This window comes from Bacillus sp. 2D03, from assembly GCF_003946765.1.
GTDB classification, from domain to species: Bacteria; Bacillota; Bacilli; order Bacillales; family Bacillaceae_G; genus Bacillus_A; species Bacillus_A cereus.
In genome coordinates this window covers 685,957-801,299 of sequence record NZ_RPSJ01000001.1, presented here as the reverse complement: position 1 = coordinate 801,299, position 115,343 = coordinate 685,957, and the positions used below count along the sequence as shown (strand labels likewise).

Genomic DNA, 115,343 nt, shown 5'->3' with positions numbered 1-115,343 from the left:
GGAAGAAAAGCTAGGAGTTACCATATGAATAAAGGCTATATATTTAAAAATGAAGAAATAAAGGCATTGAAAGTATTTTTAAGTTTATTTTTTATTATATTTTTTGTGTATGATCTTGCCTATGAATTTATCGTACCTTTAATCGCGGGAGAGCAAGAAGGCGTAGGAAAGTTTGAAGATGGTTTAGGTTTATGGCTTTACCTTTTGACGGTAGTATTGTTTTGCATTGGAATATACTTTATGAAATGGAAGAATGTTTTTGTGGTAAAGTATATTATTCTAATTGGCTATAATGTATTAGATTGTATCCATAACATTATGATTTATTATGGTAGCGATGCGGAATTTGACGGTGGAAATATAGTAGAAGTATTTTTTATTTTGTTCGCACCAATCTTTGTGAACAAAAGATATTTCTGGTTAGTTCCAGCGATACTTGTCGGGAAGTACGCTCTTACAGGAATCATTATTCAATCTTCTCTCGTTTTAATCCCAATGGCATTATATAGTGTATTTACTATTATATGTTGGATTATATTTTTGAGGGTTCAGTCTTACGTTCGTACGCTTGAGATGATGGACAAAGAAATAAAACAGACAGAAAAACTAGCAGCTGTTGGAAAAATGGCAACGGTTATTGGTTATAAGATTAGAAGACCTTTAGCAAACTTAAAAAAACTTGTGAATAAACAGGCAGACAAGCATCCAGAGGATAAAATTTATAGTGATATTATGAAACAAGAAGTAGATCGGATTCATATAATTGCTACAGAACTTAGTGGATTTGAGAAATCTAAATCACTAGAATCAGAAACTCATAACATACAAGAAATTATCTCTTATGTTATTCGAGTTATGGAAAAGCCTGCTTTAAAACAAGGAGTCCACATACAAGGTATTTACAGTAAAGACTTACCGTCCATTACATGTGATGAAAAACGATTAAAACAGGTCTTTTTTAATTTAATCAAAAATGCAATTGAAGCAATGTCAGTTGGGGGAACAATTACGATTAAAGTTACTGTAAAAGATGGAATCATCGTTCAAGTGAAAGATGAGGGATGTGGTATTCCGAAAGATAAAATTCCAAAGTTAAATGAAGCCTTTTATACAACGAAAGAAACAGGAACTGGTCTAGGTTTAGTAGTTACAGAAAAAATTATTAAAGACCACAATGGTAAAATGAGTTTTGAAAGTGAAGTTGGGGTTGGAACAACGGTTGAGGTTATGTTACCACTGCATTAAATAGAAAAAACATCACTTATTTGGAAGTAATGTTTTTGTGTTCTTCTTAGGTAGACGTTCTAAAAAAGAGGACTATAACGAAAAATAATATATTGATAGTGTAAAAAGAAAATAATGGATGTTTTACTATGAAAAATATATAATGGCTTTGTCTGTTATTTGTTGTAGTTCATTTATATTTCTATTTGTTGACCCGAATCTCGGGTCTTTTTTTATGAAATGAATTGTTATATGTCAGTGATTAGAAAAATAGAATATATATTCATGCTGTAATACTGGTAGCACCAGTAAACTCGGTGCTACCAGTAGGTTCGTTTTCCGGCACAACGAAAGCATTTACGTTGGTACAGGTGGTGCTTTCACATTTCTCTATTTTTCTGTGGGCGATTGTATTGTGTATATAAATTTAAAAAATGATAGCGTTAGAGCCACCATTTCTCCTGCGGAAGCAAAATAACATCCACATCAAAATTTTCTTTAAACCAATCATACATCAATGTCTCTTTCACTAAATATTCAGAGGCAGAGTGTGACACACCAATTAGAGACATATTCGTTTCTTTTACATAATCCATAATGAGCGAGTATTTATGTCGGCCGTAATCATTGTCGATATGGCAATGGATTTCTCCTGTAATATATGCTTCAGCACCTTTTTCTTCTGCTTCCTTCATTAAAGATACAACATCGCCACACCCAGCGATAATTGCGATTTTTTTAATGGAATCATGTCGTTTACCTTCGAAGTCTGTGTAAGGAATCTGGAAGAGTTGTTTTAGATGTTTTTGGAGTGCTTCTGTTGATGTTTCATCTATTTCACAAATAAGGCCAATTGGTTCTTGTTCTGGACCTCCATATGCAAAGTCGTCCACTACAGTAGCGTTTAATGCTTTTGCAATTGAAATACTCGTTCCATGCGTTTGATGAAAATCCATTGGTACGTGACATGTATATATAGAAAGTTGTTTTTCTTTTATTCCTTGCAAATATTTTTCAGGAATTGGTATGAAACCGCGACCTGATCTTCCAAGCGGATCACCACACTCCATTACAAGGGGATGGTGCATAAAGAGTAAATCACCAGATGTGGATTGTGAAATGAATGTTTCAAGAACGTCATCTGTAGGGAATACAGCTAAAAATACTTTGTTTACATTTTCAGATCCGTGCATCATAAGGCCGTTAAATAAATCTACAAAATTTGCGTCGAAAAATTGTTGCCAAGGAAATTTGATAGGATCATATACGGCTGGGATAAATCGACTAAAGGCACTATCTTTTCCGTATTTTTCAATTTGGAATAAGTGATTGAGTGATTGCTCTATTTTTTTTAAGGCTGGCATGTTTGATAATCCTCCTTAAGATGATTCTTGCTTTATGAGTTGTTTGTATTCTTCGTAGTAAAATAAGAAGCGGATAGGTAACAAATAAAACCTAGAATCCAGCCGATAGAATGAGAATAGGGAAGTACATGCTGTAACAGTATTCCGCTAGAAATGAAGAAACTACCCAATAGACCCTAATAACATAGGATATCGTTGTAGTTTGAACACGGATAGTAAACCTCCTTTCTTCTGCATGAACTATTCATAAAAGCTCGATTGCTGAAACTTTATCACATACATTGTATATTAGTCTTAATTTTCTGTATATAACTTTTAAGAAAAATGGTGATACAATATATGAATGATAAGAGAAGAGAGGATGAAGATTAACGTATGTACGTTACTGTAACAGAAGCAGCATATAAAAAGATTATGGATACGATTCCAAGTGAAGCGAAATATATAAAGTTATTTTACGATAATGAAGGTTGCGGTTGTGTTATGAGCGGAATTATCGATTTAGTAGCTGTAGCAGAGAAAGATGAGCGCGATGTGGATATTGAATCAAGCACAATGAACTTTATCGCTGATCGTACAAAGCTTGTATTTATGGATGATAAGTTAACTGTTGATTGGCATGAAGGTGGAGGAACTTTTCAGTTAAAGAGCCCAAGCCAGTTTTATAATCCAAATATGAAGTTACACGTTCGAATATAGTAAAGGAAAGGTGATTCCAAAATGTATTTTGGAATCACCTTTTTTATTTTATAAGTCGCTATTATTGTCGATTTTTGTCGATAAGTCGATATATTTGGGAAATCGCCGATATAAATGGAGTTGCGCTGATATATTCAGAAAATCGCCGATATAAATGGAGTTGCGCCGATATATTCAGAAAATCGTCGATATAATTTCATTTACCAAAACGTTTCATATAATAAAAAGATTTTTTCACATAATGAAATGTACATATAATTGAATTTTCTGTATAATCTTCTTTGCGGAGGGGATACGCATGAGAAGATGGGGAATTGAGTTGTTAATTTTGAGTGTTGTTATTATTTGGGGGATTAACTATACAATTGCGAAGTATGGACTTTTAGAATTTACAGCAATTGAGTTTACTGCACTTCGCATGATGGCGGCGGCACCGCTTCTGTTACTCCTTACCTTTTTTATTGAGAAGTCGGTTTATATGGAGCGAAAGGATATACCTAGATTAATTATCGTTAGCATTGTAGGTATTGTACTGTATCAAACGTTATTTATGGAAACTGTCAAATATACATCTGCTACAAATGCCTCTTTACTCATTTCTATTTCACCTATTTTTACAACTGCATTTGCGATTTTCTTGAAACAAGAAAAGTTTTCTTCTCGAAAGTTAATCGGTTCTATGACTGCCTTTGTTGGTGCAGCATTAGTTTTAGTAGCAGGACATTCGCTTACTAGTTCTTTTTATGGCAATGGAATTGGACTTATTACATCAATATGCTGGGGACTTTATCCTGTTTTAGCAGGACCATTAATTAAAAAATATTCAGCATTACGTGTTACAGCATGGTCTGCATTAGTCGGTGCGATTCCGCTATTATTGTTAAGTGGTCCACATGTGTTTGTCATGCCATTTCACATTACTCACGAAATGACACTATTTGCTTTACTATATTCTATTTTCTTTGTAACAGTATTTGGTCTAGTAATGTGGTATGTTGGTGTTCAAAAAATTGGGGCGTCACATACGATGGTATATATGTATATAACGCCGCTTGTAGCGGTTCTATTTGCAGCTGTCTGGGCAAATGAATATGTATCGTTTCAACAAATCATCGGTGGAATTATCATTTTTGTTGGTCTATGGTTTGTGAAATCGGAGAAAGTAAAAGTTCATTCTATTGCAGGGGAACCTATATCAAAATAGGAAAACAGATCACCTATGATCTGCTTTCCTATTTTTTTATTTTTGGTAAGAAGATGAGAAATAAGATAGCAGTAATAAGTGGAATTAAGTTTAAAAATGGAATACGGAAGAGTGTAATAAGAATAATACCTGGAAGAAGAACACCGAGGACAGCGTAAAAAATGCTATGGTTTTTCGTGTACCAATACAATGAAAGTCCAATAAGTGCAGGGATAATGATGTGAATGAGAGCCATTAAAAAATAAATCATTAGACGCCCCCTTTATTTGTGTGCTTATTACATCATATCCGTATGTTCATAGATTGATATCATTTTTTTCATAAATGGACGAAAAAAGTTTGAAAAACCGTCACAAAATATGAGGATATGATGTTTGAAATCTTGTATAATATTATTTCCTAAAAATATTTAAACAACATAAACATACTGTTTATGTTGTTTTTAATTTGAGTGAAATAGATGTAAGGAATATGAATTTGAAAGAAATTTTTTGTTGGATAGATAAGAACGAATGAAGAGAGGTACAGCATGATTAGTATGTCACTAAGATCATTTAAAATCCAATCGTATTATATACTAGGTATTTTGTTACTAGGATGGATGTTAACACCGTTTTCAGCACACTTTTTAGGTGCTGGAATTGGGCTTATTGTAAGTATGTATTGCGTTTGGCTTTTAGGGAGAAGAATTGAGAAGCTTGGAGATAGTATTGTAAAGAAGACGAAAGCACCGACACTCGGTATGTTTAACCGTTTTGCAGCTGCCATTTTGGGTGCTATTATTATGTACGAAATTGAGCACCACATGGTTATGTGGGCATTTGCAGTAGGGATTATGGGTGGTTATTTCTTAATCGTTGTTAATTTAGGATACTATAGCATGAAAGATGAGAAAGAACTAACAAAGAGCTAAAAAAGATAAAAGACTTCTTTTTAGATGGAATAGATGATCCAGCCACGGATAGAAGCGGTCGGGGACTTTTTTGGCCCCATGTGGTGTGAAAACAGAGAGATGTAGCGAGTAGGGATATAATTTATATATCCGAATCCATAATTTGGCTATGTGAAAATCGGTTTATTCTGGGATAAGTGATGATATTACAACAGGAAGTGTAACTTTGCATAAAATGCAGGTTTCCGCTTCCATTAAGTTAACATGAAATTACGTATTAGTATGACTTTGAGGTTCTTTAAAAAAGTTGGATATAATACAACAAATTATTCCGGTAATTAGAATAATATATTTTATCGTTTCACTTGTATGTTGAAATAAATTAACGTTAAGCATCACAAGTCCCCAAAATAGTTGGATCGCTCCGTAACCGAATAAAACTTTTCCTGTACGAGAAAAATTTTTCATAAGTCTCACCCTTTCCTGTATATGTAAATTGTATCATAAAAAAAATGAAAACGAATGATTATAAAATGAATTTTCTGTAATTTATCGAGGTAAGTCATAGATGAAGAGAGAAGATATAGAAAGAAGCTTACGTTTTCACGTAAGCTTCTTTTTTATGTAAGTGTGTATAAACCGTTAAGCCGCATTGGGTTTTGTCGGTGAGTACGCGAAACTTTACGGTTACACGACACTTATTCATATGAGTAAAGGGTTATTTCAACAGAAAGTTTTAATTTAAGCGATTGGACCGCCTAAGTTAATAATGTCTTCAGATACGCTGTCGAACTTTTTGAAGTTAGCTTTGAATTCATTTGCAAGTTCGATTGCTTTTGCTTTGTAAGCAGCTTTATCAGCCCAAGTTTGTTCAGGCATTAACACTTCGTCAGGTACACCTGGTACGTGAAGTGGAACTTCAAGACCGAAGATGTCATGTTTAGCTGTTTCAGTTTTCGCAAGTTCACCGTTTAATGCAGCTTGAATCATTGCACGAGTGTAACCTAAGTTCATACGTTTACCAACGCCGTATTCGCCACCAGTCCAGCCAGTGTTTACTAAGAATACTTTCGCATCGTGTTTCTCAATTTTTTCACCAAGCATTTCAGCATAGCGAGATGCATCAAGTGGTAAGAATGGTGAACCGAAGCAAGTTGAGAATGTTGCTTGCGGAGATGTAACACCGCGCTCTGTTCCTGCTAGTTTACTAGTGTAACCACTTAAGAAATGATACATAGCTTGTTCTTTTGATAACTTACTGATTGGAGGCAATACGCCAGATGCATCAGCAGTTAAGAAAATGATTGTATTTGGGTGTCCAGCAACACTTGGCAGTACGATATTGTCGATCGCATGCATAGGGTATGCAGCACGAGTATTTTCTGTTAAAGTAGTATCGTTATAGTCTGCGATACGCGTTTGGTCATTAATGATAACGTTTTCTAAAACAGATCCAAATGTGATTGCATCGAAAATTTGTGGTTCTTTCTCGTGAGAAAGGTTTACACATTTCGCGTAGCAACCGCCTTCAATATTGAATACACCGTTATCAGACCAACCGTGCTCATCATCACCAATTAATTTACGGTTTGGATCAGCAGATAATGTTGTTTTACCTGTTCCAGATAAACCGAAGAATAATGCTACATCGCCTTCTTCACCTACGTTTGCAGAACAATGCATAGAAAGAATATCTTGTTCAGGTAATAAGAAGTTCATAATAGAGAAGATTGATTTTTTCATTTCTCCAGCGTATTCTGTACCACCAATTAATACGATTCGTTTTTCGAATGAAACCATAATGAATGCTTCGGAGTTTGTACCGTCAACAGCTGGATCAGCTTTGAAATTCGGTGCAGAAACAATTGTGAACTCTGATTCATGAGTCGTTAATTCTTCTTCAGTTGGACGAATGAATAATTGATGTACAAATAAATTGTGCCATGCATATTCGTTAATAACTTGAATTGGTAGGCGGTAATTGCGGTCAGCGCCTGCAAATCCTTTGAAGACGAATAACTCTTCTTTTTCTTTTAAGTATTCTAAAACTTTAGTATATAATTTATTAAAATGTTCTTCAGAAATCGGTTGGTTCACAGCTCCCCAAGCAATTTTGTCAGCAACCGATGCTTCTTTCACAATAAATTTATCTTTAGGAGAACGTCCTGTATATTTTCCTGTTGAAGCAGAAACGGCACCAGTAGAAGTTAATTTCCCTTCATTTCGCATTAATACTTTTTCCACTAATTGCGGAACACTTAGTTGAATCTGTGCATTGCTTCCGTTCAATAATTCGTGTAAACCAATTTGGACATTCACAGTACTCATATTTATATACCATCCTTTTCATTTAATGAAATATTTCTCGTAATCCCCAACAAGAGTATAACACAATTATATAAATAATGTATACTATTTATTTCTTTTTGTTTGTGTGAATGCATTATTTCCCTATTAATATTTCATTTCAGGCGTATTGAGAAAAACTTTCAGGAAAATGTGAATATTAATTGACAAATGAATAGCATTTCTTTAGTATAGGTTGGGACGGATACTCTCTTATCCCGAGCTGGCGGAGGGACAGGCCCGATGAAGCCCAGCAACCTCACTTGTATTGATAAATGCAGGTGAATAGGTGCTAAAACCTGTGCGAGGCTACAGGTCTCGAACGATAAGAGCGAAGGGCAAAAAGCAGTATGCAAGTAGCAAATTAAACCTTTCCTCTATGTAAAGTAGGAAAGGTTTTTCTGTATGCTTGTGTGGGAGAATAAATGTATGTCGCAGTTTGTGGCAAATTAAGGATGAGTTCCGTACAATATATACAATTACTGTAGGGAGGTTTACCACATGACAAAAAAACGTCATCTGTTCACATCTGAGTCTGTAACTGAAGGACATCCAGATAAAATTTGTGACCAAATTTCTGATTCAATTTTAGATGCGATCTTATCAAAAGACGCAAATGCACGTGTAGCTTGTGAAACAACTGTAACAACTGGTTTAGTATTGGTAGCGGGGGAAATTACGACTTCTACTTACGTAGATATTCCGAAAATCGTTCGTGAAACAATTCAAGGCATTGGTTACACACGCGCAAAATACGGATTCGATGCAGAAACTTGTGCTGTTTTAACATCTATCGATGAGCAGTCCGCTGACATCGCTATGGGTGTTGACCAAGCGCTAGAAGCACGCGAAGGTCAAATGACTGACGCTGAGATTGAGGCGATTGGTGCAGGAGACCAAGGTTTAATGTTTGGTTTTGCATGTAATGAAACACAAGAATTAATGCCACTTCCAATCTCGCTTGCTCACAAATTAGCTCGCCGTTTAACTGAAGTACGTAAAGATGATACATTATCATACTTACGTCCAGATGGAAAAACGCAAGTTACAGTTGAGTATGATGAAAATGGTAAACCAGTACGTGTTGATACTATCGTAATTTCTACACAACATCACCCAGATGTTACATGGGAAGAAATCGATCGCGATTTAAAAGAGCACGTAATTAAAGCTGTAGTACCAGCAGAATTAATGGATGGAGAAACGAAATTCTTCATTAATCCAACTGGCCGCTTCGTAATTGGTGGACCACAAGGTGATGCTGGTTTAACAGGACGTAAAATCATCGTTGATACTTATGGTGGATACGCTCGCCACGGTGGCGGTGCATTCTCTGGTAAAGATGCAACGAAAGTTGACCGTTCTGCAGCATATGCAGCTCGTTATGTTGCGAAAAACATCGTAGCAGCTGGTCTTGCTGAAAAAGCAGAAGTACAACTTGCATACGCAATCGGTGTAGCACAACCAGTATCAATTTCAGTTGATACATTCGGCACTGGTAAAGTATCTGAAGACGTACTAGTAGAACTAGTTCGTAACAACTTCGATCTTCGCCCAGCTGGTATTATTAAAATGCTAGACTTACGTCGCCCAATTTACAAACAAACAGCAGCTTACGGCCACTTCGGACGTACTGATGTAGATCTATCATGGGAACGTACAGACAAAGCTGCAGCTTTAAAAGAGCAAGCTGGTCTATAATATATGAAAAAAAGCTTTGCGCGGTGAGCGCAAAGCTTTTTTTATTTATAATTACGTTGGAATAAAGCGAAGAGTTCAATGTCATGCCAAGTGCCGTTGCGGAATATAGCTTCTTTACAAGTTCCTTCATGTTGAAAACCAAGTGATTTATATAATTTAACTGCTCTATCGTTAAAAGAAAATACTCGTAAAGAAAGGCGATGTAAATTTAATTCTAAAAATGCATAATCCAATAATAGGGTTAAAGCTTCCTGCCCATAACCTTGCCCCCAGTAATCCTTTTTACCAATATCAATAATGCATTCAGCGTTTCGATTATACGAATCAATATGAATTAAAGAAGTAATACCAATTGGAAGATGCGTAGCTTTTTCTTCAATGATATAGCTCTTAGAGTTCGAAGAATGAATAAATTGCTGGCAAAGTTTTTCTGTGTCTTGAAAGGAATATTTATCAAGAGTGAGTGTAGTTGAACTCATAACGTCTACATCATTATGCCATTTATAATATGTTAGAATATCATCTTCGGAAAACTTTCGTAACTGGATACGGTTTGATTCAAACAATGTAAACACCCCTTTTGTATTTATTGGTTTTTGTTCATTATCTCAACACACGAACTACAATAAATTTGTCCTTCTAATTCAATATACTTTTTCATATTCGTCATGCCATTCGCCGGAATGGGCATATGAATCCACGCTTTTTCATACGTTTGTATTTCTGTTTTACATGATTTACAAAAGATTGATTTCTTTTTGAACATATGTAATCAACCTTTCATTTGACGTGCTTTACTTGCGCAAAAGGCACTACTTAGTAAAAATAGTGTCGCGAATATAATACTTACTAATGTAGCGTATGGAATTGCACCTTTTAAGGAAAAGCCGACAGTGATTGAAGCGATGAATAAGAGGATAAATGTTGTTGTTAATTTTTTATAAAGTTCCATACTATGTAGACCTCCAATTTATTTTTTAGTACAAGTTTTAAAATTGAATTCTATTATGTAGAAAATATAAAGAGTAGCTAAAGATGTGTAGTCTAGGAGTATAAGAAAGTGCACTTTCCTTTTTGTGGGTTAGCATACTTATATTGTATCATGGCGCATGATTGGTTTCATGCATAATTGTGTAAAGGTATGTATGATAAAATGAAGAAAAGTCTTTAAGAAAGGAAAGATAAAAAATGAGTGTAACTGAACATAAAAAACAAGCTCCAAAAGAAGTGCGTTGCAAGATTGTTACGATTTCCGATACACGTACGGAAGAAACAGATAAGAGCGGACAACTATTACATGAATTGTTAAAAGAAGCAGGACATAAAGTAACTTCTTATGAAATTGTAAAAGATGATAAAGAAAGTATTCAGCAAGCAGTGTTAGCTGGTTATCATAAGGAAGATGTAGATGTTGTATTAACAAATGGCGGTACTGGTATTACGAAACGCGATGTCACAATTGAAGCAGTATCAGCGTTATTAGATAAAGAAATTGTTGGATTTGGTGAGCTGTTCCGTATGATTAGTTATTTAGAAGATATCGGAAGCAGCGCAATGTTAAGTAGAGCGATTGGTGGTACAATTGGGCGCAAAGTAGTCTTCTCGATGCCAGGGTCTAGCGGAGCGGTTCGACTTGCGATGAATAAATTAATTTTACCGGAATTAGGCCATATTACATTTGAGCTGCATCGCCAATGAGTAAGTGTGCTGGGATTGTATTAGCGGGTGGTATGTCGAGTAGGTTTGGTGAGCCGAAAGCGTTAGCAATTTGGAAGGGAACTACTTTTGTTGAGCATATTGTGAAAGTGATGGGAAATACTTTGCAAGACATTGTAGTAATTAGCCGTACTGATATAAAAGAGCGAGTAGAGCAATTCGTACAAGTTCCTGTTATAGAGGATATCCCGCACTATAAAGGGAATGGACCGCTGGCCGGCATTGTATCAGGTATGGAATACATAGAAGCAGATTGGTACGCTATTATGCCTTGCGATGCGCCAAATGTTTCGCATGAATGGTTTACCATTTTATTAGAGCAAACGAGCAATGAATATGATGCGGTTGTACCTATTATTAATGGAAGAAAACAACCGTTACTTGCAGCGTATCACAACCGCGTGAAAGAAAAGATTTATGCTTTACTTCAGGAAGAAAAAAGAAGTGTGGGCCAGCTTTTATCACAATGTAATGTGAAATATGTTTCTGGAGAAGATGTACAAGCGAATGCGGATTGGTTTATAAATGTAAATACGAAAGAAGAATATGTGCAGGCTCAAAAAGACCTTTCAAATGAATGAAAGGTTTTTTGATATACAGAATTGGGGAACAATTGCTGTATAAAGGTATGTGAGTAAGTTGATTTTAAAGGGAATTTTTAAAATCATTATACAGTTAAAATACTGTATAACCATATATTAATTTTTATGGGTTTTTATTACAAGTCTGTTTAGTTATGTTTATTTTTGGTATAATTAATATAGAAATAAAACAATGCTTAACCTTATGTATCATTTATTAAACTAAAATTTATGACCATGTAATAAACTCCCTTCGTTTTTTGAAGGGAGTTTTTCTATTTAAGCAAGCAACTCTGATGCGTTATGCTGAAGGACTTCTTCATATTGGTTAAGCAAGCCACGAAAGATCTCATCCCAGCTCTTTGATTTCGCAAAAGATGAAGCTGCTATTCCCATCTGCTCAAGTTTTTCTGCATTTTGTAATAAAAAATAAATGGATGATAGAAATGCATCTTCATTTTTAGGCGGACAAAGAACTCCCGTTTTTCCATCTGTAATAATATTTTTAACCCCGCCACTATTTGCACCAATGACAGGTGTACCGCATGCGAGTGATTCAAGTACGACATTTCCGAATGTTTCAGTAGCTGATGGAAACACCATTATGTTAGAACAAGCATATGCTTCAGCTAAATCTGCACTTTGTAAATAGCCAGTAAAAGTGATATTTGTTTTCGGAACAGCTTCACGTAAACTTGTTGCTAGAGGACCATCTCCTGCAATGAGCCAATGAATATCGTTTCGAGTATGTGCTGTTTTAACGATAAGGTGTTGCAGCGTATCAATATCTTTTTCAGGAGCAATTCGTCCAACATAGGAAAGGACATACTTCGCTGTAATATTATATTTTTTTCGGAATAGGTCTGTATTGTAAGCAGGATGAAAGAGTGTGCAATCTACACCACGTCCCCATATAGAGAGGGTCTGAAAGCCTTTGTTTTTTAATTGATGTAATGTTTCAAAGGAAGGTACAAAATTTTTTTGCATATGACTATGAAACCATTTTAAATAGTTCCACAGCATATTGGAGAGGAATTCGATTTTGTAATAACGTAAATAGGCATCGAAATCAGTATGATAAGAACCGACAACTGGGATGTTTAACTTTTTTGCATAATACAATCCACAAAGTCCCATGTTGAAAGGTGTGGCAATGTGAATAATGTCAGGTTTAAAGGAAAGTAGTTCCCGTTTAATGCGCGGAGTAGGAAAAGAAAAACGACATTCTGGATATAATATTGTTAACGGGATACTTCTCATCTTATTCACATTCGCTACAAAATTATCTTCAGCTGTATGCTGAGGGGCGAAAACAGAATAGGCGATCTGTTCTTTCTGAAAATATTGTGTTAATCGCTCTAACGTTTTCGCAACCCCGTTAACTTGTGGCGTAAAAGTATCGGTAAAAATGGCGACTCTCATCATATCACTCCTTTATGTGAAAAGTGGGATGAATTGATAAAAAGAGATGATGCCAGAGCAAGTGCCAAGGCACATACCGACGAATACATCTGACGGATAGTGAAGTCCTAAATAAATACGTGAAATACCGACGCATAATGCTAACGGTAATAGGAAAGCAAGTAAGCTTGGATTATAGCAAATAAATGGAATGAAGACAGAGAAAACGGCTGTTGTATGACCAGACGGGAAAGAGTGGTCTTTTAATGGATGGACTGGATATTTTGCATCCTGAATTGTTAAATAAGGACGTTTTCGCGGATACCACCTTTTTAATATTTGCACAGGAATATGGCTAATTGCTAACGAAATAGCAGTTGCAATTGCAGCTTGATGCAAAGTTCCCTTTGCGAAAATTAAAAAGAAAAGTGTGAGTGCGATGGAGAAAGTCGCGCCACCGATATGAGTAATATTGCTGAAAAAGATATTTAATGTTTTTTGATCAAAGTAGCGGTTAATTCCTCTGAAAATGTAACATTCTATTTTATATAATCCACTGACCTTCATGAAAATTCTCCTCCCTCATCTACATATATATGGAGATATTAGCTTTTATTTTAATAAGATTTTGTTGAGGGAGTAATAATGTTTTGTAAAGAAAAAGTTAGATTTTATATAAAAAAAGCTGCCAATCTTATGGCAGCGGAAATTTACTTCTGTAATGATTTATAATATTGACCTTTTTCAACGTATTGCGTGCGAATACGCTCCATATCTTTACGGTCTTCTTCTGTTAATTCACGAATGACTTTCGCGGGACGACCGAAAGCTAACGTGTTTGGTGGAATTTTCTTTCCTTGTGAAACGAGGCTTCCAGCGCCGATAAAAGCTCCTTCGCCAATTTCAGCACCATCTAATATAATAGATCCCATTCCAATTAAAGCATCTTTCTTAATATGGCAACTATGTAAAATGACTTGATGCCCAATTGTTACGTCGTCTTCTAAAATAAGAGGATACTGCGGGCTTTGGTGAAGTGTACATTGGTCTTGTACATTTACTCGGTCTCCAATGATTGTCGGTGACACATCACCACGGATGACTGTATTAAACCAAATACTTGATTCCTCGCCAACGGAAACATCGCCTGTAATCGTAACATAGTCAGCGATAAAAGCACTACTCGCAATTTTCGGATTTTTTTCTTTGTAAGGATATATCATGTAAAGTCTTCCTTTCCTAGAGACTAGTTTTAGTGTATCAAATTATGAGAAAGAGTGAAATGGAGGAGAGCCGTATGTGGAATTATGAAGCGGAGGAAGCAAAGGCTGTCATTGTTATTGTGCACGGCGCAATGGAATATCACGGACGTTACGAAGCCGTTGCGGAAATGTGGAATCATATCGGCTACCACGTCGTGATGGGGGATCTTCCGTCACATGGAACGACTTCAAGAAATAGAGGACATATTGATTCATTTGATGAATACATAGAGGAAGTTAAATTATGGGTGAAAGAAGCAAGAAAGTATAGGTTACCTATTTTTCTATTCGGTCATAGTATGGGTGGTCTTATTGTCATTCGTATGATGCAAGAAACGAAGAGAGAAGATGTAGAGGGTATTATTTTGAGTTCGCCTTGTTTAGGGGTAGTGACTGGACCCTCTGCTCCGCTTCAATTTGCTTCAAAAATATTAAATGTTGTGGCTCCAAAATTGCAATTTGCAACGAATCTTACGGTGGAAATGTCAACACGTAACCATGAAGTGAGAGATGCAATGGAGAATGATTCTTTGTTCTTGCGCAAAGTATCAGTACGTTGGTATAGTGAATTGATTAAGTCTATCGAAATTGCTCATAAAAAAATAGATGATTTTCCAGATGTTCCGCTCTTGCTAATGCAAGCTTGTGAGGATAAACTTGTAGATAAAACACGTGTCCGCACTTGGTTTGATAATGTTAAAATAAGTGATAAGGCTTTTAAAGAATGGCCGAATTGTTATCACGAGCTATTAAATGAGTATGAGCGTGATGAAATTTTGAGTTATATTCAGTCATTTACTGAAATGCATGTCAATAATATAGTAAAAACAAACAAATAAATCATTATTTGTACATTTAATAGAGGAGATGAAGGAAGAAGTGAACGTACCGAGTAATCCCATAACGCTCATGGCGAAAGTATACCGTGATGTGTTTCCGGTTGTACACCATGAGCTAGCGATGTGGAAAGAGCGTGCCTACCATATTCCGAACGATGAGCTTCATAGTCAGGCAATCGCAAGTATTGAGCATAAAACGTTTCATTGTGAGGGCGGTGGCATTTTAGCTCTGCTAGCAAATGAACACCGAGAAGAATGTATTCGTTTTATCGTAGCGTATCAAACGATCAGCGACTATTTAGATAATTTATGTGATCGCAGTACATCACTTGATCCAAATGATTTTGCCGCACTGCATGAATCGATGTTAATGGCATTATCACCTGAAGTAGAAGGCGGCGGTAATTATTATCGTTATCGTGATGATCAAGATGATGGTGGTTATTTAGATGAACTTGTTGAAACATGCCAAGATGTTTTAAAGAAAACGAAGCACTATGACAAAATTGCTCCTGTTCTTCATGAACTTGCTTGTTATTATTGTGATTTACAAATTCATAAACATGTAAAATTAGAAGAAAGAGAACCACGATTACAAAAGTGGTTTGAAGCGCATAAAGAAAACTTACCAGAGATGAGTTGGTTTGAATTTTCAGCATGTGCCGGTTCTACGCTTGGAATCTTCTGTCTTGTCGCATATGCCTTTCATGATGAATTACATGATGAAGATATTGCGAAAATTAGACAAGGATACTTCCCTTACGTACAAGGGCTTCATATCTTACTTGATTATTTCATTGATCAAGAAGAAGACCGTATAGGCGGAGATTTGAATTTCTGTAGTTATTACGAAAACGAGCAAGCGATATTAGATCGTATGAAACATTTTGTAGAAGAAGCGGAGAAGAGCATTGGTGATTTGCCTCATGCGAAGTTTCATCGCCTTATAAGCCGAGGGTTACTTGGTATTTATTTATCAGATCAAAAAGTATCAGCACAAAAGAATATGCATAAAATGGCACGGCGCATTGTAAAGTACGGAGGCCTTACTTCACGATTCTTCTATTGGAACGGGAAGATGTACCGAAAGAAAACAGCGCAGTGATGAAGAAAACCACTCATGTAGAGTGGTTTTCTTTTCATTATGATTGTATTTTTGAAAATACATATATAAGAAGTTCAATCGCAAAAATCACTAATACAGATAATCCAAATAAAGGCATGACAGCGCCCAGTATAACCATCATGATAAAGAAAACGAATATACTGTTCTTATCTCTTTGTTTTGGAGGTGCTGCTAATTTTCCTTTCGGCTTTCTTGCTAACCACATTTTTACTCCGTAATAAATAAGAAGTAGTAGAGATAATGTTGTTAGTAAGCATAATATTTTATTTGGCCATCCAAATAAATGTCCTTCATGAAGCGGGATGCCGTAAGTGAACCATTGTGCAAGTAATCCATAATCACGATAGTCCGTTTTGGAAATAAGCTTTCCGCTATATTGATCAAAGTAAGCTGTTATCTCTTCATTTGGTGCAACATGCATACCTGTAATACCAGAACCGCTCGATTTCGAAACAGTGAATACACCTTTCGGATCAGCTGGTAGTGAGATAACGTATGGCTTCTTTATTTCAATTCCTTTTTGTAATTCATCGACAGAAATAGCTTTCGGTTCATTTGAATCCGATTCAGGAGGAGCTTCTTTTCTTGTTGCCCATGGCAATTCTTTTACCTTTGATTCAGGCGGCGCCATATACAATTTCGGATATCCGAGCGATTCATTCGACGACGCAATTTTATAAATTTGGTTACCCATAAATCCTGACCATGGCAATCCAGATGCGACTAGCAGAACGAGTGGAATTGTAAATATAATACCGATAATAGAATGACGTCGTTTTGCTTTTTCTCGCTTATTGGATACTGGTGTGTTTTTGAACTGTCGTATACTCATATACAAACCAGTTACAATTAAAAAGATTGTCCAGCACGCCGCAAGTTCTACAGTATAGTTGATGACAGTGCCACCAACTAAAAGAGAACTATGTAATTCCCGCATTATATTGGCAAACGTTTCACTTGCGTTTTGATCTCCGACAATTTGATTATTGCTATCTAAATACACATACTTTTGTTGCCCTGTATATTCATTTGTAATCGTAAGTCTCGTATTATAATCCCCATTAAACTCACTAATTTTCGCCACGCTATAATGTGGATATTTTTTTTCTGTTAAGGAAATAGAATCAGCCATCGAAATAGATTCTGTTTGGGCGCTCTTCCCAAAATATAAATCTTTATAGATGAAATCTTCAACTTCCTCCCGAAATAAATACCCAATTCCGCTTAGTGACAACGTAATAAGAAGCGGCGTAATAAAAAGCCCAGCATAAAAATGCCAACGCCAAAAAATGTAATGAAGCGAACGATTTACTTTCATACTTTCAGTTCCCCTAACCTTCCCTATATGAATAACTACTTATTTAATATAGCGAGATTAAGTGTGATTACTTTGAAAGAATTGTGAAGAAAGTTAAAAGTTTGTGGGATTTTTATTAAACAGAAAACACATTTTAGAAGGAGTGTTTTTTATGTTTATGAAGATCTCTTTATATTTGATAAGTACATCCTAACAACCGCTTTCGCAAGACATTGAGAGGAATCAACAAAATCCTCACTCGCCACCACATTCAAATCAGTACATGCGATAATTGCGGTATCTACTTCATCCTTCAATTGCACAACGAGTGCGCTCCATAATTTGCGAGCTTCTTCAACTTCTCCGCTTTTAATATACGTAATAATTTGATTAATCATCGTTTGCCATTTTTCATAATGAATGTATTCTATATTCCGTTTTGCAATCCCGTCTTGATAAATACCAGCTTGAACTGTCGCTTCCGTTGCAAGAAGAGCGACTCTTTTTGCAGTTTCAGGAATTGCTTTTAACGTTTCGTCAACTATATTTAAAATCGGGATAGAAAGAGAACGCTGTAATTCTTTAAAATAAAGATGCGCCGTATTGCACGGCATAGCGATAAAGCTTGCGCCAGTACTTTCAAGTTTTTGTGCTCCTTCAATAATCGCTTTTTTCATCGCTTCGTGATCAATAGGGCGATCCATGTAAAACGGTGTTGGGCATGAATAAATCATCATATGAGGAAAGTCCATATCATGCTTTGCTCCGTATATTGTTTGGCATTCTGCTACAACTGTATCGACGAATGGTCCGGTTGATTTTGGCCCCATTCCTGCTAGTATTCCGATCATTGTCTCGTCTCCTTTAATATGTAATTAAAAACGTTTTTTGCGAACGATAAAAAGAAATAAGGTAAATAATAAAAATGAATATACGATAGCCCAAGCTGTGAGCCATAGTGTGTGAGTCAGTATATTATATTTGTATTGGCCAAGCATTAGAAAGCTTTCGACAGGTGGTAAAAACCATAATAACTCTTTTTTAAACCGGATAGATGCGATCGTTATAAGCAATATAAAGGTAAGGCTAAGCCAAGCAGTGCCTGCTTTTTGAATCATATTTCTAGTAAATAATGTTGCGATTGAAATTCCTAGTATAGAGAAAGACATGTGAGAGAGAAATCCGACTAGAAATAAAGAAACTGTCATTTTTTCATTAAACATTTGCAAAATAATTGGATAGATTACGGATATAAAAGATAATACAGTACAAATGAGAAGAGCCGTAATATATTTACCCACATATAGTGCGGAAATATTATTTGTGTGAGAAATAGTAATTTGTTCTTGTACAGGGTCTTCAGTATGAAAAATTGTGACCGTAATCCAGGCAGATAATAAATAAAGTGCGAGTGCTGTTTCTAAATATGTCGGTACAATAGGAGTCGGTTTATATGTATATACAAAAAGCAAGCTCACAAAGTACATCGCAATAGGAGGGATGTACTTATACGATTTTGTATAGTCGAGAAAATGGTAACGAATAAGCGCGAACATAATAAACCTTCTTTCGATTTAAAAGTTAGGTTGTAGCAGTGTGATAGATGCTTTTTTATGTAATAAAAACTGAAGCATTTCGTTTGTATATTCTTTTTCGATTTGTAATTGAATAAGATTTTGATTTGCATTGTGTGCAACGTGTATAAAACCGGATTGCTTTTGTAGTTCTATCGCTGAGAATGTTTCGTGAACGATTGCCTCAATATAGACTTGTTCTGCTCCTTTTTGTGCAGAGATATTTTCTGCAATTGTATGATTTGTTAACGTCACAATTCTATCGGCGAAGTTTTCTAATAGTTGTTTTTCATGACATGTGAAGAGTATAGATATACCTTGTTGTTTTAATGATAGTAAAATATGTTCTAGTTCTTGTTGAGAGTTCGGATCGAGCCCAGAAAGAGGTTCGTCTAAAATTAATAAATGTACGTCCGTAAGTAATGCTTGCATAATGCCTGTTTTTTGTTTCATGCCTTTTGAAAAGTTTCGTACAACGGAATGCCTTGCATGATGTAGGTGAAAAGATTGAAGAAGCAGCGGAATTTTATCTTTTACATATTTTGTTGATAAACCGTGAATGTGGCCGAGATGAAATAGATAATCCTCTAATGTAAAACGAATTCCTTCAGGAAAATGTTCAGGTACATAACCGATTTGTATATGTTCTTTCCTTTGAATTGTCCCTGCCGTAGGTGAAATAAAGCCTGCAATTATTTTGAGTAGAGTACTTTTTCCAGTCCCGTTCCCGCCAACAATAGCGAGTGCTTCTCCTTCTGGAATGGATAAATCAATGTTGTCTAGTATAAGCGATTTTCCATACTTCTTTTGAATTCCCCTTAGTTCTACTAGCAAAGTTCTATCCTTCTTTCTTTAAATAGTGTATATATCCATTATATAGGAGAATAACAAAAAGACGTGCAATGAGTGCACGTCTTTTTTTGTTATGTTTTGTCGAATCGTCGATATATCGAAAAAATCGTTGATATATTACCCCGCATTAACGGGCAGTAAAACTCCCACCTTAAAATTCAGTTGGAGCAAAGAAGTTAGGTGGGGGATAAACTGCCCATAAATGCCCGATTGGTTCAACTAATAATCAGTAGGGGATTCCCCCCATTGATTAAAGTTTCACTTTATCGTTTCTCAATCGCCACAATAAATGGCGGGTTATTTTGCTGGTTAATGAAGCCATATCGCAGTACGTGAGCTTGTTTTTGGTCTAGCTCTTCTGCAAATTTGAGAACAGCGTCGCGTTCTACTTGTCCTTCTGGGTGTCCGTGGTAAATGACGAGGACGATGATTCCTTCAGGTGCCATTACTTCTAGTAATTGTTCAATTGCCGAAATTGTTGAGTTCGGTTTTGTAACGATATGCTTGTCACCGCCAGGAAGGTAACCTAAGTTGAAGATAGCGCCTGTTACTTTTCCTTTTGCGTCTTCTGGTAGTACGGATAGAAGTGTATCGTGACTATCGTGAACTAAAACAGTACGTTCAAAAAGTTCTTTTTCTTTTAGACGAGTTGTTGAGCTTTCAATCGCCTCTTTTTGAATATCAAATCCAAATACTTTTCCGCTATCCCCAACAATTTCAGCTAGGAAGCAAGTGTCATGACCATTTCCAAGTGTTGCATCTACAGCGTAGTCGCCTTCTTTAACAGCCGTTTGCAGCAGTGTGCGAGCAAACGGTAATACACGTTCTAATTTCATTGTTGTTTCTCCTCATTTGCATATTTTCCTTGCCAGCTTCCGCGGCGTACAAATTCTGCATCGATGGAATTTAATACTTCCCATTTATTTAAGCTCCACATTGGACCAATCATTAAATCAGGTGGGCCGTCACCTGTGATACGGTGCACAATTACGTCTTCTGGAATAATTTCAAGTTGGTCAACAACGAGACTTACGTAATCCTCAAGAGAAAGGAATTCGAGTTGTCCTTTTTCATATTGCTTCACCATTGGCGTTCCTTTTAATAAGTGAAGTAAGTGGATTTTAATTCCTTGTACATCAAGTTTCGCTACTTCACGAGCTGTTTCCATCATCATGTCGTAATCTTCAAGTGGAAGACCGTTAATAATATGAGAGCAAACTTTAATGCCGTGCTTACGTAATTTATTTACGCCTTCCACGTAAGACGGATAATCGTGAGCGCGATTAATAAGGTTTGCAGTTCGTTCGTGAACAGTTTGTAAACCGAGTTCAACCCAAAGGTATGTGCGTTTATTTAAGTCCGCTAAATATTCAACAACATCATCTGGTAAACAATCTGGACGAGTTGCGATAGAAAGACCGACAACGTCTTTTTCTGCTAGAAGCGGTTCGAATTTTTCTTTTAACACTTCAAGTGGTGCATGTGTATTTGTGTACGCTTGGAAATAAGCGATACATTTTCCATCTTTCCACTTAGAGCGCATTTTTTCTTTCATTTCATGATATTGCGTTATAACATCATCGCGGCGATCACCGGCGAAGTCACCAGATCCAGCGGCACTGCAAAATGTACAACCGCCGTAAGCAACTGTACCGTCACGATTCGGACAATCGAAGCCAGCATCTAATGAGACTTTAAAGATTTTTTCACCAAATTCATTTCGTAAATGGTAATTCCATGTATGATAACGTTTATTGTCGTTTGTATATGGAAAAGGGTTTTGAACCTTCATTACTTTCCCTCCTAAGCCGAGTCAAAATGAAACAAAATCCATTATAACATACTCATAAGGTGGAGATGGAAGGGACACACTAAAGGGGAATTGAAGCAAGGAGGGACAATTATGGCAGAGCGTCAATCACTTGAATCGTATATTACACAAGCGGAACAAGCTGTGGAATATGCGAAAGAACAATTAGACCAAGGCATGAGACAAGAGCATTACAATACGATGGAGTATTCAGATGCGCAGTTACAATTAGAACAAGCATATAACGATTTACAAACGATGCAACAACATGCGAATGATGAGCAACGTGAGCAGCTAAATAGAGCACGCATGGCAATTCGCCAATTGCAACATCAAATGATTATTACACCGCACTAAGAAGGAGTGAATGTAATGGCGAAACGTTCAGATCAAAATAATCCAGAGCAAAAAACACAAAATGGACATAACGCTGAGTTTTCGAATGAACTTGATCCCATTGTTCAAGTAAAACAGCGTAATAGTAAAAAAGGACAACCTCAAAAATCAAAACAATCAGAGTAAACCAGGTCGAAATATGACCTGGTTTTATTTTGCTATATGACAATAATGTAAGATTTCTGTAAGGTTTGCCGATAGTTGTAATTGTCCTTTTCCAGTAGAGTAAGGGAGGATTAAATTTTGGACAAGGAGTTGCTTATGGGGAACAATATTACAAACAAACGAATTGATGAGTTAGATTACATTCGTGGCTTCGCATTACTGGGGATTATTTTAGTAAATATTTTAGCACTACTTAATATTAAAACTCCAGATCCTAATACAGTAGATGCTAGCTATCAAAGGTTTCTATACTTATTTGTAGAAGGTCGTTTCTTCTCGATTTTCTCATTCTTATTTGGAGTGGGATTCTATATCTTCATTACAAGAGCGATTGCGAAAGGGAAAAATGGATATGTTCTATTTTTCCGCCGCGTAGTTGCATTATTTATTTTTGGTTTGATTCATTACATGTTTCAGCCTGGAGAAGCGTTAACGTTATATGCAATTTGCGGATTAATCGTTTTACCGTTTTATAAAGCGAAAAAACAAGCGAACTTAGTAATTGGTCTTATTTTGACAATAGCCTTTAGTGTAATGGGTGTTAAAGAACTATTACCACTTGGTTTAATTTTATTAGGTCTTGCTGCAGGACAATATCGTGTATTTGAAAATCTTTCAAAAAACATAAAGCAAGTCGCTATTTTTACAGGCATTATGTTTGTTTTAAGTGTGGCAGCTGTATGGTATCAATATGGACACGTGCCTGCTGGCCCATTTGTAAATATGATATTGATGAATGAAGATGGAACAATGGATGCTGCAAGCCATTTTCTAAAAATTGGTATTACTGTTGGACCAATTATTTCAGCTTTCTATGTAGGAGCATTAATTTTATTACTTCAGTTAAAACCAGTTCAAACATTATTAGCACCATTGAAATACTACGGTCGTATGGCTTTAACAAATTATATCGGACAAACGGCAATGATTTTAATCGCTGGTAGTGTATTTAACTTTGCAGGTAACTTAACATACATGCAGACGCTATATGTATGTATCGCAATTTATGCAATTCAAATTGTGTTTAGTGTAATTTGGATGAAAATCTTTAAAATGGGTCCATTAGAATGGGTTTGGCGTGTTATTACGTACTGGACGGTAACACCTTTAAAGAAATAAAGTGAAACTTTAATCAGTGGGCTGTTCCTTTCGCGGAACAGCCTATTTTTATTGTCATCTTTTGTCGATAAGTCGATATATTTTGGTAATCGCTGATAAAAGTGTAAGAATCGCCGATATATTTGAAAAATCGCTGATAAAAGTGTAAGAACCGCTGATATATTTGAAAAATCGCCGATATAATTTCATTTACCGATTTACTATGCCGAAATGCGAACTAGTATGAAAAGCCAAACTTACACGCCCACCTTCTTTATATTACAAAAGTGTAAGGTAATTGTAATGTTAACAAATAGCAGTTCACCTCCAAAAGGCGCAAAATAGGTAATGGAAAAACAAGCGTAGGAGGATATATATGACGAAACCAGTTGTAGACGTGAAAAACGTTCAAAAAGTGTACGGTAAAAAAGGTGAGAACCAATCACACGCGTTAAAAGGTGTTTCATTCTCAATTCAAGAGGGTGAGTTTGTTGGGATTATGGGACCATCTGGTTCTGGTAAAACGACATTATTAAATGTAATTTCAACGCTTGATAAAGCAACGGGCGGCGTTGTTGAAATTGCGGGTACAGATATTACGAAAATGAAACAAGGTGAGCTTTCTGATTTCCGTTCACAAAAGTTAGGATTCATCTTCCAAGACTTTAACTTATTAGAGAACTTATCTATTTATGAAAACATTGCACTTCCACTTTCTCTTCAAGGTGTCGCATCACGTAATATTGGACCGAAAGTAGAAAAAGTAGCGGGTATGTTAGGGATTACAGAAATTCTTCAAAAGTATCCATCTGAAGTATCTGGTGGACAGAAACAACGTTCAGCAGCAGCGCGTGCACTTGTGCATGAGCCGGCAATTATTTTAGGGGACGAGCCAACAGGAGCGCTTGATTCTAAAAATGCAACGAGTTTACTTGATGCGATGACAAACTTAAATAAAGATCAAGGCGTATCGATTATGATGGTTACGCATGATCCATATAGTGCAAGTTACTGTCAGCGTATTTTATTCATTCAAGATGGTGAGCTATATAAAGAAATTCATCGCGGTGGTACGCGTGAAGAGTTCTACAAAGAAATTTTAGATGTACTTGCAGATTTAGGTACACAAAAGGCGTAAGAAAGGAGGTTCCAGTATGTTATTTAAACTTTCCATGTCGGGGCTGAAAAGTAAGCTGAAAGATTATATCGTCTTACTTGTCGGTCTTGTCATGTCGATTTCAATTTTTTACATGTTCCAAACGTTAGCACTGAATAAAGCATTTTTAGAATCTAATTCAGTGATTAAATCTATTGGATTCGTATTCCAAGCAGGATCATTTTTATTAGCAATTATAACGTTCTTCTACATTTTATATGCAAACTCTTTCTTATTATCTCTTCGTCAAAAAGAGTTCGGTATGTATATGATGTTAGGTGCGAAAAAACATAAAGTTACATTACTTATGTTTATTGAAACAATCGTATTAGGTGCTGCGTCTCTTGCAATCGGGATTGCAGTTGGAGTAGGACTTGCAGAAGGTATTGGACAGTTATTAATGAAACAGCTTGAATTTGCTGGTGAAGGGTATAAAGCATTTTATCTACCATCTATGACTGTTACTTGCATCTTCTTCTTTGCACTATTTGTATTATCAGCAATTATGAACAGTATTAAATTGTCACGTATTTCTGTATTGCAATTAGTACATGCAGATGCGCAAACAGAGCGTGTTGCAGTAAAAGGTAAAAAGACAGTTGTAGTGGCATTCCTTGCTGTTCTTTTATTAGGTATAGGTTATGCATCTATGATCTATATGGAAAAACTAAAAGAGATGGGAATCCTTATTGCATTAATTACGACAACAACTGGTACTTATATGCTATTTAGTTCACTTCTCCCGGTTATTATTAAAAAATTAAAGAGTAATAAAAAGCGTAGTGAAAAAGGACTTAACGCTTTTACATTTGCACAATTAAACTTCCGAATTAATAGTTTAACGAAAGTGCTTGCAACAGTGGCAATGTTAGTTGCGCTTGGAGCTGGTGCAATTTCGGGCGGTATGGCGTTTAAAAATAACGTTATAAAAATGGTAGATGGTTTAGTAATATATGATTCAGTAGTTCATAATCCAACAGCTGAAGAAAAGAAAGTTTTAGACGGTATTACATTTAAAGAGAAAAGCGAATATCGTTACAAAGTTGATGATAAATACGTTTACTATGTAAAAGAAGATTTAGAGAAAAATCGTCCTTTAGTAAAAGATATGGCAAAGATGAAGTCTATGAAGGATTTAGTAAATACGAAAAAAGTTTCAGAGGAACTACCGGTAGGTGCAGTTTCTAGAGAGATGAATCAAAAAGATGCGAACACTAAAGAACTTTCAGCGGAATGGATAGATGCTTTTAGTACAATCCATCCATATTATTTATACAATGATCATGCAATTAAAATTGTAGATCAAAAAATGTACGATGGGATAAATGGTAAAGATGGTATAGCATTTATCGGAAAAACAGATGATTTTTTAACATATAAAAAAGAATGGAAAAAACTTGACGAGTTGCAGCTAGATAAATATAAAAATGTAAAAGCTGAACAAATGGATAGTAAATATCAAGCTTATAGTGGGTTCTATGGCATTGCGAGTGGAACAGTATTTATGGGATTCTTCCTTGGAATTGCGTTCTTAGCAATGATGGCAAGCTGCCTTATGTTTAAAATTCTTTCTGGTGCATCAAAAGATATTACGCGTTATCAAATGCTTCGTAAAATCGGTGTGCGCCGTGAGTTATTAACGAAATCAATTTATAAAGAGTTATTCTTAGTATTCTTATTCCCAGCAATTGTGGGTATCGCTCACGTATTAGTTGGTATGAATATTTTCGGATTTATTTTAATCGATCCGTACTTCCGTATTTGGGTACCAATCGTAATTTTCGTAGTTATTTATGCGATTTATTACTTCATTACAGTTCAATTGTATAAAGGAATTGTTCTTCCGAAAGAAGATTAATAATAAAAACCGAGCAAAAACGCTCGGTTTTTATTATTTTCAGAAAAAACACTTTAATGTTACTGAAATGTATAATATAATGTAAATAAGTAACGTAATATAAAAGTAGGAGCAGCTGGATAAGGAAAGGAGGAATCCAATCTGTAGAAAAAAGCTGAACTTTTACCCCCACATTTTTTTACCGCAACGTATTTATACAATCGTAAGTTTCCACATTGAAAGTTTTCAGAACCACCTGAGTATATTGTGAAAATAATGGATAACACATGGAAATCTCATAGCATGATAAGGTAAAATGGACAACATAATGAGAAAATTACCGTTCATAAGATGAGGAGAATACATGTATGGAAGTTGTAGAGGCATTAAAAGATATAAGCCAAATTGAGGCTATGAAAAAATATTTAAAAGAGCACTCCCAGCGAGATTATCTTTTATTTGTTATTGGAATTAACACAGGATTAAAAATTACAGAATTACTTAGCATGAAATTTGAAGATGTATTAAATGAAGACGGGACTGTTAAAGAGTTTTATGCTCTTCCTGTGAAAGATGAAAAATTTAAACAAGATATTTATTTAAATACAAAAGTAAAAGAAGCGCTTTTAGATTACGTACAATCTATTGGCGTTAAAAGAGAAAATTACGTATTTCAATCTAATAAAACGCCAAATTCAATTACGCGCCAACAAGCGTATCGTGTAATTCATAATGCTGCAGAAGCAGTTGGAGTTGTTGGTAAAATCGGAACGAATTCAATGCGAAAAACGTTCGGATTTCATGCTTACAAAAGAGGGATAGCGATTGCGCTATTGCAAAAACATTTTCATCACGCGACTCCATCAGAGACACTAAAGTATTTAGGTATCTCAAAGGATGAGAGCTTTAAAACGGAGATTGATGTCGATTTATAAAAGCCGTAACTAAAAAATTAGGAGGCGGAAAATATGAATATTAGAGAGAGTGAACTGCCGGGTATTGGATGTAAGTTTGAAGTGATTACAAAAGGTAATGAAAAGATGGTTATCGTTATTCATGATGATGGCCGAAGAGAAATGTACCATTTTGATACTGATCATGAAGAGAGTATTTCAAGCGTCTCTCTTCGTGATTCTGAAGCGAGACAAATTGCAGCTATATTGGGCGGAATGGTATATAGACCACAAGCTTTAGATACGATTGAAATGGCTTTTGAGGGATTATCAATTGAGTGGTTTAAGGTGGAAAATAATGCACCAGTTGTACAAAAAACAATTGGTAGTTTACATGTTCGAAACACATATAACGTAACGATTATTGCCATTTTGAAAAAGAATATGAAGAAGTTCTTTAATCCAGGCCCAGATTCTATCATTGAAGCTAGCGATATGCTCGTATTATCAGGTGAAAGACATGAAGTGAAAAGAATTATTAATGAGTTGCTTTCAGTAGGAGGGGATTCATAATCGATGGATACTTTAATCTTTGAAGTTGGAACTGCGTTAGTATTAGTCGCTTTTGCAGCTATTCTTGCTGCAAAGTTAAAGTTCTCGATTATCCCGTTTCTTATTATACTCGGTATGCTAGTGGGGCCTCATGCCCCAGATTTAGGGTTTATCGATTTAAGATTTATTGAAAGTGGAGAAGTTATTTCCTTCCTCGGCCGTGTTGGCGTCATATTCCTCCTATTTTACTTAGGTTTAGAATTCTCAATTAAAAAATTAATTAAATCAGGAAAATCAATTGCTTTTGGGGGAACTGTTCATATATCGCTTAATTTTATATTAGGTTTACTTTACGGATATATAATGGGTTTCCCCTTATTAGAAACATTAATTATTGCTGGGATTATAACAATTTCATCGAGTGCAATTGTTGCGAAAGTAATTGTTGATTTAAGAAGATCTGGTAATAAAGAGACGGAGCTAATTTTAGGAATCATTATGTTTGATGATATCTTTTTAGCGGTATATTTATCAGTCGTTTCAGGATTAGTACTCGGAGGGGCAACGTCATTTGTAGGTGCTCTTACATCTATTTTAATCGCAGTAGGGTATATGCTACTATTCTTTGTAGTTGCTAGAAAAGCTACACGATTTTTAAATAAAATGTTAGATATTTCGTCCAATGAAATTTTTATTATCGTAATATTTGCTATTTTGTTCTTTGTAGCAGGATTTTCAGAAACGATTCATGTTGCGGAGGCGATTGGAGCATTATTATTGGGGCTCGTCTTTTCTGAAACAGAGCATAGTGATCGAATTGAACAGCTTGTTGTTCCGTTTCGTGATTTCTTTGGAGCTATATTCTTTTTCAGCTTCGGTTTAAGTATAGACCCATTTTCACTTGGCGGAGCAGTGTGGTTGGCATTAGGAGCAGTTTTCATTACTCTTATCGGTAATTTTACTGCTGGAATGGTTGCGGGGCGTAAAGCTGGGTTATCGCATAAGGCTTCTACGAATATCGGTTTAACGCTTGTATCACGCGGAGAATTTTCTATTATCGTCGCGAATATTGGAATTGCGGGTGGCTTAATGGCAGCGATTAAACCGTTCTCAGCTTTGTATGTTTTAATATTAGCATCGTTAGGACCTTTGTTAACGAAAGAATCTGGGAGAATATACTCGCTACTAGATAAGGTGTTTAAATGGAGTGCTAAAGAACGTGTGAAGCGAGAAAAGGAAGTTGGATAGTACAAATAAGGGTAGACTGCATGAAAATTTCATGCAGTCTACCCTTTTATATATTGTTACTGTTGTCGTTTTTTGTCGGTAAGTCGATATATTTTAATAATCGCTGATATATTTGTAGTTGCGCCGATATATTCTGATAATCGCTGATATAATCCAAGAAGCAACCAATATAAATTCATTTACCGACGAACTATTATCTGAATTTCATCAACTATTAATCAGTTGCCTTCCTATTTAAAAACGACTACAATTTTACTGTTATATATGAACGAAAAAAATAGAATAGGAGGGGAAGCTATGCCAAGGAAAGTATGGCTATTAGTAGCTGGGATGATTATTAATGTCACGGGTGCTTCTTTTTTATGGCCTTTTAATACAATTTATTTGCATGATCACCTAGGAAAATCTTTATCTGTGGCCGGAATGGTATTAATGATCAACTCGCTTACCGGTGTAATCGGAAACTTGCTCGGCGGTGTTTTATTTGATAAATGGGGCGGTTATAAATCAACTTTAGTAGGGATTGTGATTACACTTGTATCAATTTTAGGTCTTGTGTTCTTCCACGGTTGGCCGTTATACGTTGTGTGGCTAGCGTTAATCGGCTTCGGTTCTGGAATGGTCTTCCCATCGATGTATGCGATGGTCGGTACAGTTTGGCCAGAGGGCGGAAGACGAGCATTTAATGCGATGTATGTTGGACAAAACGTTGGTATTGCGATTGGAACAGCGTGTGGTGGATTAGTTGCTTCGTATCGTTTTGATTATATTTTCTTAGCGAACTTTATTTTATACTTTGTTTTCTTCTTAATTGCTTTTATTGGATTCCGTGGTATGGAGGACAAGAAGGAGCCAGGAGTACAAAAAGAAGTCGAAATGAAAAAAGGTTGGTCACTTACACCTGGATTTAAAGCACTTCTTATCGTGTGTGTAGCATATGCTTTATGCTGGGTTACATACGTACAGTGGCAAGGTGCAATTGCAACACATATGCAGGAATTAAACATTAGTCTTCGTCATTATAGTTTATTATGGACGATAAACGGAGCAATGATCGTTTGTGCGCAGCCACTTGTTAGTATGTTAATTCGCTGGATGAAGCGTTCCTTAAAACAGCAAATTATGATTGGAATTTTCATTTTTGCGGCGTCATTCATTGTGTTAAGTCAAGCGCAGCAATTTACGATGTTCCTCGTTGCGATGGTAACATTAACAATTGGTGAGTTATTTGTATGGCCTGCGGTTCCAACGATTGCAAATATACTTGCACCAAAAGATAAATTAGGATTTTATCAAGGGGTCGTAAATAGTGCGGCGACTGTAGGGAAAATGTTCGGACCGGTCGTTGGCGGAGCAATTGTTGATTTATACAATATGGAAGTATTGTTTATAGCAATCATGGTAATGCTTGTAGTAGCGCTTGTAGCAACAAGTATTTATGATAAACGAGTAAAAGTAGAAGAAACAGTTGAAGAAAAAATTGCAGTTTAGTTTGACGGAACATGTTCACATGTTTTAGAATATATTTAAATAAAACAACCTTTAGAACAAGGGAGATAGCTCGGCTGTCTTAAGATGAATTCGTTAGTTATGAAGAGTAACGATTAACCGAGAAGTCCTCGCTTTAGTAAGCTCTTAAGAGATACTAGGTGAAGGATAGTTCACGTAACTTATATGTGTAATAACAGTGAGAAGGAGTAGTAGTAATAGAAGCTGGTTTAGAGAGTTGACGGTCGGTGCAAGTCAATCCACGTTTCGTTATGAACTCGCCTTTGAGTTGCAGTTGTGAAATTAATAGTAGCAATTGCCGTTAATCCACGTTACGGATCTAAGCGAATGTACATTTGTACATTAATTTAGGGTGGTACCGCGGGAATCTACAACCTCTCGTCCCTTTCTAGGGATGAGAGGTTTTTTGTATTTTGGGCGGTGAAAATAAATATAATTTCAAGGAGGGTATCTCATGAGCTTTAATCATCAAGAAATTGAGAAGAAGTGGCAAGGGTACTGGGAAGAAAATAAAACATTCCGTACGCCAGATGAGACAGAAAAACCAAAATTTTATGCACTAGATATGTTCCCATATCCATCAGGTGCAGGCCTACACGTAGGACATCCAGAAGGTTATACAGCGACAGATATTTTATCTCGTATGAAGCGTATGCAAGGATATAACGTTCTTCATCCAATGGGATGGGATGCATTCGGTCTTCCAGCAGAGCAATATGCACTTGATACTGGAAACAGCCCAGCTGAATTTACAGAGCATAATATTAATACGTTCCGTAACCAAATTAAATCATTAGGTTTCTCTTACGATTGGGATCGTGAAGTAAATACAACAGATCCAAATTACTATAAGTGGACGCAATGGATCTTCCTAAAACTATTTGAAAAAGGCTTAGCTTACGTTGATGAAGTACCTGTAAACTGGTGCCCAGCACTTGGTACAGTACTTGCAAACGAAGAAATCATTGACGGTAAGAGTGAGCGTGGTGGACATCCAGTTGAGCGTCGTCCGATGAGACAGTGGATGTTAAAAATTACAGCTTACGGAGATCGTCTATTAGAAGATCTAGATGAGCTTGATTGGCCTGAAAGCTTAAAAGATATGCAACGTAACTGGATCGGTCGTTCTGAAGGTGCAGAAGTACACTTCAACATCGATGGTACAGACGAGAAATTCACAGTTTTCACAACACGCCCTGATACATTATTTGGTGCAACATACTGTGTACTAGCTCCAGAACATGCACTTGTTGCAGAAATCACAACAGCAGAACAAAAAGAAGCGGTAGAAGCTTACATTAACGCTGTAAAAATGAAGAGTGATCTAGAGCGTACAGAACTTGCGAAAGAAAAAACTGGTGTATTCACTGGTGCTTACGCAGTTAACCCAGTAAACGGTGAGAAATTACCAATCTGGATTGCTGACTATGTTCTTGCAACTTACGGAACAGGTGCTGTAATGGCAGTTCCAGCTCACGATGAGCGTGACTATGAATTCGCATCAGTATTTAATCTTCCAATGAAGGAAGTTGTAAAAGGCGGAGATATTACGAAAGAAGTGTACACAGGTGATGGTGCACACGTAAACTCAGCATTCCTTGATGGTTTAAATAAAGAAGAAGCAATCGCAAAAATGATTGAATGGCTTGAAGTAACGAGCGCAGGAAATCAAAAAGTAACGTACCGTCTACGTGACTGGTTATTCAGCCGTCAACGTTACTGGGGTGAGCCAATTCCAGTAATTCACTGGGAAGATGGTACAATGACAGCTGTGAAAGAAGAGGAATTACCATTAGTTCTTCCGAAAACAGAAAACATCCGTCCTTCAGGTACAGGTGAATCACCACTTGCCAACATTGACGAGTGGGTAAATGTTGTTGATCCTGAGACTGGTAAAAAAGGTCGTCGTGAAACAAATACAATGCCGCAATGGGCTGGTAGCTGTTGGTATTACCTACGTTACATCGATCCAAACAATAGCGAAGCACTTGTAGATCCTGAAAAAGTAAAACAATGGCTTCCAGTTGATATTTATATCGGCGGAGCGGAGCACGCTGTACTTCACTTACTATATGCTCGTTTCTGGCATAAAGTATTATACGATATCGGTGTAGTTCCAACGAAAGAACCGTTCCAACAATTATTCAACCAAGGTATGATTCTAGGTGAAAACAACGAGAAAATGAGTAAATCAAAAGGTAACGTTGTAAATCCTGATGATATCGTAGCAAGCCACGGTGCAGATACACTTCGTCTATACGAAATGTTCATGGGTCCATTAGATGCTTCAATTGCTTGGTCTGAAAATGGTCTTGACGGAGCTCGTCGTTTCCTAGACCGCGTATGGCGTCTATTCGTTCAAGATAACGGTGAATTAAGTGAGAAAATTACTGACGCACCAAATAAAGAGCTTGAAAAAGCTTACCACCAAACAGTGAAGAAAGTAACAGAAGACTATGCAGAGCTTCGCTTCAACACAGCGATTTCTCAAATGATGGTATTCATCAACGATGCATACAAAGCTGAAACACTTCCAAGAGAATATGTAGAAGGTTTCTTAAAAATGATTGCACCAGTTGCACCTCATATCGGGGAAGAGCTATGGAGCAAGCTTGGATACAATGAAACAATCACATATGCAAGCTGGCCAACATTTGATGAGTCTAAACTTGTAGAAGATGAAGTTGAAATCGTTGTTCAAGTTATGGGTAAAGTTCGCGCAAAACTAACAATGAGTAAAGACGCATCAAAAGAAGAAATGGAACAACTTGCACTTGAAGCAATTCAAGACCAAATTGAAGGGAAAACGGTTCGTAAAGTAATTGTTGTTCCTGGAAAACTTGTTAACGTTGTTGCAAACTAATTCATTCTAAATAAAAGCTCAGAGCGTTTATGCTCTGAGCTTTTTTGTATAGAAAATAATCTCAGGGTCACCTTCATCTAAGTTTTCAACTATTCCGCTATGTATAAAACCATTCGAGTTAAATACTTTCTGCATACTTTCATTCGATTCGTTCGTTGAAGAAAATATTTTTTGAGTAGGAGAATGACTTAACATATATGAGATTAACGAGCTTGCATAGCCTTGCCTTCTTTTAGTTGGTGAAACAATGATTAATGAGAGGAAAGTACAACCAAAGAAATTTGTATCGTATGTTAGAAAGCCAGAGATAGAATTTTCTTCTTTTACAATGATGCATCTGCCTTCACGGATAGTGTGCTTAATATAATTTCGTCTACTATCGTTTCCAATTACGTCAATATCTATATGGACGATTGAATCTAAATCATTGATAGAAGCCTTTGTTACATTCTTCAATATACATACCTCCTAGAAAAAATATTCAGTTAATTAATTTTATCATGAATGAAGAAAAAGAAGCGGAATTCTAGTGCAGACAAACACCTATTCTTCTATAGGAAATATGATAAAAAAGGTAGGCTAAATTGAGTAGAAGAGGTGAAAGGAATGAAAGGGATGGACAATAATGCACCACATGGTTTCGTCGGGGGTGGATCGGATAGTTATGAACAAATGATGTTAATGGGAGGAGGACAACAAGGATACGGTGGAATTCCGAGCTGGATGGGTGGAGGCGCGGGTGGATTTCCAACATCGGTAGCTGGCATGCAAACTGAAATGCCTACATCAATGGGAGGCTTTTCGACATCAGGGGCTGGAATGCCTACAATAACAGGTGGATTTCCAACATCAGTAGCTGGTGTACAGACAGGAATTCCAGTAGGAGCACCAACTACATTTCCTTCTTTCGTTGGAGGAGTGCAGACAGGATTTCCGGTACCAGGAATAGGTGTTGTAGCTGGAGGAATAGGTGCGTATCCGCAAGTTGTTCACGGTCATCATGGACATCACCACCATCAAGGTCAACATGGCCATCATGGACACCATCATCACCAAGGTCAACACGGCCATCATGGACATCACCACCACCAAGGTCAACACGGCCATCATGGACATCACCACCATCAAGGTCAACACGGCCATCATGGACATCACCACCATCAAGGTCAACACGGCCATCATGGTCATCACCAACAACAAGTACATCACCATGGACACCACCACATTCATCCGCAAGCTGTTCTTTATCAAACGCACCAAGGTCATCATGGACATCACCACCAAGGGCACCAAGGTCATCATGGACATCATCACCACCAAGGCCAACAAGGTCATCATGGACATCATCACCATCAAGGCCAACAAGGTCACCACGGTCATCAAGGACAGCATAGTCAACAGCACCAACACCAACAATATCAGCAATATCAACAACAACAATCTTCTCCTTGGACAGGTGGAATTGGAGCGGGAGCAGCAGGAGCAGCGGCAGGAGCGGCTAGCATTAGTGGAGCAGCAGGGCACGCGGGACACGTGGGTCATTAACAAGCCAACAGAAAAAAGACATAATAAAAAACTGCTAGGAAATCCTAGCAGTTTTTTTCAGCTTCTTGGCGCTGACGTTCAATTTCAGCACGAAGTTGTGGTTCCGGTGCTTGCCAGCCTTCTGGCTTTAGAATCTTACCGTCGCCTTCACGGAATCGAGGCTTCCCATCAGGGAATAGTTTTGCCATGTTGGCGTTGTTTACAATTTCGAATCCTTTATCTGGACGTACGCCCATTTCTGCAAACGTTCCGAATGCAAAGTAAATAAGGTCAATCAGTGCATCGTATTGATCTTCAACAGTCGTTGCCTCAAGAAATTCTTCTAGTTCTTCCTGCATAAAACTTGCACGGATTTTTGCACGCTCTTCTGTTAATTTTGTTGGAGTATTTGTTACAGGATGTCCGAATACTTCATGCATTTTTGCAACAAGTTCATATCCTTTATCTAAACCTTTTTCGTTTGTCATGTTGTTTCATCCTTTCTTACGTTATGCCGAAGTTTATTGTAACATAAGGTGATTATGAAATGAAAAGAACATCTTATAGAAATAAGATGTTCGCTCGTTATTCTTCTTTCTTAATTAAAATAGATAAAATAAGATCAATACCGAATATACCAACGAGTAACATTGGTATAACGACAAGTAAATAACGTGTGAAGGAAACATTTTTTAAGTATGTATGAGCAAATAAAAAGACGGCGAGAAATAAAATACCATTTAAAATAGGCTTTACTAATTTTTTAGACATAAGCTCCCCCATAAATATCTTCTCTCTCTATCTAAAATAAAAACTCCTCTCTCCGTTGTATCATGCTGGAGAGAGGAGTTCAATCATTTCTCATTCAATTACACCAGAATTTGTAATGTCTACGGTATATTTTATAGTAACGGGAACATCTTTGTACATTTGTTTCCACTCTTCTAATTTGAATGGGCGATAATGTTGCTTATATTTAGCTCCTAGCCCAAGAGGGTCGACATCTAGAGATTTAAAATGCTTAATTAATTTCTTACCTTGTGTCTCCAATTGTTTTTGAACGACCTTCTCAATCTTTTTTGTATTCTTAGCATTCTCTAAGTTAATCTGTTTCGATACTTCTTGAATACGAGCCTCAAGTTTAACATGAATGGAAAAGGAAGGCTTACCATTTTTTATTTTTATATCGTATGTTGGAATAGAACGAATATTATTAATCATTACGTACCCAGGATCTGCTTTAAATTCATGTGAATCTAACTTATGTTTTTCTAAAAGTCCTTTGAATATAAACATATCTTTTTCTGCAATTTTACCAACATATTTATCCTTTTTAAAAAGACCAATTCCCGTTATTTTTATTTTATCACCATGTTTCTTTAAAATTGGAATATAGTAGTCTTGCCCTTCTTGATAATAACGGAATGCTCCTATATGCAGATTATCTGTTGGTAAAGGACCGGTCTCCATATTATGTTCTAGCATTTTTTTTATATAAATTGCAACGTTGGATGAAGTCGTGTACTTTCCTTTTAAAAGTTCAGTACCATTACCTTCAAGTAAAGCAACATATAAGGCATTCCCGATGTTTACATCACGAATTAATGTATCGAAGGAAGCAACCATTCCTTTCTTAGCAATTCGGGTGGTAAATAGAGCAACCCGCATTTGCCCGCTAGCAAATGGTTGAGAAGACTCTAAAGATGTGTCAGCTTTTACTTGTTTTACCGCATTTGCTGTTCCTTCAAAAACTTGAACTTTGTTTCCTTTTTGCTGAATAGGACAAACAAATGTTACCTTTATTTTATTATCTTTTGCTACATCGAAGACAGTTCCTTGGATAAGGTGTACGTCATCGATAATATTTTTTTGTAAACATCCAGTTAGACTAAAGAGTGCTATACAAGAGATAAGTATTAATTTTCTTTTGATTTTTTCCATTTTCTTTTCACCCACACAATAATAAATAGAATTGGGATGTATACATAAATGAGCCAAAAGCTTCCTTTTGATGCATTACTAATAAAATTATTAATATCGTGTCTGTTTGTTAGAAGTTGTGAAACAATGAGGGTGATAAACATAAAAGCGATTAAAACACCTCTTTGTTTTACACGGAATATTTCGTGCGTTGCTCTCGTTGCCGCCCACAAAGGTAGAATAAAACTTGTAATGATAACGAGGGCATAAGCTGAAATTGCGATATATTCTAGCCTTTCTATGAATGGTAATTGAACAACTTGGGTCATAGAAAGTTGGGCCCATATCGTTTTTAACAATTGTTTTTCACTAAAAAACGAAAAGGCTAAAAGAGTGCTAAATAAATATAGAAGGTTTGAAAATAGTGCCCCATATTGAGCAAATTTATGAGATTGTTTAGGGTTTTTCACAAATGGATAAACCATGAGGTAAATCTCAAAACCAGTCATACTGTAGATTGACAGTTGAGCGGATTTTAAAATATCTGAAAAAGAATGTGTGAAAATGGGTAATAAATTTTCCCAATGTGAGTATTTCAAAACGAATAAGCTTAGAAATAAATACCCTAGTGTACCACCAACAGAGATGACGCAAATGCCTGTAATGACACGAAATCCAGAAGAAATGATGTAATAGCTAACTAGGCACAAAAAGAGTGTTAACATAAAGGTGGAGGCAGTTGGGAACATCCATACTTGAATAATTTCAACGTATGTTCGAATAACCGAAATACTGACGATTAAAAAATAAGTTGCAAAGATGATATTAAAGACGTTCCCTATCCACTTTCCAAAGGTTTGTCGTTGTAAATCAATTAAATTCCCGTTTGTTTCCCTTAATAAAAAATACATCATCCACATAAGAACATGGATAACGATGCCTGTGATTACAACGCCTATCCAGCCGTCGTATCCAGCGGCCTTTGCGGTGATTCGAGCAAATCCGAGAACGCCAGCTCCAAACTGTGCACCGTGAATTAAGAAGAAAACAAAGATAGGAGATATTTGATATTTTTCTTGAACTTTACTCATCAATGCACCTCATCTCTTAATCATCAAAGTCTGATCTATGTTTTGTTGAAATTCCTTTAGCAGCTTTTTTTACATGTTGTGGTCTTGCTTGTACATCTCTTGTATCGATCATTGTTAACGGGAAACGAATCCAAGAGTCTTTAACAGATTGTTGTCTTGTCGGATAAAACAAAGCGTACGGTTTACGTAAGGAAGTAAGTCTAAATAGATGGGTAAATAAAAAGATAAACCCAAGAGAGATACCGAAAAGCCCCCCTATTTCCGCGAATGCTAGAAACGGGAAACGTAGTAATCGAACAGCATTACCCATTTTATAAATAGGTGTAATAAAGGAAGCGAGTGCTGATAGTGCAACGATAATTAATAAAATATTACTCGTTAACCCAGCTTGTACAGATGCTTGTCCGATTACGATACCGCCTACAATACCGAGCGTTTGCCCAACTTTCATCGGTAACCTCGCCCCGGCTTCTCTTAATAAATCGATTGCGAGTTCTAGAAAGAGCGCTTCAATTAAAGGTGGGAATGGTACTTGTGCCCTTGATAAAATCAAAGTTTCAAGTAAATCACTTGGAATAAGTTCATAATGATAATTTAAAACTGCAACGTATAACGGTGTAGCGCAAATTGAAAATAGAACGGCAATTAATCTTAAAATCCTTGAAAATGTAGCGTACATCCAGGAGACGTTATAGTCTTCTGGTGAAATGAAAAAATCAAAATAGGATACGGGTGTTAGTAAAACACTTGGAGAACCATCAACAAAAATAGCGATTTTTCCATCAATTAGTGCTTTTGTAACTCTATCAGTACGTTCTGTATTGATATAGAGAGGGAAAATCGATTTTTCACCCATTAATTCTTGTAAATAAGCACTATCATTAATTTGATCATATTCAAGAGCGCGTAATGACTCTTCTAGAAAATCTACATTATCTTTTTCAGCAAGGTTGTCTAAATACATCATGACAACTTTTGTTTTGGAAAACTCGCCGATAATCATTTCTTTTGTTTGTAAATCTAAAACAGGAAGACGTTTTCGAACTAAATTAATGTTTGTATCAATATCCTCTACGAAACCTTCTTGCGGACCAATAACAGTTGATTCGTTTAAAGGAGGGGTTGGTGCACGATAATTATCAATTGCAATGTTTGCAAGCATACATTTTTGATCTTGCTGATTCAATTGAATAATCGCATGCCCCTTTAAAACCATATCCTCAATTTTTTGTAAGTCGTTCGTAATTGTAATGCCGCTCATCGGGATATGTTCCTTCAGCTCTTCTAGTGATGCGTTAGGTCGTTCTAAAAGAGTGGGCATTAAATACTTTTGTAATTTTTCTCCATCAAGTGAAGGGCGATAGTAAGAAATCCAATAAGGCATCGTTTCATCGTCGGATGTATGATAATTTACAAAATCACTAGACTTTTTCAGCTTCTCTATTAAATTTTGTAAAGAATGAATACGATCTTTTTCTGGTTTTGTAAAGTCATAAATACTATTACCTCCAGAGCTTTGTTGCTTACTTTGAGAAGGTTCATCTTGCTTAGCGTTTTGTTGTTTATCTTGAGACGAATCACCTTGTTTAGCACTTTGTTGTTTATCTTGAGACGAATCACCTTGTTTAGCACTTTGTTGTTTATCTTGAGACGAATCCTCTTGTTTAGGGTTTTGTTGCTTATCCTGAGAAGGGTCCTTTTGTTTAGCACTTTGCTGCTTATCCTGAGACGAATCACCTTGTTTAGGGTTTTGTTGCTTATCCTGAGAGGAATCCTCTTGTTTAGGGTTTTGTTGCTTATCCTGAGACGAATCACCTTGTTTAGCGCTTTGTTGCTTATCCTGAGAGGAATCTTTTTGCTCGTTATTTTTACCTTTATTATGTTTCATACTTCTAGTCTGTTCTTTGTTATCATCCTCTTGATTGTTAGAATGCTGCTCCTGGTTATCTGTTTCGTTTAATTTTGATGTATTTGATTTTTTTTTCTTACGTAACCAATTCCAAATCATATGTACGCCCTCTTTAATCTTGTAATATAGTGCTATTTTGTGGCTAATTTTGTATATTATTCATTTATTTATGAAAAGAAGAAGGAGATTAGTTTGCATAGAAAAAAAACTTTAGTAAGCAGTTCATACTATAACGGGGAGAGGGAGAGTCTGTGCAAATTGTAAAAAAGGAGAAATTTGTTTTAAAAGAGTTTACGTTTGAAAATGGCAGAGAAATTCCTGTTCAAATGGGATATGAGACATATGGTACTTTAAATAGAGAAAGGTCAAATGTGATTTTGGTTTGTCATTATTTTAGTGCAACAAGTCATGCGGCAGGAAAATATACAGTGCATGATGAGGAGTCTGGTTGGTGGGATGGGCTAATTGGACCTGGAAAAGCAATTGACACAAATAAGTATTTTGTTATATGTACGGATAATCTTTGTAATGTGCAGGTGAGGAATCCATATGTAATTACAACAGGACCGAAATCAATTAATCCAGAAACTGGAGAAGAATATGCTATGGAGTTTCCGGTTTTTACATTTCTTGATGTAGCTCGTATGCAATATGAGTTAATAAAAGGTATGGGAATTTCAAGGTTACACGCTGTAATCGGACCGTCGGCGGGGGGAATGATTGCACAACAATGGGCGGTTCACTATCCACATATGGTAGAGCGGATGATTGGCGTTATTACGAACCCACAAAATCCAATTATTACGTCAGTAAACGTAGCGCAAAATGCGATTGAAGCAATTCAACTCGATCCAAGTTGGAAAGAGGGGAAATATGGAGAACAGCAGCCGATAAAGGGGCTTCATTTAGCAAATAGAATGATGTTTATGAACGCGTTTGATGAGCATTTTTATGAAATGGCATTTCCTCGTAATAGTATAGAGATAGAACCTTATGAAAAGTTTGCTACACTAACATCATTTGAAAAAGAAATAAATAAAGCGACATATACAAGTATAGAGCTAGTAGATGCAAATTCATGGATGTATACTGCGAAGGCAGTTTTATTGCATGATATTGCACATGGGTTTTCTTCACTAGAAGAATCTCTTTCTAACATAGAAGCGAATGTACTTATGATTCCGTGTAAACAAGATTTGCTTCAGCCGTCTCGTTATAATTATAAAATGGTAGATATTTTGCAAAAACAAGGAAAATATGCGGAAGTATATGAGATAGAAAGTATAAATGGGCATATGGCAGGAGCATTGGATATTCATTTATTCGAAAAGAAAGTTTATGAATTTTTGAATCGGAAAGTATCTAGTTTTGTGTAGAAGGAAAATGATGGGGAAAAGGTGCAGTGTTTGAAGTAGGCACCTTTTTTTACATGATTTGTAGACGGAAAATATATGTAGCAATTGCTATACCGAAAAACGCTATGCTAAGCAATAGAAATAAGAATGACATTTCTTGTGGCGATTTTATCTTTTTATTATTTTTCATACTAAGTACAATAATTGCAGCGAGTAAGAACACAATGCCTATGATGAAAAGAAAAAGCGTCATTTTAATCGACTCCTTTCATAAAACAAGTATATTGAGGATACAATGTGCTAGTTATGTTTGTAAAGAATAAGTTTTACGAGAAAATTGAGAAATAGCTTTTCGATTCTTTGCGTTCTTTCTTTTGCATGCTAAAATTGGTAGAGAATGTTTGTGAAAAAGAAACTAAAGGTTTTATTGTATATAAGGAGGAACTACATATGACAGAAGTTAAAACAATTACTACAGAAGAGGTGCAAGAGCGTTTAGAAAATGGAGAAACGTTATTTTTAGTAGATGTAAGAGAAGATGAAGAAGTAGCGGCAGGAAAGATTCCAGAAGCTGTACATATTAAAATGGGCGATATCCCACATAAAGTAGATTTCTTTAATAAAGAGAATGAATATATCTTTATTTGTCGTTCAGGAATGCGCAGTGAAAATGTATGTCATTATTTAAATGAACAAGGGTTTAAAACAGTGAACATGGTTGGCGGTATGCTTCAATATGAAGGTGAAACGAAATAGTTAATTGTAAAAAACTTGAAACGAGTCTGTTTCAAGTTTTTTTCTTTTGCATACAGTATAAAAAAGGAGGAGGGGTAAATGGGGATTAATTTGCGTAAAGTAAAAATTATTAATAATACAGGAGCTGTTAATGTCGGTGACTGTTATGATCTCTCACCTTTAGCTGTAGCAAAAGTATATGCAGGTGCTGGAGGATCGAGTGCGGCTATTTTTTTAAATGGAAAAAGGCAGCCAGAAGCGGTCATTAGAACATCAGTATTTCTTCCGCCTTTGGCAACGAGTACACGTACGTTAGGTTCATAGAGGAAAGGTAGAGTGTAATTATGCCTGCTCATATAAAAGAGTTTGTTATTGTGAATAACACTGGAAATATATTTACCGGTGATAATTTGAGCGACACTTCATTTACTGCTTCGAAATCATATAGTGGTTCAATGGGGTGTACTTGGATTGATGTTGTTACAGTAATAGGGACGGAGACGAAGCTTTGTTTACAGCCGGGAGATTCGGTGACGACGACGTATACAAGGGGCACTCCTGCTGGTACTGTAACAGGAGCAAATATGGGGCAAAATGTAAATACATCGAGTATAGCGCAAGCTGTCCCTAATACAGATAATATGGATTCAATTGCAGGACTCCCTTAAGAAATTAAGGGAGTTTTTATTATTCAAAATAAAAATAGTCTTGGAAATTATTTTTGTAAATAGATTAAGAAGAGGCTTATTTATTATGAAAAAGACGGTTTGTAGGCGGTGAAAGTGTGAAGAATCGTGATAATAATCGGAAGCAAAATTCGTTAAGCTCTAATTTTAGAATTCCACCCGAACTTATTGGGCCTACTTTCCCCCCTGTTCCAACTGGATTTACAGGTATAGGGATTACTGGTCCAACCGGTCCACAAGGCCCAACAGGACCTCAAGGACCAAGAGGATTACAAGGTCCGATGGGGGAGATGGGCCCGACAGGACCTCAAGGTGTGCAAGGGATACAAGGATCAGTTGGGCCAATAGGTGCAACTGGACCAGAAGGACAGCAGGGCCCACAAGGATTGAGAGGACCACAAGGAGAAACTGGAGCGACAGGACCTCAAGGGGTGCAAGGGTTACAAGGTCCGATTGGTCCAACGGGAGCGACTGGGGCACAAGGTATACAAGGGATACAGGGATTACAGGGGCCAATTGGAGCGACGGGACCTGAGGGACCTCAAGGAATTCAAGGTGTCCAAGGGTTGCCGGGTGCAACTGGTCCACAAGGAATACAAGGAGCACAAGGGATACAAGGAACACAAGGACCGAGTGGAAATACAGGTGCAACCGGAGCAACTGGTCAGGGGATAACAGGCCCGACTGGAATAACAGGTCCAACTGGGATAACTGGACCATCTGGAGGACCTCCTGGTCCGACGGGGCCGACTGGTGCGACAGGTCCGGGCGGTGGACCGAGTGGAAGTACAGGTGCGACTGGAGCAACTGGGAATACTGGAGCTACAGGAAGTACAGGGGTAACAGGAGCAACGGGAAGTACAGGTCCGACTGGAAGCACGGGAGCACAGGGCTTGCAAGGAATCCAAGGGATTCAAGGGCCAATTGGGCCAACAGGTCCAGAAGGTCCACAGGGTATTCAAGGTATTCCTGGTCCGACGGGAGTAACTGGTGAACAAGGAATACAAGGAGTTCAAGGTATTCAAGGGGCAAAGGGAGCAACAGGAGATCAAGGTCCACAAGGAATACAAGGAGTACCAGGGCCATCAGGAGCAACAGGCCCACAGGGAGTTCAAGGGATACAAGGTCCGATGGGGGATATAGGACCAACAGGTCCAGAAGGCCCAGAGGGACTTCAGGGCCCGCAAGGAATACAAGGTGTGCCAGGGCCAGTTGGAGCAACGGGTCCAGAGGGTTCCCAGGGGATACAAGGTATTCAAGGACCGGTAGGAACAACAGGCCCACAAGGTCCACAAGGAATTCAGGGAATACAAGGTGTGCAAGGGATAACGGGAGCACCTGGAGTACAAGGAGTAACTGGAATTCAAGGGATACAAGGGGAAATAGGAGCAACGGGTCCAGAGGGTCCCCAAGGAGTGCAAGGTGCTCAAGGTGGGATTGGTCCAACAGGTCCGATGGGTCCCCAAGGTGTGCAAGGAGTACAAGGAATTCAAGGAGCGACGGGCGCACAAGGAGTGCAAGGTCCACAGGGAATTCAAGGAATCCAAGGTCCGACGGGGGCAACAGGAGATACGGGAGCAACAGGTGCGACAGGGGAAGGCACTACAGGCCCAACAGGAGTAACCGGTCCAACAGGGGTAACAGGCCCATCTGGAGGACCAGCAGGACCGACCGGCCCAACGGGGCCATCAGGTCCGGCGGGAGTAACTGGTCCATCTGGTGGACCACCTGGCCCGACAGGAGCAACAGGTGCGACAGGAGTAACAGGAGATACTGGGGCGACAGGCTCAACTGGAGTGACAGGAGCGACAGGAGAAACGGGAGCAACCGGAGTGACGGGTTTGCAAGGTCCGCAAGGAATCCAAGGTGTGCAGGGAGAGATAGGTCCGACGGGTCCCCAAGGTGTTCAAGGTCCCCAAGGAATTCAAGGAGTAACGGGGCCCACTGGAGATCAAGGTCCGCAAGGGATTCAAGGCCCACAAGGCGACATAGGTCCAACCGGCCCACAAGGAATTCAAGGCCCACAAGGTTCTCAAGGAATCCAAGGAGCGACAGGGGGAACAGGAGCACAAGGTCCACAGGGAATCCAAGGTCCGCAAGGTGACATAGGTCCGACTGGGCCACAAGGTCCAACTGGAATCCAAGGGATACAAGGAGAGATAGGTCCAACAGGTCCAGAAGGCCCAGAGGGACTTCAGGGCCCGCAAGGAATACAAGGTGTTCAAGGGCCAGTTGGAGCAACGGGTCCAGAGGGTCCTCAGGGGATACAAGGCATTCAAGGACCGGTAGGAGCAACAGGCCCACAAGGTCCACAAGGAATACAGGGAATCCAAGGTGTGCAAGGGATAACGGGAGCAACTGGAGCACAAGGAGCAACTGGAATTCAAGGGATACAAGGGGAAATAGGAGCAACGGGTCCAGAGGGCCCCCAAGGAGTGCAAGGTATACAAGGGGCGATTGGTCCAACCGGTCCGATGGGCGCACAAGGAGTGCAAGGTATACAAGGGATTCAAGGAGCAACAGGTGCACAAGGAGTGCAAGGCCCACAAGGGATTCAAGGGATACAAGGTCCGACGGGAGCAACAGGAGATACGGGGGCAACCGGAGCGACGGGAGAAGGAACTACCGGTCCAACAGGAGTAACCGGTCCAACAGGGGTGACTGGCCCGTCAGGAGGACCAGCAGGACCGACCGGCCCAACGGGGCCATCAGGTCCGGCAGGAGTGACAGGTCCATCAGGTGGACCACCTGGTCCGACAGGAGCAACAGGAGCGACAGGAGTAACAGGAGATACCGGGGCGACAGGCTCAACTGGAGTGACAGGAGCGACAGGAGCAACGGGAGCAACCGGAGTGACGGGTTTACAGGGCCCGCAAGGAATCCAAGGTGTTCAAGGAGAGATAGGTCCAACCGGTCCACAGGGTATTCAAGGTCCACAAGGAATCCAAGGAGTAACGGGGGCAACAGGAGCACAAGGTCCCCAAGGAATTCAAGGCCCACAAGGCGACATAGGTCCAACCGGCCCACAAGGAATTCAAGGTCCACAAGGTCCTCAAGGAATCCAAGGAGATACGGGGGCAACAGGAGCACAAGGCCCACAGGGAATCCAAGGTCCACAAGGTGACATAGGTCCGACCGGCCCACAAGGCCCGCAAGGAATTCAAGGCCCGCAAGGAATTCAAGGTCCAACGGGAGCTACAGGAGCAACCGGAGCGACAGGTCCCCAAGGAATTCAAGGTCCCCAAGGAATCCAAGGCCCGCAAGGAATTCAAGGTCCAACTGGAGATACAGGAGCAACCGGAGCGACAGGTCCCCAAGGAATTCAAGGTCCACAAGGAATCCAAGGCCCACAAGGAATTCAAGGTCCAACGGGAGCTACAGGAGCAACCGGAGCGACAGGTCCCCAAGGAATTCAAGGCCCGCAAGGAATCCAAGGTCCAACGGGGGCTACAGGAGCAACCGGTTCACAAGGTCCAACTGGAGATACAGGTCCAACCGGAGCTGGAGCCACTGGAGCGACCGGGGCGACTGGAGTTAGTACAACTGCAACGTATGCATTTGCGAATAATACATCAGGAACCGCTATTTCCGTTTTATTAGGCGGTACGAACGTACCATTACCGAACAATCAAAATATTGGCCCAGGAATAACCGTTAGTGGTGGGAATACTGTATTTACAGTTGCGAATGCAGGAAACTATTATATAGCTTATACAATTAATTTAACGGCAGGATTAGTTGTAAGTTCTCGTATAACTGTAAATGGCAGTCCGCTTGCGGGAACGATAAACGCCCCGACAGTGGCTACTGGTTCATTTAGTGCAACAATAATCGCTAACTTGCCTGCTGGAGCTGCTATTAGTCTGCAGTTATTTGGATTAGTTGCAATAGCTACATTATCTACGGCAACGCCAGGAGCTACTCTAACTATTATTAGGTTAAGTTAATAAGAAGAAAACCTTGGGGCTTTTATGCTTCAAGGTTTTTTTATCTTTGTATTTGTAAGTAAACCTCGTTAACCAAGGGGAAGTGGATCCCTCTAATTATTTAGAGTTTCACTTTATTCACTTGAGCAAAAACATCGCAGTTCGAAAATATATTATAATAGAATGAAAAGAAAGAAATTTGGCAGAAAGGGAGGGTGGCGATGAAGGAGATGGTTAAAGATTTTTTTGGACGCCCACTTCAAGATTTACGTATATCTGTCATTGATCGTTGCAATTTTAGATGTACATATTGTATGCCAGCGGAAATATTTGGGCCAGAATATGCTTTTTTGAAAGACGAGTTTTTACTAACTTTTGATGAAATTGAGCGTTTGGCAAAATTATTTGTTAGCATCGGTGTACGGAAAATTAGACTTACTGGCGGTGAGCCACTGCTTCGTAAAGATTTAACAAAACTTATTGCACGTCTTGTGAAAATTGATGGGCTAATAGATATAGGGTTAACGACAAATGCTATTCATTTAACGAAACAAGCGAAGGCATTAAAAGAAGCTGGATTACATAGAGTGAATGTTAGTTTAGATGCGATAGATGATGACATATTTAAGAATATTAATGGTCGAAATATTAATACGAAACCGGTAATTAAGGGAATTATAGCAGCTAAAGAGGCGGGCTTGGAAGTAAAGGTAAATATGGTTGTGAAAAAAGGGATGAACGATCATCAAGTACTACCGATGGCTGCGTATTTTAAAGAGCAAGGAATTCCGCTTCGGTTTATTGAGTTTATGGATGTTGGTAGTACAAATGGGTGGAATTTTGATCAAGTCATTACAAAACGAGAATTGATTGAGATGATTCATAAGGTGTATCCGCTTGAGCCAGCTGAAGCGCATTACTTTGGTGAAGTTGCAAAGCGATATCGGTACGTTGGAACAAATGTTGAAGTTGGTTTTATTACATCTGTTTCTGAGTCATTTTGTGTCTCTTGTACGAGGGCGAGAATTTCGGCAGATGGAAAGTTTTATACGTGCTTATTTGCGACAGATGGTTTGGATGTAAGAGAACTTCTTAGAGGAAATCTTTCGGATGAGGAGTTATTAAGTGTTATACAAGATGTATGGATGAATAGAAAAGATAGGTATTCGGATGAACGAACAGAAGAAAGTGCAAAAAATCGTCCGAAAATCGAAATGTCTTATATAGGAGGATAAGAAAGGGGGGTATCGCATGCAGGAGCGATATTCAAGACAAATATTATTTTCTGGTGTTGGAGAAGAAGGACAGAGAAAAATAAGAGAGAAGCATGTGCTTATTATTGGTGCTGGTGCTCTCGGTGCGGCAAATGCAGAAGCGATTGTTAGAGCGGGTGTTGGAAAAGTAACGATTGCTGATCGTGATTATGTAGAATGGAGTAATTTACAAAGACAACAACTATATACAGAAGAAGATGCAAAGCAGTATAAACCGAAGGCGGTAGCGGCAGCAGAGCATTTAAGAGCGATTAATTCTGAGGTGGAAATAACTCCTGTTGTGACGGATGTAACGGTGCAAGAAATGGAAGAATTAGTGAATGATGTAGATTTAATATTAGATGCGACAGATAATTTTGAAACGCGCCTTCTCATTAATGATATTTCACAAAAGTATAATCTTCCGTGGATATATGGTGGGTGCGTTGGAAGCTACGGAGTAACGTATACAATTTTACCAGGGAAAACACCGTGTTTTCGCTGTTTAATGGAGCATCCGGCGAGCGGAGCAACATGTGACACAGCTGGTATTATACAACCGGCAGTACAATTAGTAGTTGCGCATCAAACTACGGAAGCGCTGAAAATATTAGTAGAAGACTACGGAGCGCTTCGTGAAACGATGTTATCATTTGATCTTTGGAATAATCAACAGATGGCATTTAAAGTGAATAGGCAGAAAAAAGATACTTGTTTATCTTGCGGAAGGTTACGTACATATCCGAGTTTAACATTTGAAGCACAAACGAAAACAGAAGTGTTATGTGGGCGAAATACAGTGCAAATTCGTCCAGGTGTGCGGAAGAATTTTAATTTGGAAGAAATTAAAAAGCGCTTACAAAGAAGCGTAGAGATAAAGGCGACACCTTATTTATTGTCGTTTCCGGTAGAAGAATATCGTTTTGTTTTATTTACAGATGGCAGAGCTTTCATTCATGGGACGAATGATATAAATGTAGCGAAAAGTTTATATGCAAGATATATAGGTTGAACCTAAAGGAAATCCTTTAGGTTCAACGGAGAAAGGATTATGAATTTCTCGTATAATCTCCACTTTTTCCACCTGTTTTTTCAAGTAAGTACGTTTCGCCGATAATCATACCTTTATCGACAGCTTTACACATATCATACACAGTAAGAGCGGTAGCCGAAGCAGCTGTTAAAGCTTCCATTTCAACACCGGTGCTACCTTCTGTTTTAACTTTTACTTTAATGAGTAAACGATATTGTTCTTCTGATTGTTTCCAATCGAAAGAAACGTCAACACCTTTTAATAGTAAAGGATGGCACATTGGAATAATATCAGAAGTTCGTTTCGCAGCCATAATGCCTGCGATTTGCGCAACTGCTAATACGTCACCTTTCCCAATTTCATTGTGAGAGATTTTATCGTAAATTTCTTTCGTAACGACAATGCTAGAGCACGCAATTGCTGTTCGAACGGTTGCTTTTTTGTCACTTATATCAACCATCTTCGCGCGTCCTTGGTCATTAAAGTGTGTAAATGAAGACATGGAATTCCTCCTTGAAGTAATTTCTATTGAATATATAAAGTTTAATCGAGATAAAAAAAATTGCAAATATGAGGTGAGAAACGATGGTAGAAAAACGAATTCCAATTCAAGTTGCTGAGGCAGTAGAACGGGTAATGAAATATGCAAAGCATGGTGAAGTAGAAGAAATTTCTATTACGGAAAGTTACGGAAGAATTCTCGGCGAAGATGTTGTCTCAGATCATGACGTTCCTCATTTTGATCGTTCCCCTTACGATGGTTTCGCCATTCGAGCAGAAGATACGAAAGAAGCAACTCAAGAGAATCCAGTTGAATTTGAAGTAATAGGAGAAATCGGGGCGGGTTCTGTTTTTACAGAAGAAGTAGGATCTTTTCACGCGGTTCGTATTATGACAGGAGCAGCTATTCCAAAAGATTGCAATGCAGTCGTAATGCTAGAGCTGACAGAAGGGTTTGAGAAGAACGGGAAAACATATATGAAGTTAAAACGCCCTTTTAATAACGGTGACAATGTGTCATTTAAAGGAGAAGATATAAAACAAAATCAAGTTCTCGTTCAGAAAGGCGTTGCAATTAATCCAGGTGTTGCCGCCTTATTAGCAACGTTTGGATATAGTACTGTGAAAGTTGTAAAACAGCCTGTTGTCGGTATTGTAACGACAGGAAGTGAATTATTAGAAGTACATGAGCCGTTAGAACCGGGGAAAATTAGAAATAGCAATTCGTATATGATCGCAGCTCAAATTATGAAAGCTGGCGGGAAAGTTCGTTATTATGGTCAACTCGCGGATGAGTTAGATGCATGTTTTACAGCTGTTCAATCAGCGGTGGATGAGGTCGACATTTTAATTACAACAGGCGGTGTATCAGTAGGAGATTATGACTACTTACCAGCTATTTATGAAAGGTTACAGGCAAATGTACTCTTTAATAAGATAGCCATGAGGCCCGGAAGTGTAACGACAGTAGCTGAGGTTGATGGAAAGTTACTCTTTGGTTTATCAGGAAATCCGTCTGCTTGTTATGTAGGCTTTGAATTATTTGTGCATCCAATTATAAAAACGTATTTGTATGCGAAGGAACCTCACGTATATAGAGCGGATGCTATTTTACAAAAAGATTTTCCAAAGCCAAATCCATTTACTCGTTTCGTAAGAGCGAACGTAACAATTGTGGACGGGGCGTTACAAGCGATGCCAGTTGGTTTAGATAAATCGAGTGCGGTATCTTCACTTGCAGATGCGAATGCTTTTATCGTGTTGCCTGGAGGAACGAGAGGATTTGAGACCGGAATGAAAGTATCCGTATTATTGTTAGAGCACTCTGAGGGATGTGATTGGCCATGGGCAAAGCCCCTTCAATCTTACAAATAGTAGGATATCAAAATAGCGGGAAAACAACACTTGTTGAGAAAGTGGTGCATGCACTAGCTGAACGAAAAATGAAAGTTGCTACAATTAAACATCACGGGCACGGAGGCTTTCCAGAAGTAGCGCAAAAAGATAGCGAAAGACACCGTAAAGCTGGTGCTGTCGTAAGTAGTGTAGAAGGTGCTGGATTGCTTTCACTTTCTTCACTAAGAAAGAAATGGCCCTTGCAAGAAATTATTCGCTTATATGAGTTTTTTGAAGTGGATACAATTTTAATAGAAGGCTATAAAAAAGAGAATTACTCGAAAGTAGTGTTACTTCGTTCTGCGGAAGACATTGAGCTTTTACATAAAGTAGAAAATATAGTGGCGGTTATTACGTGGTATGATGTTCCGGCAAATATACGAGAAGAATATAAAGTATTTCATATAACAGAAGAAGAGTTGTACATAGACTGGTTTTTACAAACGGTTAGGAGTGCGAAATGATAAATACATATTATGAAGTAATTGATACAGAAATCTCGATTGAAGAAGTAACGAAGAAAGTAATTCGACGTGAATGCGGTGCTGTTACAACATTTATTGGAACGGTTAGAGAGTTTACGAAAGGGCGTCGTACATTATACTTAGAGTATGTTGCTTATAAGACGATGGCAGAAAAGATGCTAGAGAAAATTGGCTTGGAAGTGAAAGAGAAATGGCCAGGTACATACGTTGCGATTACACATCGCATCGGTACGTTGCAAATTTCTGATATAGCGGTTGTTGTTGCTGTTTCAACACCACACCGTAAAGCGGCTTATGAAGCGAACGAATATATTATGGAACGCATAAAACAAATTGTTCCGATTTGGAAAAAGGAGTTTTGGGAAGATGGTGATTCATGGATTGGTGATCAATTAGAAAAAACACCATATCCGGCGGGAGAGCCTGGGAAGGAGCTATAAGTATGATTAGAGTATTGTTATTTGCGCACTTGCAAGAAGAAGCAGGGACAAGTGAATTACAAATAGAGAAAGAAAATATTACGGTTGCACAGTTAAAAGATGTTGTTGCGAACGAATATAATGTACCAGTTTCAGAGCCAATTATGGTTGCGATTAATGAAGAATACGCAAATGAAGATGACAGGGTCCAATCTGGTGATGTTGTGGCACTAATTCCACCAGTGAGCGGTGGTTAATATTGGATTCATTAAAACGACTTTCCTACATAGGGAAAGTCGTTTTTTTATGGCAGTTTTGAGAACACTAATCTATAGAACAAGGAGGGAACTATGAAAAAAATATGTGTAGTTATCACAATGCTATGTGTGGCCTTTTTCTCTTCTCCAAGCGATTCTTTCGCGAAAGAATCAAGAGAACAGCTTTTAGAGAGTGCATTATCAAATAGGTACTATTCAGTTATTAGACAAGTGACAGAAGATCAATATGAATGTGCTTCAGTTATAGATATAAAGCGTCTCGGCAAGAAAGATGAATTTGTTCCTAGATACGAAGTGAAGCTACAATTTCTTACATTTCAAGGAGCGCATAATCCGCCGAACGATAAAGTTACGCTTACTTTGGAAGATCATTTAGATCACGTAAAGATAAAGAAAGTGGAGCGAGAAAAGAATGTTTCTGACGTTATTGCAGAAAAAGTTTGTGAACGGGAAAAAGAAAAAATAAAAGCTCACTCTAACGACTTAGAGTGATAATCTATGGCATTTAGTAAAGAAAGGTAATGAGTGATGGATATATTTTTAGCGATTTTACCAGCTATATTTTGGGGAAGTATTGTGCTATTTAACGTAAAACTGGGCGGGGGCCCGTATAGTCAAACGCTCGGAACAACGTTTGGAGCACTTATTTTCTCAATTGTTGTTTATATTTTTATGAAGCCAGTATTAACACCTACCGTTATCGGAGTTGGAGTTGTGTCAGGTTTATTTTGGGCGCTTGGTCAGGCAAATCAATTGAAAAGTATTGATTTAATGGGTGTTTCGAGGACGATGCCAATTTCAACAGGACTTCAATTAGTCGCGACGACTTTATTTGGCGTTATCGTATTTCATGAATGGTCCACGACAATATCGGTCGTCCTTGGGATTTTAGCGCTCGTTTGTATTATTATCGGTGTTATTTTAACATCGCTTCAAAGTGAAGAAGAAAAGAATGCAGAGCAAGCAGCAAACTTTAAAAGAGGTATCGTAATTTTATTAATTTCAACAGTCGGTTATTTAGTTTACGTAGTAGTAATTAGGTTATTTAACGTAGATGGCTGGTCGGCTTTGTTGCCACAAGCAGTTGGTATGGTGTTAGGTGGGATTTTGCTTACCTTTAAACATCATCCATTTAATAAATATGCAATTCGAAATATTATTCCAGGATTAATTTGGGCAGCTGGAAATATGTTTTTATTCATTTCACAGCCGCGTGTTGGAGTCGCAACAAGTTTCTCGCTATCGCAAATGGGAATTATTATTTCCACGCTTGGTGGGATCCTTATATTAGGTGAAAAGAAAACGAAACGTCAATTAACGGGTATCGTTGTCGGTATCGTTTTTATTATCGCAGCCGGAATTATGTTAGGTATAGCCAAAAGTTAAAGGAGGTATGGAAATGTATAGTGATTTAGCAGGGAAAGTTGTCGTTATTACAGGATCAGCAACTGGTCTCGGAAGAGCGATGGGAGTAAGGTTTGCTAAGGAAAAAGCGAAAGTGGTTATTAATTATCGCTCACGAGAATCAGAAGCGAATGATGTGTTAGAAGAAATTAAAAAGGTAGGCGGCGAAGCGATTGCTGTAAAAGGTGATGTAACCGTCGAATCAGATGTTGTGAATCTTATTCAATCTGCTGTGAAAGAGTTTGGTACGCTTGACGTTATGATTAATAATGCAGGGATAGAAAACGCGGTACCATCGCATGAAATGCCGCTTGAAGATTGGAATAGGGTAATTAATACAAATTTAACAGGTGCTTTTTTAGGAAGTCGTGAAGCGATTAAATATTTTGTAGAACATGATATTAAAGGGTCTGTCATTAATATGTCTAGTGTTCATGAGAAAATTCCGTGGCCACTATTTGTGCACTATGCAGCAAGTAAGGGTGGTATTAAACTGATGACAGAAACGTTAGCGCTAGAATATGCGCCAAAAGGTATTCGAGTAAATAATATTGGGCCAGGTGCAATTAATACGCCAATTAATGCCGAAAAGTTTGCTGATCCAAAACAGCGGGCTGACGTAGAAAGTATGATACCGATGGGCTACATTGGAAAACCTGAAGAAATCGCAGCAGTAGCAACTTGGCTTGCTTCATCAGAGGCGAGTTACGTAACTGGAATTACGTTATTTGCAGATGGTGGAATGACTTTATACCCATCGTTTCAAGCTGGGCGTGGGTAATATGAAAAGGACAAAGAGTTTATCTCTTTGTCCTTTTTTACAAAAAAAATAGCGTTCGGCTATTTTAAAATTAATGATTAATTGTATCTTGAAGAAATTCTGTTGCTTGATGTTCAGTAACATTTTGTACGAGCGCGACTTCGCTGATCATCATTTTTCGTGCATTATCTAGCATTTGTTTTTCGCTCGCATTTAATGTTCTCTCTTTATTACGGCGAAGTAAATCCCGAACCACTTCTGCGCTATCTTGTAAATTGCCATTTTTCATTTTTTCCATATTCATTGTATATCTTTGTTTCCATGAGAGTGATGGGTCTGACTCCCCGTTTTGAAATTCAAGAAGTATATCATCTAACGTACCTCGATCAACGATATAACGAATACCTGATTTTTTTAATTGTTCCATCGGAAGCATTACTTGCATATCTTTACTAATGATGCGTATCACACAATATTGACGTGAAGTACCTAATATTTCTTTCTCTTCAATTGCTTCGATAATTCCTGCACCGTGCATTGGATAAACGATTTTATCACCAATTTGAAACAAATCATCCACCTCCATATGTGGTAACCACTTTTAATGATAGCACACTTATATAAAAATGTCAAATTTTATATAATAACATAACATTTATATTCGAGTCAATAATATGGAGTGCTTTTTTTTATGTTTTTTTGAACATATTTATCCCGCATTAACGGGCGATAAGACCCCCATCTCAAAATTTAGAAAAAGCAAAGAAGTTAGGTGGGGGTCGGGCTGATTAAAGTTTCACTTTATAGTGATTTTTTTAGAAAAATAGTACATGTGAGAAAGAAGGCATATCCACTTATTTTTAAGCATAAAATGTAAAAGCGCTAATACAATATACCTAAATCCGTTCTTTGCAAAGGAGGGAGAGAAGGTGGGGCGCACAATAAAAATTGATATTACAAATAAAGTTGTAGCTAAATTTAGACCAAATTATTTGGAATTATATACGAGTAAATTTATGATAGGTAAGTTTTATGTCTATACTGAAGATAAAAAATATGTGTTAGAAGACGGATATATATATGAGAATGGAAAGTTTTATCGCATCATAGATACGCACCGTGGCAATAATCAAGCGGCGGAGGGCTGCGATCTAGGATGGTGTTAACATGATTCGTGTGAAAGTTTTTGATGAAAGTCACGAAAAAGACTTAGAAGACGCTGTGAATGTGTTTTTGAAAAAGATTGATGATAGCAACTTTGTAGATATTAAGTATCAAGTTGGTGTTTCCATTAACGACGATGAAAACCAAATTTATTGTTTTTCAGCAATGATCGTTTATAAAGCATAAAAAAGAGCTGGCTCACCCAGCTCTTTTTTATGTTTTATGTTGGGACAACATGTGTCGGTAATACGTTCATAATAGATTGGGGTGTGCCTAATTTCTTTGTCGTTAAAAGAGGCTCCCCTGTTGCATGATTTTGAGCATCTTTACACATACCAAGGTGATAACGATCACCTAAAAATGGATCAATATAAAAACCGTTTTTGAATACTTTATCATTCGGATGTTTTTCATGATGAATATCAGAGCAGTTAATGCAATAGAACATAGCTTTCATCCCCTTTTTATTTTTGTTTGAAAAAAGTGAGTCGGTAGTCATTTCGCTCCTGAGGAAATGTTGAGGAGAAGAGAAATAACTACCTACTCAAATGGTGGGCATATTCCTTCTGATTTGTCATATCTCGCGTATTGTCCCTTGAGGGAAGGAGGAGAGACGAAGTACGCATGATATAAGTAAGGCGCTTCTCTCAAGATAAATGATGGAGTTTCATGTTGAGAGAAGTTTTTATTTTGTATTGCCTTTGTGAGTATATTATGAGGAAATGCTAAGAGGGTGTTTGTCCTGTTGAAAAAATGTTGAGAATTTCTCAACAGTAAAAGAATTAGCGTTGACATGAAACTAAAAGGTGTTATATTATCGAAGTGTAACCAAAAGGTGTTATGTTATAACGCCGAGTAAAGGAGAATGAAAATGGAACAACAAAATACATTAAATGATATTAAACAAACAATCGTTTTTAACGCGTCTATTCAAAAGGTATGGAGTGTAGTATCAACTGCAGAAGGGATTGCGTCATGGTTTATGCCAAATGATTTTGTATTAGAGGTAGGACATGAATTTCATGTGCAATCACCATTTGGGCCATCACCATGTAAAGTGTTAGAGATTGATGAGCCAAACTATTTATCTTTCTCATGGGATACAGATGGCTGGGTTGTTTCATTTAATTTGAAAGACTTAGGAGATAACAAAACAGAATTTACGTTAATTCACGGCGGCTGGAAACATCCTGATGAAATTCTTCCGAAAGCAAATGCGAAGAGCTCTATTATTCGCGATAGAATGAGCGGTGGTTGGGTAGCAATTGTAAATGAAAAACTGAAAAAGGTTGTCGAAGGCTAAGTGTCCTCGTCAGCAGCGAAATATGATGTATTTCAAGCAATTGCTGATCCAACCCGCCGAGAAGTAATACGGTTATTAAGTGACAAAGAGTTACCGATTTCCAAAATAACGGATCATTTTCCGATGAGTCGTACTGCGGTTGTAAAGCACCTTCATATTCTTTCGGAAGCGAATTTAGTAAGTGGAAGAAAAAGCGGAAGAGAGAAGATATATCGTTTGCATCCAGAACCATTAGAAGAATTACAACAGTGGCTCTCATATTATGAACGTTTTTGGGATAATAAATTATCCATGCTGAAACATATTGTGGAGAATGAAGAATAAAAAAAGGATGACCAAAATGGTCATCCTTTTTATTGTTGCTCACTTGTTTGTGTAGCTGGCTTTAATAAAAGCCAACCGATAATTAATGTACATACTGCTAATACGAAAGTGCTCATATAAATAACGTGTACACTTGCAGCTAATGCGGATTGTGATTCAGTGGCTACACTTGCTGTAGCCCCGCCGTGTCCACCAGATACAAGATCAAGGTTTTTAATGCCGCGTGCATGAATCATCGTATTAAAGATTGTTCCAAAGATTGCAGCACCTAACGTTTGACTGAATGTATTAATAAATGTGTTTAAACCAACAGCTGTTCCGCGTGTATGAGCTGGTACGGCTGCTTGAATTGTTACCATGTAAATCGGTGTCACAAGCCCCATTCCTAAGCCGAATAATCCGACTGCTACATAAATAAGGAACGATGGTGAATTTGTTGATAGTGTAAATAATAAGAACGTAGCGACTGATAAAATGCTAGCTCCAAGTAAAATGATTTGTTTCGTTTTTAATTTGCCTACTAAGTTACCAGAGAAAATAGCGCCAAATGTCCACATAACAGGGATTGGCATTAAAATAAGTCCAGCTTCTGTAGCATTTTTCCCTAATACACCTTGGCTCCAAATTGGAAGGTACATTGTAATACTAATAATCATTGCGCCAGCAATAAGAGTTAATATATTTATCGTAGATAATGTACGGTTAGAGAAAAGTGCTAGCGGAATTAATGGTTCTGGAGATTTTTTCTCGATGAATAAGAAAATAATAAATGAAATAGCGGCAAAGATTAATAGGCCGATAATTGTCATGTCTCCCCAGTTTTGCTTACTGCTACCTGTTAATAATGCATATAGTAGAGCGATTGTACTTAATGAGAAGACTGTTGCACCAAGATAATCGATATGATGCTTAGCAGGTTTAATAGATTCTTTGTAGTAAATTGCAATCATTAAGCAAGCGATAATTCCGAATGGAACGTTTAGGAAGAAAATATAACGCCAAGAAAGAGAATCAACTAAAAATCCACCTACTAACGGTCCGATAACACCGGATACACCCCAAACGGCACTCATCCAACCTTGTGCTTTCGCGCGGTCTTTCGCTTCGCTATATAAGTCTCCAATAATCGTCATTGTGATTGGCATAACAGCACCAGCACCGATACCTTGAAGCGCGCGGAAGAAGATTAATTGTTCCATCGATGTAACGACTCCGCAAAGTGCAGAACCGACTAAAAAGATTGTAGCTCCGATCAGTAAAACTTTTTTACGGCCAAATAAATCAGCGAGCTTTCCGTATATTGGAGTCGAAACAGCTGTTGCAAGCATATAAATTGCATATACCCAACTAACAAGTTCGACGCCTGACAAATCACTCGTTATACGAGGGATTGCTGTACTAACAATCGTTCCTTCTACCGCAGAAAGAAACGTCATTAACATTAAAGACATCATGACTTTTTTTCTCATTTGTTTTCCCCTTACCCTTTTTTAAATATTCAACAATATAAAATATAAAGGTACTAAGGTATATAAAGCAACAAAAAAGCAATGGGAAGTTAAGTGGAGCGTATATTTGTCGTTTCTTGTCGGCGAGTCGGTATATTTGGGAAATCGCTGATATAAGTTGTGGAATCGCTCATATAATTTCATGTACCTATAAAAAAAGAAACAGGAATCCCTGTTTCTTTTTTTAATACTGCATTTTCGCGTTTTCTCCAGCTGTCGTTCCGGCAATTCTACCAGTAACAAGGGCTGATGTAATATTATAGCCACCAGTATAACCATGAATATCAAGAACTTCTCCGCAGAAATATAAGCCGTTCGTAAATTTAGAAGACATTTCTTTCGGGTTAATTTCTTTCACGGATACACCGCCGCCAGTAACGAATGCTTTTTCAATTGACTGCGTACCATTTACATTCACAGTAAACTCTTTAAAGTCTTTCACAAGTGCACGAATCTTTTCGTGAGAAACTTGTCCAGCTTGTTCGCTACCGTCAATTTCATTTTTTTCTAATAAGAATAGGAAGTAACGTTCAGGGACATAACCTTTTAAAACGTTTTTAATTCCTTTTTTTGGATCTTCTTTCATTTGTTTCAGCATGCGCTGGAATAGTTGCTCACTATTTTCCTCTGGCAATGCATCAATACTCATTTGTATTGTATTCGTTTTAAACTTTTTCAGTGCTTTCACGACGAATTGACTACAGCGAAGAGCAGCAGGACCAGATAGGCCAAAATGAGTGAAGAGCATGTCCATTTTGTGAGAAATGATAACTTTTCCTTTCGGGTTTAATACGCTTAAGTTTATATCACGTAAAGCAAGACCTTGTAATGAGCGGTCACGTATAAACGGCTCGTTTGAAAGGATAGGTACTTCTGTTGGGAATAATTCTGTAATTGTATGACCCGCTTTTTCAGCCCAAGCATATCCGTCTCCAGTAGATCCGGTTTGAGGAACTGATTTTCCGCCAACAGCGATAACGACGTGATTTGTTTCTAACACTTCGCCTGTTTGCAGTATAACTGCTTTCGTTTGACCATTTTCATATTCAATCGTTTCAACAGGTGTATTTGTACGAATTTTTACACCTAAGTCTTTTAATCGTGTTAAAAGTGCGTCTACAACAGATTGTGCTTTGTTTGACACAGGGAACATGCGACCGTGGTCTTCTTCTTTCAATTTAACACCGAGATTTTCGAAGAATGTAATAATATCTTCATTATTAAAAATAGAAAAAGCGCTGTATAAGAAGCGACCGTTTCCTGGTATATGTTTAACAATTTCATCAAGTGGTAGACGGTTTGTTACGTTACAGCGTCCGCCACCAGAAATTGCAAGTTTACGCCCAAGTTTATTTCCTTTATCAAGAAGTAAGACATTTGCGCCTTCTTCTGCAGCACCAATTGCAGCCATTAGCCCAGAAGGACCGCCGCCGATGACAATAACATCATAATGCATAATATATCGACCTCATTTTCTACATTTCCTGCCTAAAAGAATAGCATGTTTTCCCTTAAAAGAAAAATAGAGTGAAGTACTGCTTAATGAGAGAATTGTGGTACAATACAAAAGTTAGAGTTCAGCACTATCCTGCCATTTGTAGGCGATAAGACTAAAACCTCAAGATTTAGGAGAAGTAAATAGGGAGTCTGTTAGCCTGTAAATGCTCGAATGGTTCAACTAATAAGGAGTAGGAGAGAAGTCTCCAACTAATTATAGTTTCACTTTATGTAGATGTAGGAGGATTTTTGTATGTCCGATTCGAAATTTCTGCGCGGAACGCTTATTGTTACGCTAGGGACATTTTTAGTAAAGTTCTTAGGCATGATTTACGTCTTTCCGTTTCATGCATTAGTAGGAACAGAAGGCGGAACGCTCTATACATATGGATACATTCCATATACGATCTTTTTAAGTATCGCAACGGCAGGTGTGCCACTTGCTGTTTCAAAATTTGTTTCCAAATATAATGCGCTTGGCGATTATAAAACGAGCCGGAGAATGTTCCGCTCGGGAATGGTTATGATGATAGTAACAGGAGTTCTTTCGTTCCTAGTACTGTACATGACGGCGCCATTGTTTGCAGAAGCGATGCTTGGTAAACAAAGTATACACAATAATGTAGGAGAAGTTACGACGATTATTCGTCTTGTAAGTTTCGCACTTATTGTTGTACCAGCAGCGAGTTTAATTCGTGGTTATTTCCAAGGTCACCAGTCTATGGGACCAACTACCGTTTCACAAATTATTGAACAAATTATTCGTATCGTCTTTTTATTAGCAGGTAGTTTTATCGTTATTAAAGTACTTGGCGGTACAGTTGCAACAGCAGTTGGAGTAGCGACATTTGCTGCGTTCGTTTCAGCGGTTGGAGCACTCGGTGTGTTAATTTGGTACTGGTTAAAACGTAAAAAATATTTGGATCAATATTTAATTGAACAAACTGTACCAGAATCAACAGTAAGCACCGTTCAATTGTTTAAAGAGTTATTTGCATATGCGATTCCTTACGTTGTAATTGGGTTAACAATTCCTTTATATCAACAAATTGATACATTGACATTTAACTCAATTATGCAGGCGATTGGTCAAGGTGATATCGCAGAGCGAGCTCTCGGTATTTTCACAATGTGGACGCATAAGTTAATTATGATTCCTGTATCACTTGCAACAGCGTTTAGTTTAACGCTTGTACCAGCAATTACAAAATCATTTACTGAAAAACAATACCGTTATTTGAAATTACAAATTACACAAACATTCCAGGCGAATATGTTTTTAACATTGCCAGCAGTTGTCGGTATTTCTTCACTGGCATATCCAATTTATACTGCGTTTTACGATTCAGATCCACTAGGTGGACAAGTATTAATGTGGTATGCACCAGTTGCGTTGTTATTCGCTTTATTTACAGTAACAGCGGCAATCCTGCAAGGTATTAACCAGCAGAAGCATGCGATTATTGCGCTTATAATGGGCGTTATTTTGAAATTTGTATGTAACGTAATCTTTATTCGTTATTTCGGTACAGTAGGAGCAATTCTAGCAACAGCAGTTGGTTTCTTAGCTTCTGTTTGGTACACAAATCAACAAATTAAAAAATACGCACACTATTCATTCGGTGTTGTATATAAAAGAACATTCCAAATTGCAGTATTAACACTTATAATGGTCGTTGCTGTAAAACTATCACAATGGCTTCTATCCTTCATGATTTCGCCTGATGGCCGTATGGGTGCTCTTATAACAGTTGCGATTTGTGCAGGTATTGGCGGTCTTGTTTACGGATTGTTAGCAATTCGCACAGGAGTACTTGAAAGAGTATTTGGCGGAGAAGCATTAGATAAAATTCAACGTAAACTTGGTAGTAGATTTAAAATAAAGTTGAAATCAAGAGGGGCGTAATTACGTCCCCTTTTCTATGATAAATAAAGAAGGTGAAAAACGTGAGATTAGATAAATTATTAGCAAATATGGGATATGGAAGTAGAAAAGAAGTAAAGAAATTATTGAAAGATGGCGTTGTGAAAATTGATGGAACGCCAGTAAAAGATGCGAAAGTTCATGTAAATGTAGAAGAGCAAGAAGTTATGATTCACGGTGAAGTTGTGGAATACAAAGAATTTGTTTACTTAATGATGCATAAACCACAAGGTGTTATTTCAGCGACGGAAGATGATAATCATGAAACAGTAATAGATTTATTAGAATTAGAAGATGCAATCTTTGATCCGTTCCCAGTTGGACGACTTGATATCGATACGGAAGGTTTCTTATTGATAACAAATGATGGGAAGCTATCACATCAATTATTATCTCCGAAAAAGCATGTGCCGAAAAAATATTATGCACACGTTGCAGGAGTAGTAACAGAAGAGGATGTAAAAGAGTTTGCTAAAGGTGTTATTTTAGATGATGGCTATGAAACAAAGCCAGGTGCACTTACAATATTGAAAAGCGATGATATTTCTGAAATTGAGCTTGTGATTACGGAAGGGAAATTCCATCAAGTGAAGCGTATGTTTGAAGCGGTAGGGAAAAAAGTAGTCTACCTAAAGAGAACAGAGATGGGTCCGTTAGTATTAGATGAAGAACTAGAACTTGGACAATACCGAGAGCTAACAGATGAAGAAGTAGAAATGTTAAAAACATATCAAGTAGATACTGAAAAGTAGTACCTTTATAGGCGCAGAAAAGACCCCTTTCTAATTATTAGAAAGGGGTATGTATTTATTTACATACAATTATTTTTCATTATGAGGTCATTCTCACTTTCTTTCCTGTTGTTGTCCACTTACCGCGGCAAGGGCTATACACGAGTTCATTAAACTGCAACACATTTAGATCACGTTGTATCGTTCGCGGTGTGATCCCGAACTCATCTACAAGGTCTTTCGTCGTTACCGTTCCGTTTTCATTGATGTACATATAAATTGATTTAATGCGTGTTAGCATACGAGTAGTTGTAGGTTTCAAGAGAAAACCACTCCTCTACTAGTTTTTTTGACCCCATTCAGGAAAGAAGGTCGTTACTACCATTGTACTCTACATGATAAAATTCATGCTTTAATCTACTTAAATTTTACAGAAATTTAACAAATATTCATATAGAAAAATATTGGTAGTTGACATTGTATATATGGTCAGTCAACTAACACATAAAATTCTACGTAAAACGCCAAATTCCTGCAAATTTTTTTGAAAAAATAAAAGAAAAACTAATAAGAAATATCTGAAATATTACAATTGTTCGGTATTTAGTTTTCGTGTATGGCATAAGAGATTTCGGTTTGTTATGATGAAAGAAACAATATAGTGAAGGATGGATGCGTGATGTCAGCAATTAATTGGACAGAAGAAGTTGCGAAACGAAAAGATGATTTAATTCGTGATACACAACAATTTTTACAAATTAAAAGTGTATGGGAAGAAGAATCGGCGAAAGAGGGCGCACCATTCGGTGAAGGTGTAGAAAAAGCTTTATCTTTCATGTTACATAAAGGAGAAACTGAAGGTTTTGCTTCTAAAAATTTAGAAGGATATGCAGGTCATCTTGAAATGGGACAAGGAGAAGAGTTAGTAGGCATTCTTTGTCACGTTGACGTTGTACCAGAAGGAGATGGCTGGACGACTCCTGCATATAGTGCGGATATTCGCGATGGAAAGATTTTTGCACGTGGTGCAATTGACGATAAAGGCCCAACGATGGCAGCATATTATGCGATGAAAATTGTGAAGGAATTAGGCTTACCTCTTTCCAAACGTGTTCGTATGATTATAGGAACAGATGAGGAAAGCAATTGGAAATGTGTAGATCACTACTTTAAAAACGAAGAAATGCCAACAATCGGTTTTGCGCCAGACGCGGATTTTCCAATTATTAATGCAGAAAAAGGAATTTCTGATATACAAGTTGTGCAAAATGGTAGTGAAGAGAAAAAAGGTACATATGAACTTGTTTCATTTGATTCAGGGCGCCGTTTAAATATGGTTCCTGATTTTGCAGAAGCGGTTATTACAGGAGAAGATGTAAATGCACTTACAGTAGCATATGAAGAGTATTTACAAACTGCTAAAAAAATAGGGAAATCGACTATAGAAGGAAATGCAGTGACGGTGCAAATAGAAGGAATTTCAGCGCACGGATCTACTCCTGAAAAAGGAGAAAATGCAGGTTTATTATTAGCAAACTTCTTAACTACAGTTTCACTTGATGGAAAAGCAACTGCATTTGCGACATTTGCAACAGAAACATTTACTGGTGATATTTTTGGTGAAAAAGCTACTATTGCTTATAAAGATGAAATTAGCGGTCCGTTAACAGTGAATGTCGGTCGCATTTCTTATACGAAAGAAAACGGTGGTAACTTAGGGCTAAACGTACGTTACCCAGTTACAACTAACTTTGAAGAAACAATTGTGAAGTTGAAAGAATATGTTGGTGCGCATGGTTTTGAAGTGGCTGACTATTCTAATTCTCGCCCACATCACGTCGATAAAGATCACGTATTAATCCGTACGTTACAACGTGTGTATGAAGAACAAACAGGTGAAAAAGCAGAACTATTAGCAATCGGCGGCGGTACTTATGCTCGTTCATTAAAAGCTGGTGTGGCATTTGGCCCGCTATTCCCTGGAAAAGAAGAACTTGCGCATCAAAAAGATGAGTATATCGAAATTGAAGACTTATTAAAAGCAACAGCAATTTACGCGCAAGCAATTCATGAATTAGCGAAGTAATGGATATATAAATAATGTCCGCTCTCTATTTTGGAGAGCGGCTTCTTTTTACCTGAATGAGATAAGAAAGAAAAGCAACAATAGAAAGAAGGAGAAGATGTACATGGAACTGCATTATTTTGTCGCAATTACGTTACCGAATCATATAAAAGAAATGCTGTCTAACTATAAAGAGGACATGCAAGAGGAATTACAATTTCGTTCATGGGTACATAAAGAAGACTATCATATTACCCTTTCATTTTTAGGGAGTGCAACGGAGGAACAGTTAGAGGGAATAAAGAATGGATTACAAACAATTGCAGAAACAAAAGAACTATCCTTCACGTTACAAGGTTTTTCAACGTTTGGTAGGGAAGATCAGCCTCGTATTTTTTGGGCGAAGGTAAGTGAGAATCACCATTTGTTTCAGTTGCAAAAGCAAGTACATGCCATTTGTGAAGAAAATGGATTTTCTCTAGAAACACGCCCGTATCACCCGCATATTACCGTTGCTCGTAAATGGATAGGAGAAGAAAAGTTTCGTTTAGAAAGTATAAAAGAAGTGCCTGAAATATCATTTCAAGCAGATACAATTACTTTATACGAATCCCACGTGAAAGAAACCCCGAAGTATAAATCGATTGCTGAAATAAAATTACAAAAATAGAATGTTGAAAACGTTTTTTATGCAGGTGAATATACTATAGAGAAGAATGGAGTTACTGTATAGAGTCTTGTTGATAAGAAAAGCCTTATCATTTGCAGCTCATTTTATCTCGCCTAATTGGTGAAGGCTAATAATAAGTGAGGATGGAAAAATTTTCTCGCTCATTAAAGTTTCACTTTATTTTAACTTTGAGAATGATGGTGATTTTTTTATGTTGAAAGTAAAACGTCCATTTGATGCCTATTTAGATGAAATGAATAAAATTACAATTTTGCTCCCACATGCGTATGGAACAAGTCGGACATTTCGTTTGCAAGAAGGAAGTAATGTGAAAGATTTACCGATTGCTCATACTATTGCGCTTCCAGATGCAACGAAGTATGAGTGCTTTATAGAAGAGCCGCTAGATGTGGGGAAGTATTATACAGTACGAGATGAACGGAATGAAGAAACTGATTTACAAATAGGTGCTGTTATTCGAACAAAAATTTTCGATGAAAAGTATTATTACGAAGGTACAGATTTAGGTGCTGTGTATCAAAAACAAGAAACGACATTTAAAGTATGGGCCCCAACTGCAAGGCTTGCGAAAGTAAGAATTTATAAGAGCGATAAAGAATATACCGATCATGAAATGTACAGGGGAGAAAACGGAGTTTGGATTCAAACATTACAAGGTGATTTAGACGGAGCACGCTATACATTTCTTGTTTGTATTAATTTAATATGGAACGAAGCGGTGGATCCTTACGCAAAGTCAGTGACTGTAAATGGAAAGTATGGCATTGTTATCGATTTAGAAAAGACGACTGTAACGAAACGAGAGCAATTACCACCATTACAAGCAATGACAGATGCCATATTGTATGAATTGCATATTCGTGATGCTACTATTCATCCGAACAGTGGAGTGAGTAAAAAAGGGATGTATAAAGGGCTAATGGAAGAAGGAACAACAGGACGAAATGGGACATTGACAGGTTTGTCTCATATAAAAGATTTAGGCGTTACGCATGTTGAATTATTGCCTTTATATTGTTTCGGTGGTGTGGATGAGGCGAATCCTTCTTCTGCCTATAATTGGGGGTACAATCCATTATATTACAATGCACCAACAGGATATTATGCTACAAACCCCTCTGATCCGTATAACAGGATAGTTGAGTGCAAACAACTAATTGAAACATTTCATGAACAAGGTATTAGGGTGATTATAGATGTTGTATATAATCATGTTTATGAAAGAGAGCTATCATCATTTGAGAAGCTTGTTCCAGGATATTATTTTCGTCATGGTGAAGATGGTATGCCTTCTAATGGGACGGGAGTCGGAAATGATATAGCGTCTGAACGGAAAATGATGAGGAAATTCATTGTAGAGTCTATTTTATATTGGCTTACTGAATACAATGTCGATGGATTCCGATTCGACTTAATGGGAATTTTAGATATTGATACAATGAATATGATAGAGAAAGAAGTGCGAAACATAAAACGAGATGCTTTGTTATTAGGAGAAGGGTGGGATTTACAAACACCGCTTCCTCTTGAGGAAAAAGCAACGTTAAATAATGCGAAGAAAATGCCACATATCGCACAGTTTAATGATCAATTTCGTGATGGGATAAAAGGGAGTACATTTCATATAAATAAGCGTGGTTTTGCATTTGGTGGGCATGTAGACTGTAATCATTTGCAGTATATTGCAGCAGGAAGTCTTTTAAGTATGAAAGAAACAGGGCTGTTTTTAGAGCCGGCGCAAAGCATTAACTATGTAGAATGTCATGATAATATGACGATGTGGGATAAACTAGTGCGCAGTAATGAAGAATCAGAAACGATTTTGAAAAAACGACACCTATTAGCGAGCGCAATGGTTATTCTTTCACAAGGCATTCCTTTCTTACACGCAGGGCAAGAGTTTTATCGTACGAAGAAAGGAAATGAAAATAGTTATAATGCAAATGATGAGATCAATCAATTAGATTGGGATCAAAAAGAGAAAGAGATAGAAACCGTTAACTATATAAAAGGTTTAATTGCGATTCGTAAAGAGCATGGGGCATTCCGATTACAAAATGCAGACCTTATAAAAAAACATATGACTTTTTTACAAACATCTACAGAAGTACTTGCATATCACCTAGAGCATGCAGAATCGTTTGGGCCGTGGAAAGAGATTATCGTCTTATTTAATAGCGGTTTAGAAGCTAAAACTGTGCAACTTCCGAAAGAAGCAACGTGGCATGTGTTAGTAAACGAAAACGAAGCGAAAATAGAGCCAATTTCTTCATTTAGAGGAAAGGAACTTAGGCTCGCTCCAATTAGCACGTATATATTGACGATAATGTGACAAATCGCTACTTGACGATGAGAATGTAATAAATGTAGAATTGACAAAGGTGACGATTTTGATAAGTTGTCATTCTATGACAGGTTTTGTAAAATAAAATAGAGGATTTTTGGCTTAGGCTAATTTTTCTTTTCATTTACAGTAAAATATATGAATCCACAACATGTGTAGAAATGTTGCGGTTTTTCTTTTCATAACTATAAAAGATAAGGATTTGTTAACGGGTAATGAATATGGAATGGTTGGAACAATTATTAGGAAAAGAGTGGAGTCTTGTACCGGCTGGTGGAGTAACGGGCGATGCATATATTGCGCAAAACGGACAACAGAAGTTATTTTTAAAGCGGAATACATCGCCCTTTTTAGCGGTATTGTCAGCAGAAGGAATTGTTCCAAAATTACTTTGGACAAGAAGGGTAACGAATGGTGATGTAATTTCTGCTCAAAAATGGCTTCCGGGACAGAAGCTAGAGCCAGAGGATATGAAACTAGAACGTGTTGCGAAACTTTTGAAGAAAATACACTCCTCTAAAGCGCTTGTACAGATGATTCAAAGACTTGGGAAGCAGCCGCTTCACGCACAAGAGTTATTACAACAACTGCAACTCGTTTTAAGAGGAGATATAAGGGATGATGAAACAATTCAGCAAGGCCTTCAATATTTAATGGATTCATTAAAAGCTATTGAATACAATGAATTCGTTGTATGCCATTGTGATGTAAACCATAACAACTGGCTATTGTCGGATGAAGATGAATTGTTTTTAATTGATTGGGATGGAGCTGTAATTGCTGACCCAGCTCTAGACCTCGGTATGTTATTATATTGGTACATTCCGCGCCAGGAGTGGAGTGAGTGGCTCGGTTATTATGATATTGAAATGGATGAATCGCTGCTTAGGCGTATGAGATGGTATGTGATAGCACAAACGATTTTGTCTATTCAATGGCATACAACAAAAAAACAGCAAGCAGAAGCTGAATATTGGCATCAATATTTACAGCAACTACTTGCTTCAGAATAATACTTAAGAAAAATTGTCCATTCCAGCAATCCACTGAGTAAGTTGTTCTTGATTATTGGAAATATGGTTGTCCAAATTAGAGGAAGATTTACCCGATTGACTATAAGAATATACATCGTTTAGCATTGTTTTAGCGTCACTACTTATATTATCGTTTGCGAGTAACGATTGAATGAGGCGCTCTAATTGCTCGCATTCTGAAACTGTCCCGCAGCAATCACTTTGGTGGTTGACTAAAATATCTTTCAGCACTTCTAATTGATGTTGTTGATTAATTGGCATGAACGGATCATCCTTTCGATTGTTTTTCTCTTCAAATGTAAGAGAAAAAGCTGTTTCGTCATGGAATGTTTAATGCTGTATGTAGTTTTTATCAAAATGGTACATCTTATACTTGAAAGAAACGGACCGAGTGCTCGTACGTACTTGGTTTTTTGTTTGGTAGATTGATTAAAAACAGAGAGAAGGAATTATTCCTTTAAAATAGCTATGTAAAGAGAGGGAAACATCTATGCGTTTAAGACATAAACCGTATGCAATGGATCGAATTAATGAATATTCACATATCGTAATCGGAAACCCAGAGGAGCGCGCTGGTAGCTGGAAAGAAGTATTTGGAAACGAACAACCAATTCATATTGAAGTAGGTACAGGTCGTGGCCGCTTCATGTATGATATGGCAAAAGCGAATCCACATATTAATTATATTGGAATTGAAAAATTCACAAGTGTTGTTGTAGATGCACTTGATAAATTAATTGAAGAAGAATTACCAAACTTAAAGTTAATTAATAAAGATGCTGAAGATTTAACAGTTTTCTTTGCAAAAGGTGAAATTGATCGCGTTTATTTAAACTTCTCAGATCCATGGCCAAAGAAACGTCATACGAAGCGTCGTTTAACGTATAAAACATTTTTACGTAATTACGAAGAAGTGTTAGTAGAAGGCGGAGAAATTCATTTCAAAACAGATAACCAAGGTCTATTTGAATATTCTCTTATGAGTATGGCTGAGTATGGTATGTTACTAACGTACTTAAGCTTAGATCTTCATAACAGCGACTTTGAAGGTAACATCATGACTGAATACGAAGAGAAATTCTCTAGTAAAGGTCATCGTATTTACCGAGTTGAAGCAAAATATCGTACAGAGCCTATGCAGTAATGCATAGGTTTTTTTACATCTAAAATAATCAGAATTTTATGTTAAGATTAATTGAAAGGGGGATGTGTAATGGAACAGTTACAAATTGGAGATATAAAAGTAACGTGGTTAAAAGGCGGGAATACACATTTAGACGGGGGAGCGATGTTTGGTGTTGTGCCGAAAGTACTTTGGTCACGTAAGTATAAACATAATGATACAAATCATATTTATTTACGAACAGATCCGTTACTTTTGCAAACGAAAGACGGAAATATGCTCATTGATTCCGGAATAGGAAACGGTAAATTGAATGAGAAGATGAAGCGGAATCAAGGTGTAACAGAAGAATCATCGGTTTATGAATCATTAGAAAAACTAGGATTAAAGCCAGAAGATATTCACTATGTTTTAATGACGCACCTTCATTTTGATCATGCATCTGGTTTAACAAAATGGGAAGGTGATCACCTTGTACCTGCGTTTCCAAATGCGAAAGTTTACGTAAGTGAAACAGAATGGAATGAAATGAGGAACCCAAATATTAGATCCCGTAATACATATTGGAAGGAAAATTGGGAGCCGATTGTAGATCAAGTTGTTACGTTCCAGCAAGAAATAGAAATTACAGATGAAATAAAAATGGTGCATACAGGTGGTCATAGTGATGGACATGCAGTTATTGCTTTAGAAAGCCATGGGGAAACGATGCTTCATTTAGCAGACCTATTACCGACGCACGCACATCAAAATGTATTATGGGTAATGGCATACGACGATTATCCGATGACCTCGATTGAAAATAAACAAAAGTGGATGAAGTATGGTGCTGAAAAAGAGGCATGGTTTACGTTTTACCATGACGCATATTATCGCGCTGTGAAGTGGAATGAGGAAGGGCATATCGTAGAAAAAGTAGAACGGAAAACGAGTATAGAAGCATAAAAATAGGAGGTTGTTCCATCATATTTATTGGAGCAGCCTCTTTTTTATTGTCGGGTTTTGTCGGTAAGTCGATATATTTAAACAAACGCTGATATAAATTGAGTTGCGCTGATATAATTTTAATCAATACCCGCAATTTCAAAAAAAATAAGAGGTTCACCTAATGGGAACCCTCCTTTTTATGCTGCTATAACCTCTAAAACAGTACCTGTTTTAGCATCAACTAAAAATTCAAATCGTTCTTGTATATCATTTAACATTGTTGTAAGACCGCCGCGATAAACTTCATATGCGACATCATATTTTTCAAATGTCTCTGGAACCATATGTACCCAAGAGCCAGTAATTTCACCTTTATGACTTAATGCTTGTTTCACCATTTTCAATGCTTTTTCTGAAGAAATATGGGATTGTTCTTGTACTTTGTTTGCAACGAGATAACCAGCTGCGAACCCAACGCCAAGACCTGCTACTAAACCTTTCCAGCTCATATATTCACCTCAATTCTATAAAATAAAAATAGTGTACCGATAATAATTATAAAGCAAATACAGCCAAAAAAGAAGAAACTAGAAACATTTCGAAAATTTCGTTACAATAAAAGAGGTATTCTACTAAGGTTTGAAAGAAGGGGACTTCGTGAATAAAGAGACATTACAATTATTTCGTACGTTAACAGAATTACAAGGTGCATCAGGTTTTGAACATGATGTACGCCGTTTTATGAAACAAGAATTAAGCAAATATGCGGATGAAATTGTACAAGACGGTTTAGGTAGCGTATTTGGTCTGAAAAAAGGGGACGAAACTGGCCCGCGTGTTCTTGTAGCAGGTCATATGGATGAAGTAGGTTTCATGATTACGCAAATTACGAAAAACGGAATGCTTCGTTTTCAAACGTTAGGCGGATGGTGGAGTCAAGTTTTATTAGCACAGCGTGTACAAGTTATGACGAAGAATGGTCCTGTTATTGGGGTTGTTGGTTCTATTCCTCCTCATTTATTAAGTGACGCGCAACGTGCAAAACCGATGGATATAAAAAATATGTTAATTGATATAGGTGCAGATAGTTATGAAGATGCGATTGAAATTGGTGTAAAACCAGGACAACAAATCGTGCCGATTTGCCCATTCACACCGATGGCAAATGAGAAGAAAATTATGGCGAAAGCTTGGGACAACCGTTACGGATGTGGTCTTGCAATCGAATTGTTAAAAGAATTAAAAGATGAAACATTACCAAATACATTATATTCTGGTGCTACTGTACAAGAAGAAGTAGGTCTCCGCGGAGCGCAAACAGCTGCAAATATGATTCAACCAGACATTTTTTATGCGCTTGATGCAAGTCCAGCAAACGATGCATCTGGTGACAAAACGCAGTTCGGTCAATTAGGAAAAGGTGCTCTTCTTCGTATTTATGATCGCACGATGGTAACACATAGAGGAATGCGCGAATTCATTTTAGATACAGCAGAAACAAACAATATTCCGTACCAATACTTTATTTCACAAGGTGGTACAGATGCGGGCCGTGTACATACAAGTAACTCTGGTATCCCATCAGCAGTAATTGGTGTTTGTGCACGCTACGTTCATACACATGCTTCAATTTTACATGTTGATGATTATGCAGCGGCGAAAGAATTAATTACGAAGCTTGTAAGAACAACAGATAAAACGACGTTAGAGACAATTAAGAATAACGCGTAGAGAAGAAGGGCGAAAAACCCTTCTTTTTTTAGGTTGAATAGATGACCCAGCGATGAGTGGTGGCGGTTAGTGCCTAATGGGTGCTCGAATGATGTATTAAGACCGCGGGTAGGAAGAAAGAAGAAGCCTGTTTTTGTGTTTAGGACCAGTAATATTGTAGAAAGCGACCTTCTTTTATGGGGAGAAGGAATTCCCTGATGGTGTGTGGTAGTGGTTGGTACTTAATTTGTGCCGAAGCGGATATTAGAATAGAATGAAGAATTTTTATAGAGGTGAACAAAATGAAAGTAGTAGTTGGATCAAAGAATAAAACGAAGGTTGGGGCTGTGGAGAAGGTTTGGAAAGATGCTGAAATTACATCTCTTTCTGTTCCATCAGGAGTATCAGCTCAGCCTTTCTCAGATGAAGAGACGATGCAAGGAGCGATTAATAGAGCGAAGCGAGCGCTAGAGGACGGAGAAGCTCCAATTGGTATTGGGCTAGAAGGCGGCGTAATGAAAACGGAGCACGGTTTATTTATGTGTAACTGGGGCGCGCTAGCAACAAGTGATGGGAAAGTATTTGTGGCCGGAGGAGCGCGTATTACGTTACCAGACGATTTTTTAGCACCTCTTGAAGATGGTAAGGAATTAAGCGAAGTGATGGAAGAGTTTGTGCAGCGAAAAGATATTCGTAGTCACGAAGGTGCGATCGGTATTTTTACAGAGGATTATGTCGATCGTACGGAATTATTTGTACACGTTGTTAAGTTGTTAGTTGGGCAATATAAGTATGACAAAAAGCAAGCATAAACCTTGCACCGTGCGCGATGTATGGTAGTATAAAAGAAAGATTATAACATGAAAAATGCACCCGTTAGAGGAGGAAATATAGATGAAGTCATTAGAAAGCATGGAGCAATTCCAACAGTTAAAAAATGAAGAGAATGTAGTCTTTATGTTCTCAGCAGAATGGTGCCCAGACTGCCGCTTTGTAGACCCATTTATGCCAGAAGTAGAAGAGAAATATAGTGATTTCTCATTTTACTATGTAGATCGCGATGAGTTTATTGATTTATGTGTAAAATTAGACGTATTTGGCATTCCGAGCTTTGTAGCGTACAATAAAGGTGAAGAAACTGGTCGCTATGTAAACAAAGATCGTAAAACACAAGAACAAATCGAAGAGTTCATTGAAGGTTTAAAATAAGGCAATTTGCCAATTGAATTGTAAAACAACCTCTACCTTCGCGGGGGAGGTTATTTTTTTGGAAGGGAGGAAAAAGAGATGAAGATGACAAGTAAAAAGATGAAAGATGAGTTAATAAAGAAATTATCTCGCCCAGAATGGGACTTTCAGTATGATAGTGAGAAAGAAGTTTTACGTATTGAACAAAAAGACTCCAAAAAAGGTATTAACGTATCGCTTCCAGGAGTTGTGGCAAAATGGGAAGTGAACAAAGAAAAGGCAATTGAAGAAGTTGCTTATTACGTACAAGAAGCGCTAATTGCGATGCATAAAGAAGAAAATAGCGGAGCAAAAATTTTACCTGTTATTCGCTCTACTTCTTTCCCGAAACAAGCAGAAGAAGGAAATCCGTTTATTATGACGGATCATACGGCGGAAACACGTATTTACTATGCGTTAGATTCGAATAAAACGTATCGACTAATTGACGAGCGTCTATTACAAAAATTAGAACTTACAGAACAGCAAGTGCGTGAAATGGCATTATTCAACGCACGCTCATTAGGTTATGAATTTAAACAAGACACAGTAGCGGGTAATACATTCTACTTTTTAAACACAAATGATGGGTATGACGCGACTCGTATTTTAAACGAATCGTTACTACAATCGATGCGTGAAAAGATTTCTGGTGACATGGTTGTTGCTGTTCCTCACCAAGATGTATTAATTATTGCTGATATCGTCAACGAAATCGGTTATGATATTATTGCACAAATGACAATGAAATTTTTTGCCGAAGGGCATGTTCCGATTACATCACTTTCATTCGTATATGAAGATGGAGAATTTGAACCAATCTTTATTTTAGCGAAAAATCGGAAGAAGACAGATGGAAAAGAGAAAGGATGAACGAAGTGAACGTTTTTTACAACCTTGAAGGAATTGGTGACACTTTAATTGTTGCCTTACAAGATATTACTTTAGAGAACCGTACTTTTGATCGCAAAGGAGATGTTGCACGCGTATACGATCGTGAAAGCAACGAGACAGCAGGATTCAACATCTTTAATGCATCTTCTTACTTAGAAGTAAAAGAAACAGGCAACCTTACATTAACGAAAGAGCTTGTAGAGAAAATCAACGAAATTTTAGCGAAGAACGGCTTTGAAGAAACAGTAGAAGCAGATCTTTCTCCGAAATTTGTTGTAGGCTATGTAGCTGAAAAAGAGAAACATCCAAATGCTGATAAGCTAAACATTTGTAAAGTAGAAATCGGTACAGAAACATTACAAATCGTATGTGGCGCACCAAACGTTGATGCAGGACAAAAAGTTGTCGTTGCAAAAATTGGTGCTGTAATGCCAAGCGGTATGTTAATTAAACCAGCAGAACTTCGCGGTGTTCCTTCTTCTGGAATGATCTGCTCTGCACGTGAATTAGAGCTTCCAGACGCTCCACAAGAAAAAGGTATTCTTGTATTAGAAGATAGCTTTGAAGTTGGACAAGAGTTCAAATTTTAATTGATATAAGAAAAGAGAGGTTGTCCTTTTGGACAACCTCTCTTTTTTTGTCATTCTTTGTCGGTAAATCGAAATTTCGTGTTAAATCGTTGATATATTGAGAGTTGTGATAGATATATTCAAAAAATTGTTAATATGATAAGGATGTCACCTTTTTTCTTAAAATCTATATTGTATTTTATAAACAAACTAGTTAAAATTTAGAAAAGTAGAAGGGGATAGACGTATGAAACAACAACCAAAAATCGCAGAACTTCTAAAACGAATTGAAACTTCAAAACAGCAAGATGTTGAGCTAGGTACTTATGAAATATATGTGTTTAGTGAAAGTGAATTAGAAAAAGGACAAATCGGTTATCGATATGATAAACATAAAAATTCATTAATAAGTGAAGAAAACGGAAAGTGGCAAGAAGGATGGATTACAATTGGATATGAAACGGATATGGGCGATCCAGTTTTCGTAAATATAGATGATGACGCTTATCCGGTTTATACTGCAGAACGTGGTACAGAAAAATGGCAGCCAGTTTATATTGGAAATATGGATGAGATTATAGGGCAATTATAAGAAAAACTTTGAATCCGGTGCAAAGTGATGGGAGAGAAGTATGAAGTATATAAAAATAATGAGCATGATTGCATTCATTGGAATATATATGGCCGGTTGTTCACAAGAGCAGCCGAAAAAAGAAACTACATCTTCTATACAAGAGAAAAACAAAGATACCAAAGAAGATGCACCGGTAGAAAAGCAGCAAGAACAAGAAAAGAACGAAGAATCGCAAGCAATTCAAACGAATGAGCAAGTAGAACATAAGCAAGAGGAAGTATCATCTGATGAAAAGAAAGAAGAAACTACGCCAGTGCAGCCGACTGAGCAACCAGTGCAAAATAATGAACAAAAAGTAGAGAGTAATGAAAAACAAGAGAAGTTTCTCGTCGTTATTGATCCAGGGCATCAACAAAAAGCGAATTTAAATTTAGAGCCGATTGGACCAGGGGCAACAACGCAAAAATATAAAGTGACAGACGGTACAACAGGTGTTGTGACGAAAAAGAGAGAGGCTGTACTTGTATTAGAAATGGCTTTCGTATTAAAAGAAAAGTTAGAAGCAAAGGGAATACAAGTATTAATGACGAGAACATCACAAGACGTTGATATAAGTAATAAAGAAAGGGCGACATTCGCAAATAATCATAAGGCTAATTTATTTTTACGTCTTCATGCAGATGGTTCTGAAAATCCAAACCAAAGTGGATTCGCTGTATTGACGCCGGCAGAAGGAAGTCCATATACGAAAGAGATTTATGCGGAAAGTCTTCAAATCTCTCAAATGATTGTAAATAAAATGAGGGAGAACCAGCAAGTAAAAGTAAATGGAATTAAATTTCGGGATGATCTTTCTGGATTTAATTGGGCAAAGGTTCCTGGTGTGTTATTAGAACTTGGGTTTATGTCAAACCATGAAGAAGATAAAAAATTATCTGACCCGCAGTATGTAAATTCTTTATTGCAAAGTGTAACGGATAGCATAGATGCATATCAGAAGAGTAAAGCTTAAGCGCAGTCTTACATGAAAGACTGCGTTTTTTTTATATGAAAACACTCGTAAATTAGAATATTATGGATAAATATGACATGCTTAATTTTACCTGCACTTTTTGCCGAATGCTGATACAATAAAGGATGTTACTATTTAGTAGAAAGAGTGGTAAGCATGTTAGATTGGATGAAAAAGCTGTTTAACAAAGAGGAAGAACAAACAGCGATGAATAAAGAAGTACCAAAGCAAATTGAAAGTCAGCCGAAAATTCCTCGTGTAAACCACTACACTGAAGCAAGAGAAGCACAAATGGCAAGTAGGAATGCAGGTAAATGCCGTTTTCCTTTAGTACCGGATAATGGGTTCGATGAAGAGGATGAAAGCGAAGTAAATCGCTTCGAAGAACAACCTGTTCAAGGAGTAACATATGAAGAACCGACTGCCCAAAGAGGAATAAAGGTGGAAAGAAGCAGACGACCGTATGTGGAAAAGGTAGTTTCTACATATGAAGAGCCGGAAGTGCAATATGAACCGGTGCGGGAGTCTGTCGTTAAAAAGGCATCTGCACCTTCGCAAGAGAGTAACCGTAGACCATTTCGGCCAACAGAAATGATTTCGCCAATTTATGGATATAATCGTCCTTCAGTAGAGAAAAAGGAAGAAAAGCAGGAGGAAGTAAAGGAAAGAGAAGACCTTGAAATATCTGTAGAGGGTAAATCAGTCGTTGATGCATGGTTAGAGAAAAAAGGATATACATTATCTGATTTCTCAGAAGGACAAGCAACGTCTTCTGCTTCAGGTGAAGTAGTTGAACAGCAAGGTCAACAGAGCAAAAAAGAAGAAAAATCAGTTGTTGATCAATGGCTAGAGAAAAACGGTTATGAAATTGAACGCCAAGTGCCTTTAGTAGAAGAAAAAGAAGTGATTCAAGAAATGAGTACACCGCAGGAAGTTTCAGCGGATGAATTACTTCATAAAACAGTAGCTGAGCAGATGGAAAGTGCTAAGCTAGAAAAAGATGTAGTGGTGTTAAACGAAAACAATCTACAAGAAGAATTAGTAGCTTCTAAAGTAGAGCACGAGGATACAATATTATCAGAAGAAATTAAACGTAATACAGAAATAAAACAACCTACTATTGAAGTAGAAAAGCAAGCTCCAGAAGAATCAGTGATTGTCAAAGCAGAAGAAAAACTTGAAGAAACAATCATTGTGGAAATACCAGAAGAAGTGTCAAAAGTAGAAGTAATTGCAGAAACGGAAGAGTTTGAAGAAGTAGTTATGGAAACAGAGGCACCTGAAGAAGTGGAAGTAATTACAGAAACAGAAGAGTCAGAAGAAGCGGAAGTAATTGCGGAAGCAGAAGAGTCAGAAGAAGTGGAAGTAATTGCAGAAGCGGAAGAGTCAGAAGAAGCGGAAGTAATTGCGGAAGCAGAAGAGTCAGAAGAAGCGGAAGTAATTGCGGAAACAGAAGAGTCAGAAGAAGCGGAAGTAATTGCGGAAGCAGAAGAGTCAGAAGAAGTGGAAGTAATTGCAGAAACGGAAGAGTCAGAAGAAGTGGGAGTAATTGCGGAAGCAGAAGAAGTAGAAGTGATTGCAGAAATAAACGCGCCTGTAGTAGAGACATTTGTAGCACTTGAGGACATTCAGCAAGAAGCTGAAGCAATTGAACAAAAGAGTGAATTCATACATGTTGCTGAGGCTGATGAACAAACGAAGAAAGATGTTCAAAGCTTTGCGGATGTTTTAATTGCAGAAAAACAACCAGCTGTAGAAGAAGCGCCAGTCGCAGAAGAGCAACGAGTTGTAGAAGAAGCACCGGTCGTAGAAGAGCAATCAGTTGTAGAAGAAGCGCCAGTCGTAGAAGAACAACCAGTTGCCGAGGAAACACCAGTCGCAGAAGAGCAACGAGTTGTAGAAGAAGCACCGGTCGTAGAAGAGCAACAAGTTGAAGAAGAAGCGCCAGTCGCAGAAGAGCAACAAGTTGTAGAAGAAGCACCGGTCGCAGAAGAGCAACGAGTTGTAGAAGAAGCACCGGTCGTAGAAGAGCAACAAGTTGAAGAAGAAACACCAGTCGCAGAAGAGCAACGAGTTGTAGAAGAAGCGCCAGTCGCAGAAGAGCAACGAGTTGTAGAAGAAGCACCGGTCGTAGAAGAGCAATCAGTTGTAGAAGAACAACCAGTTGTCGAGGAAACACCAGTCGCAGAAGAACAACCAGTTGTACAAAAAGAAGAACCAAAACGTGAGAAAAAGCGTCATGTACCATTTAATGTTGTTATGTTGAAACAAGATAGAACACGATTAATGGAAAGACATGCAGCTAGAGCAAATGCAATGCAGCCTTCTGCTAATGTACGAGTAGAGAATAAGCCAGTGCAACAAGAGGTAGCAGAACCACAAGTGGAAGAGCACCCAGTGCAGCAAGTAGTAGCAGAACCACAAATGGAAGAGCACCTAGTGCAGCAAGTAGTAGCAGAACCACAAGTGGAAGAACGCCCAGTGCAGCAAGTAGTAGCAGAACCACAAGTGGAAGAACGCCCAGTGCAGCAAGTAGTAGCAGAACCACAAGTGGAAGAGCACCCAGTGCAGCAAGTAGTAGCAGAGCCACAAGTGGAAGAACAACCAATACAGCAAGTAGTGGTAGAGCAAGTACAAAAGCCAATTTCAAGTACGGAAGTACAAGAGAAAGCATATGTTGTAAATCAAAGAGAGAACGATATGCGAAATGTATTGCACACACCACCGACATACACTGTTCCGCCATTAGCGCTGTTGTCGATTCCACAGCAATCAGCGTTAGATAATACAGAATGGTTAGAGGAGCAGAAAGAATTATTAGATACAACGTTTAATAATTTTCACGTTGGAGCACATGTTATTAATGTATCGCAAGGTCCGGCAGTCACTCGTTTTGAGGTGCAGCCAGACCCAGGTGTGAAAGTAAATAAAATTACAAATTTAAGTGATGATATTAAGTTAAGTTTAGCTGCGAAAGATATTCGTATTGAAGCGCCAATTCCAGGGAAGAGTGCGATTGGAATTGAAGTTCCAAATAAAGAAAGTAAGCCAGTATTTCTTCGCGAAATTTTAAGAAGTCCTGTATTCACAAAGAGTGAATCACCGCTTACTGTTGCGCTGGGGCTTGATATTTCAGGGGATCCAATTGTAACGGATATTCGAAAAATGCCGCACGGACTTATTGCGGGTGCAACGGGTTCAGGTAAAAGTGTGTGTATTAACGCGATTTTAACGAGTATTTTATATAAAGCGAAACCACATGAAGTGAAGTTAATGTTAATCGATCCGAAGATGGTTGAGCTTGCACCATACAATTCTGTTCCACATCTTGTAGCACCTGTTATTACGGATGTAAAAGCAGCAACAGCTGCATTAAAATGGGCAGTTGAGGAAATGGAACGTCGTTATGAATTGTTTGCACACGCAGGTGCTCGTGATTTAACTCGCTACAATACGATTGTAAGTGAGCGAGAAATTCCAGGAGAGACATTACCTTATATCGTTATTGTCATTGACGAGTTAGCCGATTTAATGATGGTAGCACCTGGTGATGTTGAGGAAGCGATTTGTCGTATTGCGCAAAAAGCACGTGCTTGTGGTATTCATTTATTAGTAGCGACGCAGCGTCCATCTGTAGATGTTATTACAGGTTTAATTAAGTCAAACATTCCAACGCGTATTGCGTTTACTGTATCATCTCAAGTTGATTCGCGTACGATTATTGATATTGGGGGCGCGGAGAAATTACTTGGCCGTGGTGATATGTTATTCTTAGGGAACGGTACATCTAAGCCAGTTCGTGTACAAGGTGTATATGTATCGGATGATGAGATTGAAAAAACAGTTGATCATGTGAAAAAGCAAATGAAGCCGAATTACTTATTTAAGCAAGAGGATTTATTAGCGAAAACAGAACAAGCTGAGTCGGAAGACGAATTGTTCTTCGAAGCATGTCAATTTGTTGTAGAACAAGGGGGAGCGTCCACATCTTCTGTACAGCGAAAATTCCGCATCGGTTATAATCGCGCAGCACGTCTCATTGAAGAGATGCAATCGCAAGGAATTATTTCTGAAGCAAGAGGAACGAAGCCAAGAGATGTCCTTATTTCTGAGGATGAATTCGCTGCTATGCAGGAAACGAATGTATAGTAAACGGTTTTGCTGTATACTAAGAGAAAATGTTGGATAGTAAAGTAGGGAGTAAAGCGACATGAAAGAAATTGAATTAAAATTAAAAGGTGAAATAAATAGACTAACAAATAAAACATTTAAATTTGACGAACGTGTTGGAGAAGGGTGGTTCTCTGCCGTTTACTTTTTAAAGACTAGAGAAATCATCGAAGAATTTCGCCCGAAAAGTGTTGTAACGATGCAATTTTTCCAAAAGGAAAATGCAGTTCTTTGCGGAACGGATGAAGTAATTGCATTGCTACAAACATTCGCTAAAAATCCTGAGGAACTTGAGATTAACTCTTTAAAAGATGGCGATAAAATTAGTCCATTTGAAACAGTGTTAACAATTCATGGTCCTTATGAAAATTTCGGATTTTTAGAAGGTGTCATTGATGGGATTTTAGCTCGTCGTACATCGGTTGCGACAAACGTATATAACGTTGTCCAAGCTGCGCGTAGCGTAGATAAAGAAAAACCAGTTATTTTCATGGGAGATCGTGACGATCATTATACACAACAAGCTGGTGACGGTTATGCAGCATACATCGGAGGTATGAGCGCACAAGCGACGCATGCGATGAATGAATGGTGGGGCAAAAGTGGTATGGGGACGATGCCTCACGCATTAATTCAAATGTTTAATGGTGATGTTGTAGAAGCGGCAAAAGCATATCATAAGAAATTCCCAGAAGATGAATTAGTTGTATTAATTGATTACAACAATGATGTCATTACAGATGCACTTCGCGTAGCGCGTGAATTTGGATCAACATTAAAAGGTGTACGTGTAGATACGTCCCGCACGATGATTGATCAATACTTCATTCGCCACCCAGAAGTACTTGGAACATTCGATCCACGTGGTGTAAACCCATCGCTTGTATTCGCACTTCGTAAAGCACTTGATGAAGAAGGATTCCAGCATGTAGACATCGTTGTAACTGGTGGATTTGATGAGAAGCGTATTCGTGAATTTGAAGCTCAAAACGTACCTGTTGACATATACGGGGTAGGAAGTAGCTTATTAAAAATGAATATTGGCTTTACTGGTGATAATGTAGAATTAAATGGGAAACCAGAAGCAAAAGCTGGTCGTAAATATCGTCCAAACCCACGTTTAGAGCGTGTTCAATTAGAAAAAAGAGAAGAGATGTAAAAGAGAGAAAAACTGATAGGTGATTGACCCTATCAGTTTTTCTGTTATCATAGTATAGCGGCTTCTTTTTTGCTATAATGGACTTGTTATGGATATATAAAGAAGTACGTACGAGTTTATCCTGATAAGTGAAGGGAAGAATAACTTCACTACATCAAAAATGTATGATGATTACCAAAATAAGAAAAGATTCATATACTGTCTTATAGATAGGCCGTTGTATTAGTTCGAAATGTTGGAGGTTCTTTAAGATGACAGTTTACCATTTTGTAGGAATTAAAGGAACAGGAATGAGTTCATTAGCGCAAATTCTTCATGATATGAAGCATACTGTTCAAGGGTCTGATTATGAAAAGCGTTTCTTTACACAAACAGCGTTGGAAAAGCGTAGTATCTCGATCCTTCCTTTTGATAAGAATAATGTAGAAGAAGGACAAGTGATTATTGCAGGAAATGCATTTCCTGATACGCATGAAGAAATCGTAGCAGCAAAAGAATTAAACATCCCAGTCCATCGTTACCATCATTTCTTAGGTGACCTGATGAGCCAATACACAAGTGTTGCTGTAACTGGTGCACACGGAAAAACATCAACAACAGGTTTGTTAGCCCATGTAATGCAAGGTGCACACCCAACATCTTACCTTATTGGAGATGGAACAGGGCATGGGGTAGAAAATAGTAAGTATTTTGTATTTGAAGCTTGTGAGTATCGTCGTCATTTCTTGTCTTATAATCCAGACTATGCAATTATGACGAATATTGATTTTGATCATCCAGATTATTTTGCAGACATCAATGATGTATTCAGTGCATTCCAAGAGATGGCATTGCAAGTGAAAAAAGGCATTATTGCATGTGGAGATGATGAAGAACTTCAAAAAATTCAAGCGAAAGTACCTGTTATTTTCTATGGATTTGGAGAAGATAATGATTTCCAAGCACGCAACATCCAAAAGAGAACAGATGGTACTATTTTTGATGTATTCGTTCGTAATACGTACTATGACACGTTCAAAATTACAGGATACGGCAATCACAGCGTATTAAATGCGTTAGCAGTAATTGCACTTTGCCATTATGAAAACGTTGATGTAGAAGCAGTAAAGCATCAGCTAACAACTTTTGAAGGCGTAAAACGTCGCTTTAATGAAAAGCCGATGGGAGAGCAAGTGATTATCGATGACTACGCACACCATCCGACAGAAATTAATGCAACGATTGAAGCAGCTCGTCAAAAACATCCAGAGCGTGAAATTGTCGCTGTATTCCAGCCACACACATTCTCACGTACAGAAAAGTTCTTAGATGAGTTCGCAGAAAGCCTAAGCAAAGCTGATCAAGTATACTTATGTGATATTTTCGGATCAGCACGCGAAAACAAAGGTGAATTAACAATCGAAGATCTGCAAAAGCGTATTGACGGTGCAGAACTAATTACAGATACAACAACGGATGTATTAAAGAAACATAAAAACGGCGTTCTAATTTTCATGGGCGCAGGAGACATCCAAAAATTCGAAGCAGCTTACGTAAAAGAAGTTCAAGTTGCAGAGAAGTAATAGGAAAGACGCATAGCTTGGCTATGCGTCTTTTTTGTGTGCTATGTTGGCATATATGATTCTTGAGGTTAGTCGATATATTAGCGTGTATTTCTTTAGTTATAAATGTTAGAATAATAAGAAAAATAAAAAGGGGACCAAAAAACATGTTTACACTTCGAGTAGACGATGAAATCGAATTACAGTTATTAGAGAAGCATCATAAGGAGGAACTATATCAATTAATAGATCAAAACCGTAATCATTTACGAAGATGGCTTCCTTGGGTAGATGGGACGAAATCTGCTGATGCGTATGATGAGATTTGTCCGATGTGGTTAAAGAAATTTGCAGAGGGAGACGGTTTTGAAAGTGGCATACGTTACAAAGGAAAGCTCGTTGGGATGGTAGGTATTCATCCAGTGAGCTGGGGGAAGAAAGCGACGAGTCTTGGGTATTATCTTGCAGAAGATGCTGGCGGGAAAGGTATTATGACGCGTAGTGTGAAGGCTGTACTTCACTATGCATTTGAGAATTTAAAATTAAATAAAATGGAAATTAGATGCGGTGTTGAAAATGTGAAAAGCCGCGCTATTCCAGAACGTTTAGGATTTAAGTTAGATGGCATTTTAAGAGATGATGAATGGCTATATGATCATTTTCACGATATCGCTGTATATAGTTTACTAGCTTCAGAGTGGAAGGAGATTCGATGAACGAGAAGATACGCATTATTGCGTATGAAAGTACGTTTCAAGAGGAAGTAGTAGATCTTATCGTTCATATTCAGCAAAAAGAGTATAATGTTTCAATTACGAAAGAAGAGCAACCTGATTTACTTGAAATAGAAACATTCTATCAAAAGGATTACGGAAACTTTTGGATAGCAATTTATGATGATAAAGTAGTTGGAACAGTAGCTTTATTAGATATTGAGAATCATCAAGTAGCGCTAAGAAAAATGTTCGTGAAGAAAGAGTTTCGCGGAAAAGAATGGGGCGCATCACATATGTTGCTTCAAACAGCAATTTCATGGGCTGAGGATAAAAAATTGAAAGATATTTACTTAGGAACAACAGTAAAATTTTTAGCGGCACATCGTTTTTATGAAAAGAATGGTTTTGAAAGTGTGAGTATAGACGAGTTGCCGAAAAACTTTCCGGTGCTACAGGTAGATAAGAAATTTTATAGGTACATTGTGTAAAAGGTCATTTAGAAATGGCCTTTTTCTATGAAGCAAAATAGAAATAATGGTATAATTTGGGTTAGGGGGTGTAGGTATGAACTTTCCAATTCAAAGAAGTAAGTCAGTAGTCATTTTCGTTTGTTTTACGTTAGCTTTTATGTTTATATATCCAATTGTCATGCTTTTCACTAATAAAGCGCATTGGATGTCAGCGTTGATTGGGATGGGTTTATGCTTCATTGTAAATGTACCACTCGTTTGGGAAGTATTTATTAAAAAACATAAAGTAGAAAATGGCGTATTAAAGTACGGTATTTTAAATGATGATATTGTATTAAAAGATGTGAGAATTATACGTCAGGTCGGAAAGTTTCTTGAAATTACGACGAATGCATATAAAGTACATATGGTTGCGATGCCGCAAAATATGGATGAATTCTTAAGGCTTATAGAGAAAGAAAATCCACATGTGAAAATAGAAATGGTAGGGAAGAAATAAAAAACGCTCGGCGAAAATTCCGAGCGTTTTTATTATTATTTTAAGTTCTCTGGGTTTAAAGCTTCTAGTTCAGGTACAACGAAGCGTCCGTCTTTACGGATTAGTACGTCGTCGAAGTAAATTTCGCCGCCGCCGTATTCAGGGCGTTGGATGCATACTAAATCCCAGTGGATGTTCGAGTTGTTGCCGTTCCATGCATCGTCGTAAGCTTGTCCAGGAGTGAAGTGGAAGCTGCCATCGATTTTTTCATCGAATAGGATGTCTCCCATTGGATGTAAGATGTATGGGTTTACGCCAATTGCGAACTCACCAACGTAGCGTGCGCCTTCGTCTGTATCGAAGATTTTGTTAATGCGCTCTGTATCGTTTGCAGTTGCTTCAACGATTTGACCGTTCTCAAACTTAAGTTGTACATTTTCAAATGTATAACCGTTGTAAGGAGATGGTGTGTTGTAAGAAACTGTACCGTTAACAGAATCACGAACTGGTGCAGAGTATACTTCACCGTCTGGAATGTTTAAATGACCTGAGCATTTAATAGCTGGAATGTCTTTAATAGAGAATGTTAAGTCAGTTCCAGGACCAGTTAAACGAACTTTATCTGTTTTATTCATTAATGTAACAAGGCTATCCATTGCCTTATCCATTTTGCCGTAGTCTAAGTTACATACTTCGAAGTAGAAGTCTTCGAAAGCTTCTGTACTCATTTTAGCAAGCTGTGCCATAGAAGCATTTGGGTAGCGAAGAACAACCCAGCGTGTTTTTGGAACGCGAATGTCTCTATGAACTTTTTTACCAACTGTTTGGCCATGAACTTTCATACGCTCACTTGGAACGTCAGCTTGTTCATTAATATTATCGCCAGAGCGAAGACCGATATAAGCGTCCATGTCTTTCATTACGCTTGCTTCATATGCAGCGATTTGTTCGAAATGTTCTTCAGTAGCACCCATTAATAAAGAGCGATCTACTTGATGATCTTTTAAAGAGACGAATGGGAAACCACCAGCTGCATATGCTTCTTTTACAAGTGCAGTTACAAGTTCTTTTTGTAAGCCAAAGTTTTCAATTAATACTTTTTCACCTTTTTGTAAGCGGATAGAGTAGTTAATTAAATTGTATGCTAACTTTTCAATACGTGGATCTTTCATATGTAAAGCCTCCCTACTAATTATGTATCCTCTCCTATTGTAACCTACTTAGTGGAATTTGTTGAATGATTTATGTTACAGTTAACGAATAAGTATGAAAATTCTAATGATGAGATAGGGATTAGAATGAAACGGAAAATGATTGTATAATAGGGGAAAGTATGAAAAAGATAAAGGAAGTGATGAAATGCAAGTTCTTTTATATGTAAGTGCGGCTATTATCGCGGTTGCTTTCGCAGTATTAGTAGTGTATGTATGCAGAACGTTGTTATCGGTTCAGAAGACGTTGGAAAACGTTGCAAGCACGTTAGAAGGTTTAGAAAAGCAAATGCAAGGAATTAGCGTAGAGACAGAGCAATTATTACATAAAACGAATGCGTTAGCTGATGATATTCAACAGAAGTCACAGTCATTAAATAAAGTGGTAGCGGGTGTAGATGGGATTGGAACGACAATCCAATCTTTAAATACGAAGCTTCGTAATGTATCAGACTCTGTAACGGACGAAATTGAAAATAACGCTGATAAAGTAGCGCAAGTTGTACAGTGGAGCAGTGCGGCGATTGAAGTATACAATCATTACCGTGCGTCGAGACAAGAGAAGAAGGTTGAAAAAGAAGAGCGTAAATTAGAAAGAATTGAGAAAAAAGCTGAAAAGAAAGAGAAGCGCTCTAGATTTCGTATGAGAGGTGAATCGTGATGAATATGACAAAACTTGAAACAATTGAAGAGCTTGAAGTCTTAGTAGAAAAGAATGAGCCGTATGTTCTTTTTAAACATAGTACGACATGCCCGATTAGTCACGGTGCATACACAGAATTTCAAGCGTATTGCAGTGAAGAAAGAGAAGTGCCAGCGTATTACTTATACGTACAAGATGCGAGAGATGTGTCAAATCGTGTTGCAGAACAATACAGTATTAGACATGAATCACCGCAAGTGCTATACATAAAAGATGGGATGGTAGTATGGAATACATCTCATTGGAATATTAAAAAAGATGCTTTAGAAGAGAATATAAAGTAAAAAGAAGCAAGCTAAAGGTGCTTGCTTCTTTTTTTTGTTTTTGTTGAAATATATTTAGTGGTACACTATTAATAGTTCAAACTAAATAACTAGATTGTTGAAAGTAGGTTTTAAGTAATGAAGAAAATGGCATTATCCTTCGCAGTCGTAAGTTTATTACTAGGAGCTTGTAGTAACAATAGTAATACGATTAGTAAGAAGGATGAAGTTATACAAAAAGATACAAAAGAAAAAAGTATGATTCCGAGAACTGCTGTTTCTAAAGATTATTATAGAACTGTTATTCCTTTAAAAGAACAAAAGGTTATTAATACAGCTAATATAAAAACAAATTCTAAATTAGATTTAGCAGAGTATGAAAATGGTTTAATAAATATTGCAACGCAGCAATTTGATACAGAGAGTCACGTACTGCAATTAAATCAGTATATTCCAGAGAAACTAGTTGATGAACTAGTTGCGAAAGTAGAAGCGCCAGTTTTGACAAATATTATAGAACAAGACTATTTCGGAAAACAGAATTCAAATGAATTAAGTTTATCTGGTGTTATGATAGGTTTAGCTATGTCTTCAAGTGTATCGAATGAAGAAGCTATGTCTAAAGGGACTGAAGTTGCTAAACAACTTATTGAAGCTATTAACAAAAATGATAAGTATAACAAATCTCCAATTACGTTTGCTATCTTTAAGCAAGAAAGTACTAGTTCTTTAAAAAATGGTACGTATATTGCTAGTGCTACTGTTCAAAAGAATGATACGAACCTTGGAAATTGGAGTACAATTGATGAAAAGTCGTATTCATATCCTTCTGATGAATTTACACAAGCACATGGAGAAGATAATACAAAAATAAATAACTTTGCTAAGGAAATAAAAGGTTTTTCTAATGGAGATTTTATTCCAGTCAACGCTAAAGTTTCTTATAAGAAAGATCAAATGGATACATTAAATATGAATATTGTTATTAAATATAACGGTAAAACAGAATTAATGGCTCTTACCCAATTGGCTGCTCAAGGCATGTTAGACAAATTGCCTAAAGATGCGAAAGTACAATTACAGATTAAGTCCGAGAGTAAAATTGAGGCCGTTATTATAAAAGAGAAAAACAGTGATAAACCGTTTGTTTCCTTCTTGTAAAAAAAGACAGTATGTAAACTGTCTTTTTTTTATTTTAAATGAAAATATACAATGTTTTTTGATAGTAATTCATTGCTGTATATCGTGTGACAATCGTATATGTATCAGCTATAATAAGTTATCTTAAAAAAGTAACATATAGGAATTTGAAAGAGGTGGCTTTCTTATGGCATCACAACAATTAGGTCGTTTACGTTCTGAAATTGATCAACTTAATTTACAAATATTAGAGTTACTAAACGAAAGAGGTCGTCTCGTACAAGAAGTTGGTAATTTAAAAGAAGTACAAGGTGTGAAACGTTTTGATCCTGTACGTGAAAGAAATATGCTGGATTTAATTGCAGAGAATAATAATGGTCCATTTGAAACTTCGACTTTACAACATATTTTCAAACAAATTTTTCAAGCTGGTTTAGAATTACAAGAAGATGATCATCGTAAAGCATTACTTGTTTCTCGTAAGAAAAAAACAGAAGATACGATTGTTGAAATTAATGGTGAAAAAATTGGTGACGGAAATCAGCATTTTATTATGGGACCGTGTGCAGTGGAAAGTTATGAACAAGTACGTCAAGTTGCTGAAGCAATGAAAGAGCAAGGTCTGAAATTAATGCGTGGTGGTGCGTTCAAACCACGTACTTCACCGTATGATTTTCAAGGTCTTGGATTAGAGGGATTACAAATTTTGCGCCAGGTAGCAGATGAATATGATTTGGCTGTTATTAGTGAAATTTTAAATCCGAATGATATTGAGATGTCATTAGATTACGTTGATGTTATTCAAATTGGTGCTCGCAATATGCAAAACTTTGATTTGCTAAGGGCAGCTGGTGCTGTAAATAAACCAGTATTATTAAAACGTGGTCTATCAGCAACGATTGAAGAATTCATTAATGCGGCAGAATATATTATGGCAAAGGGAAATGGGAACATTATTTTATGTGAACGAGGTATTCGCACGTATGAAAGAGCGACGCGTAATACGCTTGATATTTCCGCTGTGCCGATTTTAAAGAAAGAAACACATTTACCTGTCGTTGTCGATGTAACGCATTCTACAGGGCGACGTGACCTTCTCTTACCAACTGCAAAAGCAGCGATGGCAATTGGTGCAGATGCAATTATGGCTGAAGTACATCCAGATCCAGCTGTAGCTTTATCAGATGCGGCGCAGCAAATGAATATACCGCAGTTCAATGATTTTATGAATGAATTAAAATCATTTGGAAGTAAATTATAAAAACTTTTAATGAGCTGTTCCAAAAAGGCATTTTGGAACAGCTTTCTCCTATTGTATAGCGACTGTCATTGTCGATTTTTGTTGGTAAGTTGATATATTTAAAAAATCGCTGATATAATTAGAGTTGCGGTCGATATATTTGGAAAATCGCTGATATATTTCGAGTTACAGTCGATATATTCGAAAAATCGCCGATATAAATTTCATTTACTATCGTACTGCTTAAAATAAGATTTCTACTTAGGAAACATCTATTTTTTTACAAAAAATGCCCTTTTTTCATAAAAAATACGAAAATACGAGAAAAGAAGCGAATTTTTTCGAAACTTTTGCGGGAAAATATTGTATGAGCCTGCGTTTTTATCGTATCATTAGTAAAAGGAAGAACTCGGGACGATTGGTGGCATCTGCAAATAGAGTTGATGTCTTTTTTTCATTCAAGTAACCGATACATAAAAATAGATAACAAAAATAGAAGGAGTGTGCGATGAGATGAACGTAACAATCTATGATGTAGCGCGCGAAGCAAACGTTTCAATGGCTACCGTATCTCGTGTTGTGAACGGTAACCCAAATGTAAAGCCTACAACAAGAAAGAAAGTATTAGAAGCAATTGATCGTTTAGGATACCGCCCGAATGCGGTAGCACGTGGACTAGCAAGTAAGAAGACAACTACAGTAGGTGTTATTATTCCTGATATCTCAAATACGTTTTATGCAGAACTTGCACGTGGAATTGAAGATATCGCAACAATGTACAAATATAACATCATTTTAAGTAACTCTGATCAAAACAAAGAGAAAGAGTTCCATTTATTAAATACGATGCTTGGAAAACAAGTGGACGGAATTGTTTTCATGGGTGAAGATATTACAGACATTCACATTGAAGAATTTAAAAAATCTCCAGTACCAATTGTATTAGCAGCGTCATTTGATGAGCAAAATGAAACGCCATCAGTAAATATTGATTATACACAAGCAGCTTATGATGCAATGAAGCACTTTATCGAGCAAGGACATAAACGTATCGGTTTCGTCTCTGGTCCTTTCATTGATAAAGCGGGAAGCGCGAAGAAGTTACAAGGTTATAAAAAAGCTTTAGAAGAAGCAGGTATTTCATATGATGAAAATCTTGTAATCGATGGAGATTACACATATGACTCAGGTATCGAAGCATTCGAAAAGCTTTGGAGCAATGATGAAAAGCCAACAGCAATCTTCGTGTCTTCTGATGAAATGGCACTAGGTGTAATCCATGCAGCACAAGACGCTGGATTAAACGTACCAACTGACGTAGAAGTACTTGGTTTCGATAATACACGTCTTGCATTAATGGTTCGTCCGCAGCTTTCAACAGTTGTTCAACCGATGTATGATATCGGTGCAGTAGCAATGCGTTTATTAACAAAGTATATGAACAAAGAAAAAGTGGAAGATCACACTGTTATCTTACCTCACCGTATCCAATTTAGAGATTCAACGAAGTAAGTATAAAAAAGCTCACAGCGATTGCTGTGAGCTTTTATTCGGATTCAGGATAGTATTTTTGTACGACTGTATCCACCGCTTTATTTTTCTTAACGTGTAAAAATCTTGCGTACAGTTCTTTTCCGGTTTCAAATGGTGTATTGTCTAATTCAAACACATGCAACACTTTTCGGAACTTCCACGTTATTTGCTCACCGTACACATTATCGTACGTATCTTCAGATTGCATAGCAATTTTTTTACCAAGTTCGTGAGCATCCTCTAAACTGTTTGCTTTAACAAGAATAATGCTTTCTTCAAAAAGTGTATTGTGATTCTCTTCATAATGCCTTCGCTATAGATGGGGCTATTCCTTGTTATATGTCACATAAGTGCAAATTTAACTATTATAGGGCAATGTCATGTATAATAGAAAGAAAAGGCTTGTGAGGGGGGAAAAGAGATGATCGTTCTTTGGATAATTACGCTTTGTATGACTGCTATTTTTGCATATATGACGTTAAAACAAAATGGTTTAAAGCGATTTGTTCCAGGAAGTATTCTTGCAGGAATTGCCCTTATCACGTATGTAATTTCTATTTTTATTGAAAGTGTATCAGTAGATATGAGCACAAGTTTAATGTTTATTGGTATTACACTATTTGCAGGTAGCATTATGGTACTTGTGGTTGCTGGTATTATTTTATTTATTCATATGAATTCGGAAACGTTATAGCATATAGAAAAGGCATGTCCCGAGGGACATGCCTTTTTATCCGTTCAATTATGCTCTATCTTTAGAAGAGTTTTGCTGTTTTAGTAAGTCGCGAATTTCGCCAAGAAGTTCTTCTTCTTTTGTTGGTTCTGGAAGTTCTTCCTCTTTTTCTTCTTCTCTTTTAGATGTTAGTTTGTTGAAAACTTTAACAAACATAAAGATAGCAGCTGCAATAATTAAGAAATCAAAAATAGTTTGGATGAAGTTACCATACATAATAGATGATTTACCGAATGTAATTTTTAAATCTGTAAAGTCAACGCCACCTAATACCATACCAAGTAATGGTGTGATGATATCTTTTACTAAAGAACTAACGATTTTACCGAATGCAGCACCGATTACAACCCCGACAGCTAAATCGATTACATTCCCTTTGAAAGCGAACTTTTTAAACTCGTTCCACATGTGTTAATCCCATCCTTTCCACGATTCATTATGAAATTTATAATTCCTATCAACATATTCTATAGAAATTTATGAGAGAAATAAAGAGGGAATGGGAATGAAAGTAAATTCTGAAAAATGTATCCGTTTTAATTTTTATTTACATCATCTAGTAGAGATTGCAACAGTTGCTGCGTTTTTAATCCTTCTAATCCATCTACAACGGGCTTTGTATCGCCTTGTACACACTCAATAAAATGATGAACAGCATCTTCAAAACCACGTTGTTTTAACGTCGTATCCCATGATGGGGAACCACTTTGTGAAACTGAGTTTTCCTGTTCAATTTCAAATGTATTCATATTTTTTACGCGAATGATTTTTCCTGTCGTTACAAGTTCAATTTGTTCTAAATTAGTACCGGCATGGCGATGCATTGCAGTAGAAAGTAATAGTCCACTTGGAGTTGTATATGTATGATGTCCGTAAAGAAGTTCATTCTTTTCATTGATTTGCATCATATTGTGAACGGCGTTAAGGTCATCATTAGCTAACCAGCGAGCAGTATCTACAATGTGTAAATAATCATCTAACATAGTGAAGTCGTACGTATATGGCCCGACTTTATTTGTACGATGCTTTTCAATTCGAATCCATGAAATATCATGAGCCTGTTCTTTGGCAGCGACATACATAGGAACGAATCTGCGATTAAATCCGACCATTAATTTTCGGTTATACTTCTCGCTTAACTCGACTAGTTGCTCAGCTTGTTCCACTGTAGCTGCTAGCGGTTTATCAACATAAACGTCGATCCCTTTTTTTAGAAGTTCAGAAACGATTTCATAATGCGATGTAGTTGAACTATGAACGAAGATTGCATCGCATTCCGAAGCTAACATTTCAATAGAATGAAAGTCTTGAATTCGGTATTGCTGGCAAACTTGTTTTCTTTTCTCTGCGTTAGGTGTAAACGCCCCTACAAAATTCCAATCAGTTTCTTTTGTAAGTGTTGGAAGATAGGCCTTTTGCGCAATACTTCCAAGTCCAATCATCCCAATTTTAGGTTTGTTCATTTTTATTCCCACCCTATTAATAGTAATGTAACGGCTTAAATGTAGCATAGGGTGGGGGAGGAAGGCAAAAATTAGCTTTTTACTTACGGCCTTCTAACAAAATCTTCTCTATCTCTTCAAAGTGATGAGCGCGAGCATGCTCTAACGGGGTAACACCATCATTGTCTGGAATATTTACATCTGCACCGTGCTCAATAAGAAGGTGAATGACTTGTTGCTGTGTTTCGTTTCCGTTACTTAGTACGATGGCTTCCATTAAAGCTGTCCATCCCAGGTTATTTACATGATTTACATCAATATGTGTTCGAGTGAGGAGTTCCTTTATAACGTCAATATAGCCATGTTCTGAGGCTGGGATAAGAGCTGTTCCGCCGTAACGATTTGTAATCGTAGGATCTGCACCAGCATCAATTGTTAGTTTTAAAATGTCTAAGTAACCTTCCGCACCGGCGTATAGAAAGGGATTATTTTTCATGTCATCTTGGATATTTACGTCAGCACCAGCTTCGATAAGTACCTTTGCGGTTTTTACATCATTTTTGTATGTAGCAATCATAAGCGGAGTGCGTCCTTGACTATCCGTCGCATTTATATTTGCGCCTTGTTTTAGTAAAGATATAACAGTATTCGTTTCATTTTTTTCAGTGGCTGCTAGTAGTGCAGTCTCCATGTTTATCATCTCCTTTTTTACTTCTTGTTCTTGCAAGCATCCTTGTAAAAAAATTACGCAACATATCATACTGAATGTTTTTTTGAACATGGAATTTCAACCTCCTAATTTCAACTGTAAAATAGGAACATTAAATTTTTATAAACTGACGCTAAAATTACTATAAAATCGCTTGAGTAATTGAACATATATTTTTATGCTTATAAATAATAAGGTTTGATAAAGTGAGGATTTAAGATATGTCTATTAAAACAAGGTTTTTATTTTCTTATATTGCTGTTATCCTCGTTTCCATTACGCTTATATTAGTCGCGGGATTTTTAATCGTTTTTTCGATAACAGGTGACTTGGAAGCAGTGAAAAATTTCTATAAAAGTTCTTACATTCAAAAGCCGCTTACACCAGAAGAAGAGAATGCCTATCTTGAGTTGAAGTCAGCAGCCAAACAGCATCAATCTCAATTGCTAGATGAGTCGTTTGTCTCAGCAATAGAAAAAGAGGGTGTGAAAATAGTAGTAAGAAAAGGAGAAACACTTTCATATGCTTCAAACGTATTTGAAAGTGTTTCTTTAAAAGAAGCCCTTCCGAAATTTGAATCAGCAAATATTAATAGTCGTGGTACAACGGAACTAGGCGATACATTTTATCGATATGTAAAGTTTGATTTTTATTTTCCTCAGGAAGAAGAGGGAAGTATATTTGTATTAAAAAAGCAAAGTTCATTTGTAGATCTTACACAAAAATTATTTCCAATCTTATTCGTATCGCTTTTACTACTAGCCATTTTACTCATTGGATTATTAAGTTACCTCGTTTCAAGAAGTGTAATAAAACCAATTTTTGTATTGAAAGGCGCAACGGAGAAAATTAAAGAAGGAAATTTAGATTTTCAAATACCAATTACATCACACGACGAAATAGGGCAATTAAATCAAGGGTTTGAGGAAATGAGGAAGAGATTAAAAGAATCGATAGAGATGCAAACACAGTATGAAGAAAATCGAAAAGAGCTTATTTCAAACATCTCTCATGACTTAAAAACACCGATTACATCAATTATAGGATATGTAGAAGGAATAAAGGACGGAGTAGCAAATACGCCAGAAAAAATGGATAAGTATTTAACAACTATCCATACGAAAGCAAGACATATGGATACACTTATTGATGAATTATTTTTATTCTCAAAGCTCGATTTGAATCGAGTTCCCTTTCAGTTTGAAACGGTTGAATTGAATACGTTTATGCAAGAGTTAATCGAAGAGATGCAAATGGATTTAAGTAAAGAAGGTATAGAAGTTAACTTACAATTACATGCATCACCACTATATGTAACGGCTGATTGCGAAAAGATCAATAGAGTTATATCAAATTTAATTCATAATAGTGTGAAATACATGGATAAAGAAGAGAAGAAAATTACTGTAACAGTATCGAGTGATAATAATAAAGTTATTGTGAAAGTGATGGACAACGGATCAGGTATAGAATCTGATACATTGCCGTATATCTTTGAACGTTTTTATCGTGCAGAACAATCGCGGAATTCTAGCACAGGTGGAAGTGGACTTGGTTTAGCGATAGCGAAGCAAATTGTTGAAGAACATGGCGGGGAAATTTGGGCGGAAAGCGAGCTTGGGAAAGGCACAAGCATTTTCTTCTCATTGGAAAAAGTAGAGGAATGTGGTGAGTAAATTGAAAAGAATTTTATTAATAGAAGATGAAGTAAGTATTGCAGAATTACAGCGAGATTATTTAGAAATTAATAATTTCCAAGTTGATGTAGAGCATTCAGGAGAAATAGGTTTACAAACAGCTCTGCAAGAAGACTATGATTTAATTATTTTAGATATTATGCTTCCGAAAATGAACGGATTCGAAATTTGTAAACAAATACGTGCTGTAAAAGATATTCCGATTCTACTTGTTTCAGCAAAAAAAGAAGATATAGATAAAATTCGCGGACTCGGATTAGGAGCGGATGATTATATAACGAAACCGTTTAGCCCGAGTGAATTAGTCGCAAGAGTAAAAGCACATATTGCCCGTTATGAAAGATTATTAGGAAATGTAAGTAAGCAACGTGATACGTTATATATTCACGGAATTTCTATCGATCAACGAGCGAGAAAAGTTTTTATAAACAATGAAGAAGTTGCGTTTACAACGAAGGAATTTGATTTATTAACATTCTTTGTCACACATCCAAACCAAGTATTAAATAAAGAACAGTTATTTGAACGCATTTGGGGATTAGATTCCGCTGGGGATTTAGCCACTGTTGTCGTCCACATTAGAAAGCTACGTGAAAAAATTGAAAGAGATCCTGCTCACCCGCAATATATTGAAACAGTATGGGGAGCTGGTTATCGTTTTAACGTGTAATATACCTGCCGAGTAATTGGCAGGTTTTTTATGTTATTTGCAAAAAGGAAATAATAGGTAATTTGTGTTAAGATATAAAGAGAGATAAAACATAGTAGAGCATGAGAGGGTGTGCTACATTTTGGGAGATACATTACAAGATAATAAATCAAACAAGGTCTTAAGGATTGGAACTAATATTATAATTATTTTATTAATTATTGGTGCAATACAAATGTTTTATGATAAAGATTATACAAATGATCATTTCGGCTGGTTATTTTTAGTATTAGGTTGGATAGTTAGAAGCATTTTTAATATTACGATAGGTTTAAAAGAAGGAGATAAAAAGTCAGTGTTTTTTGATGTAGGTTTGGTGCTCTTTTCCTTTTATCTTTTATTTTTATATAGTACGAAATATTTCTTCTGAAAATTTAGCTCATAGTCTTATAGAGACTGTGAGCTTTCCTTAATAATAACGGTACTGGCGTAACGATTTATAAAATATTTGAGTAGTAGAAGTAAACAGGGTCGCTTCTTCTAAAAAAGGATAATGGTTGCTCTCCTCAAATGTCACAAAAGTAGAATCGCATATACCCTCATGTATCTCGATGGAATATTGAATAGGACACTGCACATCATATCTTCCGCATATAATAAGTGTCTTTGTTTGGATGAAAGGTAAATACTCTCTTAAATCAAATGAAGGATATTCATTGGCGAAAGCATTCATCCGGCTAATGGACATTGTTTTGTTGATTGGTTTACAAAAATAAGAGTTGTAGTTTTCTGGTTTAAACAATGATAATTTTGTTCTCTCAGTAGATAGTTCTTTTCGTTCTTCATTTGTAAGGTGAGGGCTTTTTAAGTTTTCGATGAGTTTTTGCATATAATGAAACTGTGGATGTGCTGGGTGATAAATGCAAAATGGTGTTTCGGTATAGTTACTTGCTGCAGCGCCTGCTATGACTAATGAGTGTAAGGAATTTGGATATGTAATCGCATATAAAAGTCCAAGCATACCACCTGTTGAATGACCGGCGAAATGCCATGTTGGAAGTTGTAATACTTCTCGTATGGCTTCTAAGTCGTTGATTGTTTCAATCATGCTTAATTCGTTTTCTGACTGGGCGGTTACAGAGCGACCAGTATCTCGTAAATTAATGAGAAATACACGATGCGTAGCAGTAAAAACATCCGCAAAGTAATCCCCAGTTTCATTAAATTGTGAATAGTGATGTGTAATACAAAGCGATTCGCCATTTCCTTTTGTAAAGAGTTCAAATGTACCGCGTTTCGTGTTGATTATTTGTTGTGTCCACATAATATCACGACCTTTTCTCATAAAAGTTGGGCCAGACTGTTATAAAATGAAAATATATCAGCGATTATTAGAATATATCGGCGCAACTCGGAATATATCAGCGATTATCAAAATATATCGGCGTAACTCGGAATATATCAGCGATTATTAACATATATCGACTTACCGACAGAAAACGACAATAATAGCAAGCTTCAAATAAAAGGAGGCTATTCAAAAACGAGCCTCCTTTTCGTTTAGTATAAAGATTTTGTCATATTATTCCGAATAATTTCAAGGGATTTCGCTACAGTTAATGCGTTTTTTTCTTCAATTTCTGGTTTACGGGGGATAGGTTTATACATGTTGTCTGGATCTTCCCATGTGAGGGGAAGTTCTGTTTCTGCTTGTCCTTTCCAAGCTTCAATCCATTCTGGAGGGAGATAACCTGAGATGTTTTGGATGTTGTTCATTTCGAGCCAAATGAGTGCCCAAGCTCTTGGAACGACGCGCCAGTGATCGTAGCCACCGCCGCCGACAGCGATCCAGCGACCGTCGCAATATTCATTAGCAATTTCACGAGCGAGCTTCGGTATTTCGCGGTAAATATTCATTGTCGCACAAAGATGTGTAAGTGGGTCATAATAATGTGCGTCAGCACCATTTTGCGTTAAAATAATATCCGGTTTAAAGTACGCTGCAACTTCTTTTACAACAGTTCGATATGCTTCTAAGAACGATTCATCTTCTGTAAAAGCATCGAGTGGAACGTTAAAAGAATAACTATAACCATTACCTTGTCCACGTTCGTTTACAGCGCCAGTTCCAGGGAATAAATAGCGACCAGTTTCATGCAGTGAAATGGTGCATACGTTAGGGTCATCATAAAACGACCACTGTACGCCATCACCGTGATGAGCATCTGTATCAATATATAAGACGCGTAAACCGTATTTCTTCTGAATATACTTCATTGCTATGGAGCTATCGTTATAAATACAAAAGCCAGATGCTTTACCACGGAAGCCATGATGTAAGCCGCCTCCTAAGTTAAGCGCGTGTTTTACTTTTCCGGAAAGAACAGCATCGACAGCTGTTAACGTACCACCAACGAGCAATGCGCTTGCTTCGTGCATATTTGGGAACATTGGTGTATCTTCTGTTCCGAGTCCATATGTCATCGCAATTGATTTTTCTAACTTTCCTTCTCCAGCACGTTTTACCGCATTTATGTACTCCTCTGTATGAATGTAGGCAATCTCTTCATCTGTAGCCATCCGTGGTGAGATGATTTGAGAGGGAGAGATGAAACCGCCCTTTTGTAATAAATCATACGTAAGTGTGACGCGCAGTTGGTTAAAAGGATGATCAGGGCTAAATGAATAGCCCCGAAAGTCATCCGAATAAATAAACGCGCTACTCATGCTTGCATCCCCATGATGTTTGGCCATAATACGCGGTAGCCTTCTGCTTCAAGTGCATCAATCACTTTTAGAGGATTCATCGTTTGAATGCGGAAAACGAGTACTTTATCATTCTCGTCTTTTGCTGGGTAGACGAGAACGCTCACGATATTTATTTGTAAATCACTAAAAATAGCAACGACTTTTCCAAGAATACCAGGTTCGTTTTTTACTTGAATTTCAATTTGCGAACTTGGTTGATGTGCTCCTGTTAATTTTACTAATGTGTGCAGTACTGTAGATTCAGAAATGATTCCAACTAACTTCCCGGCCTTTGTAACAGGAAGACAGCCAATTTTATTTTCAAAAAATAAAGTAGCAATTTCCTCAACAAAATCGAGAGGATGGCAAGTCATAACAGGATGTCTCATAATAAGCTCGAGCGGTTGCTGTAGCATATCGAGTGAAACTTGTTCATCTAGAATAGACGGACTTGCATCTCTTACATCCCGATCAGAAATAATGCCTACGACGTGATTATTTTGATCGACAATTGGAATGTGCCGAATGCCTTTCGTGCGTATCGTTCGGATTGCTGTTTCGATTGTATCGTTTGGATGTAATGTAACTACATTTTGATTCATAATTTCTTCTACAATCATTCCAGTTGCCCCCTTTATTAATACATAAAACGATTGTGAAAACGTAGACGATCAAAAGCTTGAATAGAATCCGTATCAACGCGTTTACCGATGCGGACCATTAAACAGTTGGCAGGATGTGAACAAATTTCAGGATCGTCTGTAGCCATCCATTGTAACCCGCCAGCATTCATCATCTTCTCCATTACTTTTCGGTATTCCCACACATTCAATCCTGTTTGTTTCAAATCCCAGTGCCAATAATATTCAGTCGTCAATATAATGTAATCTTCCATATAATCGTCCATCATAGAAACCTCTAGTAAGTTCTTTCCGACAGAACTCCCGCGGAAGGCTGGGACTACTTCAATTGCCCCAAGCTCAATTAAGTTTTCCATTTTTCCTTCTGACCATCGTTCAAGTGGATCAGGATACAAGTATGTAACATATCCAACAATTGTTTGGTCATGTCTAGCAATAATGAGACGAGCTTCTGGTAATTTAGAAATTTCGACAATTGCTTTATATTGTTGCTCGGCAGGACGAAACGCAATTAAGTCTGGATGAAACTCATACATTTCTAAGTTATGTGTAGAGACAGGACCTTCAATAATTAAAGTGCCTTTCGCTGTTTTTAAGTTTCTAGCATTATATATTTTTTTATGAATCAATGTATTGCTCACCACCTTGAGGGTTTGTGAATCTATTAATATCGTACTTTATAATATATGCGATGTGAATCGAAATTTGTCATTAAAAATTTGTCTAAAAATCAACAAATATACTGAAAATTTTAAATAATGTCATTATAATAGATAATAGAATACATAGGAGGGGGATGTAAAGTATGAAAGTAGAAACGCTTCCTGTCATTAAAGGAGAAAATAATTTGCCGAATTATGATGAGGCATACGCGAATTTTAACTGGGAAGAGGTTAATAAAAACTTTACTTGGAATGAAACAGGCCGAGTAAATATGGCGTATGAGGCAATTGATAAGCATGCGAAATCCGATCGAAAGAATAAAGTAGCTCTTTATTATCAAGATGGATCGCGAAAAGAGAAATATACATTTAAGGAAATGAAGGATTTTTCTAATAAAGCAGGAAACGTCCTTAAGAATTATGGCGATGTAGAAAAAGGCGATCGCGTTTTTATTTTTATGCCACGTTCTCCAGAGTTATATTTCGCACTTTTAGGTGCAGTGAAATTAGGAGCAATTGTTGGACCGCTATTTGAAGCATTTATGGAAGGCGCAGTTCGCGATCGCTTAGAAGATAGCGAAGCAAAGGTGTTAATTACAACGCCTGAATTGTTAGAGCGCGTACCATTAAATGATTTACCGGCTTTAAAAACAGTTTTCCTTGTTGGAGATAATGTAGAAGAAGGCGGTAAAACGGTAGCGTTCAATCCTTTATTTGAACAAGCTTCAAAAGAATTACATATTGAATGGTTAGGCCGTGAAGACGGCTTGATTCTACATTACACGTCTGGTTCTACTGGTAAGCCAAAAGGTGTGCTTCATGCGCAAAACGCAATGGTTCAGCACTATCAAACGGCGAAGTGGGTATTAGATTTAAAAGAAGACGATGTATATTGGTGTACTGCTGACCCGGGCTGGGTAACTGGAACAGCTTACGGTATTTTCGCACCGTGGTTAGTTGGAGCGTCAAACGTTATTTTAGGTGGACGCTTTAGTCCAGAAGCTTGGTATGAAGCACTGCAAGATTACGGTGTGACGGTTTGGTACAGCGCACCAACAGCATTCCGTATGTTAATGGGAGCTGGACAAGACGCAATTAAAAAATATGACTTATCACAAGTTCGTCACGTATTAAGCGTTGGTGAGCCGTTAAATCCAGAAGTAATTCGCTGGGGTATGAACGCATTTGGACTTCGTATTCATGATACGTGGTGGATGACAGAAACAGGTGGACAAGTTATTTGTAACTACCCTTGTATGGAAATCCGTCCAGGTTCAATGGGTAAACCAATTCCAGGTGTGAAAGCAGCGATTGTTGATAATGAAGGAAATGAAGTGCCTCCTTACACAATGGGTAACTTAGCAATTGCGAAAGGTTGGCCATCTATGATGCGTGGGATCTGGAATAACCAGCAAAAATATGAATCTTATTTCATGCCGGGAGATTGGTACGTATCAGGCGACTCTGCCTATATGGATGAAGATGGATACTTCTGGTTCCAAGGACGTATTGACGATGTAATTATGACGTCAGGTGAGCGCGTTGGTCCGTTTGAAGTAGAAAGTAAATTAATCGAGCATGCTGCTGTTGCAGAAGCTGGTGTAATTGGTATTCCTGATCCGGTGCGCGGCGAAATTATTAAAGCATTTATCGCACTTCGAGCAGGATACGAACCATCTGATGAATTAAAAGAAGAAATTCGTCAATTTGTAAAGAAAGGCCTAGCAGCTCATGCAGCGCCACGACAAATTGAATTTAGAGATAAATTACCGAAAACGAGAAGTGGTAAAATTATGCGCCGCGTATTAAAAGCGTGGGAGCTGAATTTACCAACAGGTGACTTATCAACGATGGAAGATTAAGAGAGGAAGGTCTGAACGAAAAATGTTCAGGCCTTTCTTTTTTATGATATCATGAACTTATATATATAAGTTAAAGGGGATAGTATGATGAAAACAGAAAAGGAAAAGATGATACTAGGAGAAATGTACATACCGGCTGATCTAGTTTTAGTACAAGAAAGAGAGCAAGCGCGTATATTAACGAGAAAATTAAATGATACGTCAGAAGAGCAATTGAAAGAGCGTAGCGAAATCGTAAAAGAATTATTCGGAACGACAGGAGATAATATTCATCTTGAATCTTCTTTTAGATGTGATTACGGCTATAACATTCATGTCGGTGAAAATTTTTACGCGAACTTTGACTGTACGATTCTAGACGTATGCCCGGTAACAATCGGAGTGAACTGTATGTTAGCTCCAGGTGTCCACATTTATACAGCAACGCACCCACTTGATCCAATTGAGCGTATAAGCGGATCAGAATACGGAAAACCAGTTACAATTGGCGATAACGTATGGATTGGCGGAAGAGCAATTATTAATCCAGGTGTAACAATTGGAGACAATGCGGTGATCGCATCTGGTGCTGTCGTAACGAAAGATGTGCCTAATAATGTAGTAGTTGGTGGGAATCCTGCAAAGATTATAAAAAAACTAAAATAATATTTGAACGAAGTGCCTTCCTCGTCTGTATACATTTATGAAAGAATAGATGAGGGAGGCTTTTTTATATCTAATAAATTACTCTTTGCGACGTTGTAAAGGATTGGAGAGAAGTGAAATTCCACCTCTATTTGACATGCCTATATAAATGATGGTATAAAGAAAAGTATATGAATAATTGAGCGTGGAAAGGGAGAAGTAGTGATCATTTCCCTGTTTTAGAGAGCTGATGGCCGGTGAAAATCAGCACATAGATGATCGCGAATTACGCCCCTAGAGCATCTTTTTTCGATTGAATTATATTCAAAAGGGAAAAGACGGTGCTAAGCCGTTATGTAAATAAGGTGGTAGGCTTTTTTTGCCTGCAACTAGGGTGGTAACGCGATAATCAAAATCGTCCCTTATTTGAAGGGGCGATTTTTTTATGTTTTCAACTTTCACGCCAGTAATGAACTTAAAGGAGAGTATGTAGGATATGGGTATTTTACAAGATCTTGAATTTCGCGGTCTAATTAATCAGCAAACAGATGCTGAGGGCCTTGAGCAATTATTAGAAAAAGAAAGCGTTAAATTATACTGTGGTTTCGACCCGACAGCAGATAGCTTACACATTGGTCATATGTTACCAGTATTAATGTTACGTCGTTTCCAATTAGCTGGTCACCAACCAATCGCACTTGTTGGCGGTGGTACTGGTATGATCGGTGATCCAAGTGGTAAAAAAGCAGAGCGTACATTAAATACGAAAGATACAGTTGCTTACTACACAGAAAGCATTAAAAACCAACTTTCAAACTTCTTAGAGTTTGAAAACGTGGACAACCCAGCAACGATGGCTAACAACTACGACTGGCTTGGTAACTTAGATGTAATTTCATTCTTACGCGATATCGGTAAAAACTTCGGTTTAAACTATATGTTAGCAAAAGATACAGTAGCATCTCGTTTAGAAACTGGTATTTCATTCACTGAGTTCAGTTACATGATTTTACAATCATACGACTTCTTAAACTTATACCAACAACATAATTGCCGTCTGCAAATCGGTGGTAGTGACCAATGGGGTAACATTACAGCTGGTCTTGAATTAATCCGTAAATCAGAAGAAGATGCGAAAGCATTCGGTTTAACAATTCCACTTGTTACAAAATCTGACGGTACGAAGTTTGGTAAAACAGAAGGCGGCGCAATTTGGTTAGACCCAGAGAAAACAACTCCTTACGAGTTCTACCAATTCTGGATCAACACAGATGACCGCGACGTTGTTAAATACTTAAAATACTTCACATTCTTATCTCACGAAGAAATTCTTGAGCTTGAAAAGCAAGTAGCTGAAGCGCCAGAAAAACGTGCAGCACAAAAAGCATTAGGTTCTGAAATGACAAAACTTGTTCATGGTGAAGAAGCATTAGAGCAAGCGATTAAAATTTCAGCTGCATTATTCAGCGGTTCTGTAGCAGAACTGACTGCAAGCGAAATCGAGCAAGGATTCAAAGACGTACCATCTGTAGAACGTACTGCAGAAGATACAGTATTAATTGACTTACTTGTAGAAAGCAAAATCTCTCCATCAAAACGTCAAGCACGTGAAGATGTAACGAACGGCGCAATCTACGTAAATGGTGAGCGTACACAAGCATTAGACTACGTTGTAACAGAAAACGACCGCATCGAAGGTAAATTCACAATCATTCGCCGCGGTAAAAAGAAATATTTCTTAATTCGTTACTAATAAATAAAAAGCTTTGAGGAATTTCCTCAAAGCTTTTTTGTTTTAATCTCCTTTTCGAGTTCATACGGAAATCACATGTAAGCGGTATGATAAACGTATAACAATTAGAAAGGAGTGGTAAAACGAAATGTCACTAGAAGCGTTGATTATTTTTTCTTTGCTAAACGCGGGTCAACTTGCAGAGAATTCGAAGGTTGATATACATAAAGAGCAGAAAGATGCTTATGTATATGTTCAAAAAGAGGAAAATAAATAACTTTAATATATATAAATAAAAGCTACTCGAAGTAACTGTTTTGGTGTCTTCGGTAGCTTTTTGAATTATGAATAAATAGGAATTAATTCTCGCTTGAAATCTTCGTACATTTCAAAGGCGATTTTCATGATTTCTTTGAGTTCATCGTAACTGTGGAAGCATGGACGAAGTATTTTTTCTGTATCATTTGATAATATTGCTACAAACATAGCCCATGGATCTCCAGCTCTTATTGCACCATTATGTCGTGCAGACCAAATAAACTCAACAAGGCCATGTTTTAAACTAATATTAAATCTAAAAGTATAGATGTTTTTATTCTTGACCTCACCAACAATAAAAAAGTTTTCTTTTTTCATAAAACGAGCTTTATAGCCAAGAGACTCAAATACTGCAATTACTTTTTCGTTTTCATAGTTTTCAAATGTATTTTCCTTATCAGAAAACTTTTCTGATAGGGCTTTATATCTCTTAATAAAATCAATTTTTGCAAGACTGGCTTGTATTTCAGGTTTTAATGAATAAGACAAAAGTTATTCCTCCTAAAATATTAAGTCTATCCTTATTTTTGGGTCATTACTTCATATATCTTTAAGGTGAAATCATGAATAAATAGGAATTAATTCTTGTGGCTCCACTTTTACTATTCATGTTAAAAGTCTAAATCTTTTTCATTACCATCATAATCTACTAGTAATGATCCTTCGTCTAAGGTATCCATTAACCATTCCACCAAACCATTCCATGATCTAGAAACGCTGTGAATCTCCCTATCCCATTGTATTACCGTTGCATCGTATCCATTGCTTGATTCTAAGTCTATACATATCGAGTCACCATAGTTTAAATCTGCGATGATTAAATACGTGTCTGGCATCTTTGTCGGTCTTCGTTCTTTTTTAAACGAATCATTTAGATAAGAGCCACCACGCTGTTTTGGACCCTGAGCAGCTGTATGAATTTCTGACAGGATTGTTCCAGGTATAAATAATTCTCCACCATGACACACTTGGAGAAAATCTTTATATATATCAGGAATTTGAATGTTAAGTTCATTTTGAAGGCTTGTTATATCTTCTAAGCTGATTCCATTATTTAGGTTATGAATACCATCTACATATTTATTAACTTCCTCAAAAAATGGTTGTAAATGATTGTTTTTTGAATAATATTTTCTTAGCATAAGACCATCTCCCTCTATTCATGTTTCCAAGGCGCAACGTCTCAAGATTAGATACATAAAGAAATCCGGCTCTTGTGAGTCGGATTTCTTTATGTATAGGATAAGATTGCCTTTCTTATATATAAAATTATGAATAGATAGGAATTAATTCTTGTTTAAAATCTTCGTACATTTCAAAGGCGATTTTCATGATTTCTTTGAGTTCATCGTAACTGTGGAAATATAGCACGGGTACTTTTTCCGTGTCATTTGATAACAATCTTATAAATATGTCCCAAGGGTCTCCAGCTCTAACTTCACCATTATGCCATGCTTCCCAAATCAATTCAGCAACACCATATTTTAAGCTGATGTTGAATCTAAAGGTGTAGACATCTTTGTTTTTTACTTCTCCTACAATAAAAAAGTCTTCTTTTTTATTGTAACGAGCTTTATAGCCAAGAGACTTGAATACTTCAATAGCTTTTTCATTTTCATAGTTTTCAAATGTATTTGTTCTATCGGAAAATTTTTCTGATAAGGATTTATATCTTTCTACAAATTTAATTTTCTCAAGTACCTCTTTTATTTCAAGTTCTAAATCATATGCCATCAATTATTCCTCCCTAAACCTAATATCAATATCATATTTTTCTTTTGCTAATTTTATATATTCCTCTATTCGTTCAAAATTTTTATTAGATGCTGGAATCTCTAAAATTTGTTTTCCTTCTAGTGATTTTCCATCTATTCTTCTATATTTATTTGAACGAATCTTGGTTCCAATAGCATACTTATCTTTCATTTCTTTCAAATGTTTTTCAAAAGTTTTAATATCAATATCCGCTAGATCTGTAGCTTTTCTGGAAACTATTTCCCCTTTAATTGGGTCATATGAATCTAATCTTTTACCATTACTTAAATGTACCTCATTATTCGGATACCATCTATTTTTTTCTGCAGTTTGATTAAAACGATTTCCTCTTGCCATAGGTGAATCTTTTGTCCAATAATCACTTGCTTCTTTCCAGTTCAATCTATCTTTAGGTACTTTACCGTCTTTTGCTTTTCTAACGCAATATTCCGCATATTTTAATTCTAAATCAGATTCGACAAACTTACCATCTTTTAAAAGATTTTTAGAGGAACCTCCAGAAGAAGACTGAAACCTTTGCAAAGTATCAATACTATTTTGAACGGTATTATACCATACAAATGTACCATGTGTAGCAACACCTGCTCCAACGGTTGTAAGAGCTAAATCAGCTGGGATAACAATTGGTGATGCTGCCCCGAAAGTTACTCCTTCTAACAATACGGTTCCAACATTTGATCCTGTTACAATAGCTATACCGCCCAAAATTTCAAAAATAGATCCTACCCCTGATACAAAATTCCCCACAAGATTTCCGGCTTGAAAGGTTGTTTTGTTTTCTAATTCATTGCCCATTGGTAATTCCACGCCTGTAAAGTTTTCAGCAGCTGAATTACAAATTCCTTGGAAGAATTCCCAAGCGCCAATAGCTGTTTTTTGGTACCACGGTCTATTAGCTTCTTGTTCCTGCAAAGCCATTTTTTCTTCAATTTCTTTTTTTATTTCGGCTTCTTGAACTCTTTCCTCTGCAATTTTTTGAATAGAGGCTATCCATTCCATATTCAACCTTTGTGTACTAAATGTACCACTTACCGGACTAAAACCTTTCCCGCTTTGGACTTCCGCTAAACCCATAGCAATACTAGCTGCTAGTTGAAGGGCCGTGCTGTAGTTATTACTGGATGTATAATCGAATTCATGTAGACGCTCTAGTTTTTCATCAAGCTTTTTTCTCATCGCAATTAAAACAGCCACAATTGAGTCTACTCCAGGCAGTGGTGTAAGTACCTCTATTGCTTCTATACTTGCAATGGTTTGATTGATTTCTTGGATTTGTTCTCTTATTTCTTGTTCGATAACATCTGTAGAAGCTACCTGTGATTGAAAGTCTCTTGGAAAAGCATCATTTTGACGGATTAATTCTTCGCATAAGTAAATGATTCCTTGTGCTAACGGACGAAAGGTTTGTAAGAAATATGCTTTTGCACTACTATATGTTTGTCCTTGTAGAACAGTATCCAATGCAAAAGCGTCAATAGAATGAATAATTTGTTCCATTCCTTGAATAGTAGCGTTACAGAAAGCGTTCATACTTTCTGTTTGAGCTTGTACTTCACCGAGATACATATTTAAAGACATGAACTTTCCCTCCCTCCCTTACAAGAAAATAATACCAATTTAAGGAAGTTGTTGTAAATGTAATATTCTGATTATTAAGCGAAAAAGTTGCTTGTTCATTAAGTTTTTAATCTCATTCGGATGCTCTGGTGATGAAGAAGTTTTTAAGGTTGAATGTAAATAGAAAAAGGAAGGTATAGATTACGTACAAATAGATACGTTGTAAAAATAATGTTAACGGAAGGAGAGTATAGCAAAGGGAAATGAGTTATGGGGTAGAATGTAGTGTTTTTAAGTGTTAGAAGAAGGGGAGGTTTTTATTAATGTGGATAAAAGATGGATGGAATTCTAGAGGGAGGGGGAAGGTTTATTAACTATAGACTTACAGTTCTTTTTTATTTTGTTACATTGTTCCGGTTCTATACATATACCGGCTATATTCAATAAAAAAAGCCCAGGCCCCTTGATAAACAAGGTTCCTAAGGCTTTTAATAATACTCTTTTCAGAGTACCGAGATTAACGAGAGTAGAACTCCTTAGTATTAAAAACCCTTATATTATCAAGGTTTCAAGGCATGATTTTAAAAATCCCCCCCAAAAGTTCCCCCAGCTGCAAGTAAACTTGTACTAAATGCAGCTACCGACTCTTCTTCTAATTCTTTGAATGAATGGCCATATATATCAAAAATCATTTGTGGGGTATTACCTAAACGATCAGCAATAACTTTTACTGGTATCCGCTGGCTAATTAATAATGTTGCATGAGTATGTCTTAAACCATGTGGAGTGATTTTCTTCAAAGTTGTATGTTTTAAGATGCGTTGAAAACTATACATTAAAGGATTATCTGTTATGGGTGTTCCAGATTGATAAGAGATAAAAATAAAATCATCATCGTGTAAATGTAGGCCGAAAGAGAGTTTTGTTTTTTTACACCATGTTCTATATACCTTCAATTGATTAATAAGGGTATCATCAATTAAAATCGTTCGGAAGCTATTTTTAGTTTTGGGTGTTCGTGTACCTTTGTTATCACGAGTACGTTCTACAGTTAGAGTTTTTGCTTCGAAATTAATGTTATTCCACTGTAAACCTAGTGCTTCACCTTTTCTTAACCCTGTGAAAGCAAGTAACAAAATTATGCTGTAGTTTGTGATGTTTTCGTGCTTTTTAGCAGCTGCTATGAATTCATTTAACTCTTCAGCTGTGAAAAAGTTTTCCGCTGTTTTTTCTTCATTTGGTATTGTAATTTTCTTAAATCTGTTACGAGGGATAAGTTCATCATCCACAGCTGAATTGATTGAGATTTTAAATAATCTGTGGAAGAGTTGAACGGTACTAGGTTTATATTTCTTCAATAGTTCATTAATATAAACACGTTTATAGGTTGATTTATCTAATTCAGCCAATTTATATTTACCGAGCAATGGTTTCATTTGATACTTAATAGCATTTTCTCGTTGTGAACGTGAGGAGATTTTCCATTCATTTTTATGAGTCTCATACCATATATCCAGCCATTCTGAAATAGTTAAATTAGAATTTTTCACTTGTTTAACTTCACCATTTAAAATACTTGTCTTAACTTCAAGTAGTCCTCGGTAAGCTTCATTTTCAGATTTGTATCCTTGTTTATACTTTTCTCGTCTTTTTCCTAACGAATCATAGTATCTATGCCTAAAACACCACAGTTTTACACCTTTTGTATTGAAATAATAGTATAGTTCAGGATCTTTCTTTGTTTTATATAGCTTCATCATGTATCTTCCCTTTCGTGCGTGGGCAAACGCTATCGGGGATAGACTTTTAGTTATTAATAATTTTTACCTTCATCATTATAAGCATCTTCGAAAGTTGTATTTTCTTCATCTTCTTTAGATACAAATTTTTTCCCATAGAGAAACCCATTTATCATGGCAGTTAACTCGCGAGTATCTTGTTCATTAAGGGTTAAGCCGTTTTCCTTATATACTTCAATGTTCACCTTGTTTTCTTTATCTACAATAATAGGAAACGGTTGATTGTGCTCACATGCTAATGTTGCTGTTTTAAATAACTTATTTTTATCATCATTATACTGAGCGGATTGTGGATCTTGTGGATAAGGCGAGAGGATATCAAAAGGATTGTTTGTAAACCCACCATCCCCCTTATGTATTGCTGCCCATATTTTTTTTTCTTTTTCTTCGGCTGTTAAAGTATCATCATTTTCAATAAGTGGCATCTTATAGTAACCCGCTAGGTAAGTCAGATAATTATTATGAATATCTAATCCTAATGCCAATTTTTCTAGTATTTCTATTGAAGGTTTTTTGTTACTACCTGTTTCTAATTGTGATAAATAAGGGTGTGATACACCTGTTAATTCAGCAGCTTTTCTTAATGAAAGTTTTTTTTCCTTGCGAACTTTTCTTATATATTCACCTAATTCTATTTTAATCACCTTCTTTATTTATTTGTCTAAATTTTACTTTAAGGTGTTTGCTGTGTCAAACAAATTAAAAATAGCGGTTGACGTTGGCAACCGAATGATTGTATACTATGAGCAAGCAAAGGTGGTGAATAGATATGATTAAAATAGAATTAAAAGATGAAGTGGCAACAAGGTTGTTAATTGCTAAAACAGGTAAAAGTTTAAGACGTTTTTCTAAGGAAAATGGATTTTCACACACGTATCTAAGTCAAATATTAAATGGTGATCGTAATCCATCGCCAGTAGTAGCGGTAAAAATCTCTAACGGATTAAATCTTGAAATTGAAGATATTTTTTTAATCACTTTGGTTGATGTTAGCAACCAAAATAAAGGAGAGAAGATAAATGACTTTAGCTACAGTTGATGTTTCGCTCAATCAACATGAAATTCGTCAATATATTTATGAACAAGTTAATCAAGAGTTACGTCAAGCTTTAGTTTTTTGGGATATTAATCGGATGAGTGAAATGACGTGTCTCTCAAAATCTTTTTTAGAGAACGAATTTTTAAATGATCCAAGGATGAAGCAACTTGAAAGGCGTAAGGAAAAAGGTAAGCGCATTTGGCCATTCAACGAAAGTATAAAAGTGCTACAAATGATAATGGATGAATGGTGATATATCTAGCAATCTATAAAAAAATAGGCGTGGGCAAACGCAGATTAGTATGTTGTATTAGTCAGACGGTCAAGCGGGCCAAAAATAAACGCAAGGTTAATACATAGCAGGAGGTGAATATACATGAATGGGATCCTATCGGCAAGTAAGATTATGACAGCCGCACAAGTAAGAGAAATGTGTGCTGAAATGAAAAATAATCCAGCAGTAATGTTTATAGTTGAATTAGAAGCAAAGCAAAAATTACGTGAAATGAACAGTAAATAAGGAGTGTTGGAAACATGCGAGATGTAAGGGATTTAGCATTTGGATTAGATCATGAAGTAGGACAAATAAAAGGGCATGTAGATACTTTAATTGATGTGGAAATCATATTAGGTCAATTAAATGACAAAATGTTCGAAGCAGAAATGAAAAGTGATGAACAATGGAATTATAGAGACCACCATAGAACGATTAGAATATTGTGGCATGTCATGCGGCAATTAAAAACTGAACTGACTGACAGTGTTGAAACATTCGATAAAATCAATACAGATTTATTTAATGAGGTTGTGAAGAATGGTAGTAAAAAACAATAAAAAAAGATATATGAACGGCGAATTCATATATCTTCAAGAACAATTATTTATCTACTTATATTTTAACATCAAGTTTCTAGAAGAGCAATAGGAGGTGAAATCTATGCTCGATAACTTTAATAATATACCAACAGAATTGAAAAACACCCCTAATTGGGTCTTGTGGAAAGCTGAAGTACGAAATAGTAAAGCAACAAAAGTACCATATCAACTTAATGGATCTATGGCTCAATCAAATAACCGTAATACTTGGTCTACTTTTGAAGAAGTTTTGGAAGAGTATCAACAAGGTGATTATAACGGTATTGGTTTTATGTTTTCTAAGGAAGATGTATTCATAGGGATTGATATAGATCATTGTGTTCAGGAAGGTGAATTTACAGAGTTAGCCGAGGATATTATGAAACTTGTTCCAAGTTATACAGAATACTCTCCAAGTGGAGATGGCATTCATATTATAGCGAAGGGGAAAATTCCATTAAGAGGACCTGGGACAGGAAAGAAGAATCCCTCTATCGGTCTTGAGATATATAGGCACGGAAGATATTTCACATTCACGGGAGCCAGTATAAATAATCTTCCTGTGAAAGAATCAACCGAAAACTTAAAAGTTCTTTTTCAAAAGTATATAGAGAAGAAGGAAGTACTTGTAGTACCAAAAACACCGTCTGTTTCAAGGGAAAGTAACATAAACAATCTCTCTAGTTCAGAACTATGGGAGCGAATGTTTAATAGTAAGAATGGTAGAGCTATTAGAGATCTATTTTGCGGAGTGCTTATAAATGGTGATCATTCTTCCACAGATATGGCTCTAGCCAATCACCTTGCATTCTGGACAGATAAAGATGCTGCAAAGATGGATTCGATGTTTAGAGAATCAGCTTTAATTCGTGATAAATGGGATAAACCACATTCTTCGGATGGTCGTACATATGGACAAATGACAATTGAAAAGGCAATTGAATCTACCCACAGTTCTGTTTCAGATTATAACCATAGTTCTGATTACAACCGAAAAAATGATGTTCATTATTTGGTAAATGAACAAGGTGAAACAACGGGTATAAAAAAAGGCTCATGGTGGAGCGAAAATAACGGACGGACTAGTTTTTTACATCATATCATGGTCGAGTACATTTTACAGGAAAATAAAATTGTTCGTTTTCCAAATGAAGATGGTGATATCTATGTTTACAACAGAGCTACTGGAATATATGAAATTGATAAAACGTGTAGGAAGTTACGTTCACTCGTTCGTGATGCAGAGATATTAAAAAGAAATCAAGTGCGTGAAGTACAAGAATACATTATGGACATGTCACCAGTAGTAAATGAAGAATCCAAGAATTATATAGCAGTAGAAAATGGTTTATTGCATCTTGATAGTATGGAATTTAAAGAGTTTACGCCAATGGTATTTGTAACCAAAAAGATACCAACAAAATATAATTCAAAGGCTTTTGATTCATTTGTTGAAAGAACGCTGATGAAAGTATCTGATGGACATCTACCTACTATCAAAAATATTCATGAAATGTTTGGAGCGGTTTTGTATCCAACCTTGTTAGTTCCGAAAATGTTTTATTTGTATGGACGTAGTGCCCATAATGGGAAATCCACTGTTTTATATATGATACAGAAGACGTTCAATTCTGGGGAGAACATATCAGCGATAAGTCCGCAGAAATTGGCGGAAAATGCCTTCGCAGGTAGTAGCATTTATGGGAAATTGGCAAATATCGTAGACGATCAACCCGATGAAGTAATACGTGATAGTGGAACATTAAAAACTATCATTACAGGTGGGTATGTCGATATCGAATATAAAGGAAAGGGGAGTCAAACAGTACAAATGAATACGGTATGTATTACAGCTAGTAATCACTATCCTAATTTCAGGGAACACGGCAATCAGATTAATAAACGACTGCATATTTTACCGTTTGATCATAACTTTATGAACGACCCAGACCGTATATCCGAAATGGAAAGTATGAAACAACTTGAAACAGTAACTGCAAGGGAATATGTCTTGAAATTGGCTGTAGATGCAATAAAAGAAATGAAGCAACGTACGGTTGATATCCTAACATACAATGAGAAGGCAGAGGAAGCAAAACAGAACTTTATGGAATATAATGATCCGCTGATAGATTTCTTTTTTGAATATGATAAGCAGTTTTTTGAAGAAGTTAGAGGGACGGATGCTCTAAAGGCATATGACGAGTGGTGCAAAGATAACCATGTTCAGTATCCATTAGGGCAAAAACAATTCAAAGATGCTGTTTGTACTAAGTACGGTATGGAGTGGAAAGACAAAAAAGTGAAAATAAATAGTACATCGAAAACAGTGAAGGGGTTTAAGTCAAAACTAGCAACTTATTAGCAACCGGTATGAACCTTAGAGCCATAAGAGATTGAGCCGTTCGTGTTGCGTAATCAGCAACTTATTAGCAACCAGCATTAGCTTTAGAGCCATAATGATTTGAAGTGTTCGGGTTGCTAGTTTATAGATGTATTAAATTAAAAATGTATTTATGTAGATAATAAATATATTTATTTAATTAATTGTGGGATAAATGCACGAATGAGGATATGGTAACTAGCAACCAGCAACCAAACATGTACAAGCCTTAGAACCATTAGGGGTGAACAAGGTTGCCAAATGAGTTGCCGTGTTTTCTAAAAACAGAAAAAAAAGTGGAGGTAGAGAAAATGGAAACTAAAAAAGCTCCAATCGTATTAGCAATAGAAAGAGACGCAGCAGGAAACCTTAGTACATGGTGTGAGGCGTGTGAATGTTTCCATAATCACGGTACCGGTGAAGGTCATCGGCAATCGCATTGTTCAAACGAAGATAGTCCGTATATCTACACAGGCTATATTCTGAAGAAGATGAAGCTGGGTGGTAAAGAGATTGCTAGAAAAGAGAATTAAATCTAAGTAGGTGATATGTAATTGAATTGGTTGAAAGACTATCAGAAATTAGAACAGGAC

125 protein-coding genes, 1 pseudogene, 1 riboswitch and 2 other annotated features (2 of these 129 only partly in view) are annotated in these 115,343 nt (G+C 37.1%); of the genes and pseudogenes, 80 read left to right on the top strand and 46 right to left on the bottom strand.

Annotation, left to right across the window (positions count from 1 at the left end):
* Both EBQ15_RS04475 and EBQ15_RS04470 read left to right on the top strand, forming a co-directional pair.
* Positions 1–28: the 3' end of an ATP-binding protein gene (locus EBQ15_RS04475; protein WP_000664887.1), read on the top strand. Its footprint begins 1,226 nt before the window's first position; only the last 28 of its 1,254 coding nucleotides appear in the window; the start codon falls outside the window, past its left edge; its stop codon occupies positions 26–28.
* Positions 25–1,245: an ATP-binding protein gene (locus EBQ15_RS04470; protein WP_001032638.1), complete on the top strand. Its 1,221-nt coding sequence runs from the start codon at positions 25–27 to the stop codon at positions 1,243–1,245. The genes EBQ15_RS04475 and EBQ15_RS04470 overlap by 4 nt, the downstream gene beginning before the upstream one ends.
* 422 nt (positions 1,246–1,667) lie before the next feature.
* Here the strand turns inward: EBQ15_RS04470 and EBQ15_RS04465 are convergent, their stop codons facing one another.
* Complete coding sequence (locus EBQ15_RS04465) at positions 1,668–2,588, bottom strand: Nif3-like dinuclear metal center hexameric protein (protein WP_001111131.1); 921 nt, start codon at positions 2,586–2,588, stop codon at positions 1,668–1,670.
* Positions 2,589–2,963: 375 nt separating this feature from the next.
* Here EBQ15_RS04465 and EBQ15_RS04460 point away from each other — a divergent pair, with 375 nt between their 5' ends.
* Both EBQ15_RS04460 and EBQ15_RS04455 read left to right on the top strand, forming a co-directional pair.
* Positions 2,964–3,287, top strand: a complete 324-nt coding sequence (locus EBQ15_RS04460) for an iron-sulfur cluster biosynthesis family protein (RefSeq protein WP_000289569.1) — start codon at positions 2,964–2,966, stop codon at positions 3,285–3,287.
* 298 nt (positions 3,288–3,585) lie between these two features.
* Positions 3,586–4,491: a DMT family transporter gene (locus EBQ15_RS04455; RefSeq protein WP_001255413.1), complete on the top strand. Its 906-nt coding sequence runs from the start codon at positions 3,586–3,588 to the stop codon at positions 4,489–4,491.
* A gap of 28 nt (positions 4,492–4,519) precedes the next feature.
* On the opposite strand, the gene EBQ15_RS04450 is transcribed toward EBQ15_RS04455, so the two are convergent.
* Positions 4,520–4,741 carry a hypothetical protein gene (locus tag EBQ15_RS04450; RefSeq protein WP_000639041.1) on the bottom strand — a complete coding sequence of 74 codons (222 nt, stop codon included), beginning with the start codon at positions 4,739–4,741 and terminating at the stop codon, positions 4,520–4,522.
* 279 nt (positions 4,742–5,020) lie between these two features.
* On the opposite strand from EBQ15_RS04450, the gene EBQ15_RS04445 reads away from it, so the two are divergent.
* Positions 5,021–5,404 (top strand): ATP synthase subunit I, encoded by a 384-nt coding sequence (locus EBQ15_RS04445; RefSeq protein ID WP_000624926.1) that lies wholly within the window; start codon positions 5,021–5,023, stop codon positions 5,402–5,404.
* A gap of 249 nt (positions 5,405–5,653) precedes the next feature.
* On the opposite strand, the gene EBQ15_RS04440 is transcribed toward EBQ15_RS04445, so the two are convergent.
* Both EBQ15_RS04440 and pckA read right to left on the bottom strand, forming a co-directional pair.
* Complete coding sequence (locus tag EBQ15_RS04440; protein ID WP_000788126.1) at positions 5,654–5,851, bottom strand: hypothetical protein; 198 nt, start codon at positions 5,849–5,851, stop codon at positions 5,654–5,656.
* A 273-nt stretch (positions 5,852–6,124) separates the two neighbouring features.
* Positions 6,125–7,711 (bottom strand): phosphoenolpyruvate carboxykinase (ATP), encoded by a 1,587-nt coding sequence (pckA, locus tag EBQ15_RS04435; protein WP_000108802.1) that lies wholly within the window; start codon positions 7,709–7,711, stop codon positions 6,125–6,127.
* A 228-nt stretch (positions 7,712–7,939) separates the two neighbouring features.
* Positions 7,940–8,061: riboswitch (SAM riboswitch) on the top strand.
* Between the two features lie 169 nt (positions 8,062–8,230).
* On the opposite strand from pckA, the gene metK reads away from it, so the two are divergent.
* A complete protein-coding gene (metK, locus tag EBQ15_RS04430; RefSeq protein WP_000163123.1) occupies positions 8,231–9,430 on the top strand; it encodes a methionine adenosyltransferase in 1,200 nt (399 codons plus the stop codon).
* Positions 9,431–9,471: 41 nt separating this feature from the next.
* Here the strand turns inward: metK and EBQ15_RS04425 are convergent, their stop codons facing one another.
* Genes EBQ15_RS04425 through EBQ15_RS04415 form a run of 3 tightly spaced genes read right to left on the bottom strand, consistent with a single transcriptional unit; the run spans position 9,472 to position 10,382 of the window.
* Positions 9,472–9,996, bottom strand: a complete 525-nt coding sequence (locus tag EBQ15_RS04425) for a GNAT family N-acetyltransferase (protein WP_000464130.1) — start codon at positions 9,994–9,996, stop codon at positions 9,472–9,474.
* Positions 9,997–10,016: 20 nt separating this feature from the next.
* Positions 10,017–10,196 (bottom strand): hypothetical protein, encoded by a 180-nt coding sequence (locus tag EBQ15_RS04420; RefSeq protein ID WP_000473618.1) that lies wholly within the window; start codon positions 10,194–10,196, stop codon positions 10,017–10,019.
* A 6-nt stretch (positions 10,197–10,202) separates the two neighbouring features.
* Positions 10,203–10,382 carry a hypothetical protein gene (locus EBQ15_RS04415; protein ID WP_000424800.1) on the bottom strand — a complete coding sequence of 60 codons (180 nt, stop codon included), beginning with the start codon at positions 10,380–10,382 and terminating at the stop codon, positions 10,203–10,205.
* 236 nt (positions 10,383–10,618) lie between these two features.
* On the opposite strand from EBQ15_RS04415, the gene EBQ15_RS04410 reads away from it, so the two are divergent.
* Together EBQ15_RS04410 and EBQ15_RS04405 are read left to right on the top strand one after the other, a co-directional pair.
* Positions 10,619–11,128, top strand: coding sequence for a MogA/MoaB family molybdenum cofactor biosynthesis protein (locus EBQ15_RS04410; protein ID WP_000117124.1), 510 nt, complete (start codon positions 10,619–10,621; stop codon positions 11,126–11,128).
* A complete protein-coding gene (locus tag EBQ15_RS04405) occupies positions 11,125–11,727 on the top strand; it encodes a molybdenum cofactor guanylyltransferase (protein ID WP_000030832.1) in 603 nt (200 codons plus the stop codon). Before EBQ15_RS04410 ends, EBQ15_RS04405 begins: the two co-directional genes overlap by 4 nt.
* 279 nt (positions 11,728–12,006) lie before the next feature.
* On the opposite strand, the gene EBQ15_RS04400 is transcribed toward EBQ15_RS04405, so the two are convergent.
* From EBQ15_RS04400 to EBQ15_RS04390, 3 genes are all read right to left on the bottom strand, one after another.
* Positions 12,007–13,149, bottom strand: a complete 1,143-nt coding sequence (locus EBQ15_RS04400) for a glycosyltransferase family 4 protein (RefSeq protein WP_001261603.1) — start codon at positions 13,147–13,149, stop codon at positions 12,007–12,009.
* Between the two features lie 12 nt (positions 13,150–13,161).
* Entirely contained in the window at positions 13,162–13,695 is a 534-nt protein-coding gene (locus EBQ15_RS04395; RefSeq protein WP_000868592.1) for a phosphatase PAP2 family protein, read from the bottom strand.
* Between the two features lie 143 nt (positions 13,696–13,838).
* Positions 13,839–14,351: a gamma carbonic anhydrase gene (locus tag EBQ15_RS04390; protein WP_000640206.1), complete on the bottom strand. Its 513-nt coding sequence runs from the start codon at positions 14,349–14,351 to the stop codon at positions 13,839–13,841.
* Positions 14,352–14,425: 74 nt separating this feature from the next.
* On the opposite strand from EBQ15_RS04390, the gene EBQ15_RS04385 reads away from it, so the two are divergent.
* Positions 14,426–15,229, top strand: a complete 804-nt coding sequence (locus EBQ15_RS04385; RefSeq protein ID WP_000267421.1) for an alpha/beta hydrolase — start codon at positions 14,426–14,428, stop codon at positions 15,227–15,229.
* Positions 15,230–15,269: 40 nt separating this feature from the next.
* A complete protein-coding gene (locus tag EBQ15_RS04380; RefSeq protein ID WP_001102467.1) occupies positions 15,270–16,334 on the top strand; it encodes a tetraprenyl-beta-curcumene synthase family protein in 1,065 nt (354 codons plus the stop codon).
* A gap of 37 nt (positions 16,335–16,371) precedes the next feature.
* Here EBQ15_RS04380 and EBQ15_RS04375 read toward each other — a convergent pair whose 3' ends face one another.
* The 6 genes from EBQ15_RS04375 to mnmL form a co-directional block, all read right to left on the bottom strand.
* The gene (locus tag EBQ15_RS04375; RefSeq protein ID WP_000867812.1) at positions 16,372–17,673 is read right to left on the bottom strand and encodes a PepSY-associated TM helix domain-containing protein; all 1,302 of its coding nucleotides are present in this window, start codon (positions 17,671–17,673) and stop codon (positions 16,372–16,374) included.
* Positions 17,674–17,828: 155 nt separating this feature from the next.
* Positions 17,829–18,503, bottom strand: coding sequence for an aspartate/glutamate racemase family protein (locus EBQ15_RS04365; RefSeq protein ID WP_000579317.1), 675 nt, complete (start codon positions 18,501–18,503; stop codon positions 17,829–17,831).
* A gap of 24 nt (positions 18,504–18,527) precedes the next feature.
* The gene (locus tag EBQ15_RS04360) at positions 18,528–19,208 is read right to left on the bottom strand and encodes a hypothetical protein (RefSeq protein ID WP_000457744.1); all 681 of its coding nucleotides are present in this window, start codon (positions 19,206–19,208) and stop codon (positions 18,528–18,530) included.
* Positions 19,209–19,226: 18 nt separating this feature from the next.
* A complete protein-coding gene (locus EBQ15_RS04355) occupies positions 19,227–20,060 on the bottom strand; it encodes an ABC transporter ATP-binding protein (protein WP_000959736.1) in 834 nt (277 codons plus the stop codon).
* A 281-nt stretch (positions 20,061–20,341) separates the two neighbouring features.
* Positions 20,342–20,914: a tRNA 5-(aminomethyl)-2-thiouridylate-methyltransferase MnmM gene (gene mnmM / locus EBQ15_RS04345; protein ID WP_000764497.1), complete on the bottom strand. Its 573-nt coding sequence runs from the start codon at positions 20,912–20,914 to the stop codon at positions 20,342–20,344.
* On the bottom strand, positions 20,911–21,870 hold the full coding sequence (gene mnmL / locus EBQ15_RS04340) for a tRNA modification radical SAM protein MnmL/YtqA (RefSeq protein WP_000868030.1): 960 nt from the start codon (positions 21,868–21,870) through the stop codon (positions 20,911–20,913). The genes mnmM and mnmL overlap by 4 nt, the downstream gene beginning before the upstream one ends.
* Before the next feature lie 111 nt (positions 21,871–21,981).
* Here mnmL and EBQ15_RS04335 point away from each other — a divergent pair, with 111 nt between their 5' ends.
* The 10 genes from EBQ15_RS04335 to leuS all read left to right on the top strand — a co-directional run bounded on the left by EBQ15_RS04335 (position 21,982) and on the right by leuS (position 33,605).
* Positions 21,982–22,245: a YtzC family protein gene (locus EBQ15_RS04335; protein ID WP_000840869.1), complete on the top strand. Its 264-nt coding sequence runs from the start codon at positions 21,982–21,984 to the stop codon at positions 22,243–22,245.
* A 15-nt stretch (positions 22,246–22,260) separates the two neighbouring features.
* Entirely contained in the window at positions 22,261–22,410 is a 150-nt protein-coding gene (locus EBQ15_RS04330) for a hypothetical protein (protein ID WP_001129340.1), read from the top strand.
* A gap of 135 nt (positions 22,411–22,545) precedes the next feature.
* Positions 22,546–23,568 (top strand): DUF418 domain-containing protein, encoded by a 1,023-nt coding sequence (locus EBQ15_RS04325; RefSeq protein ID WP_002001221.1) that lies wholly within the window; start codon positions 22,546–22,548, stop codon positions 23,566–23,568.
* Positions 23,569–23,923: 355 nt separating this feature from the next.
* Positions 23,924–24,685, top strand: a complete 762-nt coding sequence (locus EBQ15_RS04320; RefSeq protein WP_000165838.1) for an ABC transporter ATP-binding protein — start codon at positions 23,924–23,926, stop codon at positions 24,683–24,685.
* A 16-nt stretch (positions 24,686–24,701) separates the two neighbouring features.
* On the top strand, positions 24,702–26,561 hold the full coding sequence (locus EBQ15_RS04315) for an FtsX-like permease family protein (RefSeq protein ID WP_000897804.1): 1,860 nt from the start codon (positions 24,702–24,704) through the stop codon (positions 26,559–26,561).
* Between the two features lie 347 nt (positions 26,562–26,908).
* On the top strand, positions 26,909–27,475 hold the full coding sequence (locus tag EBQ15_RS04305; RefSeq protein WP_000454205.1) for a tyrosine-type recombinase/integrase: 567 nt from the start codon (positions 26,909–26,911) through the stop codon (positions 27,473–27,475).
* 33 nt (positions 27,476–27,508) lie between these two features.
* On the top strand, positions 27,509–28,006 hold the full coding sequence (locus EBQ15_RS04300; RefSeq protein WP_001026057.1) for a cation:proton antiporter regulatory subunit: 498 nt from the start codon (positions 27,509–27,511) through the stop codon (positions 28,004–28,006).
* A 3-nt stretch (positions 28,007–28,009) separates the two neighbouring features.
* The gene (locus EBQ15_RS04295) at positions 28,010–29,233 is read left to right on the top strand and encodes a cation:proton antiporter (RefSeq protein WP_000380162.1); all 1,224 of its coding nucleotides are present in this window, start codon (positions 28,010–28,012) and stop codon (positions 29,231–29,233) included.
* A 297-nt stretch (positions 29,234–29,530) separates the two neighbouring features.
* A complete protein-coding gene (locus EBQ15_RS04290; protein WP_001137555.1) occupies positions 29,531–30,724 on the top strand; it encodes an MDR family MFS transporter in 1,194 nt (397 codons plus the stop codon).
* A 187-nt stretch (positions 30,725–30,911) separates the two neighbouring features.
* Positions 30,912–31,131 (top strand) — a binding site (T-box leader).
* A gap of 65 nt (positions 31,132–31,196) precedes the next feature.
* Positions 31,197–33,605, top strand: a complete 2,409-nt coding sequence (gene leuS, locus EBQ15_RS04285) for a leucine--tRNA ligase (RefSeq protein ID WP_000009464.1) — start codon at positions 31,197–31,199, stop codon at positions 33,603–33,605.
* A gap of 27 nt (positions 33,606–33,632) precedes the next feature.
* Here leuS and EBQ15_RS04280 read toward each other — a convergent pair whose 3' ends face one another.
* On the bottom strand, positions 33,633–34,061 hold the full coding sequence (locus tag EBQ15_RS04280) for a GNAT family N-acetyltransferase (RefSeq protein WP_000800324.1): 429 nt from the start codon (positions 34,059–34,061) through the stop codon (positions 33,633–33,635).
* Positions 34,062–34,211: 150 nt separating this feature from the next.
* On the opposite strand from EBQ15_RS04280, the gene EBQ15_RS04275 reads away from it, so the two are divergent.
* Positions 34,212–35,150, top strand: coding sequence for a hypothetical protein (locus tag EBQ15_RS04275; protein ID WP_000677629.1), 939 nt, complete (start codon positions 34,212–34,214; stop codon positions 35,148–35,150).
* A gap of 44 nt (positions 35,151–35,194) precedes the next feature.
* On the opposite strand, the gene EBQ15_RS04270 is transcribed toward EBQ15_RS04275, so the two are convergent.
* The 5 genes from EBQ15_RS04270 to EBQ15_RS04250 all read right to left on the bottom strand — a co-directional run bounded on the left by EBQ15_RS04270 (position 35,195) and on the right by EBQ15_RS04250 (position 40,148).
* Positions 35,195–35,617 carry a pyrophosphohydrolase domain-containing protein gene (locus tag EBQ15_RS04270; protein WP_000180554.1) on the bottom strand — a complete coding sequence of 141 codons (423 nt, stop codon included), beginning with the start codon at positions 35,615–35,617 and terminating at the stop codon, positions 35,195–35,197.
* Between the two features lie 97 nt (positions 35,618–35,714).
* Positions 35,715–35,900, bottom strand: coding sequence for a hypothetical protein (locus EBQ15_RS04265; RefSeq protein WP_000038775.1), 186 nt, complete (start codon positions 35,898–35,900; stop codon positions 35,715–35,717).
* A gap of 90 nt (positions 35,901–35,990) precedes the next feature.
* Positions 35,991–37,070, bottom strand: coding sequence for a Ger(x)C family spore germination protein (locus EBQ15_RS04260; RefSeq protein WP_000411371.1), 1,080 nt, complete (start codon positions 37,068–37,070; stop codon positions 35,991–35,993).
* On the bottom strand, positions 37,046–38,140 hold the full coding sequence (locus EBQ15_RS04255) for a spore germination protein (protein WP_000049072.1): 1,095 nt from the start codon (positions 38,138–38,140) through the stop codon (positions 37,046–37,048). Before EBQ15_RS04255 ends, EBQ15_RS04260 begins: the two co-directional genes overlap by 25 nt.
* Before the next feature lie 16 nt (positions 38,141–38,156).
* Entirely contained in the window at positions 38,157–40,148 is a 1,992-nt protein-coding gene (locus tag EBQ15_RS04250; RefSeq protein WP_000638089.1) for a spore germination protein, read from the bottom strand.
* Between the two features lie 152 nt (positions 40,149–40,300).
* Here EBQ15_RS04250 and EBQ15_RS04245 point away from each other — a divergent pair, with 152 nt between their 5' ends.
* A complete protein-coding gene (locus tag EBQ15_RS04245; protein WP_001167628.1) occupies positions 40,301–41,425 on the top strand; it encodes a homoserine O-acetyltransferase family protein in 1,125 nt (374 codons plus the stop codon).
* A gap of 49 nt (positions 41,426–41,474) precedes the next feature.
* Here EBQ15_RS04245 and EBQ15_RS04240 read toward each other — a convergent pair whose 3' ends face one another.
* Positions 41,475–41,657: a hypothetical protein gene (locus tag EBQ15_RS04240; RefSeq protein WP_000171881.1), complete on the bottom strand. Its 183-nt coding sequence runs from the start codon at positions 41,655–41,657 to the stop codon at positions 41,475–41,477.
* 197 nt (positions 41,658–41,854) lie between these two features.
* Between EBQ15_RS04240 and EBQ15_RS04235 the strand changes: the two genes are divergently transcribed.
* The 6 genes from EBQ15_RS04235 to EBQ15_RS04205 all read left to right on the top strand — a co-directional run bounded on the left by EBQ15_RS04235 (position 41,855) and on the right by EBQ15_RS04205 (position 49,016).
* Positions 41,855–42,160, top strand: coding sequence for a rhodanese-like domain-containing protein (locus EBQ15_RS04235; RefSeq protein ID WP_000141207.1), 306 nt, complete (start codon positions 41,855–41,857; stop codon positions 42,158–42,160).
* Between the two features lie 78 nt (positions 42,161–42,238).
* Complete coding sequence (locus tag EBQ15_RS04230) at positions 42,239–42,463, top strand: spore germination protein (protein ID WP_000512465.1); 225 nt, start codon at positions 42,239–42,241, stop codon at positions 42,461–42,463.
* A 20-nt stretch (positions 42,464–42,483) separates the two neighbouring features.
* A complete protein-coding gene (locus EBQ15_RS04225) occupies positions 42,484–42,807 on the top strand; it encodes a hypothetical protein (RefSeq protein WP_001110848.1) in 324 nt (107 codons plus the stop codon).
* Positions 42,808–42,923: 116 nt separating this feature from the next.
* The gene (locus EBQ15_RS04220) at positions 42,924–46,772 is read left to right on the top strand and encodes a BclA-related collagen-like exosporium protein (protein ID WP_000796084.1); all 3,849 of its coding nucleotides are present in this window, start codon (positions 42,924–42,926) and stop codon (positions 46,770–46,772) included.
* A gap of 200 nt (positions 46,773–46,972) precedes the next feature.
* Positions 46,973–47,986 carry a GTP 3',8-cyclase MoaA gene (gene moaA / locus EBQ15_RS04210; protein ID WP_000661857.1) on the top strand — a complete coding sequence of 338 codons (1,014 nt, stop codon included), beginning with the start codon at positions 46,973–46,975 and terminating at the stop codon, positions 47,984–47,986.
* A gap of 16 nt (positions 47,987–48,002) precedes the next feature.
* Complete coding sequence (locus EBQ15_RS04205; RefSeq protein ID WP_001158107.1) at positions 48,003–49,016, top strand: molybdopterin-synthase adenylyltransferase MoeB; 1,014 nt, start codon at positions 48,003–48,005, stop codon at positions 49,014–49,016.
* A 37-nt stretch (positions 49,017–49,053) separates the two neighbouring features.
* On the opposite strand, the gene moaC is transcribed toward EBQ15_RS04205, so the two are convergent.
* On the bottom strand, positions 49,054–49,539 hold the full coding sequence (moaC, locus tag EBQ15_RS04200) for a cyclic pyranopterin monophosphate synthase MoaC (protein WP_000094148.1): 486 nt from the start codon (positions 49,537–49,539) through the stop codon (positions 49,054–49,056).
* 83 nt (positions 49,540–49,622) lie between these two features.
* On the opposite strand from moaC, the gene moeA reads away from it, so the two are divergent.
* The 7 genes from moeA (at position 49,623) to EBQ15_RS04165 (ending at position 54,300) form a co-directional block, all read left to right on the top strand.
* A complete protein-coding gene (gene moeA / locus EBQ15_RS04195; RefSeq protein ID WP_000229695.1) occupies positions 49,623–50,912 on the top strand; it encodes a molybdopterin molybdotransferase MoeA in 1,290 nt (429 codons plus the stop codon).
* Positions 50,882–51,397 (top strand): molybdopterin-guanine dinucleotide biosynthesis protein B, encoded by a 516-nt coding sequence (mobB, locus tag EBQ15_RS04190; protein WP_000513643.1) that lies wholly within the window; start codon positions 50,882–50,884, stop codon positions 51,395–51,397. The genes moeA and mobB overlap by 31 nt, the downstream gene beginning before the upstream one ends.
* On the top strand, positions 51,394–51,858 hold the full coding sequence (gene moaE, locus EBQ15_RS04185) for a molybdopterin synthase catalytic subunit MoaE (RefSeq protein ID WP_000611226.1): 465 nt from the start codon (positions 51,394–51,396) through the stop codon (positions 51,856–51,858). The genes mobB and moaE overlap by 4 nt, the downstream gene beginning before the upstream one ends.
* 2 nt (positions 51,859–51,860) lie before the next feature.
* A complete protein-coding gene (moaD, locus tag EBQ15_RS04180; protein WP_000621778.1) occupies positions 51,861–52,094 on the top strand; it encodes a molybdopterin converting factor subunit 1 in 234 nt (77 codons plus the stop codon).
* 93 nt (positions 52,095–52,187) lie between these two features.
* Positions 52,188–52,607 carry a DUF3888 domain-containing protein gene (locus EBQ15_RS04175; protein WP_000717679.1) on the top strand — a complete coding sequence of 140 codons (420 nt, stop codon included), beginning with the start codon at positions 52,188–52,190 and terminating at the stop codon, positions 52,605–52,607.
* A 36-nt stretch (positions 52,608–52,643) separates the two neighbouring features.
* The gene (gene glcU, locus EBQ15_RS04170; protein WP_000350861.1) at positions 52,644–53,501 is read left to right on the top strand and encodes a glucose uptake protein GlcU; all 858 of its coding nucleotides are present in this window, start codon (positions 52,644–52,646) and stop codon (positions 53,499–53,501) included.
* A gap of 13 nt (positions 53,502–53,514) precedes the next feature.
* Positions 53,515–54,300 (top strand): glucose 1-dehydrogenase, encoded by a 786-nt coding sequence (locus EBQ15_RS04165; protein WP_000286676.1) that lies wholly within the window; start codon positions 53,515–53,517, stop codon positions 54,298–54,300.
* Between the two features lie 70 nt (positions 54,301–54,370).
* On the opposite strand, the gene EBQ15_RS04160 is transcribed toward EBQ15_RS04165, so the two are convergent.
* Positions 54,371–54,865: a CarD family transcriptional regulator gene (locus EBQ15_RS04160; protein WP_000451446.1), complete on the bottom strand. Its 495-nt coding sequence runs from the start codon at positions 54,863–54,865 to the stop codon at positions 54,371–54,373.
* A 343-nt stretch (positions 54,866–55,208) separates the two neighbouring features.
* On the opposite strand from EBQ15_RS04160, the gene EBQ15_RS04155 reads away from it, so the two are divergent.
* Positions 55,209–55,445, top strand: coding sequence for a DUF2553 family protein (locus EBQ15_RS04155; protein WP_000533804.1), 237 nt, complete (start codon positions 55,209–55,211; stop codon positions 55,443–55,445).
* 1 nt (position 55,446) lies between these two features.
* The gene (locus EBQ15_RS04150; protein ID WP_000621751.1) at positions 55,447–55,629 is read left to right on the top strand and encodes a sporulation protein Cse60; all 183 of its coding nucleotides are present in this window, start codon (positions 55,447–55,449) and stop codon (positions 55,627–55,629) included.
* Positions 55,630–55,663: 34 nt separating this feature from the next.
* On the opposite strand, the gene EBQ15_RS04145 is transcribed toward EBQ15_RS04150, so the two are convergent.
* Complete coding sequence (locus tag EBQ15_RS04145) at positions 55,664–55,891, bottom strand: DUF3973 domain-containing protein (RefSeq protein ID WP_000498977.1); 228 nt, start codon at positions 55,889–55,891, stop codon at positions 55,664–55,666.
* A 423-nt stretch (positions 55,892–56,314) separates the two neighbouring features.
* Between EBQ15_RS04145 and EBQ15_RS04140 the strand changes: the two genes are divergently transcribed.
* Together EBQ15_RS04140 and EBQ15_RS04135 are read left to right on the top strand one after the other, a co-directional pair.
* Positions 56,315–56,746: an SRPBCC family protein gene (locus EBQ15_RS04140; protein ID WP_000437770.1), complete on the top strand. Its 432-nt coding sequence runs from the start codon at positions 56,315–56,317 to the stop codon at positions 56,744–56,746.
* A complete protein-coding gene (locus tag EBQ15_RS04135) occupies positions 56,747–57,070 on the top strand; it encodes an ArsR/SmtB family transcription factor (RefSeq protein WP_000098837.1) in 324 nt (107 codons plus the stop codon).
* Positions 57,071–57,099: 29 nt separating this feature from the next.
* Here the strand turns inward: EBQ15_RS04135 and EBQ15_RS04130 are convergent, their stop codons facing one another.
* Both EBQ15_RS04130 and EBQ15_RS04125 read right to left on the bottom strand, forming a co-directional pair.
* Positions 57,100–58,539, bottom strand: a complete 1,440-nt coding sequence (locus EBQ15_RS04130; protein WP_001228019.1) for an MDR family MFS transporter — start codon at positions 58,537–58,539, stop codon at positions 57,100–57,102.
* A gap of 223 nt (positions 58,540–58,762) precedes the next feature.
* Positions 58,763–60,034: a BaiN/RdsA family NAD(P)/FAD-dependent oxidoreductase gene (locus EBQ15_RS04125; protein ID WP_000558862.1), complete on the bottom strand. Its 1,272-nt coding sequence runs from the start codon at positions 60,032–60,034 to the stop codon at positions 58,763–58,765.
* Positions 60,035–60,328: 294 nt separating this feature from the next.
* On the opposite strand from EBQ15_RS04125, the gene EBQ15_RS04120 reads away from it, so the two are divergent.
* On the top strand, positions 60,329–61,981 hold the full coding sequence (locus EBQ15_RS04120) for a putative polysaccharide biosynthesis protein (RefSeq protein ID WP_001284030.1): 1,653 nt from the start codon (positions 60,329–60,331) through the stop codon (positions 61,979–61,981).
* A gap of 41 nt (positions 61,982–62,022) precedes the next feature.
* Positions 62,023–62,751, top strand: a complete 729-nt coding sequence (locus EBQ15_RS04115; protein ID WP_001234947.1) for a pseudouridine synthase — start codon at positions 62,023–62,025, stop codon at positions 62,749–62,751.
* A gap of 79 nt (positions 62,752–62,830) precedes the next feature.
* Here the strand turns inward: EBQ15_RS04115 and EBQ15_RS04110 are convergent, their stop codons facing one another.
* A complete protein-coding gene (locus EBQ15_RS04110) occupies positions 62,831–63,052 on the bottom strand; it encodes a DeoR family transcriptional regulator (RefSeq protein WP_000805512.1) in 222 nt (73 codons plus the stop codon).
* 357 nt (positions 63,053–63,409) lie between these two features.
* On the opposite strand from EBQ15_RS04110, the gene pepV reads away from it, so the two are divergent.
* The 4 genes from pepV (at position 63,410) to EBQ15_RS04090 (ending at position 68,843) form a co-directional block, all read left to right on the top strand.
* Positions 63,410–64,816 carry a dipeptidase PepV gene (gene pepV / locus EBQ15_RS04105; RefSeq protein ID WP_001274252.1) on the top strand — a complete coding sequence of 469 codons (1,407 nt, stop codon included), beginning with the start codon at positions 63,410–63,412 and terminating at the stop codon, positions 64,814–64,816.
* A gap of 103 nt (positions 64,817–64,919) precedes the next feature.
* Positions 64,920–65,465 carry an RNA 2',3'-cyclic phosphodiesterase gene (gene thpR, locus EBQ15_RS04100; protein WP_000418985.1) on the top strand — a complete coding sequence of 182 codons (546 nt, stop codon included), beginning with the start codon at positions 64,920–64,922 and terminating at the stop codon, positions 65,463–65,465.
* Between the two features lie 211 nt (positions 65,466–65,676).
* A complete protein-coding gene (pulA, locus tag EBQ15_RS04095) occupies positions 65,677–67,818 on the top strand; it encodes a type I pullulanase (RefSeq protein ID WP_000921743.1) in 2,142 nt (713 codons plus the stop codon).
* A 227-nt stretch (positions 67,819–68,045) separates the two neighbouring features.
* Complete coding sequence (locus tag EBQ15_RS04090; protein WP_001986674.1) at positions 68,046–68,843, top strand: phosphotransferase family protein; 798 nt, start codon at positions 68,046–68,048, stop codon at positions 68,841–68,843.
* Positions 68,844–68,846: 3 nt separating this feature from the next.
* On the opposite strand, the gene EBQ15_RS04085 is transcribed toward EBQ15_RS04090, so the two are convergent.
* A complete protein-coding gene (locus EBQ15_RS04085) occupies positions 68,847–69,125 on the bottom strand; it encodes a YtzH-like family protein (protein WP_001122235.1) in 279 nt (92 codons plus the stop codon).
* Positions 69,126–69,354: 229 nt separating this feature from the next.
* Between EBQ15_RS04085 and trmB the strand changes: the two genes are divergently transcribed.
* Complete coding sequence (gene trmB / locus EBQ15_RS04080; RefSeq protein WP_001239385.1) at positions 69,355–70,008, top strand: tRNA (guanosine(46)-N7)-methyltransferase TrmB; 654 nt, start codon at positions 69,355–69,357, stop codon at positions 70,006–70,008.
* Positions 70,009–70,077: 69 nt separating this feature from the next.
* Entirely contained in the window at positions 70,078–70,932 is an 855-nt protein-coding gene (locus tag EBQ15_RS04075; RefSeq protein ID WP_000436862.1) for a YtnP family quorum-quenching lactonase, read from the top strand.
* A gap of 179 nt (positions 70,933–71,111) precedes the next feature.
* Here the strand turns inward: EBQ15_RS04075 and EBQ15_RS04070 are convergent, their stop codons facing one another.
* Complete coding sequence (locus EBQ15_RS04070) at positions 71,112–71,423, bottom strand: PepSY domain-containing protein (protein WP_000118543.1); 312 nt, start codon at positions 71,421–71,423, stop codon at positions 71,112–71,114.
* A 148-nt stretch (positions 71,424–71,571) separates the two neighbouring features.
* Here EBQ15_RS04070 and EBQ15_RS04065 point away from each other — a divergent pair, with 148 nt between their 5' ends.
* The 13 genes from EBQ15_RS04065 to EBQ15_RS04005 all read left to right on the top strand — a co-directional run bounded on the left by EBQ15_RS04065 (position 71,572) and on the right by EBQ15_RS04005 (position 85,455).
* Entirely contained in the window at positions 71,572–72,645 is a 1,074-nt protein-coding gene (locus EBQ15_RS04065) for a M42 family metallopeptidase (RefSeq protein ID WP_001031509.1), read from the top strand.
* A 281-nt stretch (positions 72,646–72,926) separates the two neighbouring features.
* Positions 72,927–73,436, top strand: coding sequence for a DUF84 family protein (locus tag EBQ15_RS04060; protein WP_000869938.1), 510 nt, complete (start codon positions 72,927–72,929; stop codon positions 73,434–73,436).
* 82 nt (positions 73,437–73,518) lie between these two features.
* Positions 73,519–73,833 (top strand): thioredoxin family protein, encoded by a 315-nt coding sequence (locus EBQ15_RS04055; protein WP_000838193.1) that lies wholly within the window; start codon positions 73,519–73,521, stop codon positions 73,831–73,833.
* 78 nt (positions 73,834–73,911) lie between these two features.
* Positions 73,912–74,724, top strand: a complete 813-nt coding sequence (locus tag EBQ15_RS04050) for a DUF1444 domain-containing protein (protein WP_000784588.1) — start codon at positions 73,912–73,914, stop codon at positions 74,722–74,724.
* The gene (ytpR, locus tag EBQ15_RS04045) at positions 74,721–75,335 is read left to right on the top strand and encodes a YtpR family tRNA-binding protein (protein ID WP_001006761.1); all 615 of its coding nucleotides are present in this window, start codon (positions 74,721–74,723) and stop codon (positions 75,333–75,335) included. The genes EBQ15_RS04050 and ytpR overlap by 4 nt, the downstream gene beginning before the upstream one ends.
* A 226-nt stretch (positions 75,336–75,561) precedes the next feature.
* On the top strand, positions 75,562–75,906 hold the full coding sequence (locus EBQ15_RS04040) for a hypothetical protein (RefSeq protein ID WP_000813353.1): 345 nt from the start codon (positions 75,562–75,564) through the stop codon (positions 75,904–75,906).
* Between the two features lie 40 nt (positions 75,907–75,946).
* Positions 75,947–76,900, top strand: a complete 954-nt coding sequence (locus EBQ15_RS04035) for an N-acetylmuramoyl-L-alanine amidase (RefSeq protein ID WP_000874044.1) — start codon at positions 75,947–75,949, stop codon at positions 76,898–76,900.
* Positions 76,901–77,056: 156 nt separating this feature from the next.
* Positions 77,057–81,049, top strand: a complete 3,993-nt coding sequence (locus EBQ15_RS04030) for a DNA translocase FtsK (protein WP_033692992.1) — start codon at positions 77,057–77,059, stop codon at positions 81,047–81,049.
* 61 nt (positions 81,050–81,110) lie between these two features.
* Positions 81,111–82,229 (top strand): nicotinate phosphoribosyltransferase, encoded by a 1,119-nt coding sequence (locus EBQ15_RS04025; protein ID WP_000658370.1) that lies wholly within the window; start codon positions 81,111–81,113, stop codon positions 82,227–82,229.
* A gap of 251 nt (positions 82,230–82,480) precedes the next feature.
* On the top strand, positions 82,481–83,791 hold the full coding sequence (gene murC, locus EBQ15_RS04020) for a UDP-N-acetylmuramate--L-alanine ligase (protein ID WP_000219468.1): 1,311 nt from the start codon (positions 82,481–82,483) through the stop codon (positions 83,789–83,791).
* Positions 83,792–83,937: 146 nt separating this feature from the next.
* Positions 83,938–84,486: a GNAT family N-acetyltransferase gene (locus EBQ15_RS04015; protein WP_000494659.1), complete on the top strand. Its 549-nt coding sequence runs from the start codon at positions 83,938–83,940 to the stop codon at positions 84,484–84,486.
* Positions 84,483–84,974: a GNAT family N-acetyltransferase gene (locus EBQ15_RS04010; RefSeq protein ID WP_001003133.1), complete on the top strand. Its 492-nt coding sequence runs from the start codon at positions 84,483–84,485 to the stop codon at positions 84,972–84,974. Before EBQ15_RS04015 ends, EBQ15_RS04010 begins: the two co-directional genes overlap by 4 nt.
* 76 nt (positions 84,975–85,050) lie before the next feature.
* On the top strand, positions 85,051–85,455 hold the full coding sequence (locus tag EBQ15_RS04005; protein WP_001010619.1) for a PH domain-containing protein: 405 nt from the start codon (positions 85,051–85,053) through the stop codon (positions 85,453–85,455).
* 35 nt (positions 85,456–85,490) lie between these two features.
* Here EBQ15_RS04005 and EBQ15_RS04000 read toward each other — a convergent pair whose 3' ends face one another.
* Positions 85,491–86,606: an aminopeptidase gene (locus tag EBQ15_RS04000; protein ID WP_000654731.1), complete on the bottom strand. Its 1,116-nt coding sequence runs from the start codon at positions 86,604–86,606 to the stop codon at positions 85,491–85,493.
* A 187-nt stretch (positions 86,607–86,793) separates the two neighbouring features.
* Here EBQ15_RS04000 and EBQ15_RS03995 point away from each other — a divergent pair, with 187 nt between their 5' ends.
* The 5 genes from EBQ15_RS03995 to ccpA all read left to right on the top strand — a co-directional run bounded on the left by EBQ15_RS03995 (position 86,794) and on the right by ccpA (position 91,503).
* A complete protein-coding gene (locus tag EBQ15_RS03995) occupies positions 86,794–87,306 on the top strand; it encodes a DUF948 domain-containing protein (RefSeq protein WP_001197720.1) in 513 nt (170 codons plus the stop codon).
* Positions 87,306–87,632: a bacillithiol system redox-active protein YtxJ gene (ytxJ, locus tag EBQ15_RS03990; protein ID WP_001057469.1), complete on the top strand. Its 327-nt coding sequence runs from the start codon at positions 87,306–87,308 to the stop codon at positions 87,630–87,632. Before EBQ15_RS03995 ends, ytxJ begins: the two co-directional genes overlap by 1 nt.
* 117 nt (positions 87,633–87,749) lie before the next feature.
* The gene (locus EBQ15_RS03985; RefSeq protein WP_000738031.1) at positions 87,750–88,772 is read left to right on the top strand and encodes a CamS family sex pheromone protein; all 1,023 of its coding nucleotides are present in this window, start codon (positions 87,750–87,752) and stop codon (positions 88,770–88,772) included.
* A 166-nt stretch (positions 88,773–88,938) separates the two neighbouring features.
* The gene (locus tag EBQ15_RS03980) at positions 88,939–90,012 is read left to right on the top strand and encodes a bifunctional 3-deoxy-7-phosphoheptulonate synthase/chorismate mutase (RefSeq protein ID WP_000168204.1); all 1,074 of its coding nucleotides are present in this window, start codon (positions 88,939–88,941) and stop codon (positions 90,010–90,012) included.
* Between the two features lie 492 nt (positions 90,013–90,504).
* The gene (ccpA, locus tag EBQ15_RS03975) at positions 90,505–91,503 is read left to right on the top strand and encodes a catabolite control protein A (protein ID WP_001103297.1); all 999 of its coding nucleotides are present in this window, start codon (positions 90,505–90,507) and stop codon (positions 91,501–91,503) included.
* Between the two features lie 34 nt (positions 91,504–91,537).
* On the opposite strand, the pseudogene EBQ15_RS03970 reads toward ccpA, so the two are convergent.
* Positions 91,538–91,831: pseudogene (locus tag EBQ15_RS03970) on the bottom strand (DUF4288 domain-containing protein); the annotation flags it as partial.
* 114 nt (positions 91,832–91,945) lie between these two features.
* Between EBQ15_RS03970 and EBQ15_RS03965 the strand changes: the two are divergent.
* Entirely contained in the window at positions 91,946–92,218 is a 273-nt protein-coding gene (locus EBQ15_RS03965) for a DUF3917 domain-containing protein (protein ID WP_000636590.1), read from the top strand.
* Positions 92,219–92,266: 48 nt separating this feature from the next.
* On the opposite strand, the gene mscL is transcribed toward EBQ15_RS03965, so the two are convergent.
* The 3 genes from mscL to EBQ15_RS03950 all read right to left on the bottom strand — a co-directional run bounded on the left by mscL (position 92,267) and on the right by EBQ15_RS03950 (position 94,480).
* The gene (gene mscL / locus EBQ15_RS03960; RefSeq protein ID WP_000267003.1) at positions 92,267–92,665 is read right to left on the bottom strand and encodes a large-conductance mechanosensitive channel protein MscL; all 399 of its coding nucleotides are present in this window, start codon (positions 92,663–92,665) and stop codon (positions 92,267–92,269) included.
* Between the two features lie 128 nt (positions 92,666–92,793).
* On the bottom strand, positions 92,794–93,720 hold the full coding sequence (locus tag EBQ15_RS03955) for a Gfo/Idh/MocA family protein (protein ID WP_001039698.1): 927 nt from the start codon (positions 93,718–93,720) through the stop codon (positions 92,794–92,796).
* A gap of 79 nt (positions 93,721–93,799) precedes the next feature.
* Positions 93,800–94,480 carry an ankyrin repeat domain-containing protein gene (locus tag EBQ15_RS03950; protein WP_000474102.1) on the bottom strand — a complete coding sequence of 227 codons (681 nt, stop codon included), beginning with the start codon at positions 94,478–94,480 and terminating at the stop codon, positions 93,800–93,802.
* 149 nt (positions 94,481–94,629) lie between these two features.
* Between EBQ15_RS03950 and EBQ15_RS03945 the strand changes: the two genes are divergently transcribed.
* The 3 genes from EBQ15_RS03945 (at position 94,630) to EBQ15_RS03935 (ending at position 97,184) form a co-directional block, all read left to right on the top strand.
* Positions 94,630–96,084, top strand: a complete 1,455-nt coding sequence (locus EBQ15_RS03945) for a sensor histidine kinase (protein WP_000023869.1) — start codon at positions 94,630–94,632, stop codon at positions 96,082–96,084.
* Position 96,085: 1 nt separating this feature from the next.
* On the top strand, positions 96,086–96,775 hold the full coding sequence (locus EBQ15_RS03940; protein WP_002001794.1) for a response regulator transcription factor: 690 nt from the start codon (positions 96,086–96,088) through the stop codon (positions 96,773–96,775).
* Between the two features lie 121 nt (positions 96,776–96,896).
* Positions 96,897–97,184 carry a hypothetical protein gene (locus EBQ15_RS03935; protein ID WP_000502933.1) on the top strand — a complete coding sequence of 96 codons (288 nt, stop codon included), beginning with the start codon at positions 96,897–96,899 and terminating at the stop codon, positions 97,182–97,184.
* Positions 97,185–97,223: 39 nt separating this feature from the next.
* Here the strand turns inward: EBQ15_RS03935 and EBQ15_RS03930 are convergent, their stop codons facing one another.
* The 4 genes from EBQ15_RS03930 to acuA all read right to left on the bottom strand — a co-directional run bounded on the left by EBQ15_RS03930 (position 97,224) and on the right by acuA (position 100,772).
* Positions 97,224–98,099: an alpha/beta fold hydrolase gene (locus tag EBQ15_RS03930; RefSeq protein WP_002001796.1), complete on the bottom strand. Its 876-nt coding sequence runs from the start codon at positions 98,097–98,099 to the stop codon at positions 97,224–97,226.
* Positions 98,100–98,314: 215 nt separating this feature from the next.
* Positions 98,315–99,481: an acetoin utilization protein AcuC gene (gene acuC / locus EBQ15_RS03925; protein ID WP_000092808.1), complete on the bottom strand. Its 1,167-nt coding sequence runs from the start codon at positions 99,479–99,481 to the stop codon at positions 98,315–98,317.
* Complete coding sequence (locus EBQ15_RS03920) at positions 99,478–100,122, bottom strand: acetoin utilization AcuB family protein (protein WP_033692993.1); 645 nt, start codon at positions 100,120–100,122, stop codon at positions 99,478–99,480. Before EBQ15_RS03920 ends, acuC begins: the two co-directional genes overlap by 4 nt.
* Positions 100,123–100,139: 17 nt before the next feature.
* Positions 100,140–100,772: an acetoin utilization protein acetyltransferase AcuA gene (acuA, locus tag EBQ15_RS03915; RefSeq protein ID WP_000581388.1), complete on the bottom strand. Its 633-nt coding sequence runs from the start codon at positions 100,770–100,772 to the stop codon at positions 100,140–100,142.
* Positions 100,773–100,948: 176 nt separating this feature from the next.
* On the opposite strand from acuA, the gene acsA reads away from it, so the two are divergent.
* From acsA to EBQ15_RS03895, 4 genes are all read left to right on the top strand, one after another.
* Positions 100,949–102,667, top strand: coding sequence for an acetate--CoA ligase (gene acsA, locus EBQ15_RS03910; protein WP_000862049.1), 1,719 nt, complete (start codon positions 100,949–100,951; stop codon positions 102,665–102,667).
* 84 nt (positions 102,668–102,751) lie between these two features.
* The gene (locus EBQ15_RS03905) at positions 102,752–103,312 is read left to right on the top strand and encodes a maltose acetyltransferase domain-containing protein (protein ID WP_002001062.1); all 561 of its coding nucleotides are present in this window, start codon (positions 102,752–102,754) and stop codon (positions 103,310–103,312) included.
* A gap of 176 nt (positions 103,313–103,488) precedes the next feature.
* Positions 103,489–103,717, top strand: a binding site (T-box leader).
* Between the two features lie 70 nt (positions 103,718–103,787).
* Positions 103,788–105,044, top strand: a complete 1,257-nt coding sequence (gene tyrS, locus EBQ15_RS03900) for a tyrosine--tRNA ligase (RefSeq protein ID WP_000512083.1) — start codon at positions 103,788–103,790, stop codon at positions 105,042–105,044.
* A gap of 127 nt (positions 105,045–105,171) precedes the next feature.
* Complete coding sequence (locus EBQ15_RS03895) at positions 105,172–105,300, top strand: hypothetical protein (protein WP_000050940.1); 129 nt, start codon at positions 105,172–105,174, stop codon at positions 105,298–105,300.
* Positions 105,301–105,365: 65 nt separating this feature from the next.
* Here the strand turns inward: EBQ15_RS03895 and EBQ15_RS03890 are convergent, their stop codons facing one another.
* The 6 genes from EBQ15_RS03890 to EBQ15_RS03865 form a co-directional block, all read right to left on the bottom strand.
* Entirely contained in the window at positions 105,366–105,830 is a 465-nt protein-coding gene (locus EBQ15_RS03890) for a hypothetical protein (protein ID WP_000122403.1), read from the bottom strand.
* 122 nt (positions 105,831–105,952) lie between these two features.
* Entirely contained in the window at positions 105,953–106,483 is a 531-nt protein-coding gene (locus EBQ15_RS03885) for an SMI1/KNR4 family protein (RefSeq protein ID WP_000944937.1), read from the bottom strand.
* Positions 106,484–106,610: 127 nt separating this feature from the next.
* Complete coding sequence (locus EBQ15_RS03880) at positions 106,611–107,075, bottom strand: hypothetical protein (RefSeq protein WP_000312815.1); 465 nt, start codon at positions 107,073–107,075, stop codon at positions 106,611–106,613.
* A 3-nt stretch (positions 107,076–107,078) separates the two neighbouring features.
* Positions 107,079–108,695 carry an LXG domain-containing protein gene (locus tag EBQ15_RS03875; RefSeq protein ID WP_000056034.1) on the bottom strand — a complete coding sequence of 539 codons (1,617 nt, stop codon included), beginning with the start codon at positions 108,693–108,695 and terminating at the stop codon, positions 107,079–107,081.
* A gap of 560 nt (positions 108,696–109,255) precedes the next feature.
* Positions 109,256–110,431: a site-specific integrase gene (locus tag EBQ15_RS03870; protein ID WP_033683962.1), complete on the bottom strand. Its 1,176-nt coding sequence runs from the start codon at positions 110,429–110,431 to the stop codon at positions 109,256–109,258.
* Between the two features lie 56 nt (positions 110,432–110,487).
* Entirely contained in the window at positions 110,488–111,117 is a 630-nt protein-coding gene (locus tag EBQ15_RS03865) for a helix-turn-helix domain-containing protein (protein ID WP_000590190.1), read from the bottom strand.
* 125 nt (positions 111,118–111,242) lie between these two features.
* On the opposite strand from EBQ15_RS03865, the gene EBQ15_RS03860 reads away from it, so the two are divergent.
* The 7 genes from EBQ15_RS03860 to EBQ15_RS03835 all read left to right on the top strand — a co-directional run.
* Positions 111,243–111,512: a helix-turn-helix domain-containing protein gene (locus EBQ15_RS03860; protein WP_000590194.1), complete on the top strand. Its 270-nt coding sequence runs from the start codon at positions 111,243–111,245 to the stop codon at positions 111,510–111,512.
* Complete coding sequence (locus EBQ15_RS03855; protein WP_000171000.1) at positions 111,493–111,765, top strand: hypothetical protein; 273 nt, start codon at positions 111,493–111,495, stop codon at positions 111,763–111,765. The genes EBQ15_RS03860 and EBQ15_RS03855 overlap by 20 nt, the downstream gene beginning before the upstream one ends.
* A 123-nt stretch (positions 111,766–111,888) precedes the next feature.
* Complete coding sequence (locus tag EBQ15_RS31030) at positions 111,889–112,032, top strand: hypothetical protein (protein WP_164514037.1); 144 nt, start codon at positions 111,889–111,891, stop codon at positions 112,030–112,032.
* A 14-nt stretch (positions 112,033–112,046) separates the two neighbouring features.
* Complete coding sequence (locus tag EBQ15_RS03850; RefSeq protein ID WP_001205800.1) at positions 112,047–112,346, top strand: hypothetical protein; 300 nt, start codon at positions 112,047–112,049, stop codon at positions 112,344–112,346.
* Positions 112,347–112,449: 103 nt separating this feature from the next.
* The gene (locus EBQ15_RS03845; RefSeq protein ID WP_000886445.1) at positions 112,450–114,732 is read left to right on the top strand and encodes a phage/plasmid primase, P4 family; all 2,283 of its coding nucleotides are present in this window, start codon (positions 112,450–112,452) and stop codon (positions 114,730–114,732) included.
* Between the two features lie 329 nt (positions 114,733–115,061).
* The gene (locus EBQ15_RS03840) at positions 115,062–115,283 is read left to right on the top strand and encodes a hypothetical protein (protein WP_033683963.1); all 222 of its coding nucleotides are present in this window, start codon (positions 115,062–115,064) and stop codon (positions 115,281–115,283) included.
* A gap of 21 nt (positions 115,284–115,304) precedes the next feature.
* Positions 115,305–115,343, top strand: partial view of a hypothetical protein gene (locus EBQ15_RS03835; protein WP_001104312.1) — the start only. Its footprint extends 357 nt past the window's final position; 39 of the gene's 396 nt are visible here — the first part of the coding sequence; it begins with the start codon at positions 115,305–115,307; the stop codon falls past the right edge of the window.

Coding starts and splice junctions, on each gene's coding strand:
- EBQ15_RS04470 (WP_001032638.1), top strand. CDS start 25: ATGAATAAAGGCTATATATTTAAAAATGAAGAAATAAAGGCATTGAAA.
- EBQ15_RS04465 (WP_001111131.1), bottom strand. CDS start 2,588: ATGCCAGCCTTAAAAAAAATAGAGCAATCACTCAATCACTTATTCCAA.
- EBQ15_RS04460 (WP_000289569.1), top strand. CDS start 2,964: ATGTACGTTACTGTAACAGAAGCAGCATATAAAAAGATTATGGATACG.
- EBQ15_RS04455 (WP_001255413.1), top strand. CDS start 3,586: ATGAGAAGATGGGGAATTGAGTTGTTAATTTTGAGTGTTGTTATTATT.
- EBQ15_RS04450 (WP_000639041.1), bottom strand. CDS start 4,741: ATGATTTATTTTTTAATGGCTCTCATTCACATCATTATCCCTGCACTT.
- EBQ15_RS04445 (WP_000624926.1), top strand. CDS start 5,021: ATGATTAGTATGTCACTAAGATCATTTAAAATCCAATCGTATTATATA.
- EBQ15_RS04440 (WP_000788126.1), bottom strand. CDS start 5,851: ATGAAAAATTTTTCTCGTACAGGAAAAGTTTTATTCGGTTACGGAGCG.
- pckA (WP_000108802.1), bottom strand. CDS start 7,711: ATGAGTACTGTGAATGTCCAAATTGGTTTACACGAATTATTGAACGGA.
- metK (WP_000163123.1), top strand. CDS start 8,231: ATGACAAAAAAACGTCATCTGTTCACATCTGAGTCTGTAACTGAAGGA.
- EBQ15_RS04420 (WP_000473618.1), bottom strand. CDS start 10,196: ATGTTCAAAAAGAAATCAATCTTTTGTAAATCATGTAAAACAGAAATA.
- EBQ15_RS04415 (WP_000424800.1), bottom strand. CDS start 10,382: ATGGAACTTTATAAAAAATTAACAACAACATTTATCCTCTTATTCATC.
- EBQ15_RS04410 (WP_000117124.1), top strand. CDS start 10,619: ATGAGTGTAACTGAACATAAAAAACAAGCTCCAAAAGAAGTGCGTTGC.
- EBQ15_RS04405 (WP_000030832.1), top strand. CDS start 11,125: ATGAGTAAGTGTGCTGGGATTGTATTAGCGGGTGGTATGTCGAGTAGG.
- EBQ15_RS04400 (WP_001261603.1), bottom strand. CDS start 13,149: ATGAGAGTCGCCATTTTTACCGATACTTTTACGCCACAAGTTAACGGG.
- EBQ15_RS04395 (WP_000868592.1), bottom strand. CDS start 13,695: ATGAAGGTCAGTGGATTATATAAAATAGAATGTTACATTTTCAGAGGA.
- EBQ15_RS04390 (WP_000640206.1), bottom strand. CDS start 14,351: ATGATATATCCTTACAAAGAAAAAAATCCGAAAATTGCGAGTAGTGCT.
- EBQ15_RS04385 (WP_000267421.1), top strand. CDS start 14,426: ATGTGGAATTATGAAGCGGAGGAAGCAAAGGCTGTCATTGTTATTGTG.
- EBQ15_RS04375 (WP_000867812.1), bottom strand. CDS start 17,673: ATGAAAGTAAATCGTTCGCTTCATTACATTTTTTGGCGTTGGCATTTT.
- EBQ15_RS04365 (WP_000579317.1), bottom strand. CDS start 18,503: ATGATCGGAATACTAGCAGGAATGGGGCCAAAATCAACCGGACCATTC.
- EBQ15_RS04360 (WP_000457744.1), bottom strand. CDS start 19,208: ATGTTCGCGCTTATTCGTTACCATTTTCTCGACTATACAAAATCGTAT.
- mnmM (WP_000764497.1), bottom strand. CDS start 20,914: ATGAAATTAGAACGTGTATTACCGTTTGCTCGCACACTGCTGCAAACG.
- mnmL (WP_000868030.1), bottom strand. CDS start 21,870: ATGAAGGTTCAAAACCCTTTTCCATATACAAACGACAATAAACGTTAT.
- EBQ15_RS04335 (WP_000840869.1), top strand. CDS start 21,982: ATGGCAGAGCGTCAATCACTTGAATCGTATATTACACAAGCGGAACAA.
- EBQ15_RS04330 (WP_001129340.1), top strand. CDS start 22,261: ATGGCGAAACGTTCAGATCAAAATAATCCAGAGCAAAAAACACAAAAT.
- EBQ15_RS04325 (WP_002001221.1), top strand. CDS start 22,546: ATGGGGAACAATATTACAAACAAACGAATTGATGAGTTAGATTACATT.
- EBQ15_RS04320 (WP_000165838.1), top strand. CDS start 23,924: ATGACGAAACCAGTTGTAGACGTGAAAAACGTTCAAAAAGTGTACGGT.
- EBQ15_RS04315 (WP_000897804.1), top strand. CDS start 24,702: ATGTTATTTAAACTTTCCATGTCGGGGCTGAAAAGTAAGCTGAAAGAT.
- EBQ15_RS04305 (WP_000454205.1), top strand. CDS start 26,909: ATGGAAGTTGTAGAGGCATTAAAAGATATAAGCCAAATTGAGGCTATG.
- EBQ15_RS04300 (WP_001026057.1), top strand. CDS start 27,509: ATGAATATTAGAGAGAGTGAACTGCCGGGTATTGGATGTAAGTTTGAA.
- EBQ15_RS04295 (WP_000380162.1), top strand. CDS start 28,010: ATGGATACTTTAATCTTTGAAGTTGGAACTGCGTTAGTATTAGTCGCT.
- EBQ15_RS04290 (WP_001137555.1), top strand. CDS start 29,531: ATGCCAAGGAAAGTATGGCTATTAGTAGCTGGGATGATTATTAATGTC.
- leuS (WP_000009464.1), top strand. CDS start 31,197: ATGAGCTTTAATCATCAAGAAATTGAGAAGAAGTGGCAAGGGTACTGG.
- EBQ15_RS04275 (WP_000677629.1), top strand. CDS start 34,212: ATGAAAGGGATGGACAATAATGCACCACATGGTTTCGTCGGGGGTGGA.
- EBQ15_RS04270 (WP_000180554.1), bottom strand. CDS start 35,617: ATGACAAACGAAAAAGGTTTAGATAAAGGATATGAACTTGTTGCAAAA.
- EBQ15_RS04265 (WP_000038775.1), bottom strand. CDS start 35,900: ATGTCTAAAAAATTAGTAAAGCCTATTTTAAATGGTATTTTATTTCTC.
- EBQ15_RS04260 (WP_000411371.1), bottom strand. CDS start 37,070: ATGGAAAAAATCAAAAGAAAATTAATACTTATCTCTTGTATAGCACTC.
- EBQ15_RS04255 (WP_000049072.1), bottom strand. CDS start 38,140: ATGAGTAAAGTTCAAGAAAAATATCAAATATCTCCTATCTTTGTTTTC.
- EBQ15_RS04250 (WP_000638089.1), bottom strand. CDS start 40,148: ATGATTTGGAATTGGTTACGTAAGAAAAAAAAATCAAATACATCAAAA.
- EBQ15_RS04240 (WP_000171881.1), bottom strand. CDS start 41,657: ATGACGCTTTTTCTTTTCATCATAGGCATTGTGTTCTTACTCGCTGCA.
- EBQ15_RS04235 (WP_000141207.1), top strand. CDS start 41,855: ATGACAGAAGTTAAAACAATTACTACAGAAGAGGTGCAAGAGCGTTTA.
- EBQ15_RS04230 (WP_000512465.1), top strand. CDS start 42,239: ATGGGGATTAATTTGCGTAAAGTAAAAATTATTAATAATACAGGAGCT.
- EBQ15_RS04225 (WP_001110848.1), top strand. CDS start 42,484: ATGCCTGCTCATATAAAAGAGTTTGTTATTGTGAATAACACTGGAAAT.
- moaA (WP_000661857.1), top strand. CDS start 46,973: ATGAAGGAGATGGTTAAAGATTTTTTTGGACGCCCACTTCAAGATTTA.
- EBQ15_RS04205 (WP_001158107.1), top strand. CDS start 48,003: ATGCAGGAGCGATATTCAAGACAAATATTATTTTCTGGTGTTGGAGAA.
- moaC (WP_000094148.1), bottom strand. CDS start 49,539: ATGTCTTCATTTACACACTTTAATGACCAAGGACGCGCGAAGATGGTT.
- moeA (WP_000229695.1), top strand. CDS start 49,623: ATGGTAGAAAAACGAATTCCAATTCAAGTTGCTGAGGCAGTAGAACGG.
- mobB (WP_000513643.1), top strand. CDS start 50,882: ATGGGCAAAGCCCCTTCAATCTTACAAATAGTAGGATATCAAAATAGC.
- moaE (WP_000611226.1), top strand. CDS start 51,394: ATGATAAATACATATTATGAAGTAATTGATACAGAAATCTCGATTGAA.
- moaD (WP_000621778.1), top strand. CDS start 51,861: ATGATTAGAGTATTGTTATTTGCGCACTTGCAAGAAGAAGCAGGGACA.
- EBQ15_RS04175 (WP_000717679.1), top strand. CDS start 52,188: ATGAAAAAAATATGTGTAGTTATCACAATGCTATGTGTGGCCTTTTTC.
- glcU (WP_000350861.1), top strand. CDS start 52,644: ATGGATATATTTTTAGCGATTTTACCAGCTATATTTTGGGGAAGTATT.
- EBQ15_RS04165 (WP_000286676.1), top strand. CDS start 53,515: ATGTATAGTGATTTAGCAGGGAAAGTTGTCGTTATTACAGGATCAGCA.
- EBQ15_RS04160 (WP_000451446.1), bottom strand. CDS start 54,865: ATGGAGGTGGATGATTTGTTTCAAATTGGTGATAAAATCGTTTATCCA.
- EBQ15_RS04150 (WP_000621751.1), top strand. CDS start 55,447: ATGATTCGTGTGAAAGTTTTTGATGAAAGTCACGAAAAAGACTTAGAA.
- EBQ15_RS04145 (WP_000498977.1), bottom strand. CDS start 55,891: ATGTTCTATTGCATTAACTGCTCTGATATTCATCATGAAAAACATCCG.
- EBQ15_RS04140 (WP_000437770.1), top strand. CDS start 56,315: ATGGAACAACAAAATACATTAAATGATATTAAACAAACAATCGTTTTT.
- EBQ15_RS04130 (WP_001228019.1), bottom strand. CDS start 58,539: ATGAGAAAAAAAGTCATGATGTCTTTAATGTTAATGACGTTTCTTTCT.
- EBQ15_RS04125 (WP_000558862.1), bottom strand. CDS start 60,034: ATGCATTATGATGTTATTGTCATCGGCGGCGGTCCTTCTGGGCTAATG.
- EBQ15_RS04120 (WP_001284030.1), top strand. CDS start 60,329: ATGTCCGATTCGAAATTTCTGCGCGGAACGCTTATTGTTACGCTAGGG.
- pepV (WP_001274252.1), top strand. CDS start 63,410: ATGTCAGCAATTAATTGGACAGAAGAAGTTGCGAAACGAAAAGATGAT.
- thpR (WP_000418985.1), top strand. CDS start 64,920: ATGGAACTGCATTATTTTGTCGCAATTACGTTACCGAATCATATAAAA.
- pulA (WP_000921743.1), top strand. CDS start 65,677: ATGTTGAAAGTAAAACGTCCATTTGATGCCTATTTAGATGAAATGAAT.
- EBQ15_RS04090 (WP_001986674.1), top strand. CDS start 68,046: ATGAATATGGAATGGTTGGAACAATTATTAGGAAAAGAGTGGAGTCTT.
- EBQ15_RS04085 (WP_001122235.1), bottom strand. CDS start 69,125: ATGCCAATTAATCAACAACATCAATTAGAAGTGCTGAAAGATATTTTA.
- trmB (WP_001239385.1), top strand. CDS start 69,355: ATGCGTTTAAGACATAAACCGTATGCAATGGATCGAATTAATGAATAT.
- EBQ15_RS04075 (WP_000436862.1), top strand. CDS start 70,078: ATGGAACAGTTACAAATTGGAGATATAAAAGTAACGTGGTTAAAAGGC.
- EBQ15_RS04070 (WP_000118543.1), bottom strand. CDS start 71,423: ATGAGCTGGAAAGGTTTAGTAGCAGGTCTTGGCGTTGGGTTCGCAGCT.
- EBQ15_RS04060 (WP_000869938.1), top strand. CDS start 72,927: ATGAAAGTAGTAGTTGGATCAAAGAATAAAACGAAGGTTGGGGCTGTG.
- EBQ15_RS04055 (WP_000838193.1), top strand. CDS start 73,519: ATGAAGTCATTAGAAAGCATGGAGCAATTCCAACAGTTAAAAAATGAA.
- EBQ15_RS04050 (WP_000784588.1), top strand. CDS start 73,912: ATGAAGATGACAAGTAAAAAGATGAAAGATGAGTTAATAAAGAAATTA.
- ytpR (WP_001006761.1), top strand. CDS start 74,721: ATGAACGAAGTGAACGTTTTTTACAACCTTGAAGGAATTGGTGACACT.
- EBQ15_RS04040 (WP_000813353.1), top strand. CDS start 75,562: ATGAAACAACAACCAAAAATCGCAGAACTTCTAAAACGAATTGAAACT.
- EBQ15_RS04035 (WP_000874044.1), top strand. CDS start 75,947: ATGAAGTATATAAAAATAATGAGCATGATTGCATTCATTGGAATATAT.
- EBQ15_RS04030 (WP_033692992.1), top strand. CDS start 77,057: ATGTTAGATTGGATGAAAAAGCTGTTTAACAAAGAGGAAGAACAAACA.
- EBQ15_RS04025 (WP_000658370.1), top strand. CDS start 81,111: ATGAAAGAAATTGAATTAAAATTAAAAGGTGAAATAAATAGACTAACA.
- murC (WP_000219468.1), top strand. CDS start 82,481: ATGACAGTTTACCATTTTGTAGGAATTAAAGGAACAGGAATGAGTTCA.
- EBQ15_RS04015 (WP_000494659.1), top strand. CDS start 83,938: ATGTTTACACTTCGAGTAGACGATGAAATCGAATTACAGTTATTAGAG.
- EBQ15_RS04010 (WP_001003133.1), top strand. CDS start 84,483: ATGAACGAGAAGATACGCATTATTGCGTATGAAAGTACGTTTCAAGAG.
- EBQ15_RS04005 (WP_001010619.1), top strand. CDS start 85,051: ATGAACTTTCCAATTCAAAGAAGTAAGTCAGTAGTCATTTTCGTTTGT.
- EBQ15_RS04000 (WP_000654731.1), bottom strand. CDS start 86,606: ATGAAAGATCCACGTATTGAAAAGTTAGCATACAATTTAATTAACTAC.
- EBQ15_RS03995 (WP_001197720.1), top strand. CDS start 86,794: ATGCAAGTTCTTTTATATGTAAGTGCGGCTATTATCGCGGTTGCTTTC.
- ytxJ (WP_001057469.1), top strand. CDS start 87,306: ATGAATATGACAAAACTTGAAACAATTGAAGAGCTTGAAGTCTTAGTA.
- EBQ15_RS03985 (WP_000738031.1), top strand. CDS start 87,750: ATGAAGAAAATGGCATTATCCTTCGCAGTCGTAAGTTTATTACTAGGA.
- EBQ15_RS03980 (WP_000168204.1), top strand. CDS start 88,939: ATGGCATCACAACAATTAGGTCGTTTACGTTCTGAAATTGATCAACTT.
- ccpA (WP_001103297.1), top strand. CDS start 90,505: ATGAACGTAACAATCTATGATGTAGCGCGCGAAGCAAACGTTTCAATG.
- EBQ15_RS03965 (WP_000636590.1), top strand. CDS start 91,946: ATGATCGTTCTTTGGATAATTACGCTTTGTATGACTGCTATTTTTGCA.
- mscL (WP_000267003.1), bottom strand. CDS start 92,665: ATGTGGAACGAGTTTAAAAAGTTCGCTTTCAAAGGGAATGTAATCGAT.
- EBQ15_RS03955 (WP_001039698.1), bottom strand. CDS start 93,720: ATGAACAAACCTAAAATTGGGATGATTGGACTTGGAAGTATTGCGCAA.
- EBQ15_RS03950 (WP_000474102.1), bottom strand. CDS start 94,480: ATGTTCAAAAAAACATTCAGTATGATATGTTGCGTAATTTTTTTACAA.
- EBQ15_RS03945 (WP_000023869.1), top strand. CDS start 94,630: ATGTCTATTAAAACAAGGTTTTTATTTTCTTATATTGCTGTTATCCTC.
- EBQ15_RS03930 (WP_002001796.1), bottom strand. CDS start 98,099: ATGAGAAAAGGTCGTGATATTATGTGGACACAACAAATAATCAACACG.
- acuC (WP_000092808.1), bottom strand. CDS start 99,481: ATGAGTAGCGCGTTTATTTATTCGGATGACTTTCGGGGCTATTCATTT.
- EBQ15_RS03920 (WP_033692993.1), bottom strand. CDS start 100,122: ATGATTGTAGAAGAAATTATGAATCAAAATGTAGTTACATTACATCCA.
- acsA (WP_000862049.1), top strand. CDS start 100,949: ATGAAAGTAGAAACGCTTCCTGTCATTAAAGGAGAAAATAATTTGCCG.
- EBQ15_RS03905 (WP_002001062.1), top strand. CDS start 102,752: ATGATGAAAACAGAAAAGGAAAAGATGATACTAGGAGAAATGTACATA.
- tyrS (WP_000512083.1), top strand. CDS start 103,788: ATGGGTATTTTACAAGATCTTGAATTTCGCGGTCTAATTAATCAGCAA.
- EBQ15_RS03895 (WP_000050940.1), top strand. CDS start 105,172: ATGTCACTAGAAGCGTTGATTATTTTTTCTTTGCTAAACGCGGGTCAA.
- EBQ15_RS03885 (WP_000944937.1), bottom strand. CDS start 106,483: ATGCTAAGAAAATATTATTCAAAAAACAATCATTTACAACCATTTTTT.
- EBQ15_RS03880 (WP_000312815.1), bottom strand. CDS start 107,075: ATGGCATATGATTTAGAACTTGAAATAAAAGAGGTACTTGAGAAAATT.
- EBQ15_RS03875 (WP_000056034.1), bottom strand. CDS start 108,695: ATGTCTTTAAATATGTATCTCGGTGAAGTACAAGCTCAAACAGAAAGT.
- EBQ15_RS03870 (WP_033683962.1), bottom strand. CDS start 110,431: ATGAAGCTATATAAAACAAAGAAAGATCCTGAACTATACTATTATTTC.
- EBQ15_RS03860 (WP_000590194.1), top strand. CDS start 111,243: ATGATTAAAATAGAATTAAAAGATGAAGTGGCAACAAGGTTGTTAATT.
- EBQ15_RS03855 (WP_000171000.1), top strand. CDS start 111,493: ATGACTTTAGCTACAGTTGATGTTTCGCTCAATCAACATGAAATTCGT.
- EBQ15_RS31030 (WP_164514037.1), top strand. CDS start 111,889: ATGAATGGGATCCTATCGGCAAGTAAGATTATGACAGCCGCACAAGTA.
- EBQ15_RS03850 (WP_001205800.1), top strand. CDS start 112,047: ATGCGAGATGTAAGGGATTTAGCATTTGGATTAGATCATGAAGTAGGA.
- EBQ15_RS03845 (WP_000886445.1), top strand. CDS start 112,450: ATGCTCGATAACTTTAATAATATACCAACAGAATTGAAAAACACCCCT.
- EBQ15_RS03840 (WP_033683963.1), top strand. CDS start 115,062: ATGGAAACTAAAAAAGCTCCAATCGTATTAGCAATAGAAAGAGACGCA.